106 protein-coding genes and 12 pseudogenes (2 of these 118 cut by a window edge) are annotated in these 114786 nt (G+C 60.7%); 60 read left to right on the top strand and 58 right to left on the bottom strand.

Annotated elements, in window-relative coordinates; genetic code table 11:
• Nucleotides 1-269 carry the 3' end of an LrgB family protein gene (locus tag V1280_RS17260; RefSeq protein WP_334526242.1) on the top strand. The gene continues 451 nt to the left of window position 1, outside the view, so only the last 269 of its 720 coding nucleotides appear in the window; its start codon lies off the left edge, out of view; the stop codon is at nucleotides 267-269.
• Nucleotides 270-891: 622 nt separating this feature from the next.
• Here the strand turns inward: V1280_RS17260 and V1280_RS17255 are convergent.
• From V1280_RS17255 to V1280_RS17235, 5 genes are all read right to left on the bottom strand, one after another.
• Nucleotides 892-1224 (bottom strand): cytochrome c, encoded by a 333-nt coding sequence (locus V1280_RS17255; RefSeq protein WP_334526240.1) that lies wholly within the window; start codon nucleotides 1222-1224, stop codon nucleotides 892-894.
• A gap of 10 nt (nucleotides 1225-1234) precedes the next feature.
• On the bottom strand, nucleotides 1235-2476 hold the full coding sequence (locus V1280_RS17250; RefSeq protein WP_334526237.1) for a molybdopterin-dependent oxidoreductase: 1242 nt from the start codon (nucleotides 2474-2476) through the stop codon (nucleotides 1235-1237).
• Nucleotides 2477-2522: 46 nt separating this feature from the next.
• Nucleotides 2523-2753, bottom strand: coding sequence for a hypothetical protein (locus V1280_RS17245; RefSeq protein WP_334526234.1), 231 nt, complete (start codon nucleotides 2751-2753; stop codon nucleotides 2523-2525).
• Between the two features lie 234 nt (nucleotides 2754-2987).
• On the bottom strand, nucleotides 2988-3878 hold the full coding sequence (locus V1280_RS17240) for a LysR family transcriptional regulator (protein WP_334526231.1): 891 nt from the start codon (nucleotides 3876-3878) through the stop codon (nucleotides 2988-2990).
• A gap of 2 nt (nucleotides 3879-3880) precedes the next feature.
• Complete coding sequence (locus V1280_RS17235) at nucleotides 3881-4849, bottom strand: YeiH family protein (protein ID WP_334538342.1); 969 nt, start codon at nucleotides 4847-4849, stop codon at nucleotides 3881-3883.
• Nucleotides 4850-5223: 374 nt separating this feature from the next.
• Between V1280_RS17235 and V1280_RS17230 the strand changes: the two genes are divergently transcribed.
• From V1280_RS17230 to V1280_RS17200, 8 genes are all read left to right on the top strand, one after another.
• A complete protein-coding gene (locus tag V1280_RS17230) occupies nucleotides 5224-5757 on the top strand; it encodes a DUF305 domain-containing protein (RefSeq protein ID WP_334526228.1) in 534 nt (177 codons plus the stop codon).
• Nucleotides 5758-5766: 9 nt separating this feature from the next.
• A complete protein-coding gene (locus tag V1280_RS17225) occupies nucleotides 5767-7221 on the top strand; it encodes a YncE family protein (RefSeq protein ID WP_334526225.1) in 1455 nt (484 codons plus the stop codon).
• A 39-nt stretch (nucleotides 7222-7260) separates the two neighbouring features.
• Complete coding sequence (locus V1280_RS17220; protein ID WP_334526222.1) at nucleotides 7261-7785, top strand: sigma-70 family RNA polymerase sigma factor; 525 nt, start codon at nucleotides 7261-7263, stop codon at nucleotides 7783-7785.
• Nucleotides 7782-8555: an anti-sigma factor family protein gene (locus tag V1280_RS17215; RefSeq protein ID WP_334526219.1), complete on the top strand. Its 774-nt coding sequence runs from the start codon at nucleotides 7782-7784 to the stop codon at nucleotides 8553-8555. Before V1280_RS17220 ends, V1280_RS17215 begins: the two co-directional genes overlap by 4 nt.
• Nucleotides 8556-8678: 123 nt before the next feature.
• A complete protein-coding gene (locus tag V1280_RS46810; protein ID WP_442895137.1) occupies nucleotides 8679-8972 on the top strand; it encodes a hypothetical protein in 294 nt (97 codons plus the stop codon).
• A 300-nt stretch (nucleotides 8973-9272) separates the two neighbouring features.
• Nucleotides 9273-9491: a hypothetical protein gene (locus V1280_RS17210; RefSeq protein WP_334526217.1), complete on the top strand. Its 219-nt coding sequence runs from the start codon at nucleotides 9273-9275 to the stop codon at nucleotides 9489-9491.
• Between the two features lie 233 nt (nucleotides 9492-9724).
• Entirely contained in the window at nucleotides 9725-10735 is a 1011-nt protein-coding gene (locus tag V1280_RS17205; RefSeq protein WP_334526214.1) for a bile acid:sodium symporter family protein, read from the top strand.
• A 200-nt stretch (nucleotides 10736-10935) separates the two neighbouring features.
• Entirely contained in the window at nucleotides 10936-11517 is a 582-nt protein-coding gene (locus tag V1280_RS17200) for an NADPH-dependent FMN reductase (RefSeq protein WP_334526211.1), read from the top strand.
• Between the two features lie 455 nt (nucleotides 11518-11972).
• On the opposite strand, the gene fdxA is transcribed toward V1280_RS17200, so the two are convergent.
• The 7 genes from fdxA to V1280_RS17165 form a co-directional block, all read right to left on the bottom strand.
• On the bottom strand, nucleotides 11973-12317 hold the full coding sequence (gene fdxA, locus V1280_RS17195) for a ferredoxin (protein ID WP_334526208.1): 345 nt from the start codon (nucleotides 12315-12317) through the stop codon (nucleotides 11973-11975).
• Nucleotides 12318-12332: 15 nt separating this feature from the next.
• Complete coding sequence (locus V1280_RS17190) at nucleotides 12333-13109, bottom strand: enoyl-CoA hydratase-related protein (protein WP_334526205.1); 777 nt, start codon at nucleotides 13107-13109, stop codon at nucleotides 12333-12335.
• Nucleotides 13106-14290, bottom strand: a complete 1185-nt coding sequence (locus V1280_RS17185) for a CaiB/BaiF CoA transferase family protein (protein WP_334526202.1) — start codon at nucleotides 14288-14290, stop codon at nucleotides 13106-13108. The genes V1280_RS17190 and V1280_RS17185 overlap by 4 nt, the downstream gene beginning before the upstream one ends.
• A gap of 22 nt (nucleotides 14291-14312) precedes the next feature.
• Nucleotides 14313-15665, bottom strand: coding sequence for an FAD-dependent oxidoreductase (locus tag V1280_RS17180; protein ID WP_334526199.1), 1353 nt, complete (start codon nucleotides 15663-15665; stop codon nucleotides 14313-14315).
• A 107-nt stretch (nucleotides 15666-15772) separates the two neighbouring features.
• Nucleotides 15773-16621 carry an ABC transporter permease gene (locus V1280_RS17175; protein ID WP_442895136.1) on the bottom strand — a complete coding sequence of 283 codons (849 nt, stop codon included), beginning with the start codon at nucleotides 16619-16621 and terminating at the stop codon, nucleotides 15773-15775.
• A complete protein-coding gene (locus tag V1280_RS17170) occupies nucleotides 16621-17433 on the bottom strand; it encodes an ABC transporter ATP-binding protein (RefSeq protein WP_334526196.1) in 813 nt (270 codons plus the stop codon). Before V1280_RS17170 ends, V1280_RS17175 begins: the two co-directional genes overlap by 1 nt.
• A gap of 5 nt (nucleotides 17434-17438) precedes the next feature.
• Nucleotides 17439-18473 carry an ABC transporter substrate-binding protein gene (locus V1280_RS17165; protein ID WP_334526193.1) on the bottom strand — a complete coding sequence of 345 codons (1035 nt, stop codon included), beginning with the start codon at nucleotides 18471-18473 and terminating at the stop codon, nucleotides 17439-17441.
• A gap of 211 nt (nucleotides 18474-18684) precedes the next feature.
• On the opposite strand from V1280_RS17165, the gene V1280_RS17160 reads away from it, so the two are divergent.
• From V1280_RS17160 to V1280_RS17150, 3 genes are read left to right on the top strand one after another with little or no spacing between them, the layout of a single operon-like run.
• Nucleotides 18685-19608, top strand: a complete 924-nt coding sequence (locus V1280_RS17160; RefSeq protein ID WP_334526190.1) for a LysR family transcriptional regulator — start codon at nucleotides 18685-18687, stop codon at nucleotides 19606-19608.
• A gap of 15 nt (nucleotides 19609-19623) precedes the next feature.
• A complete protein-coding gene (locus tag V1280_RS17155; protein ID WP_334526187.1) occupies nucleotides 19624-20130 on the top strand; it encodes a dCMP deaminase in 507 nt (168 codons plus the stop codon).
• A 36-nt stretch (nucleotides 20131-20166) separates the two neighbouring features.
• Nucleotides 20167-20619 (top strand): VOC family protein, encoded by a 453-nt coding sequence (locus V1280_RS17150; protein ID WP_334526184.1) that lies wholly within the window; start codon nucleotides 20167-20169, stop codon nucleotides 20617-20619.
• Nucleotides 20620-20817: 198 nt separating this feature from the next.
• Here the strand turns inward: V1280_RS17150 and V1280_RS17145 are convergent, their stop codons facing one another.
• The 4 genes from V1280_RS17145 to V1280_RS17130 are packed head-to-tail and all read right to left on the bottom strand — an operon-like array spanning nucleotide 20818 to nucleotide 26875.
• Nucleotides 20818-21891, bottom strand: coding sequence for an NAD(P)-dependent alcohol dehydrogenase (locus V1280_RS17145; protein WP_334526181.1), 1074 nt, complete (start codon nucleotides 21889-21891; stop codon nucleotides 20818-20820).
• Between the two features lie 15 nt (nucleotides 21892-21906).
• Nucleotides 21907-23019: an ABC transporter permease gene (locus tag V1280_RS17140; RefSeq protein WP_334526178.1), complete on the bottom strand. Its 1113-nt coding sequence runs from the start codon at nucleotides 23017-23019 to the stop codon at nucleotides 21907-21909.
• Between the two features lie 2 nt (nucleotides 23020-23021).
• Nucleotides 23022-25808, bottom strand: a complete 2787-nt coding sequence (gene rbbA, locus V1280_RS17135; protein ID WP_334526176.1) for a ribosome-associated ATPase/putative transporter RbbA — start codon at nucleotides 25806-25808, stop codon at nucleotides 23022-23024.
• Entirely contained in the window at nucleotides 25805-26875 is a 1071-nt protein-coding gene (locus V1280_RS17130; protein WP_334526173.1) for an HlyD family secretion protein, read from the bottom strand. Before V1280_RS17130 ends, rbbA begins: the two co-directional genes overlap by 4 nt.
• Nucleotides 26876-26911: 36 nt before the next feature.
• Here V1280_RS17130 and V1280_RS17125 point away from each other — a divergent pair, with 36 nt between their 5' ends.
• On the top strand, nucleotides 26912-27061 hold the full coding sequence (locus V1280_RS17125; RefSeq protein WP_334526170.1) for a hypothetical protein: 150 nt from the start codon (nucleotides 26912-26914) through the stop codon (nucleotides 27059-27061).
• A 595-nt stretch (nucleotides 27062-27656) separates the two neighbouring features.
• On the opposite strand, the gene V1280_RS17120 is transcribed toward V1280_RS17125, so the two are convergent.
• The 5 genes from V1280_RS17120 to V1280_RS17100 form a co-directional block, all read right to left on the bottom strand.
• A complete protein-coding gene (locus tag V1280_RS17120) occupies nucleotides 27657-28664 on the bottom strand; it encodes a recombinase zinc beta ribbon domain-containing protein (RefSeq protein ID WP_334538339.1) in 1008 nt (335 codons plus the stop codon).
• Nucleotides 28586-29362, bottom strand: coding sequence for a recombinase family protein (locus V1280_RS17115; protein ID WP_334526167.1), 777 nt, complete (start codon nucleotides 29360-29362; stop codon nucleotides 28586-28588). The genes V1280_RS17120 and V1280_RS17115 overlap by 79 nt, the downstream gene beginning before the upstream one ends.
• Nucleotides 29363-29390: 28 nt before the next feature.
• On the bottom strand, nucleotides 29391-29816 hold the full coding sequence (locus V1280_RS17110) for a hypothetical protein (RefSeq protein ID WP_334526164.1): 426 nt from the start codon (nucleotides 29814-29816) through the stop codon (nucleotides 29391-29393).
• A 9-nt stretch (nucleotides 29817-29825) separates the two neighbouring features.
• Nucleotides 29826-30080 (bottom strand): type II toxin-antitoxin system prevent-host-death family antitoxin, encoded by a 255-nt coding sequence (locus tag V1280_RS17105; protein ID WP_334526161.1) that lies wholly within the window; start codon nucleotides 30078-30080, stop codon nucleotides 29826-29828.
• Between the two features lie 79 nt (nucleotides 30081-30159).
• Nucleotides 30160-30378 carry a hypothetical protein gene (locus V1280_RS17100; protein WP_334526158.1) on the bottom strand — a complete coding sequence of 73 codons (219 nt, stop codon included), beginning with the start codon at nucleotides 30376-30378 and terminating at the stop codon, nucleotides 30160-30162.
• 170 nt (nucleotides 30379-30548) lie between these two features.
• Here V1280_RS17100 and V1280_RS17095 point away from each other — a divergent pair, with 170 nt between their 5' ends.
• Together V1280_RS17095 and V1280_RS17090 are read left to right on the top strand one after the other, a co-directional pair.
• Complete coding sequence (locus V1280_RS17095) at nucleotides 30549-31364, top strand: hypothetical protein (RefSeq protein ID WP_334526156.1); 816 nt, start codon at nucleotides 30549-30551, stop codon at nucleotides 31362-31364.
• A complete protein-coding gene (locus V1280_RS17090; protein WP_334526153.1) occupies nucleotides 31361-31876 on the top strand; it encodes a hypothetical protein in 516 nt (171 codons plus the stop codon). The genes V1280_RS17095 and V1280_RS17090 overlap by 4 nt, the downstream gene beginning before the upstream one ends.
• A 179-nt stretch (nucleotides 31877-32055) precedes the next feature.
• Here the strand turns inward: V1280_RS17090 and V1280_RS17085 are convergent, their stop codons facing one another.
• Nucleotides 32056-32631, bottom strand: coding sequence for an ester cyclase (locus V1280_RS17085; RefSeq protein ID WP_334526150.1), 576 nt, complete (start codon nucleotides 32629-32631; stop codon nucleotides 32056-32058).
• Between the two features lie 52 nt (nucleotides 32632-32683).
• Here V1280_RS17085 and V1280_RS17080 point away from each other — a divergent pair, with 52 nt between their 5' ends.
• Complete coding sequence (locus V1280_RS17080; RefSeq protein ID WP_334538646.1) at nucleotides 32684-32941, top strand: hypothetical protein; 258 nt, start codon at nucleotides 32684-32686, stop codon at nucleotides 32939-32941.
• 353 nt (nucleotides 32942-33294) lie between these two features.
• Here V1280_RS17080 and V1280_RS17075 read toward each other — a convergent pair.
• The 3 genes and pseudogenes from V1280_RS17075 to V1280_RS46805 form a co-directional block, all read right to left on the bottom strand.
• Nucleotides 33295-34493, bottom strand: a pseudogene (locus V1280_RS17075) (IS91 family transposase).
• A gap of 13 nt (nucleotides 34494-34506) precedes the next feature.
• Nucleotides 34507-34776 carry a tyrosine-type recombinase/integrase gene (locus V1280_RS17070; protein ID WP_442895135.1) on the bottom strand — a complete coding sequence of 90 codons (270 nt, stop codon included), beginning with the start codon at nucleotides 34774-34776 and terminating at the stop codon, nucleotides 34507-34509.
• Nucleotides 34777-35616: 840 nt separating this feature from the next.
• A complete protein-coding gene (locus V1280_RS46805; RefSeq protein WP_442895237.1) occupies nucleotides 35617-35973 on the bottom strand; it encodes an MFS transporter in 357 nt (118 codons plus the stop codon).
• 719 nt (nucleotides 35974-36692) lie between these two features.
• On the opposite strand from V1280_RS46805, the gene V1280_RS17065 reads away from it, so the two are divergent.
• Nucleotides 36693-37574: an AraC family transcriptional regulator gene (locus tag V1280_RS17065; RefSeq protein ID WP_334526147.1), complete on the top strand. Its 882-nt coding sequence runs from the start codon at nucleotides 36693-36695 to the stop codon at nucleotides 37572-37574.
• Nucleotides 37575-38825: 1251 nt separating this feature from the next.
• On the opposite strand, the gene V1280_RS17060 is transcribed toward V1280_RS17065, so the two are convergent.
• A complete protein-coding gene (locus tag V1280_RS17060; RefSeq protein WP_334526144.1) occupies nucleotides 38826-39623 on the bottom strand; it encodes a crotonase/enoyl-CoA hydratase family protein in 798 nt (265 codons plus the stop codon).
• 571 nt (nucleotides 39624-40194) lie between these two features.
• Here V1280_RS17060 and V1280_RS17055 point away from each other — a divergent pair.
• Together V1280_RS17055 and V1280_RS17050 are read left to right on the top strand one after the other, a co-directional pair.
• Entirely contained in the window at nucleotides 40195-40533 is a 339-nt protein-coding gene (locus V1280_RS17055; RefSeq protein ID WP_334526141.1) for a hypothetical protein, read from the top strand.
• 653 nt (nucleotides 40534-41186) lie between these two features.
• Complete coding sequence (locus tag V1280_RS17050; protein WP_334526138.1) at nucleotides 41187-42152, top strand: glycosyltransferase family 9 protein; 966 nt, start codon at nucleotides 41187-41189, stop codon at nucleotides 42150-42152.
• A gap of 38 nt (nucleotides 42153-42190) precedes the next feature.
• Here the strand turns inward: V1280_RS17050 and V1280_RS17045 are convergent.
• Nucleotides 42191-42355, bottom strand: a pseudogene (locus V1280_RS17045) (integrase); the annotation flags it as partial.
• A gap of 59 nt (nucleotides 42356-42414) precedes the next feature.
• Complete coding sequence (locus tag V1280_RS17040; protein ID WP_334526134.1) at nucleotides 42415-43179, bottom strand: response regulator; 765 nt, start codon at nucleotides 43177-43179, stop codon at nucleotides 42415-42417.
• Nucleotides 43180-43392: 213 nt separating this feature from the next.
• Between V1280_RS17040 and V1280_RS17035 the strand changes: the two genes are divergently transcribed.
• The 4 genes from V1280_RS17035 to V1280_RS17020 all read left to right on the top strand — a co-directional run bounded on the left by V1280_RS17035 (nucleotide 43393) and on the right by V1280_RS17020 (nucleotide 46710).
• A complete protein-coding gene (locus V1280_RS17035; protein ID WP_334526131.1) occupies nucleotides 43393-43626 on the top strand; it encodes a hypothetical protein in 234 nt (77 codons plus the stop codon).
• A 348-nt stretch (nucleotides 43627-43974) separates the two neighbouring features.
• Nucleotides 43975-44232 (top strand): BBE domain-containing protein, encoded by a 258-nt coding sequence (locus V1280_RS17030; protein ID WP_334526128.1) that lies wholly within the window; start codon nucleotides 43975-43977, stop codon nucleotides 44230-44232.
• Nucleotides 44233-44548: 316 nt separating this feature from the next.
• Nucleotides 44549-45406 carry a helix-turn-helix domain-containing protein gene (locus V1280_RS17025; RefSeq protein WP_334526126.1) on the top strand — a complete coding sequence of 286 codons (858 nt, stop codon included), beginning with the start codon at nucleotides 44549-44551 and terminating at the stop codon, nucleotides 45404-45406.
• A 308-nt stretch (nucleotides 45407-45714) separates the two neighbouring features.
• Entirely contained in the window at nucleotides 45715-46710 is a 996-nt protein-coding gene (locus tag V1280_RS17020) for an amidohydrolase family protein (RefSeq protein WP_334526123.1), read from the top strand.
• Between the two features lie 42 nt (nucleotides 46711-46752).
• Here V1280_RS17020 and V1280_RS17015 read toward each other — a convergent pair whose 3' ends face one another.
• Nucleotides 46753-47694: an AraC family transcriptional regulator gene (locus V1280_RS17015; RefSeq protein WP_334526120.1), complete on the bottom strand. Its 942-nt coding sequence runs from the start codon at nucleotides 47692-47694 to the stop codon at nucleotides 46753-46755.
• A 382-nt stretch (nucleotides 47695-48076) separates the two neighbouring features.
• On the opposite strand from V1280_RS17015, the gene V1280_RS17010 reads away from it, so the two are divergent.
• The 3 genes and pseudogenes from V1280_RS17010 to V1280_RS17000 all read left to right on the top strand — a co-directional run.
• On the top strand, nucleotides 48077-49540 hold the full coding sequence (locus V1280_RS17010) for an aldehyde dehydrogenase (protein WP_334526117.1): 1464 nt from the start codon (nucleotides 48077-48079) through the stop codon (nucleotides 49538-49540).
• A 115-nt stretch (nucleotides 49541-49655) separates the two neighbouring features.
• Entirely contained in the window at nucleotides 49656-50891 is a 1236-nt protein-coding gene (locus V1280_RS17005) for an FAD-dependent monooxygenase (RefSeq protein WP_334526114.1), read from the top strand.
• 268 nt (nucleotides 50892-51159) lie between these two features.
• Nucleotides 51160-51397: pseudogene (locus tag V1280_RS17000) on the top strand (aldo/keto reductase); the annotation flags it as partial.
• 630 nt (nucleotides 51398-52027) lie between these two features.
• Here the strand turns inward: V1280_RS17000 and V1280_RS16995 are convergent.
• Both V1280_RS16995 and V1280_RS16990 read right to left on the bottom strand, forming a co-directional pair.
• On the bottom strand, nucleotides 52028-52894 hold the full coding sequence (locus tag V1280_RS16995) for a cytochrome P450 (protein WP_334526112.1): 867 nt from the start codon (nucleotides 52892-52894) through the stop codon (nucleotides 52028-52030).
• Between the two features lie 296 nt (nucleotides 52895-53190).
• Nucleotides 53191-53430 carry a ferredoxin gene (locus tag V1280_RS16990; protein WP_334526109.1) on the bottom strand — a complete coding sequence of 80 codons (240 nt, stop codon included), beginning with the start codon at nucleotides 53428-53430 and terminating at the stop codon, nucleotides 53191-53193.
• Between the two features lie 581 nt (nucleotides 53431-54011).
• Here V1280_RS16990 and V1280_RS16985 point away from each other — a divergent pair.
• The 8 genes from V1280_RS16985 (at nucleotide 54012) to V1280_RS16950 (ending at nucleotide 58269) form a co-directional block, all read left to right on the top strand.
• The gene (locus tag V1280_RS16985) at nucleotides 54012-54290 is read left to right on the top strand and encodes a hypothetical protein (protein ID WP_334526107.1); all 279 of its coding nucleotides are present in this window, start codon (nucleotides 54012-54014) and stop codon (nucleotides 54288-54290) included.
• A gap of 181 nt (nucleotides 54291-54471) precedes the next feature.
• On the top strand, nucleotides 54472-54786 hold the full coding sequence (locus V1280_RS16980; protein WP_334526104.1) for an MFS transporter: 315 nt from the start codon (nucleotides 54472-54474) through the stop codon (nucleotides 54784-54786).
• Nucleotides 54783-55055, top strand: a complete 273-nt coding sequence (locus V1280_RS16975; protein WP_334526101.1) for a hypothetical protein — start codon at nucleotides 54783-54785, stop codon at nucleotides 55053-55055. The genes V1280_RS16980 and V1280_RS16975 overlap by 4 nt, the downstream gene beginning before the upstream one ends.
• Nucleotides 55056-55211: 156 nt before the next feature.
• Complete coding sequence (locus V1280_RS16970; RefSeq protein ID WP_334526098.1) at nucleotides 55212-55634, top strand: hypothetical protein; 423 nt, start codon at nucleotides 55212-55214, stop codon at nucleotides 55632-55634.
• A gap of 276 nt (nucleotides 55635-55910) precedes the next feature.
• On the top strand, nucleotides 55911-56249 hold the full coding sequence (locus V1280_RS46800; protein WP_442895134.1) for a hypothetical protein: 339 nt from the start codon (nucleotides 55911-55913) through the stop codon (nucleotides 56247-56249).
• A gap of 240 nt (nucleotides 56250-56489) precedes the next feature.
• Nucleotides 56490-56999 (top strand): hypothetical protein, encoded by a 510-nt coding sequence (locus V1280_RS16960; protein ID WP_334526095.1) that lies wholly within the window; start codon nucleotides 56490-56492, stop codon nucleotides 56997-56999.
• 399 nt (nucleotides 57000-57398) lie between these two features.
• The gene (locus tag V1280_RS16955; RefSeq protein ID WP_334538338.1) at nucleotides 57399-57809 is read left to right on the top strand and encodes a cytochrome-c peroxidase; all 411 of its coding nucleotides are present in this window, start codon (nucleotides 57399-57401) and stop codon (nucleotides 57807-57809) included.
• A gap of 214 nt (nucleotides 57810-58023) precedes the next feature.
• Nucleotides 58024-58269 (top strand): hypothetical protein, encoded by a 246-nt coding sequence (locus V1280_RS16950; RefSeq protein WP_334526092.1) that lies wholly within the window; start codon nucleotides 58024-58026, stop codon nucleotides 58267-58269.
• Nucleotides 58270-58477: 208 nt separating this feature from the next.
• Here the strand turns inward: V1280_RS16950 and V1280_RS16945 are convergent, their stop codons facing one another.
• Complete coding sequence (locus V1280_RS16945) at nucleotides 58478-58780, bottom strand: hypothetical protein (RefSeq protein ID WP_334526089.1); 303 nt, start codon at nucleotides 58778-58780, stop codon at nucleotides 58478-58480.
• A gap of 196 nt (nucleotides 58781-58976) precedes the next feature.
• Between V1280_RS16945 and V1280_RS16940 the strand changes: the two genes are divergently transcribed.
• The 6 genes and pseudogenes from V1280_RS16940 (at nucleotide 58977) to V1280_RS16915 (ending at nucleotide 64485) form a co-directional block, all read left to right on the top strand.
• Nucleotides 58977-60338, top strand: a complete 1362-nt coding sequence (locus V1280_RS16940; RefSeq protein ID WP_334526086.1) for an FAD-dependent oxidoreductase — start codon at nucleotides 58977-58979, stop codon at nucleotides 60336-60338.
• Nucleotides 60339-60796: 458 nt separating this feature from the next.
• Nucleotides 60797-61387 (top strand): GNAT family N-acetyltransferase, encoded by a 591-nt coding sequence (locus tag V1280_RS16935; protein ID WP_442895133.1) that lies wholly within the window; start codon nucleotides 60797-60799, stop codon nucleotides 61385-61387.
• A 120-nt stretch (nucleotides 61388-61507) separates the two neighbouring features.
• On the top strand, nucleotides 61508-61951 hold the full coding sequence (gene tnpA, locus V1280_RS16930; protein WP_334526083.1) for an IS66-like element accessory protein TnpA: 444 nt from the start codon (nucleotides 61508-61510) through the stop codon (nucleotides 61949-61951).
• Nucleotides 61952-62054: 103 nt separating this feature from the next.
• A complete protein-coding gene (tnpB, locus tag V1280_RS16925) occupies nucleotides 62055-62273 on the top strand; it encodes an IS66 family insertion sequence element accessory protein TnpB (protein ID WP_442895236.1) in 219 nt (72 codons plus the stop codon).
• A gap of 51 nt (nucleotides 62274-62324) precedes the next feature.
• Nucleotides 62325-63889, top strand: a pseudogene (gene tnpC / locus V1280_RS16920) (IS66 family transposase).
• Nucleotides 63890-63954: 65 nt separating this feature from the next.
• Nucleotides 63955-64485 carry a plasmid pRiA4b ORF-3 family protein gene (locus tag V1280_RS16915; RefSeq protein WP_334526080.1) on the top strand — a complete coding sequence of 177 codons (531 nt, stop codon included), beginning with the start codon at nucleotides 63955-63957 and terminating at the stop codon, nucleotides 64483-64485.
• Between the two features lie 723 nt (nucleotides 64486-65208).
• On the opposite strand, the gene V1280_RS16910 is transcribed toward V1280_RS16915, so the two are convergent.
• From V1280_RS16910 to V1280_RS46795, 4 genes are all read right to left on the bottom strand, one after another.
• Nucleotides 65209-66396 carry a cytochrome P450 gene (locus tag V1280_RS16910; protein ID WP_334526077.1) on the bottom strand — a complete coding sequence of 396 codons (1188 nt, stop codon included), beginning with the start codon at nucleotides 66394-66396 and terminating at the stop codon, nucleotides 65209-65211.
• Nucleotides 66397-66400: 4 nt separating this feature from the next.
• Nucleotides 66401-66640 (bottom strand): ferredoxin, encoded by a 240-nt coding sequence (locus tag V1280_RS16905; protein WP_334526074.1) that lies wholly within the window; start codon nucleotides 66638-66640, stop codon nucleotides 66401-66403.
• 364 nt (nucleotides 66641-67004) lie between these two features.
• The gene (locus V1280_RS16900; RefSeq protein ID WP_334526071.1) at nucleotides 67005-67286 is read right to left on the bottom strand and encodes an enolase C-terminal domain-like protein; all 282 of its coding nucleotides are present in this window, start codon (nucleotides 67284-67286) and stop codon (nucleotides 67005-67007) included.
• 217 nt (nucleotides 67287-67503) lie between these two features.
• A complete protein-coding gene (locus V1280_RS46795; RefSeq protein ID WP_442895235.1) occupies nucleotides 67504-67821 on the bottom strand; it encodes a hypothetical protein in 318 nt (105 codons plus the stop codon).
• A 582-nt stretch (nucleotides 67822-68403) separates the two neighbouring features.
• On the opposite strand from V1280_RS46795, the gene V1280_RS16895 reads away from it, so the two are divergent.
• On the top strand, nucleotides 68404-68565 hold the full coding sequence (locus V1280_RS16895) for a MarR family transcriptional regulator (RefSeq protein WP_334538336.1): 162 nt from the start codon (nucleotides 68404-68406) through the stop codon (nucleotides 68563-68565).
• Between the two features lie 325 nt (nucleotides 68566-68890).
• On the opposite strand, the gene V1280_RS16890 is transcribed toward V1280_RS16895, so the two are convergent.
• Together V1280_RS16890 and V1280_RS16885 are read right to left on the bottom strand one after the other, a co-directional pair.
• Nucleotides 68891-70213, bottom strand: coding sequence for an MFS transporter (locus tag V1280_RS16890; RefSeq protein WP_334526068.1), 1323 nt, complete (start codon nucleotides 70211-70213; stop codon nucleotides 68891-68893).
• Nucleotides 70214-70335: 122 nt separating this feature from the next.
• The gene (locus V1280_RS16885; protein WP_334526065.1) at nucleotides 70336-71124 is read right to left on the bottom strand and encodes a helix-turn-helix domain-containing protein; all 789 of its coding nucleotides are present in this window, start codon (nucleotides 71122-71124) and stop codon (nucleotides 70336-70338) included.
• 3183 nt (nucleotides 71125-74307) lie between these two features.
• Between V1280_RS16885 and V1280_RS16880 the strand changes: the two genes are divergently transcribed.
• The 9 genes and pseudogenes from V1280_RS16880 to V1280_RS16840 all read left to right on the top strand — a co-directional run.
• Nucleotides 74308-75924, top strand: a complete 1617-nt coding sequence (locus V1280_RS16880; RefSeq protein WP_442895234.1) for a GMC family oxidoreductase — start codon at nucleotides 74308-74310, stop codon at nucleotides 75922-75924.
• A gap of 339 nt (nucleotides 75925-76263) precedes the next feature.
• The gene (locus tag V1280_RS16875; RefSeq protein WP_334526060.1) at nucleotides 76264-77919 is read left to right on the top strand and encodes a GMC family oxidoreductase; all 1656 of its coding nucleotides are present in this window, start codon (nucleotides 76264-76266) and stop codon (nucleotides 77917-77919) included.
• Between the two features lie 672 nt (nucleotides 77920-78591).
• On the top strand, nucleotides 78592-79371 hold the full coding sequence (locus V1280_RS16870; protein ID WP_334526058.1) for a CDP-diacylglycerol diphosphatase: 780 nt from the start codon (nucleotides 78592-78594) through the stop codon (nucleotides 79369-79371).
• Nucleotides 79372-79426: 55 nt separating this feature from the next.
• A pseudogene (trpC, locus tag V1280_RS16865) lies at nucleotides 79427-80130 on the top strand (indole-3-glycerol phosphate synthase TrpC); the annotation flags it as partial.
• A 113-nt stretch (nucleotides 80131-80243) separates the two neighbouring features.
• The gene (locus V1280_RS16860) at nucleotides 80244-81887 is read left to right on the top strand and encodes an alpha-keto acid decarboxylase family protein (RefSeq protein WP_334526056.1); all 1644 of its coding nucleotides are present in this window, start codon (nucleotides 80244-80246) and stop codon (nucleotides 81885-81887) included.
• A 193-nt stretch (nucleotides 81888-82080) separates the two neighbouring features.
• Complete coding sequence (locus V1280_RS16855) at nucleotides 82081-82848, top strand: response regulator (RefSeq protein WP_334526053.1); 768 nt, start codon at nucleotides 82081-82083, stop codon at nucleotides 82846-82848.
• A gap of 179 nt (nucleotides 82849-83027) precedes the next feature.
• A complete protein-coding gene (locus tag V1280_RS16850; protein ID WP_334526051.1) occupies nucleotides 83028-83639 on the top strand; it encodes a DUF1127 domain-containing protein in 612 nt (203 codons plus the stop codon).
• Nucleotides 83636-84577, top strand: coding sequence for a cytochrome-c peroxidase (locus tag V1280_RS16845; RefSeq protein WP_334526049.1), 942 nt, complete (start codon nucleotides 83636-83638; stop codon nucleotides 84575-84577). The genes V1280_RS16850 and V1280_RS16845 overlap by 4 nt, the downstream gene beginning before the upstream one ends.
• Nucleotides 84574-86955 (top strand): annotated as a pseudogene (locus V1280_RS16840) (two-component system VirA-like sensor kinase); the annotation flags it as partial. The gene V1280_RS16845 and the pseudogene V1280_RS16840, both read left to right, overlap by 4 nt.
• Before the next feature lie 126 nt (nucleotides 86956-87081).
• Here V1280_RS16840 and V1280_RS16835 read toward each other — a convergent pair.
• A pseudogene (locus V1280_RS16835) lies at nucleotides 87082-87514 on the bottom strand (phosphohydrolase); the annotation flags it as partial.
• Nucleotides 87515-87636: 122 nt separating this feature from the next.
• Between V1280_RS16835 and V1280_RS16830 the strand changes: the two are divergent.
• From V1280_RS16830 to V1280_RS16820, 3 genes are all read left to right on the top strand, one after another.
• Nucleotides 87637-88167: a hypothetical protein gene (locus V1280_RS16830; protein ID WP_334526047.1), complete on the top strand. Its 531-nt coding sequence runs from the start codon at nucleotides 87637-87639 to the stop codon at nucleotides 88165-88167.
• Nucleotides 88168-88703: 536 nt separating this feature from the next.
• Complete coding sequence (locus V1280_RS16825) at nucleotides 88704-89369, top strand: DsbA family oxidoreductase (protein WP_334526044.1); 666 nt, start codon at nucleotides 88704-88706, stop codon at nucleotides 89367-89369.
• Between the two features lie 84 nt (nucleotides 89370-89453).
• A complete protein-coding gene (locus V1280_RS16820; protein ID WP_334526041.1) occupies nucleotides 89454-90404 on the top strand; it encodes a c-type cytochrome in 951 nt (316 codons plus the stop codon).
• Between the two features lie 66 nt (nucleotides 90405-90470).
• Here the strand turns inward: V1280_RS16820 and V1280_RS16815 are convergent, their stop codons facing one another.
• Nucleotides 90471-91280, bottom strand: coding sequence for a cyclase family protein (locus tag V1280_RS16815; protein ID WP_334526038.1), 810 nt, complete (start codon nucleotides 91278-91280; stop codon nucleotides 90471-90473).
• 290 nt (nucleotides 91281-91570) lie between these two features.
• Between V1280_RS16815 and V1280_RS16810 the strand changes: the two are divergent.
• Nucleotides 91571-92400: pseudogene (locus tag V1280_RS16810) on the top strand (catalase).
• Here the strand turns inward: V1280_RS16810 and V1280_RS16805 are convergent.
• The 5 genes and pseudogenes from V1280_RS16805 to V1280_RS16785 all read right to left on the bottom strand — a co-directional run bounded on the left by V1280_RS16805 (nucleotide 92340) and on the right by V1280_RS16785 (nucleotide 95649).
• Nucleotides 92340-92942 carry a short chain dehydrogenase gene (locus tag V1280_RS16805; RefSeq protein WP_334526036.1) on the bottom strand — a complete coding sequence of 201 codons (603 nt, stop codon included), beginning with the start codon at nucleotides 92940-92942 and terminating at the stop codon, nucleotides 92340-92342. The pseudogene V1280_RS16810 and the gene V1280_RS16805 overlap by 61 nt on opposite strands.
• A gap of 97 nt (nucleotides 92943-93039) precedes the next feature.
• Nucleotides 93040-93288: pseudogene (locus V1280_RS16800) on the bottom strand (helix-turn-helix transcriptional regulator); the annotation flags it as partial.
• On the bottom strand, nucleotides 93279-93896 hold the full coding sequence (locus V1280_RS16795) for a pyridoxal-phosphate dependent enzyme (RefSeq protein WP_334538334.1): 618 nt from the start codon (nucleotides 93894-93896) through the stop codon (nucleotides 93279-93281). The gene V1280_RS16795 and the pseudogene V1280_RS16800, both read right to left, overlap by 10 nt.
• A gap of 289 nt (nucleotides 93897-94185) precedes the next feature.
• On the bottom strand, nucleotides 94186-94494 hold the full coding sequence (locus V1280_RS16790; RefSeq protein ID WP_334526034.1) for a pyridoxal-phosphate dependent enzyme: 309 nt from the start codon (nucleotides 94492-94494) through the stop codon (nucleotides 94186-94188).
• Between the two features lie 174 nt (nucleotides 94495-94668).
• Nucleotides 94669-95649, bottom strand: coding sequence for a LysR family transcriptional regulator (locus tag V1280_RS16785; protein WP_334526031.1), 981 nt, complete (start codon nucleotides 95647-95649; stop codon nucleotides 94669-94671).
• A gap of 89 nt (nucleotides 95650-95738) precedes the next feature.
• Between V1280_RS16785 and V1280_RS16780 the strand changes: the two genes are divergently transcribed.
• On the top strand, nucleotides 95739-96113 hold the full coding sequence (locus V1280_RS16780) for a VOC family protein (RefSeq protein WP_334526029.1): 375 nt from the start codon (nucleotides 95739-95741) through the stop codon (nucleotides 96111-96113).
• 57 nt (nucleotides 96114-96170) lie between these two features.
• Nucleotides 96171-97013 carry an SDR family oxidoreductase gene (locus V1280_RS16775; protein ID WP_334526027.1) on the top strand — a complete coding sequence of 281 codons (843 nt, stop codon included), beginning with the start codon at nucleotides 96171-96173 and terminating at the stop codon, nucleotides 97011-97013.
• A gap of 47 nt (nucleotides 97014-97060) precedes the next feature.
• Here V1280_RS16775 and V1280_RS16770 read toward each other — a convergent pair.
• The 7 genes and pseudogenes from V1280_RS16770 to V1280_RS16735 all read right to left on the bottom strand — a co-directional run.
• Nucleotides 97061-97461, bottom strand: a pseudogene (locus V1280_RS16770) (efflux RND transporter permease subunit); the annotation flags it as partial.
• Nucleotides 97458-98671: pseudogene (locus V1280_RS16765) on the bottom strand (efflux RND transporter periplasmic adaptor subunit). The pseudogenes V1280_RS16770 and V1280_RS16765, both read right to left, overlap by 4 nt.
• 58 nt (nucleotides 98672-98729) lie before the next feature.
• Complete coding sequence (locus tag V1280_RS16760) at nucleotides 98730-99215, bottom strand: DUF992 domain-containing protein (RefSeq protein ID WP_334538333.1); 486 nt, start codon at nucleotides 99213-99215, stop codon at nucleotides 98730-98732.
• A gap of 586 nt (nucleotides 99216-99801) precedes the next feature.
• The gene (locus V1280_RS16750) at nucleotides 99802-100932 is read right to left on the bottom strand and encodes an AI-2E family transporter (protein WP_334526025.1); all 1131 of its coding nucleotides are present in this window, start codon (nucleotides 100930-100932) and stop codon (nucleotides 99802-99804) included.
• Between the two features lie 41 nt (nucleotides 100933-100973).
• Nucleotides 100974-101213, bottom strand: coding sequence for a hypothetical protein (locus tag V1280_RS16745; RefSeq protein ID WP_334526023.1), 240 nt, complete (start codon nucleotides 101211-101213; stop codon nucleotides 100974-100976).
• Between the two features lie 27 nt (nucleotides 101214-101240).
• The gene (locus V1280_RS16740; RefSeq protein WP_334526021.1) at nucleotides 101241-102680 is read right to left on the bottom strand and encodes a basic amino acid/polyamine antiporter; all 1440 of its coding nucleotides are present in this window, start codon (nucleotides 102678-102680) and stop codon (nucleotides 101241-101243) included.
• 201 nt (nucleotides 102681-102881) lie between these two features.
• On the bottom strand, nucleotides 102882-103112 hold the full coding sequence (locus V1280_RS16735; RefSeq protein ID WP_334526019.1) for a DUF6894 family protein: 231 nt from the start codon (nucleotides 103110-103112) through the stop codon (nucleotides 102882-102884).
• 199 nt (nucleotides 103113-103311) lie between these two features.
• On the opposite strand from V1280_RS16735, the pseudogene V1280_RS16730 reads away from it, so the two are divergent.
• A pseudogene (locus V1280_RS16730) lies at nucleotides 103312-104023 on the top strand (Bax inhibitor-1/YccA family protein).
• A gap of 5 nt (nucleotides 104024-104028) precedes the next feature.
• Here the strand turns inward: V1280_RS16730 and V1280_RS16725 are convergent.
• The 6 genes from V1280_RS16725 to V1280_RS16700 all read right to left on the bottom strand — a co-directional run bounded on the left by V1280_RS16725 (nucleotide 104029) and on the right by V1280_RS16700 (nucleotide 108854).
• Nucleotides 104029-104532, bottom strand: a complete 504-nt coding sequence (locus tag V1280_RS16725) for a DUF1269 domain-containing protein (protein ID WP_334526017.1) — start codon at nucleotides 104530-104532, stop codon at nucleotides 104029-104031.
• A 175-nt stretch (nucleotides 104533-104707) separates the two neighbouring features.
• Nucleotides 104708-106651, bottom strand: coding sequence for a complex I subunit 5 family protein (locus V1280_RS16720; protein ID WP_334526015.1), 1944 nt, complete (start codon nucleotides 106649-106651; stop codon nucleotides 104708-104710).
• Between the two features lie 173 nt (nucleotides 106652-106824).
• Nucleotides 106825-107763 (bottom strand): MnhB domain-containing protein, encoded by a 939-nt coding sequence (locus V1280_RS16715; protein WP_334526012.1) that lies wholly within the window; start codon nucleotides 107761-107763, stop codon nucleotides 106825-106827.
• Nucleotides 107760-108053, bottom strand: coding sequence for a cation:proton antiporter (locus tag V1280_RS16710; protein WP_334526009.1), 294 nt, complete (start codon nucleotides 108051-108053; stop codon nucleotides 107760-107762). The genes V1280_RS16715 and V1280_RS16710 overlap by 4 nt, the downstream gene beginning before the upstream one ends.
• A complete protein-coding gene (locus tag V1280_RS16705) occupies nucleotides 108050-108340 on the bottom strand; it encodes an MrpF/PhaF family protein (protein ID WP_334526006.1) in 291 nt (96 codons plus the stop codon). The genes V1280_RS16710 and V1280_RS16705 overlap by 4 nt, the downstream gene beginning before the upstream one ends.
• Nucleotides 108333-108854, bottom strand: coding sequence for a Na+/H+ antiporter subunit E (locus V1280_RS16700; protein ID WP_334526003.1), 522 nt, complete (start codon nucleotides 108852-108854; stop codon nucleotides 108333-108335). Before V1280_RS16700 ends, V1280_RS16705 begins: the two co-directional genes overlap by 8 nt.
• Before the next feature lie 361 nt (nucleotides 108855-109215).
• Between V1280_RS16700 and V1280_RS16695 the strand changes: the two genes are divergently transcribed.
• The 3 genes from V1280_RS16695 to V1280_RS16685 form a co-directional block, all read left to right on the top strand.
• A complete protein-coding gene (locus V1280_RS16695; RefSeq protein WP_334538331.1) occupies nucleotides 109216-110328 on the top strand; it encodes an efflux RND transporter periplasmic adaptor subunit in 1113 nt (370 codons plus the stop codon).
• On the top strand, nucleotides 110325-113435 hold the full coding sequence (locus tag V1280_RS16690) for an efflux RND transporter permease subunit (protein ID WP_334538330.1): 3111 nt from the start codon (nucleotides 110325-110327) through the stop codon (nucleotides 113433-113435). Before V1280_RS16695 ends, V1280_RS16690 begins: the two co-directional genes overlap by 4 nt.
• A 65-nt stretch (nucleotides 113436-113500) precedes the next feature.
• Nucleotides 113501-114786: the 5' portion of a basic amino acid/polyamine antiporter gene (locus V1280_RS16685; RefSeq protein ID WP_334526000.1), read on the top strand. 148 nt of this gene lie beyond the right edge of the window; the window shows 1286 of its 1434 coding nt (coding positions 1-1286); the start codon lies at nucleotides 113501-113503; its stop codon lies off the right edge, out of view.

The raw sequence follows: 114786 nt of genomic DNA, 5'->3' as shown, positions 1-114786 counted from the left end.
TCGGCGGCATTCCGGCCCTGACGGCCGCGCTCGCGATCGTTGGCGGCATCATGGCGGCCGTTGTTGGTCGGACGATGCTGACCAGGTTGAATGTCGACGACTGGCGGGCCCATGGCCTCGCTGCCGGAGTAGCGGGCAGCGGCATCGCGGCTGCACAGGTGGCTGCGCGTAACGAGCTCGGAGCCGCATTCGCCGCGCTTGGCATCGGACTCAACGGTGTCCTGGTTGGAATTGTCGTGCCGCTCATGGTGCATCTCTGGAAGTGGTGAATCGTTTGGTCGCGCCCGCCCCGCGGAGCGGTGCCGGCAGCATGATACGCCGTGCGACTGCCCGGATTGGGATGACGAACGGCACGTCCTACCCCCAGAAAGTGAGCAATTGGAGAAGACTTCGATGCGTTCTCTCTTGACTGTTGGTTTTCTGATGTCGCTGACCGCCTGCGCAAGCGCGGCTCCTATCCATGGTACGCACGCACGGCATCGCGCCGTGGCTCATCATGGGCCGGTCGTGTCGCTGGGTGACTTCGTCATGCCAAGGGGAGCCTATGCAGGCCCTCGGCCGCCGATCTCCTATAACGATACGCCCAGCTATGACGATCCGTCCAAGTTCGGTGGACAATCGCTCGGGATGGACCCGTAGAGCCCTGGCCGTTCGCGGGCCGTGCCGCGCGCGACGCTGAAGATGATTTGGAGCGATTCAATGCGCTGTTTGTTGGTGTTTGGTCTCGTGCTGGCTTCGTGTGCGACTGCGTCTGCGGCAACGCGCGATCCATTGCACCGGTCTGCACGTCTGCACGTGCAGAGACATCGGCCGTTCGCCGTCCCCGGGTGGAGCAATGAAGACACTGAGCTGGCTGGACAACGCCAGTTCGTCCTGGTCACAGGCCTGACGTTAGTTCGTTCCCTTCGTGCTGGCCAGATAGTCGACGATCGCGGGCACATCGCCCTCGTCGATGGGCGCCTTGTAAGCGTTGATCATCTTGTGGACCTCGGAGTCCCACGCGGACCTGGAGAGAGCAGGTTGGTTCAGTATCATATCCGCGGAGTGACAGGCCAGACAGTTGTTGTTGATGGCGTCCGCGCTGGATCCGCCCGGAAATAGCGCATCACCCGGCGGAAGCTCCACTGTCGTCGATGTGATCGCCGGAGCGGGCTTAACCTGGGCGGTGGCGGGCGTGAGAAGGGCAGCGAATGAGGCGCCCAGAGCAATGATGGCGTGTCGCATGAAATTGCTCCTAAATGGCGGTGACATGGGCCGTCTCGACGGCATTGAGCATGAAGCCGCTGTTATTCCAGTTCGGCGTTGCGGGCTGGACGTCGCCGCTCAGGCTCGTGCAGCGGACCATGAGTGAATGATGGCCCTTCGCCAATTGGGGAATGTTCACCTGCCAGCGGCGAAAGCTGTACTTGCCGTGATCCTCGCCCAGTGTTGCGGGTTGCCAGGTCTGACCGTCATCCATCGAAAGCTCGACCTTGGCGACGCCCGTGTCGCCTCCGAAGGCAATCCCGCGGATCGCCGCGCTGGCACCAGCCGGAAGCGACGCACCTTCCGTAACATTGGTGAAGAAGGACCGCGGCACCATCCGGCTGATGGGAATCATCTTCACGCCGGTCTGGCCAGGCGTGATGTTGGCGTGCGGCGTATCCGGGATGGTGTACGCTGTCGCCATCCAGTAATTGTCGTCCGCGCGATCGAGGACCTCGATGTCGCTGAGCATCTTGACCCAATAGGTCGAGTACCAACCCGGCACGATCAGGCGCAGCGGAAAGCCGTTCAGCAGCGGCATCTGTTCGCCGTTCATCGCGAAGGCGATCATGACCTCGCCATCGCGAGCATGATCGATGTCGAGTGACTTGCGGAAATCGGGTGCTTCGGGCACCACGGGCTCGTCCAGTCCGCTGCAGCGGACCTGGATCGCGCCGGACTTGATGCCGGCACGGTCCAGCACATCCTTGAGTCGCACCCCCGCCCATTGCGCATTGCCCATCGCGCCATGCGCCCACTGCGCGCCTGAGACGCGAGGTGAAAAGAAGCCCCGTGAATTGCCCGAGCACTGATTGACGGCGGCGAGCTCCACCCGAGGCATCTTGAGCAGATCGCCGACGGACAAAGACAGCACCTGGTTGACGTGGCCGCGCACGGCGAGCCTGAAGGCGTCCGCATCCACCGACGTCGGGATCACGGCCCAGTGCCAGCGCACATAGAACTGGTCGTTCGGCGTGAACACGCCGCGATCGAACACTTCCATCGGGGTTTCCAGCAGCGGCGGCCGGGTACGCTGCAGGATCATGGGCCCCTTCTGCGGGAAGTCATGCGTCACCGGCCGCTGCCGCGGACCGCTGGCAATCGGCAATTCGACCGATTGATCGGCCCAGGCCGATGAGGTCGCGAGCGCCATGCCCGCGACTCCGATAGTGCCGAGCACGGCCCGACGGGTGAGGGCTTGAAAGCGGGCATTGTTGCGATGTTGCTGCATCGAGAGCTCCTGTCGAGATGACGCATGCGCTTTTGTGCAGGTTCGCTCATCCTAGGATCATGTCCGCGAAGGGATCTACGACCTGCTGCTGCGGTGGCGCCTGATGGGTGGACGGCAGATGCCGGTCGCTAAGGCGGGACCGCTCTTGCGAGTAGATGGTACCCCTGTTGCCCGAAGAATGCATCAGGCTGCCGGCATGCGCGAGCGGCGCGCCGAGCATCGAGGCGGCGGTGGCCAGCACGGCAATCGCGAGGGAAACGCGGTGCGAAGCAATCATTGTGAATCTCCATCTCTATGTTCTGGCAGGCGAAGTGTTCGATGTGCCTGCCGCTTCCTAAAGACGTAGGCCGCCGTGCGGCAGCAATCCAACGAGATGATTGGATCGTTCTGATCGCCGGCCACGATCGAATGCGGAACGCTGCCACGCGCTGCCGACGCCCGCGGCATTGCTGGCGAGGCATCAGTTCAATCGTTGCAATGGTAGAGGTGCCGCCTGCGGGCGCAGGTCGTTCTACGCGGCAGGGCCGGCTGCGATGCTGGACATCAACGCGGCTTCGGCCTTGCTCACATGTCGCTCCTTGTGGCGCAAAGCGTAGAACGAACGCTTCGCCATTTCGCCTTCGAGCTGGAACAGCCGCTTTGCCGCGATCGCGTTTTCGACCACGAGATCCGAGATGGCCGCGGCGCAGCGGCCGGTCTCGATCGCCGTTCGAATTGCCTCGTTCGACGCGAGCTCGAGCTGTACCTTGAGATCGGAAAGGCGTACTCCGCGCTTCTTGAGGGCCCGTTCGAACATCGCACGCGTTCCGGAACCCGGCTCGCGAAGGATCCAAGGCGTCGCGGCGATCCAGTCCTGGGGCAGCTTTCTCTGGTTCGCCAAAGGATGCTGTGAGCCCACGACGGCGACCAGCGCATCGCCGTCGACGCGGCGGGCCGATAGTGCGGCGTCGTCGATATCTCCTTCGATGAAGCCGAGATCCGCCATGCCTTCGCGAACGTCGGTTGCGACATGTTCGGTGTTGGCGATTTTAACGTCGAGTTCGATGCCGGGATAGATCGCCTGGAAAGCCAATAGCCTTGCGGGCAGCCAATAGCTGCCGACCGTCTGGCTGGCGGCGATCACAAGCCTTCCGGCCTTGAGCCCAGCGAAGTCCCGCAGAACTTGTTCCGCCGCGTGGGCGCGCGCCAGCACGCCACGGGCTTCTCCGAGAAACGACCGGCCCATATGCGTGAGCACGATGCCGCGACCGACCCGATCGAACAGCTTGACGCCATAACGGCCTTCGAGCGCGGCGATCGCCGCGCTCGTGGCCGATTGTGTCAGATTCAGTTCGCGGGCCGCTTGCGTCACGTGCTGCTTGTCGGCGACCGCGGCGAATATCCGGAGCTGTTCGAGCGTCATGGTCACCCCATGAATTTGATGAGAGCGAGGCTGAAAGTTGCAATGAACAGGAAGGCAAGTGCGCCCAATATAGCCGGACGCAGGCCCTGCGCGTAGAGTTTCGAGATATCGGTCTCGAGGCCCATGGCAGCGAGTGCGATCGTGAGCAGAAAGGTGGACAGGGTGATCGTGGCGTCCCTCGCCCCCGCCGGAATGGTCACGGCACTGTTGATGGCAGTCACCGCAACGAAGCCGATTGCGAACCAGGGCAGGGGCGCCTTGGCCGGCTTGCCGGGCGCACCTCGGCTCGCAAGCCGGGGCCCGACACTCAGGGCCAGTACCACGGGCGCAAGCAACATCACTCGGGCAAGCTTGGTCACCGTGGCCATTTCGCCGGCGCGCTGGCTGTTCTGGAAAGAAGCAGCGGCCACCTGCGCAATCTCATGGATGGATGCTCCGCTCCAGAGGCCATAGGCCCGGCTGTCCAGATGCAGAAGATGCGGCAGCACAGGATAGACGAACATCGCGATCGATCCGAAGATCGTGACGCAGGCAATCGCGTAAGCGACGTCCTCGTCGGACGCACCAGTTACGCTGTTGGTCGCGACAACGGCCGAAGCGCCGCAGATCGAGGTGCCCGCGGCGATCAGTTCGGTGAGCTTTCGGTCGACGCCCAAGGCGCGGCCGGTTGCGAGGGTAAAAGCGAAGGTGGCAACGAGCGTGCCGACGACGATCAAGAGTCCCCTTGCACCCACGGCTGCAAGCTGGGTCAGCGTGATCTGAAAGCCGAGGAGAACGATCGCGGCCCGAAGCAGACGGCGCATGCTGAAAGCAATTCCCGGGGCGGCGAAGGACGGCGTGCCGACCAGATTGCGCATGGATATCCCGATTGCGATGGCGAGGATCATGGGGCTGAAGGTGGCAATCCCTGGAACGCTGTGAAGCAATTTGGCGACGAGAGCGATAGCTCCTGCCAGCGCCACCCCGGGGATGACGACGCGGGCTGGCTTCACCCGCGATACGATCGCCTCGCGGATGACGGATCTGAGTGGAGAAGTGCGGAAGTCGATGGCAGAGGTCATTGGCGTTACTCCGGGTTACGCCAAAACTGGTCTGCGGCGATAAATTTATCCAACAGATTGATATTTAGATTATGATCGATAAAATCGATTAGTCATCGCTGGTGCGCATTCCCTGGTCAGGACGCTAACGCGTCTGTGATCGGGCCGAAGATCGTACCTTAGTCATTGCTGCCGCTGGCTTTTTGGAAGGCCGTCTGCCTGCGGCCGAAGAACCTTTGCGGCCGTTTGGAATAGAACGCGTGCCGCTCCGTCAAACTCCCATGCGATCAACATGGGAGTTCAGGATGCACCAGAAGTCGCGCAGATTCATTGCGACACTCGCAAGCAGGTGTCGTTTCCGAAGACCAGGGCTCGCCGCGATCCTGTTGGGTGGGCGAGTCCTGATTGCTTGCGCGATCCCGCCGCTCGCGTTCGCGCATGAAGCCCATCCGGCCGATCCTCCGGCGGGGCTGACCGCCGAGGAATCCGCGTTCCTGAAAGAGAACGACGCGGCGATGACCAAGATGATGAACGACATGGCGGCGAAGCCCAGCGGCGATATCGATCGCGACTTCGTTGCCATGATGAACCCGCATCATCAGGGCGCCATCGACATGGCCGTAATCGAGTTGCGCTACGGCAAGAACGAGCAGCTTCGACGGATCGCGCAGGAAATCATCGTCGATCAGATGCAGGAGATCGCCGCGATGAAGCTCGCCATCGGCGAGCCGGCGACCGACACGACGCCCGCGCCGACGCAGCCGCAAGCTCTCCCTGCCGCGCACGATCACCATCATCCGGGCATGCAGATGGACATGTCCTCCGGAATGAAACACTAGGAGCGAAACATGAAAACGTGGAAAACCTTCTTCCTGGCGGCAACGATGCTCGCAACCGGGTCCGCTGCGTGGGCCGGGCAAGCGCCCGGCGCGCTGTCCTCGCCCGATATCCCGATCAGCCATCATGACCGCATTTATGCGGCCGAGCAGTTCTCGAACACGGTCTCGGTGACGGATCCCGTCGACAACAAGCTGCTCGGCGTGATCCGGCTGGGCGACCCGCAGCCGCTCAATTTCAGCCCGCTCTACAAGGGGCAGGTGCTCGTCCACGGCATGGGCTATTCACCCGATCACCATACGCTCGCGGTAGTCTCTATCGGGTCGAATTCGGTGACGTTCATCGACACTGCGACCAACGCCGTCAAGCATGTGACGTATGTCGGCCGTTCGCCACATGAAGCATTCTATACGCCGGATGGCAAGGAGGTGTGGGTCACGGTGCGCGGCGAGAACTACATCTCCGTGATCGATGCCAAGAGCTATGAAGAGAAGACGCGCATCACGACTCCGAGCGGCCCGGGCATGCAGATCTTCTCGCCCGACGGCAAGTATGGCTACATCTGCTCGTCCTTCAATCCCGAAACCGATGTCGTCACGGTTGCCGATCACAAGATCGTCGCCAAAGTGAAGCAGGATAGCCCGTTCTGCCCGAACATCGCCGCGACGCCCGACGGCAAGCAGGTCTGGTTCACGCTCAAGGACGTCGGCAAGACGCAGGTGTTCGACGCACGTCCTCCGTTCAGCCTCATCAAGACGATCGACACCGGTCCGATCACGAACCATGTCAACTTCGCACAAACCGCCAAGGGATCGTTCGCCTATGTCACGATCGGCGGTTTGAACGAAGTCAAGGTGTTCCGCACCGACGACTTCTCGCAGGTCGCGACCATACCGGTCGGCAATTTGCCGCACGGCGTCTGGCCGTCGGGCGACGGATCGCGTGTCTATGTCGGCCTTGAGAACGCCGATGAGCTGGCGGCGATCGATACCGCGACCAACAAGGTGATTGCCAACATTCCGATCGGTCAGGCACCTCAGGCGATCGCCTATGTCCCCAACGCCGCGCCCAATCCCGACGACCGGGAGAACCTGCAGCCGCTCGGTGTCGCCGGCCAGGTTGCCCATCTCGCCCTGGCGCCCGAGCAGCCGACCGGCGATGGCAAGGCGCCGACCAGCGTGTCGCTGTTCGACCAGGGCCTGATCCAGATCCTCCAGGCTTCGGTGACGGGTCTCCAGCCCAAGCAGAAATATGTGCTGGCGCTGTCCGAGCATGAGGATGGCAGCGGCCCGTTGCAGCCGCTCGCAGCGTTCATGACGAACCCGGCAGGATCGGCTATCGTCAACGCCGCTGGCCCGATCCGGCAGATCGTCGATCAGGGGGCAAAGGCCGACAGGCGATACCTCGTGATTGCGTCCGGCGAACCGGCCATGCCCGGCGAGGCGATCCAGATTGAGACCCGTTGACGTTCGCTGAAGCGAGAAGGAACGCAGGCGGAGGGCGAGATGAAGGATATGTTGGTTCAGGTCGAGCCGCTGATCCCCGCCCTCCGCCGCTATGCGCGCGCCCTCGTGCGCAACCGCGCGAACGCGGACGATCTTGTGCAGGACTGCCTGGAGCGCGCTGTCAGCCGCTGGCATCAGAGGCGGGACGGGAGCGTGCGCGCCTGGCTCTTCACGATCCTGCACAACCTCGCGACGGATCAATTCCGTCAGGCGTCGTCGCGCGGCAGGCATGTGCCGATCGAGGAAGCGGGTGAGGGCGAGTTTCGCGGGGCTGCCGCGCAGGAGCATCGGCTCATGTATCAAGACGTACTGGACAAGCTTGCGAAACTGCCGGGGGAGCAGCGGGCCGTACTGCTGCTGGTTGCAGTCGAGGATCTCTCGTATGCGGAGGCTGCGAAGGTATTGAACGTCCCGATTGGCACCGTGATGTCGCGCCTGTCGCGGGCCCGCGAGAGGTTGCAGCAGGAGCTCGACGGCGTCGCCGGTGCGCCAGGGAATGTGGTGACAATGCGGAGGCTGCCATGAACAACCGGCCGATCACGGAAGACGACCTCCATGCCTATGTGGATGATGTGCTCGAGCCGGAGCGTCGAGCGGAAGTCGGCTCCTACCTTGCCGATCATCCGGACGTCGCCAAACGTGTCGCTGGCTTTGCTGATCAGCGCGAGTTGCTGCGCGCGGCGCTAGCGCCAATCGCCGGCGAGCCGTTGCCACCCGAGCTGAACCTCTCGCGCATGTTCGAAGGCCAGAGGCGTCGTTCTCCGCGGGCCTGGTGGGCGATCGCGGCGATGCTGCTGCTGAGCGTGGGCGGGTTTGGCGGCTGGGTCATGCGCGGCTCGTTGGAGGTGCCAACTGGCGGCCTCGCCGCACTCGCGCAGGAGGCAGCCTATTCCTACAATGTCTACGCACCGGATCGGATCCGCCCCGTCGAGATGCGAGCATCCGACACCACGCAGCTCGTCCAATGGATATCGAGTCGGCTCAACCGGCCTGTCAAGGTGCCGGATCTGGCGGGGTCAGGCTACCGTCTGATGGGTGGGCGCCTGGTCGCGACCCAGCACGGACCGGCCGCAATGTTCATGTATGACGACGACCACGGCGGCCGGGTTGTCGTGCTGACGCGGCCGATGAGCAGCGCCGACCAGAACGCACCAATGACAGCACAGGCAAACGGCGGCGCCACCGGGTTTGCCTGGGCGGACGACGGCATTGGCTATAGTCTTGTGGGCCCGGCGCCGACGAACTCGCTGAAGGCGATTGCGAATGAGGTTCGCAGGCAGGCGCGCGCCATCTGAATTGGCGGCCTCACGTGTGGCGGACCGCCTCCCCATGCGCTCACCCTTATTGAACAAGAATTTAGGATGTCGAGCCCTGTAGAACGGGCGTTGCTCCCTATCTTTCACAAGAGAGGACCGATCATGATGACAACCAAATTTGTGACTGCCGCCTTCGTAACTGTAGGGCTCGCGATTGCGCCCTTTGCTGCGGAAGGGAAGAGCTACACGTATTTGAGGCACGATGTGTCGACAATGCAATCTGCTGCCTATGGGACGTCCGGACTGTCGACATCGCCATCCGGGACCTATGGGACATCCGGAACGTCTCTCGGAACTGTCACCGCACCCTCGGTGGGGTCGTACAACTGGCCTTCGGTAGGCGTGACAAACGCAGTGCCCACTTGGCGCAACACCAATCCTTCTGTTGGCAGGTAGCGAGCCGCGGCCACGTCTCGAAGCTCCTTGCGGAGGCATGCGCCCCGTCGACGAGCGCGGATCGGTGTTGAGCGATGGTCTGGCCGAGACGCGACGCCTCGCATGGCGTGTGGTGTCATCGCCGCGAGCTGAGTCCCCACGCCAGTTCGGCCGCCGTGCCAGCGAATGAATTCGTATTTAATCGAAATCTGAGCGCGGACTCATACTTCCACTCTATCGACAACGTTGCGCGCGGTTCCAAACCACGTTGTGCGGTCCGTGATTGATTTGTCGAGTGACCGCAGCCCAGGAGTTCTGGCAATGTGCTCTTTTCATCAATTCAGCGCCTTCGCGGCATCGCGCGGCGAAGGTCTTCACCCGAAATTGCGCGCGCTGCTCGAACGGGCGGCCGCATCGCCGTTTTCGGAGGTCTCGCTGCGTCATGATGGTCTGGTTCAGGCTGGGCCGGATCTGGAGTCGGAAATCGCATCGTCGCGCGCCAAGGTCGTTCTGCTCTCGCGACTGCCGGCCGATCAGTAAGCGCGCCTAAATGAAGTTTCAGTGATGAAGGGTTGAACGCTCCCTACTTCTAGATCATTCGTACAATGTAAGGAGACGACCATGAACGCCACCACATCGGCATCCGCGCTCGCGACCAACCACGACGAATGGATCAGTTGTTCTCACTGGGGCATGTTTCCGCTGCCCCGAAAGGCGCGCTGATTTGGCGACCGCGCCGATTCAAAGCCCGTCTCAGTGAACAGATCACCAGCATGTCCCGCCCCAGGTTCCTGCCTGAGAACTTCACCCTGGCATTGATCGCGACCGTCGTCGCGGCAAGCGAGCTGCCATGCCGCGGTACGGCGGCGCTGGTGGTGGATCACCTCACCGACCTCGCCATTGCCTTGCTGTTCTTCCTGCATGGGGCAAAGCTGTCGCGCGAAGCCGTGATCGCGGCCGCAAGCCACTGCCGGCTGCATGCCGTGGTGCTGCTGACGACATTCGTGCTGTTTCCGCTGTTCGGCCTGGCCTTCAGGCCGATTCTGTCTCCGCTTGCGACGCCGACGCTCTACGCCGGCATCCTGTTCCTCTGCACCCTGCCGTCCACGGTGCAATCCTCGATCGCGTTCACCGCCATCGCCAGGGGTAACGTTCCTGCGGCGATTTGCAGTGCCTCGGCCTCAAGCATCATCGGCATCTTCGTGACGCCGCTCGTGGCAGGTCTCGTGCTCTCAAATCACGGCGGAGCTGCCTCAGGCTGGGACGCTATCGGGCAGATCACGCTGCAGTTGTTCGTGCCGTTTGTCGGCGGACAACTGCTCCAGCCGTTCATCGGCGGATGGATTGGACGTCATGACGGCATTGTCGGCGCGGTCGACCAGGGATCAATCCTGCTCATTGTCTATTCCGCCTTCAGCGCGGCCGTCAGCGAGGGCTTGTGGCATCAGGTTCCGCCAGCTGCGCTCGCGGGGCTGGTCGTTGCCGACGGCATCCTTCTTTGCGCCGCCCTGATCACGACCGGATTTCTCGGCAAATGGCTGGGCTTCAATCGTGCCGATCGGTTGGCCATTATCTTCTGTGGCTCGAAGAAGAGCCTGTCCCAGGGAGTTACCATGGCCAAGGTGATCTTTGCTTCCCACGGGGCGGGTGCCGTGATCCTCCCGCTGATGGTCTTCCATCAGATTCAACTGATGGTCTGCGCGGCGCTGGCCCAGCGATGGGGTCGTCGTGCAGAGCTCTCTGCGCCCGCTTCGGCCGGCGCCAGTTCCGTTGTGATGCGCTGACGAGAGCCGTCCTAGCGGTTTTCACCTGCCCATGAAAGGGATAAGGCGGATCGGCGTCTTTGGGCTCCGGGGCGAATTCGGGCAAATTGAAAAGGAGGCCGCCAACCTGCGCCTTATCTCTTGAGGCGGTGGTCACAATCGAAGATTCCGGCAAGGACGATTGCTGATGTGGCCGATCAGTGCAGCGCGATGGAGATCATATGACGTCTGCGGTCCAGACCCGCCTTGTTGGGCTACCCGGTAGTCTCCGCAAGGGGTCTTTTTCGCGCGCAACCCTCGCCAGTTTGCGCGATAGTCTTCCAGGCAGGACGAGCCTCGAGATCTTGAGTCCGGAGCTGCCACTCTACAATGAGGATGAGGATGGAAATCATGCTCCGGTCGAAGTACGGCAGTTTCGGAATGCCGTGGCGTACAGTGCCGGCTTGATCATCGTCACACCGGAATACAATCACGGTATGCCGGGCGTCCTGAAAAATGCGCTGGACTGGGCGTCCCGCCCATATGGGAAGTCCGTCCTAATCGACAAGCCAGTCCTGGTGATATCGGTGTCCCCAGCCTTCACCGGTGGTGTTCGAGCCCACGCGCAGGTCAACGAGACGCTACTTTCGATCCCCGCCCGCCTCGTTGGCGGAGCGCAGGTCGTTATCGGGAACGTCTCGGAAAAGGTGTCGGAGGGGGTGATGGATCAATCGTTTCTCAGCTTTGCAATGCAGTCCGTAGATCGATTGATCGAGCTTTCACGGAGCGCCTCGGCATTGGCTGCGATCGGGGCGGCCAAGTGAATATCGGGCGGCGATGAGCCGCCAAGGGAATCTGGACGAACAGCAGATTGAAGCAGGAACTAATGCTTTGACGGCCCGTCGCTCGACGGCATTGTTGTCGATAACGGCCGTTGGCGGAGCAGGCTTTTGTCGGAGGCGAAGCCTATTTTCCGGCCGTAGCTCAACCGGTGGGTTTTGGTTCAACAAGGTCGAAAATACGTTATCTTTCAATGCGGATTGACTGACACTCTCTCCCCCACATTCGCTCGCAAGTTGGGCGAGGTAGACGAACAGCGCTAAGCGCATGATTGGATGAGATATCGTAGGCTTGGTTGGTGTGGGGAAGGGCGGTAGCGCTCCCCCGCTACCAACTAGAATGGTGCTTTCGCTCAAACCACGCGAACCGGTATCCACCTCGCTTGAAAAAGGTTCTAACCGGGCGTTCAGGTTTGCAGGTTATCGCTACAAGGCGGCGTTTACTTGCCGTGCGTCACCGTTGAATTCGGGCGCTCCATCACCAGTGGATGATCCAACTGGCTCGCATGCCGCTCATCGGCGCCGCCGGGCGCGCCCCAGCCGGTCACCGTCGGGCCGAAGAACTCGGCGTTGACGCGCGCAAAGTCGCGCTCGGTCTCGGGCAGTTCGTCCTTGGCGTAGATCGCATCGACCGGGCAGATCGAGAGGCACAGTCCGCAGTCGATGCATTCCTCGGGGTGGATGTACAGCATCCGCCCGCCCTCATAGATGCACTCCACCGGACAAACATCCCGGCACGCGCCGTCCTTGACGTCGATGCAGGCCGAGGCGATCACATAGGCCATGGGCCGCTCCTGTGTTTATTTCCCGCGCCATTGTGGCGCGCGCTTCTCCTGGAAGGCGCGCACGCCTTCGTCCTGATCCGATGATTTCAGCGCTTCGACGAGCGCCGGCAGCCGCAGCATTTGCGCTTCCGCGGCCGTCAGCCGCGCGCCCGCACGCACCATCTGCTTGATCGCGCGCACCGAAAGTGGCGCGCAGGCGAGAATATCGGTGACCCAGCGCGTCACGGCCTCATCGAGCTGGTCGGCTTCGACCACTTCGTTGGCGAGGCCGAAGCGCAGTGCGTCTGCGGCGTCGATGCGCCGCCCGGTGAGCAGCATGCCCATGGCGAGCACGTGCGGCATGCGGCGCGGTAGTTGCGCGATGCCGCCGTCGAGCGCGAGCCGTCCGACGCGCGGCTCCGGCAAGCCGAAGGTCGCGTTGGCCGCGGCGACGACGATGTCGCAGCCGAGCACCATCTCCAGGCCGCCGCCGAGTGCATGGCCGTTGACGCGCGCGATGACGGGAACATCGAGCGTCTCGCGCAGCGAAATGCCGCCGAAGCCGCCCGGACGCGGCGCGGCCCAGTACTCGAGGCCGCTGGAGCCGGAGCCACCCTTCATGTCGGCGCCGGTGCAAAACGCGCGCGGGCCTGTGCCGGTGAGAACGACGACGCGAACCTCGCGGTCGTGTTCGATCGCCTCCCAGATACGGATCAGCTCCGCTTCGGTGGCCTGGTCGACCGCGTTGAGGCGCTCCGGCCGGTCGAGCGTGACGCGGGCGACATGGTCCTGGACCGTGAACTGCACGCTCATGTGACGATCCCCGCATCCTTGAGCGCCGCAATGCGCTCGGTCGAATAACCCGCTTCCGCGAGGACCGCCGCGCCGTCGGCGCCCAGTGCCGGCGGGGGACGGCGCACCTGGAATGCGCCTGGCGCCATGCTGATCGGCGTGCCGATCAGCAACTTGCCGGAGTCGTCGCGAGCGACCACCGTTCCGTTCACCTTAGTCTGTTCATGGCCGAGCGCTTCGGCGAGCGTCAGCACCGGCGCGCACAACAGGTCCTGCTCCTCGAGGCGGGCAATCCAATGCGCGGTCGTGTTCGAGGCGAAGCGTTCGCGGAACATTCTCTGCAGGTCGGCCTTGTGTTCGACCTGGCCCTCGAACGTGGCGTAGCGCTGGTCCGCGGACAGATCCGGCAGGCCGAGCGCCTTGCTGATGTCCTGCAGGGGATTGGCCTTGAAGGCGCCGACCAACACGATCGCGCCGTCGGTGGTCTCGAATGCGCCGGTCAGTGGATAGGACCCCCAGCTGAAGTGCCGGCCGCGCTGCAGCCACATCGCGGCTTCCTGCATCTGCATCGCCAGCATCGATTCGAACAGCGAGACCGCCACCTGCTGGCCGCGCCCGGTCTTCTCCCGCTGCAGCAGCGCAAGCAGGATCCCCTGCACCAAATGCATGCCGGAGGAGTAATCGCACAGCGACGTCGCATAAATGGTCAACGGCTCGTCGTCGTTGCATTTGCGCCGCATCACGCCGGACAGCGCCTGCGCCAGGATGTCCTGGCCGCCCTTGTGGGCAAACGGTCCGGTCTGGCCGAAGCCGGATCCGACCGCGCAAATGATTTTCGGGTTGATCCTGGACAGCTCCTCGTAGCCGAAGCCCATGCGCTCCATCACGCCGGCGCGAAAATTGTTCACGACCACGTCGGCATTGCGCACCAGATCGTAGATGATCGCCTTGCCGTCGGGCTTGCGCAGGTCGAGCGCGATCGAGCGCTTGTTGCGGTTGAGACTCTGGAACACCGGGTTGTCGAGACCGTCCGGATCGTCGGGAATCGACGTGCGCGAGAGATCGCCGGCGCCGGGCCGTTCGATCTTGATGACGTCGGCGCCGTAGTCGGCGAGCACCTGCGTCGCGCTCGGGCCCAGCATCACCTGGGTGAAGTCGATGACGCGCACGCCCGACAGCGGCTGCGGGGACGTAGAAGACATGAGAAGGATTCCTTAATTAGGCTTATTCGGCGGCGATGGTGACGAGCGCGTTGGCGGCGGGCCGGTCGCCGGGATCGGCTCCCTGCGCGCGCAACTTGGCCTGTAGTGTTGCGATGTTGACGTGGTCGACCGTGACATTGGCGTCGACCGCGAGCGCAGCCGCAACGCCGGCCGCTTCGCCCATCGCCATGCAGGGCGGTATCTCGCGCGAGGTGCGCTGCGCCGACGAGGTCGCGGAATAGTGCCGGCCGGCGACCAGCAATTGGCCCACGTCGCGCGGCAGCATCGAGCGGTAGGGATAGTAGTAGTCGCGGCCGCGCGCGACGCTGTCGGCGAAATGCCGTCGCTGCGCCACGTCTTCCTTGCTCATGACATAGACGCCCTCGAGCAGACGGGTCTGGCGAACGCCTATCTGCGGCGCCACGTCGACCACGAATGAATTTTCGAAGCCGGGCAGCTTCTCGCGCACGAAGGCGACGAGAGCGGCGATGCGTTCGCGGCCCTGGAAATCGGCGCGGGTGAGGTCCTCGACGCGAGTGCCGTCGAGACCAGTCATATGCGGGCAGTTGCACCACACGATGCCGGGCAGCGGGGTTTTGAGCCACCACTTGTCCCACGAGCCGCCCATGATCTTCTTGGCTTCGCGGTCGATGGCATGGAACGCCGCGGGCTCTTCGTATTCGAAGCGTTCTGCGGCATCGACGTCGACGCCGCCGAGGCGAAACACGGTGGTGACGATGTAGGAGCCCTGGATGAACGGCGCGCCGGCGGAGGCGGCGACGTCGAGATCGCCGCTGGCGTCGATGACGATCTTGCCCATGATCGCCTGGCGTCCACTCTTGGTCTCGCAGACGACGCCGGTGATGGCGCCGTCCTCGACGATCGCGCGGGAGAACCAGCTGTGCAGCCGCAGATCGACCTTGGCCTCGGCGATCATCGCGTTGGCGACGCGCTTGTATCCGTCCGGGTCGAAGGCGGCGGCGTAACAAATCGGCTGCGGCTTGATGTGCGAATGGAAGTCGAACACGCCCCAGCGCGACCATTTGCGCCAGAGGTCCGCGTCGGACCGGCGCTCGGATTCCGGCGGCACCACGCATAGGCCGATGCGTTCCATGCGCTCAATCATTTCGCTGCACAGGCCACGGACGCTGATCTCCTCGCCATTGCACATGTCGTCGAGCACCAGCACCATTCCGCCCGAAGCAAGGCCGCCGAGATAAGGGTAGCGCTCGACCAGCGTGACCGAGAGCCGGTTGCGCGCGCCGGCCACCGCCGCCGCGATTCCCGCGGGGCCGCCGCCGACGACCACGAGATCGGAACGGCGCACGACGGGAACCTGGCCCGAAGGCTCGGTGATGTAATCGGAATTGCTCATGATGAACTCCTCGGTCGAACAGCGTTTGTTGTTATTGACGCGTCACCGTGACGCGCGCCGTTATCCACCCCGGATCAAGCCCGGGGCATGCTTCACACGAAGACGTCTTAGCCGGTCTGCGACACGTTCCACTTCAGGAAGTAGCGTTCGAGCCAGGAAATCAGGCCGAAGAACGCTGCCGAAAACAGCGAACCGATCACGATGGTGGCGTAAAGCAGCGGCGAATTGAAATTGTAGGTGGCCTGGATGATCAACGCGCCGATTCCGGTCGTCGCTCCGATCCATTCGCCGACGATGGCGCCGATGACCGAGGTCGCGGAGGCGATCTTGAGGGCGGAGAACAAATACGGCAGCGAGCTCTTCAGGCGCAGCTTGAGGAAGATTTCGCTCGGCGATGCCGACAGGATGCGCATCAGTTCCATCTGCTGCGGACTGACGGCGCGCAAGCCGCGCGTCATATTGACGAGCGTCGGAAAGAAGCAGATCAGCGCAGCGATGGCGACCTTGGCCTCGAGGCCGTTGCCGAGCAGCAGCACGAGGATCGGCGCATAGGCCATCACCGGTATGGTGTGGAACATCACCGCGATGGGAAAGAAAGCCTCTTCGGCGGTGCGTTGATAAACGAAGATCGTGGCGAGCAGGATCGCCGCGCTGTTGCCGACCACGAAGCCGGCGATCGCCTCGATCATGGTCGGCAGCAGGTTGCTGAGCAGCATCCCGAGTTGATTATAGAGCGTGATCGCCACAGCGGTCGGCGCCGGCGCAATGAAAGGCCGGATCTGAAAGACGACGACAGAAAGCTGCCAAAGCACGAGCAGCAGGATCGCCGCGCCGAACGGCAGCAGGCGGCGGCGCCAGGCAGCCAGTCGCGCGGCCGCTGCGAAATCCGCCTGTGCGGCGGCGTCGGAAGCGAAGGCTTCACCGCTGTCCGGCGACGACAATGCTGGCACGGTCATCAGCAAGACTCCAGAACTGTTCGCAGGTTCGCGGCGAGCGCCACGAATTCCGGCGTATCGCGCATGGCGATATGACGCGGGCTGTGCAGCGGCACCGGCACGATCTCGCGCACGCGGCCCGGCCGCGCGGCCATCAGCATCACCTGCTGGCCGAGAAAGGCGGCTTCATAGATCGAATGGGTGACGAACAGAATGGTCGCGCCGGTGTTTTCCCAGACCCGCAGCAGTTCCTCGTTGAGGCGGTCGCGGGTGATTTCGTCCAGCGCGCCGAACGGCTCGTCCATCAGCAGCAGTTTCGGGTCGTTGATCAATGCGCGGGCGATCGCGACGCGCTGCCGCATCCCGCCGGACAATTCGTGCGGGTAGGCGTTTTCCCATCCCGCCAGTCCAACCATGGCGAGCAGTTCGTGCGCGTCACGGGCGCCGCGCCGTTTGCCGCCACCGCCGACTTCGAGCGGCAGCTGGACATTTTCGAGCGCGGTGCGCCAGGCCAGCAGTGAAGCGTCCTGGAACACGAAGCCGATGTCGCGCCGGGCCCGGGCCGCGAGCGCGGTGGTGCCGAGGACCTCGACCTCGCCGGCGCTCGACGGAATGAGATCGGAGACGACACGCAGCAGCGTCGACTTTCCGCAGCCCGACGGGCCGAGCAGCGTCAGGAATCCGCCGTGCGGGATCGTCAGGCTGACCCGCTCCAGGGCCGTTACCACGCCGCGTTCGGTGGTGAAGCGCACGGTTACGTCGCGAAGCCGGACGGCCGGGCTGTCGTTGATCACGGGCGCGCGCTGCAGCGCGGCTTGCGGCACGGCGCTCATGTGCTTCAACCAATCTTGGGACGGTCTTTTTCGGTCATCTCGAGGATTTTCGTGGTCACGACCTGCTCGAGCTTGGGCTTGCCGGCCGGGAACTGCTTGAGTTCGTCGTGCAGGTCGATCTGGTCCTGCCAGACCTTGGTGTCGAAGCTGCCCCAGGCGAAGGTCTTGGTGCGCTCGGTGAATTCCACGCTCATCATGATCTTCGCCGCATCCAGTTCGTCGGCGCGCACGAGATTGGGATATTCCTGGACCAGCAGGTCGACGGCCTTTTCCGGATTGGCGCTGGCGTAGGCCCAGCCGCGGCCGGTCGCCCGCAGGAAAGCGGCGAGCACCTCGGGCTTGGCCTTCAGGTAATCCGCCGTGGTGTAATAGGGCAGCGCATAGAGCTGTACGCCATGGTCCCACATCGACATGGTGATGACATCGGGACCCAAAACCTTCAACGCGGTGGTGTTGGTGCGCCAGCCGGTAATGGCGTCGACCTGACCGCTGAGCAGCGGCGTCATTTCGGCGCCGATGATCACCTTCTCCACCTTGTCCTCGGGGATCCCGTTTCGCCGCAGCAGCGCGGTCAGCAGGATCTGTCCGGTGGCCTGGACGCCGATCTTGCGACCGATCATGTCCTTCGGCGAGCGGATCGGCTGCCGCGGCAGCGAAAAGAACGCGTAGGGGTGTTGCTGTGCGCCTACCGCGAAGCAGATCACCGGAATGCCCTGGGAGGCCGCGAGCATCAGCGACGGACTCGACGAGACCTGGCCGATTTCGTAGCGGCCGGATGCGACGATCGCGACGCCGTCAATGTTCGGTCCGCCGGGCTGGATGGCGAATTTGATGTTCTCGTCCTGGTAATATCCGAGGCGTTTGGCAACGATCTCGCCGATCTGGTTGCCGCCGGTGATCCAGCCGAGCTGCATGTTGACGGGGTTGAGGTCTGCCGCGCGGCTGCGCGAACTGAAGACCGAGGGGAGCGCCGCACCGGCGGCGATGGCCGCCGCGCCCGTGAGCACGCTACGCCGCGTTCCGGTAAACGTCTTCGCCATGATCTCTGCTCCCTTTGCGGGCCGCCAAACGGCCCAAATACGACCAAAGATGACCCTCGAAGAAGAAAAAGAACGAGGGTCGACACGCAGCGCCGGCTGCGCCACCCAGGCGCCTCATGAGGCTAGTGGAGGCCAGGTCCTGTTGGGAAGTATAGAGTTTCGTGATAGGTGATGCCTTTTCGGCATCACCCCTTTTAAAGGCTGTTTCGCCATGCACGCGGTGGTCTTGCGTTACCTCGATCAGGTTGCCCGCGCCGGGTCGATCCGGCGTGCCGCCGAGCAGCTCAGTGTCGCGTCCTCGGCCGTCAATCGGCAGATTCTCAAGCTCGAGGCCGAAATCGGCGTGCCGATTTTCGAGCGTCGCGGCAATGGCGTGAGGCTGACGCCGGCCGGGGAGCAGTTGCTGCGCCACACCCGCAACACGCTTGCCGAATGGCGCCGCACCCGGCTCGAAATCGCGTCGATTTCCGGTGACATCCGCGGCGAGGTGCGGATCACCGCGATTCCGTCGCTCCTCGTCCATGTCGTGCCGCGGGCGATCGAGGCGATCGCCGCCCTCCACCCCAACATTTCATTCCGCGTCATCGACGCGGATCCCGCCGAGCATGCCGAGGAGATGCGGGCGGCGCGGCCGGATATCGCGCTGATCTTCATCGACAAGCGATATCGTCACTACGATATCGCCGCGCGCCTGCATTCCTCGCTCGGCGCCATCATGCGCGCCGACCATCCGCTCGCCGGCGCCAAACATGTGACGCTCACCGAATGCGCGGCGTTTCCGGTGGTCATGCTGAACGACGCCTGGCAGCTCGACGCCGCCTCGGAAGCCGAGTTCATCCATAGCGGCGCGCAGTTTGCGGCCCGGATCACCTCGAATTCGCTGCTGGTGATGAAGGCGACCATGAAAGCGGGGCTGGGTATCGGGTTTTTCACGCCGACTGGATTTGTCGACGAGATCGCGCGCGGTGACCTCGTTCATGTGCCGCTTGCGGATGCCGGGCTCGCGGCGAGCGAGATCGGTCTGTTCGTGCATCGGGTCCGCGGCGCCGCCCATCACATCAGCGTCGTGGCGGATCAGCTGCGGCGCGAATTCAATGTGCTCGAGGAGACTATCCGCTCGATCCCGCATCGCTAGAATGCGCTACAGTTTTTGAAACGCACCGATCAGGAGATTCCATTGTCACGTGATGCTGACTCGACCCCGCCGCCCGGCGCCGACATGCCGGCCGCGCTTCGCGCCGCCGCCTTGAGCCCGAACCGGGTTCGTCAGGTCGGCGCGGTGCTGGTGACGCGTGACGGCACGCAGATCACGTCTTGCAACACCTTTCCGGCCGGCATCCGCGACCTCGATGAACGTCACGAGGGCGATGGCCGCTTCGTCTGGATGGAGCACGCGGAACGCCACGCGATCTTCGAGGCGGCCCGGTGCGGTGTGGCCACCGCCGCCGCCCGCATCACCACCACATTTTTCCCGTGCATCGATTGCGCCCGCGCCATCGTCGACGCCGGCATCAGGTGTGTCGATACGCCGGCCCCCGCGTTCTCCGACCCGGTCTGGGGCGTCGCGTTCGAGCGATCGCAAATCATTCTGCAAGAGGGTGGCGTCGACATCCGTATCGTCGAAGTCGGCGTCTGGCAGTCTGCTGAAAAACTGTAAAGCAAGCACGCGCCGTACGGTGGGGAGTGAGGCGACATGGTCAATGGTCTGCCAAGCGAAGTTGAAGTCATCACGCTATTCGTCGATGACATTGCGTCTTCGAAAGCGTTCTACGGCAGGGTTTTCTCAGCCGAGACAGTCTGGGAGGATGCCGTCTCGTCTGTCTTGAAATTCGGCGGGCTCCTGATCAATCTTCTCGAAAGGTCTCAGGCGCCTCAGCTCGTCGAGCCGTTGCCGGTTGAGCCGTCTTCCGCAGGGGCGCGCGCACTGTTGACGATCAGAGTCGCTGACGTCGATGAGGCGTGCTCCGCCCGTGATGAGAACCAGCCGAAGCCGTTAGGATTGGTGCACCCGACACGATTCGAACGCGTGGCCTCCACCTTCGGGGGCACGGTCAGCCTATGCTGCCAACCGGGGAATGGCACGCTCAACCAATCGCAAGAATCGGGTGTTGCGAGCCCCCGCAACCAACGATCCTTGCGATACTAGCAAAGGCGCTCCGGAAGGGGCGCTTTCGCGTTTTGGTCCCCAATTCGCCGGGATCGGGTGTTGCGTGTCCCCGCAACCAAACAATCCCTTGATTTTCAAGGGCGGTTCTTGGCCAGTATTTTCACCGCCTACACGCTCTCCGCGTCGCCTCTCTCGGCGATCCCATCACCTCTACTGCGGGAAAAGCGGCGTTCCCAGTCATGGCGTGATCGCGACCTTGAACACGCCATCACGTTGGTTCGCGAAGAGTTCATAGGCAGCTTCGATCTCATCCAGCTTAAACCGGTGCGTCACCATCGCGCTCAGGTCGACGCGTCCCGATTCGATCACTGCCATCAATCGTCGCATGCGCTCCTTCCCACCGGGGCAGAGCGTTGTCACGATCGTATGGTCGCCGAGTCCCGTTGCGAAGGCGTCGACCGGGATCTTCAGATCGGACGAATAGACGCCGAGGCTCGACAAGGTCCCGCCCGGCCGCAACACCCGGAGACACGATTCAAATGTGGACTGGGTGCCGAGCGACTCGATGGCCACATCAACTCCGCGTCCATCGGTGAGGCGCAGGATCTCGGCGACCGGATTGACTTTACTGAAGTCCACGACGTGGTCGGCACCGAGACGGCGCGCCATCTCCAGACGCTCCGGCAGCCGGTCGACGGCGATGATCGTCGACGCGCCGAGCAGCTTCGCGCCTGCGGTGGCGCAAAGACCGATCGGACCCTGTGCGAACACCGCCACCATGTCACCGATCTTGACCCTGCCGCTTTCGGCGCCGCTGAAACCGGTCGACATGATGTCGGGGCACATGAGGACCTGCTCGTCGGTGAGCATGTCCGCAACAGGCGCGAGATTGCCCATCGCGTCAGGCACGCGGACATACTCTGCCTGGCAACCGTCGATCGTGTTGCCGAACCGCCAGCCGCCCGCTGCCTTCCATCCATGTCTGGCGTCAGGACCATCCTGGGAGCAGCGGCCACACTGGCACGCGTTGCTGTAGCCGCTCGGCGTGATTGCGCCAGCGATGACACGCTGACCTTCGTGGAATCCTTTGACCTCCGAACCGAGCTTCTCGATCACTCCAACTGGCTCGTGACCGATTGTCAGACCCTTCGCGACCGGATACTCCCCCTTAAGGATATGAACATCCGTTCCGCAGATGGTTGTTGTCGTAATCCGAACCAGTGCGTCGAGCGGACCGACATCTGGCACGGGCTTTTCTTCGAGCACGATCCGGCCACGCTCGACAAAGGCGGCAGCTTTCATTTTTGACATCTGATTCACCCTTTTTCATCGCAAGAACTCCCTGAATCGTTGCAAAGAGAAGAAGAACAGGATCGCTCCGATCACCAGCAGCGCGGCGAGCTGCGGCCAGACCACATCAAGCCCGGCGCCACGGAACAGCACGGCCTGCGCGAGAATGACGAAGTGGGTGTTGGGCGCCGCGAGCATGATAATCTGGATAATCTCGGGCATGCTCTCCCGTGGCGTCGTGGCTCCCGACAACATTTGAAGCGGCATCAGCACGAGCATCATCAGCAGGCCGAATTGCGGCATGGTTCCGCCGACCGTCGCCAGAAAGATGCCCATGTTGGTCATGGCGAAAAGGTAGAGCGCCGTACCGAACAGGAACAGCGTGATCGAGCCTCCGATCGGGACCGACAGCAATCCCTGGACGACGAACACGAGCGACACGCTGGAGGCCACAAGAACGACCAGACCCATCGACCAGATCTTGCTCGCCATGATCTCGAACGGCGTTACCGGCATGACGAGCAGATGTTCGATGGTGCCATGCTCGCGTTCGCGAATGAGCGCGGCTCCGGTCAGGATGATCGACAGCATCGTGATGGAGGAGATGACGTTGTTGATTGCGCCGAACCAGCCCTTGTTGAGCTCGGGGTTGAAGCGTGCCCGGAGCGCCAGTTCGATGGGGAGAGGGGCGGCCGAGCGATAGCGGGCCAGAAACTCGCTGACCTCGTCGGTCACGATAGACTGGATATATCCGCTGCCGGTGAAAGCCTGCGACATGCGGGTCGCATCGACGTTGAGCTGGATGGTCGGTGATCTCTGGGCCAGCATGTCGCGCTGGAAGTTGGGCGGGATGTTGAGCGCGAAAGTATCGAGGCCCGCGTCCATCCGGTCGTCCATCTCGGCCTGCGAGATCAGCCGCGGTATGATGAAATAGGGTGGGTTGAACGCCGTGATGATGCGCGTCGCGACCGGCGACTTGTCCTCATCGATGATTGCGAGCGCCGCCTGGTTCAAGGTCTCCGGTTGTGCCTTCGATGCCGTATAGATCGACACCGTGAAGGCATAGATGATCAGTATCAGCATCATGGGATCGCGCAAAAGCCCCCGCAATTCCTTGATGCCGAGCTGAACGATGTTGCCGGAGCGCATAGCTAGCTCGCCTGTTTCTTGAGAAGCGCCGTTGCAAGACCGAGCAATATCGGGATAGTCACCAGCAGCGCTATGAACGGGCCGGACAGATCCGCGAGATCGAGCCCTTTCGAAAAAGTGCCGCGCGTGATCGTGACGAAATATGCGGTTGGGTAGATCCGTCCGATCATCCCGCCGGCTCCCTGAAGCGACGAGACCGGATCGATCAGGCCGGAATACTGGGTGGCCGGGATCATGGTGAGCAGCGCGGTCGCGAAGATCGCGGCGATCTGGCTGTTCATAAACGCCGATATCAGGAGTCCCATCGCAGTCGTGATGATGACGTAGAGAAATGCTCCGGCCGTGAACGCCGCGAAGCTGCCGGTGAAGGGAACCCGGAAGACGAACACTGCAAACGCCGTCAACAAGAAGAAGTTCAGCATACCCAAGGCCACATAGGGAAGCTGCTTGCCGATCAGGAACTCCAACCGCGTCACCGGTGTCACATAGAAATTGATGATCGATCCCAGCTCCTTCTCGCGCACGACGCTCAGCGTGGCCAATATCGCCGGTATGATCAAAAGGAGGATCGGGATCACGGCGGGAGCCATGGCCACGATGCTCTTGATGTCCGGGTTGTAGCGGTAACGGATCGCAAGCTGGAAATCCCCGGCGGTCGCGGCACTGCCGTAGCGCTGCTGGGCCCTCTGTGTCAGCCATTGTGCGTGCATCGCCTGCACATAACCCTTCACGGTCTCCGCCCGCGAGGGCATGGCGCCGTCGATCCACGCGCCAATCTGAACGTTACGGCCGTGTGCCGCATCGCGCCCGAACCCCGGCGGAATCTCGATCGCAAGGCTCAACTCACCACTGCGCATGCGGCGATCGAGATTGTCGTAGTCGGTAATAGGGGGCATTTCGGTGAAATAGCGCGATCCGGAGATTTGCAGGATATAATCGCGGCTGATCGTCGTCTCGTCGCGGTCCATGACTGCGAACGCAAGATCTTCGACGTCCATGTTGATGCCATAGCCCATGACGAACATCAGAATGACGCTCCCGAGAATGGCGAGCGTGGCACGGATCGGGTCGCGTCGCAGTTCGAGCGCCTCTCGCTCGGTATAGGCGAACACGCGCCGCAGATCGAAGAAGCGCTTGATCCGGCGGTGAGCGGCGCCGGGTTGGTCGGCCCGCGCAGCTTCGATTGTCGCCGCCGGTGCGGCGTTCGGCGGCTTATTATCTGTCGTGCCGATCGCGTCCTGCAAATAGGCGACGAAAGCTTCTTCGAGGCTGCCGCCGCCGCGCTGATTGGCAAGTCTTTCCGGCCTGTCGCTGACGAGCACCTTGCCGGCATGCATGAGCGAGATACGATCGCAGCGTTCCGCTTCGTTCATGAAATGGGTCGAGACGAAAATCGTGACGTTGTCTTGACGGGAGAGGTCGGACAAGCTCTGCCAAAAGCCGTCGCGTGCCACTGGATCGACGCCGGACGTCGGCTCGTCCAGAATCAGGATGTCGGGTCCATGGATCATTGCCACGGCGAGCGACAGGCGCTGGCGGACGCCGAGTGGCAGCGCATCGGGCAACATATCCATGACGCCGGCGAGACCGAACCGCTGCGCCATCTCCTGGACGCGATTGGCGATGGTTTCGGGGGCCATCCGAAACAGGCGCGCGTGCAGCTCGAGGTTCTGCCGGATTGTCAACTCGGAATAGAGTGAGAAGGCCTGCGACATGTAGCCGACGCGGCGCCGCACATCCATGTCGGTGGGATCGACCTCGTTTCCAAACAGCGTAGCTTTGCCTTCGCTGGCCGGCAACAATCCGGTCAGCACCTTCATGGTCGTGGTCTTGCCGCAGCCGTTCGAGCCGAGAAAGCCGAAGATCTCGCCGCGGGCAATGCGAAAGCTGACGTTTTCAACAGCGGTAAAATCGCCGAATCGCACGGTGAGGTTCTCGGCCTCAATCGCGATGTCGTCGCCGCCTTCGCTTCGACGGGGAGGGATTACCACGTCCCTGTGGTCCCGGCGCTGCTCGTCCGGGAGCAACGCGATGAAAGCGGCATCGAGATTGGCCGCGCCTGTCTGCCGCAGCAGGTCCGCGGGCGACCCCGTGGCGAGTACCCGCCCTTCATCCATCGCAACCAGCCAGTCAAAGCGCGCCGCCTCCTCCATGTAGGCGGTAGCGACGATAACGCTCATGCCGGGACGGCCTTTTCGGATTTCGTCGATCAGCTCCCAGAACTGGCGGCGCGAGAGCGGATCGACACCGGTGGTCGGCTCGTCGAGGATCAGGAGGTCGGGTTCGTGGATCAGCGCGCAGCAAAGGCCGAGCTTCTGCTTCATGCCACCCGAGAGCTTGCCAGCGGGCCGATCTGCGAAGGGGGCGAGGCCGGTGTCGGTCAAAAGCTGCCTGATCCTGTGTTCGCGCTCGCCTTTGTCGTGTCCAAAAAGGCGGCCGAAGAAATCGGCATTCTCGAAGACCGACAGCGTCGGATAGAGGTTCTTGCCGAGACCTTGCGGCATGTAGGCGATCTGCGGGCACGTCAGCCGGCGATGTGCAGCATCGACCATATCGCCGCCGAGCACGTGGACCCGCCCCTCCTGAATGGCGCGAGCGCCGGCGACGAGCGAGAGCAAGCTCGACTTGCCGACGCCGTCCGGTCCGATCAGACCGACCATGCGTGAGCTGGGTATGTCGAGTGTGATGGCATCGAGCGCGCGCGTCTTGCCGTAGGACAGCCCGACCGCTTCCAGGCGTATCACGGTCGCCAGAGCGCGAGATTGGTCCCCGGTTGATGGATCGCTCATTGAGCCAGCTTTTCGCTAAGCTGCGCCGGCCATTCGGCGTTCGGGTCGAGCCGGACGAAGGCCCTGCCGGGCAGGCCGGTTTTCACTTGTTCGATGTGTTTCCGCAGTAGTTCCGGTGAGATATGCGCCTTGATACGGAACATGAGCTTCTGCCGCTCCTCCTCCGTTTCCACGGTCTTGGGCGTGAACTGCGCAACGTTCGCGACGAAGGTCGCCGTGGCGGGAATCACGAATTGGGGCGCGGCATCCAACACGATGCGGACATCCGCACCGATCGCGACGCGCCCGGCCTGCGCCGTCGGCAGGAAGAAGGTCATGTAGACGTCGCCGAGATCGACGAGATTGAGCACGCGTCCGCCTGCGGCGAGTACTTCCCCCGGCTGCGCCACGCGGAATTGCACGCGCCCATCGCGCGGTGTTATCAGGGTGCTGTCGTTGATGTCGGCCTTGATGCTCTCGATGGCGGCCCTTGCCGCGTCGATCGATGCCTCGGCGTCGACCACTTGCGCCTGGGCGGAACTGATAGCGGCCTCCGCCGCCGCGCGCTGCGCCTCCGCCGCCGCCACCGCGGCCTTCGCGCCCTCGGCGGCGGCCCGATCGTCGTCGAGAACCTGCTGGGGCACGGCGTTGGTCCTAATCAGCTGCTCGGATCGCTGCAGTTTTCGGTCCGCTGTATTCAATTCCGCATTGCGCTGCGCGATTACTGCGGTGGCGGATTTCCTCTCGGCCTCGCGCTGGGCGACGAGGCTCTTGGCGGTATCGACGCTGATGATCGCGCGGCGCAACTGCGCTTCGGCTTGTCGGAGCTGGGCACGCAGCTGCGTCGTGTCCATGCGCGCCAGCACCTGCCCTGCCGTGACGAAATCGCCCTCTCTGACCAGAATGTCTTGAATGCGTCCGGGGGTCTTGGTGGCAATATCGATTTCGACCGCCTCGATGCGGCCGTTACCGCTGGCAATTCCCGGAGGGAGATTGTCTCGCCCGAGCGTCTCCCAAGCGAAGTAACCTGCTGCGGCCAAGACCGCGACAATCAGGATAGCTAACAAGTATTTTCGGTTGCTTGTCATGGTTTCACGCCGGCCATCGAGGGAGTCGGGAGCAGCATGAACATGCCCGGGCTCGCGATGGTCCAGGCGATCATCGCGCCGAGCGCCCCGGTGGTCCGCCCGAACGAGGCCGGCAACACGAAAATGCCTGAGCCAATCGTCGGTCGTATGACCCGCACAGTGAGCGCGGATCGAGAGAGCTTTTGATCGGATGTAGGTGCCATGCCGTCTGATGGCCTTCCCATCGGCGATGGCGCAGTCATAAAGGAGGAGATCACGCCAGCCGGCCGATAAGCGCGACTTTATCCGGACCTTTTCCGGCTCGCCTATCCGGGATTCTCTGTAGGAACTGGCGGCGGAAACTCTGAATGCGGAGGCCCTCTGCCGAGTGTGCTCGGGTCTTCAGGACACTGGCGTCCCGATTGCGATTGGAAGACGATGTTGGCTCCGCGTGCTGTGTCACCAACACCGGCGCAGGAACGAAAAAACTCGCCGGCTTTCGCGTTCGCGAGTTCAGACACAATGAGATCGGCGGGCCGGAGGGCAGAGTTCCGGCCCATGCACTCGAATAGGATTCCGTCCAGAGAGGCCATATCGGTCGACAAAGTGAGGAAAATCACTCTACTTCACGTCAATGGTTGCTCAGAGCGAGCCCGGCGGAACGCGACCAGTCAAGGCGTACATAACCTCCTTGCACGGGGAGCCGGTCAACCGAATCCAAATGACGAACGCTGTGCCTGTTCCTTCTGGGCGCGTCTGCTGAAGATCTTGCAGAGACCAGGCTTCAGGATGAAGGGTGGGTCTAAACAGTCACCGTCGACGAACGTCGGTATCGGTGGTTGCGTGTCCCCGCAACCACCGATACCGACACTCCCGTAGCGAAAGCTGCGGGAGTTTCGCGTTTCCGAGTCTTTCCAACGGCTTGTGCTTCGATCCATCCGAGGATCGTGCCCAATTCGCCGTGTAAGGTGGCGTCGATTTCGCCGCGGTTCGGACCAGGGCGCAGCGTAATCTTCTCAACCAGCGACCGGATTGCTTCCGCCGCCTCATTGCGATCCTCGGGGGTGTTGAGCGCTTCCGTCAGCCGCTCGAACTTCTTCCGATAGATGCCGGACACGTTCGGATGGATGTCCGGAATATCCGCTGGTTCCTGGGCTAGAAGTTCCTTGAGAACGTCCTCGCGGGCCTCCAATTCGCGCATACGTTCGGTCATGCCGCGGGTGTGTCCGCCTTCTTCAATCGCACTCAGCATTTGCTTCAAGGTGCGGTGGATCTTCGCCAACTCCGAGCGGTGGCCTTCGCCGCTGGCGCGGCGCTCGCGGTTGAGTCGGTTCGTTTCCTCGGCGTAAGCGCGCATCGCCTCGGCGGCCATCTCCGGCGCCATCATCCGATCCTTGAGCCCGGCAAGCACACGCTGCTCAAGGTCACTCCGTGTGATCGTGCGCGTGTTCGCGCAGGAGCCATTGGTAACACGGGCCGAACAGGCATAACGGTCCTGGCCGCGCAGCGAGCAGGGACCACCACAAACGCCGCAATGGATCAACCCGGAAAACAGCGCCTTCGGCCGGCGCAAGCCGTTTAGCCGGTTCGATTGCGCCTCCCGTATAGCCTCGGTGACATTGACATACTTGTCGGCAATTTCGCTTTGTCGCATTTTTGCCGCCTGCCAGAGTTCATCGTCGATGATCCTGAGTTCCGGAACCTCGGCGACAATCCACTCTGATTCCGCGTTCATGCGCGACACCCGCCGTCCAGTGCTCGGGTCTTTGACGTAGCGCTGCCGGTTCCAGACGAGCCGGCCGACATACAGCTCTTGTTGATGAGGCCGGTGCCGCGCTTTACGTGACCACGGATTGTCGAGTCATTCCATAAACTTGCATCGGGACCGACGACGCCGTCAGCATTTAGCGCTCTCGCGATCGCGCGCGGGCTGATGCCAGACGCAAAATCCCTAAAAATGCGACGCGCAACACTTGCCTGCGCCTCATCGATCTCGCGATGGCCGCGGATCAGTTCGCCACGCTCATCCAGCTTTTTGACGACGCGGTAGCCGTAGCAGAGGCCACCGCCGGACTTGCCGTCCTCGACGCGACCACGCAGGCCGCGATGGGTCTTCGCAGCAAGGTCCTTCAGGAATAGGGCGTTCATGGTGCCCTTGAGTCCAACGTGCAGCTCGCTGATTTCGCCCTCGGCAAGCGTAATGATCGGCACGCCTGCAAAGCGGAGATGCTTGAACAGGGTAGCGACATCGGCCTGATCGCGACTGATGCGATCTAGCGCTTCCGCCAACACGACGTCGAATTGCTGGCGTTGAGCATCCTGCAAGAGCGTTTGGATGCCCGGTCGCAAAATCATGCTGGCGCCGGAAACTCCAGCATCCTTGTAAGTGCTGACGATCGCCCACTTCTCGCGCTCGGCCTTCTCTCGGCAGATGCGCAATTGGTCTTCGATCGACGCATCGCGCTGATTGTCGGAGGAATAGCGGGCATACAAGGCAACGCGGGTCATCGGAGAGTTCCCTTACATCCCTAAGCAATCAGCGGCGCACCGCATCGCTCTTGTTCTGTCGTGCCAGCTCGAGGAATCTAGTTTTGATCTGCGCGAACAGGCCGGGCGGAATAAAGCCATAACCGAACACGCCCGGCTTTCCCGGAACCGGTGAAAGACCGGCGTTCGGCCATTCGTCGATGTTGTGCTCGGATACGATGACCCAGCTCCGCGCATCGTCGAGACCAATTGCCTGTTTGACCTTCGCTGGAATCTCAATCCCGATCGTATCGCCATCGGGCGGCGTATGGGTGATCGGCAATAGGACCACAAAACGTGGGCTGGTCTGGCTGTCGCTCGCGGCGACGAGACAGGCCGGACGATCCTTTCCCTGATCACGTCCCGCTGCCACTTCATGGGTCCAAAGATAGTCATAGCGGACGACGAAGCCCGGCTTAGGCTCAGGAAAGGCCACTTGGCCGGCTCACTTGAGCAGTTCGTTGAGCGCTGCATGTTCAGGGTCCATCTCGGCCCGTTCAACAGCGTCGATCACCACTTGGGTCGCATCGACCGTTCGGTAGGTGCGCTTGGCAGCCCCCGTTAGCCAGTCATAATGCTCGGCTGACATCAGCACGAATTCTCGCCGGCCATGGCGGGTAATCTCGACAGGCTCTCGCTGAGCTTGGTGCTGAAACTCGCCGAATTTGCGTTGGAATTCCAAGGCGCTCGTCTGAACCATGATAGGGCTATTCCATAGGGCGGTTGAGTAAGTGCGTATTATACGTATAATGCGGACTCCCGTCAACTCCTATCGATTGTCATGGCGATTTTCCACGCTTCATAATTTCAGCAGCTCCTTTCGCTTTTTTACCATTGCGGTGTCGCCGCTCGAACTCCTCGCGGGCTATTTGGCGGCCAATTAGGCGGGCTAGGCGCAGGGTTGCCTCATCGATGCGGGCGCTGACAGTCGAACCTGGCGCTTCGGGTGCGGAGGGAGCGAACAGCTCGGTCGGAGCCTTTTCGTTCTTTGCCGCCATATTCCCATGCCTCTAGCCAACTCGGACTTTCGACATGGAAACGGACGTGGGTGATGAAGGGAACGGGGATCTAGTCCGCGTGCGGAGTTTGGATGGCTATGGCGTGGAAATCGGACGGGTGGTGCAAGACGCCCTGATCGTGATGATCACTTGGCGACCGTCCCAGTTACGTGTTTTCGGAAAATGCGATCTGGGTTGATCAACAAGGCCTGCTGCGAAATGTCTATCGCGCAGCATACACACCTGCGACCCGTCAGCAGATTACGGATACTGCGCTGATCCGAGCGTATGCCAAGCCGCTACTTGTGGCGCTGGTGCTCCACATCCTCTGTTCCAAACTGAGAAGGCTCATCCAACTCGCGGGGGCGTTTGGCGCGGTGGATCGTCAACGACTGCAGGATGGGGTGGTCGCGGTTCGCAACGTACTCGGAGCCGCAGCCGAGCCCGACCGATTGACGTTCGTCAAATCTCTTGTGGAGCAGAGCAGTAGAGCGATCATGATGTTTCGCGACGGCTACGCGCCCGACGCAGCACGGCCTTATAATCCAATTACGCCGACCCCGATTCAACAAATGGTCGGAGACGTGAATATCCCGGCTTCCGGTCTACGAGAGGCGGCGGTGGCGACCGGTATTCTTGGGGCGGGTATCAATGACGGCGCATGGACGCTTCATCCGGTCGACGCCAGCGATCCAACCGCCGGCGTCGTCCGGGTAAATTCTGCGGCTGGTTCGGCAAAGGTGTTCTTTGCTTCGAACAGCCACGCAGCGCTCCGTCTTCAACACCATGGACATCTCGTCGACGGCGACGATGTCGTCTTAATCCACAGCCTGGAAACCGCTCCGCCAGCAGCCCGGTCGCCACGTGGCGCTCCCGGTCGGACCGGTCGTTCTAGCCGGAGGGAAGTTAGCATTGCTGGGCTGATGAATGAGACGGCCACCGGCGCAGAGCTGATCCAGCGTTTTCGCGAGGAGTTGGCGCTATGACAGCATCGACCCCCGTCGAGCGTGTTGCCGAAATCCTCGCCAGCGCCGGATATCGCCGTGTCGCAACTCCGCTCAATATCGCGGGACTCAAGTTCGACCTTCCGACGGCCTTCGTGGGTATTAGTCCGTCGCCCGATCTCATTCTTGTTGCCGATACAGCCTTTGAGGACGAACATCGTATCTTGAAAAAGATTGAGAGTATCGCTCGGGCGATGGATAGAATAACAGCATCCGGAAGTCGCGCAGAGTTCATCTGCGGGATTGATCATCTGACCCCGCGGTCGAACCAAATATTTAGATATACATATTCGTTAGGCGACGCAGGTGCGAATACGACCGATCTAAACTCTGTTCTGGAAGGACGCGAGGAGTTCAACTCGATCGGTTTCCCGGATGGAAGTTGGGAAGTTCGCCTTCGTGACACTGACCCGCTTAGCAACTCTTATGGGGCGCTTTTGCGCGCAACGGCTGCTCCCACCGGTGATAATCATACGAACTGCACTTCGAATTGAGGCCGGCCGCTCGAATTTCCGCCGACGTTCAGCGCCTCCCATCGACGAGGTGATGGAATAGGCTGGCTACTCCGGTAATGGCACTTTTGCGAAGTGGTGGCAGACGCCAACGACGTCCGATCATTGGGTCAGACCGGAAGTGAAGGGCTAACTGTCGGAGCGGAATCGGCCCGTCATGATTAGACGCCTTTTGGATCAAGGCGGAGGGTCTGGTCAGGCTCTTCGCTCTCTGCCCATTCACGGAACATAAGTGCATTGCTCGGCTGTTTTGGGTCGAGCACCTTTTGGGCGACCTCCGCACCGGCGATCGGGAGGCCCTCAACTGGGAGCAAGCCCACTTGGACAAGGACCGAAGCCTGATCCCAATAGATGTGCTCGTGGGCTAGCCTCCCGTCCCGAAAATGGGCGATCACTACGAGTGGGACCTCGATCTTCCTGTGGGTCGGAGCGACTCCCGGGAGGAAAAAATCCATTCGACAAGAATGTGTGAAACGCGCGACCATCTCGTCGACGAGCGTCTCCTCCCCCACCGTGCGGCTGACCGGCACGACCTCAAAATCGTTGGGCTGGCGATAGATAAAATGGTGCGCGTAGAAGCGCCGCAACTCAGCTGCCCCTACGCCGCCCGTCATCGTGGGAACGTGATTCACATACGGGTCGCCCGTCATCGTCGCCATCGTCGCATCGATGTCCTTCGCGAACAGCTCAGCGCCCAGGTGTTGCTCCCAGAGTGCGATAATCTTGTCTTTGTCCATTTCCAACTCAATACCTTGCAATCACCACGCAGTTGTCCGAGGAAACGCCCTCTTGTTCGAGGGCGTGTGCGTCACGCACCGGCAACCGGTCGACGCGTGCAAATTCAACCTGCAAGATTACAAAGCGATTTCAGCGGAGAGCGCTCTTGTTACAACGGTAATTGTCAATCATCGCCGCGCCAGCCCAAGCGACTCGTCACTGGAGCGTCCCACCAAGTTCGACCTCAAGATCAATCTCCGCATCGCGCGAACACCGGGCATCGAGCGGCCCCCAATCCTGATTGCCTGCACCGACAAAGCGATAAAATGAAGCCTGGCCACTTCCGCCTTTGTGCAGGGTTTCGGACGCCGGCCCCATCACGGTGGGGCCGCGCGCACGGGGCCGGCGTCCCTCCAAGGGAGGAAACCGCAGTTGAGGGAACGAAGGCCGTGCCGCAGGTGCTATGGCGATTTGAGAGCCGCGGGAGAGATTTGTGATCGGGATCGAGCCGGCCCGGCAAGTTGGCCGACGGTGAAGCGGCTGGTGAATCGGCGGCGGATCGCGTCGGACATGATGAACGGTCGGACGATTTGAGACGAGGGCTGGATATCTGAGCGTGCTCTGCCGTGGCCGGTCGGAGGCCGGCGAGCGCGATGACGAGATTTTGCGGGATTGTGACGGGCTCATGAGGTGTCGATCCTGATGACGTTTCGTTGGACCTGTCGGCCGATGTCGTGGCGTTGCACCGCGCTCGAAGACCTCGGTGACGACCATGCGACCGCCGCAGCATGGACAACTCGGTTTGTTGAGATCGACGGTGGTTGCGGCAGGCTGGCCTTCAGATTTTGCACGGCGAGCAGCTCACGAGCGCGTGCGATGTTGTCGGCGCAAGCGCTTTTGGCAAACAGGCCGTAGTGGCGGATGCGGTGGAAGCGGGATGGCAGCACGTGGATGAGGAAGCGGCGGATGAACTCGCCGGTGGCCGGGGTCATGATCTTCTGTCGTTCGCGTCCCCCAGCACGATAGTCCTTTCCATCGGAAAATCGCGCCTTTGTCGCCGAGTGCGACCAATCGGCTGTTGGCGATGGCGACGCGATGGGTATAGCGCGAGAGGTAGGCGAGCACGGCTTCAGGTCCGCCGAACGGCCGCTTGGCGTAGACCACCCACTCGGCGTTGCGGAGTGGTGCCAGATACGCCGCGAAGGCTCTGATGTCGGCCAGTGGAGCGTGATCGCCGAAGAAGTGCAGGCGGCCGGCCTTGTGGGTCGCGATGAGCTTCTCCAGGAACAGCCGGCGGTACAGGCGTGAGAGCACGCGCCGGCAGAAAGAATCTCGGCCGGCAAGATACCCAGTGCTTGCCCTCGGGCGAGATGCCGCCACCCGGGACGATCATGTGCACATGCGGGTGATGGGTCATGGCCGAGCCCCAGGTATGCAGCACCGAGGTGATGCCGATGCGGGCACCGAGATGCTTCGGATCGGCGGCGATCGTCAGCATGGTCTCGGCCGAAACCTTGAACAGCAGGTCGTAGATCACAGCCTTGTTCTGGTAGGCGATGTCGGCGATCTGCGCAGGCAGCGTGAACACCACGTGATAGTACGGCACCGGCAACAGGTCGGCCTCACGGTCGGCGAGCCATTCCTTCGCGGCGGCGCCCTGGCACTTCGGGCAGTGCCGGTTGCGGCAGGAGTTGTAGGCAATCGTCGTATAGGCGCAGTCCGCGCAGCGCGTGACATGGCGGCCGAGAGCTGCCGTGCGGAAGTTCTCGATTGCCGACATCACCTTCAGCTGCTCGAGGCTGACATGGCCGGCATTGGCTCTGCGCCACGCCGGTCCACGGTCGCGGAAGATCTCCGCGACCTCCAAAGCCGGGCGCGACACAAGCGCCTCAGCGTCAGCCGGGCGGCCGGATCTCCTTCTTGAGCGCGATGTGCTCTAGCGGGCTCATGACCTCACTGATCGTCTTGGTGGCGACGCGGGTATAGAGCGCCGTGGTGTCGAGCTTGGCGTGACCGAGCAGCACCTGGATGACGCGGACATCGATGTTTTGCTCGAGCAGGTGGGTGGCAAAGCTGTGCCGAAAGGTGTGCAGCGAGACGCTCTTTTTGATCTCTGCCATCTGGGCAGCGGCGTGGCAGGCGCGATTGAGCTGGCGCGTGGTCATCGGCTGCGCCGGATCGAGGCCTGCTCGACACCACGGCGCTCGGGGAGCCCTGGAAAAGCGGGCTATACGTAAAAACCTGAAACATTTGGGAGGCGCACTTGTAAGAGTGAATTCTCCAAAGAAGATCGGCGGTCTTTATCCTACCGTTTCAAATCCCGATGCCGAACGATACAGCAATGGGGCAATGCCGATACTGGCGGGACACTAGTCGGAGGCGCGACTAGGCAGGAGGTCGGAGCTGGCAGCGGTCGGCCTTCAGCTTTCGTGTGCCCGACCACAGGCTCGATGGCGGAACGACGTCGCCTCGCGTTTGGTCGCGCCGAAGACGCTACGCTTCAGATCCGAGATAAAGACACAGCGGGCGTGCTGGCCGCGGTATCGACGCAGGGACGCTGACTTCGCATCCCGTCGGTTTATGAGTGTCCGTTGACAATGGCGCGCAGGGTGTATCTTTGATATGGATTGCCCGGCAGTGCCTTCGCGTGCAGCCTTCGAACCCATCGGTGCATTGCGAACGAACGCTCGCCTACGCCGCTTTGCGACGATGTTCTGATTGAGCCCATACTGGGCGGCTAACGCTTTGAGCGGGGTTTTCGATCGCTGTATCGCAATTCGGACGGCGTACGCGGTCCCGACGCTGTCGTGGAGTATCTGTTCCATAACGCCTTCCGGAATGAAGGATCAGTTTGGCTGATTCCCGCACATCTGGGACTAGACGCCTAGGGCGGTCTCGAAATCTGCCTGAAGGTCGTCATTCCCCCGCCCTCTTTCACCTTGCGGCGTATGTTGCGAACGATCCAGCGTAGTCAATCCTGCCGACAAGCTGGACCAGATCGTGCTTCAGATTGATGATCTGGTCGAACAGCGCCCGGAACAGATCCAACACCTGACGCCTCGCGCCTCTTCGGCCGCATCGTACCCCTCCGATGTAGTAAGGAACCATGCGGATGTGATCGCTGAGCCGGTCAGCATCCACCTGCGTCCGAAGTGATCGCCGAGCGGCCCTAGGACAAACGCTCCCGGCATCGCCCCGAGCAGTCCGGCAGAGAAGACCGGTCCGAAGGACTGGATCGGAATATCCAGCGAAGACGCGACGTCTGTGGCGACGAAGCCGATGGCCTGCCTGTCGAAGCCGTCCATAAGGACTATCAGCAAACACAAGACAACGATGCGGGGCCGATAGGCGCCGAGCGGCATTTGGTCGATGACCGACGCGATATTGGTCCGCCTTAGCTCGGCGACGCCTCGCACCACCTGTCGTTCCAATGGCCGCCTTGATTAGGCGTATGTACCAGTACGTGGAGCAAACACACGCATATTCAAGGGATGAATGACAATGGCATCGAGCTGGAGCTTGAGAAACATGTTACGTTCGTAACGGGTTTCCCGGTGCTGAAATCGCATCGTAACAAATCCCGTGCATCTCTTCTTCTCATGGAAAGGAGAAAAGTGGGAGATGGTATAAATCCGTCTGGCGCGACGCCTGCCCGCCAATCCCATAGCGGCCCGGATCGACGATCATCGAGAGCATCACCGACAGCGTCGTTGCCGTCAGTAGACCAGCTCGTTCGAGACTTCCAAGGACTGATCCGCCGAGCGGTCGGACAAGGCTGCGAGGTCAAATTAGCCGCCGATGATGGATTGTGGCGATGCCTATCGACTGCGCACAGCTGGAGACTGCACTCGTCAACCTGGCCCTGAACGGGCGCGATGCCATGCCAGACGGCGGTACGCCAATTCCGTGGCCGACAAGATAATCGTCTCCCCAAGGAGCACTTGCGCGGTGATCGGTTGGATCATTGCTCTGATCTCTCTAGAGGAAGCGAGTATGTTCGAAAGGGAAAGTTCGTGTGCGCGCGGTCGACGACTCTAATGGACCTTGCCCGTCGACACGCGATTCGGCGTGGGAGAAGGTAATGCCGGGGTCTTTCAAGGTTTTCCATCCGCGTTCGCTCGTAGACATTGTGGACGCAATCTGGGAGTGGGACGTTGCCGATGGCGCCGCTGCAAGGGCGCTTACAATTAAGCATCCGCCGGGCACTGCCTTGTTTTTGATCGCACAATATAGAGAGCCCCTGCGGTCAGACTGGCGGTTTGGTTCCAGGAGCCATAGCCGCAGCGAGTACCAACTCTTCGCGACCCAAGGTCAGACTGGTGTTGTCAGCACGCACCCCAGGGGTCCGCTCGGCGTCATCATTGTTTGCCTGAAACCGGAGGTGGCCGTCCGCATCATCGGCGCACCCCTGCAAGAGTTTGCGGACACCAAGATCGAGCTGAGTAGTGTATTTAATGTTGGCGAAGTGATTTTGCTGGAAGAGATGCTGGCGGCGTCGAGGGACAGTGCTGAGAGGGTGGCGCACGTCGAAAGCTTTCTAATGGGGCACATGCGCCACATCCGGCCGGAGTCCGCAGCATGCCGTGCCGCATTGCTCTTGCGGCGCCATCCCGCCTTACCCGTGTGGCGGCTCGCCTCGAAACTTGACATCAGCCAGCGGCACCTACAGCGTCACTTTCAGGGCACGTTTGGGACAAGCCCGAAGCAGTTTGCTCGCATCGCCCGCATCGAAAAGGTTCTGGCGGCGAGGCGAGAGGGACGGGCTTGGGCGGATACTGCTTACGCTTGCGGCTTCACTGACCAGGCACATATGATCAATGAGTTCAATCGCATAATCGGCCAGCCGCCGGAAGACTTCTTTCGTACGGCCCCGGCCGAGGAACGTCACACAGTAAACGCCAACTTCCTTGTAACTTATGCAATCTCTCGTCCTGCAAACTCCCTTTCACCAACTGGCGCATGAAGCAAAAAGGCCATTGCTTCGAGGTGCGTGGGGTGAGTTGGCGGGGAGCGGTCGCGGAGATATTGAGGTGCAACAACCGAGAATGCCTTCGTCGAACCAATGTGGTGCTATCGATGCTGAACCGACGATTTGACCGCCCCGAATCCGTCCGGCTGGAGTGCCTAACCCGGTCGAGAATTCGTTCGAACCCGTCCAGAATCTAGCGTCGGACAATTCAGCCTCATTGGTTCGGGCCTTCCTGAAGGCGCTCCCCTGAAGAGCAAGACCGCGCGATTTTGTTTTGCAACATTGGGCGGCTCGTGCACTCCTGCTTCATGCCGGCCGTCAACAGTTGGATGAGCCGTCGCATCGTGAAGGAGGCAGGGATCGAAAATGGACCGCGCGAGCGTGTTGGTGTGGTCAAGCAGAATGTTCGGTTCACTCTACCAGGTCCGGCTGACGGGCAAGCGGTTCAAGGCCTGGAACAAGTATGTCTACCATACAGCTAAGTACACCGTAGCAAGTACACTGCGAGCGGTTTGCTCTGGCTCATACTCTGCCTTGATCTAAGACGGCTTTGCCGGTCGCAGCGCGCATCCAGATTGCTGGTACGATGCCCGTCCGTTTTCGTATGCAGAATGGGCCTGGGGTCGCTGAAACACTCGATCAGGCTCTTAAATGCTTTGTTGGTCGAGATGGGACGCCGACAATGTGTTGTACGATCGAGCTACGACCATGTCATTCGGAGCCCTGGAATATTCCGGAAAGATGTGGACCGACTCCAGTCGCGCGGCGAAAATGTTCCGGTTGATCGGGCAGGGGTTTCGGCTGGGCCGGACTAATCGCGCTCGCCAATCTGAGGCGAGCCGGGGGCTTAGGATCTTCCTCGACGAATGCGCCGACCCCGGGTCGTGCGAAGCATACATCGTGTTTGGTCCCGGTTCGATTGTTTGGCCAGGACCGCTACATCCGTTCCGATCCATATCAGCCGGATCAGCAGATCTTCTGGCGCGGCGACGCGTGCCCGGAGAATTTCGCTGAATTGATCGATATTTTGACCGGCCGTGTTTCGAATCGAGAGGACTGGTCGCGGGCCGTTGTTGATTATCTCCGCCGAGAACGATCACCGTGCGACGAGGAAATTGGAGCATGATCCGCAAAAATGGGAATCGATTTTCGAAAAGATCATGCTCCAACAAAGACAGGAGATCATCATCCGGTTCAATCCAATCGGATCATGGTCCGGTGGGCGGGTAGTTGCCAGTAATGCGATCAATCGTGTGACACTTTTTGCGCACGCTTTTCCAGAAACGCTCGCAGCCTCAATTTAGCTTCGTCATCCGCCACAGTGATGGCAGCCATGAGGCTTTCCAGCAGGAAGCCGACATCTGGATCTGCACGCGCTATGCGGGGTAGAGCCTGGAGCACAGCATAATTCGATAGGGGCGCATTTGTGCTGATCTGCGTCGCCAGTGCAAAGCCCTTGGCCAGCCCCTCGCCGGGCTCCACGAGATATTGCGACAGACCAAGCGCCACGCCTTCTTCCGCCCCATAGGTGCGCCCGGTCAACATCATGTCCATCATACGTGGCACGCCGATCAGCCGTGGCACCCGCACCGCCGCGCCACCGCCCACGAAGATGCCGCGGGTTCCTTCTGGTAGCGCGTAGAAGGTGTCGCGTTCGGCCACGCGAATATGCGCCGCCGCCGCCAGTTCTAAACCAAGGCCGATCACTGCGCCGCGCAACACCGCGATGACCGGCACGGTGCATTGCTCAATTCTTTCAAGGATGCGGTGAATGGAGCGGGAGCCAAACAACGCGGAGGATGCGTCACTCTCGGCCATCATGGAAAGATCGACCCCGGCGGAAAAATGATCGCCCTCGCCATGGATTACGACAGCGCGGATGCCCTGCGGCAACTCGCCAAAGAAGCGGTCGATGCCTTCCGCCATCATACGGTCTATCGCATTGCGTTTTTTAGTGCGCGACAATCGCAGAACTGCCGTCTCTCCGTGCAATTCAACGAACAGGGAGCTGGGCAGACTGAACTGTGTGGTGTGGTAGGGCATTTCGCAATCCAATCCAGATAAGCACCCCGTCATATTCGAAGTTCGTCGGTGATATTGAAGAAGCCGCGTTACGGATTGATATCGTTTCCTGCAAGACTCGTTACCGGCGTAGCGGCCGAACAAACAATCCGGGTCAGTGCTCTAACGGTGCTCGGCTTGACCAAGGAACTGTTCAAGTATCACAAGCGATCGCTGAGGCCGTTCTAAATAACGAAGCATTTGTGCCGGTCGAGGGTGGAGCTCACTCCGAACGCTCGAGCTGGTTGAGATAGTCGACTAGCGCGAACTTATTGTTTCCGTCTTCGTTGCTCCCTCCAGGCAATTCGCCATGCGGTGGTCTCATGTTGCTCGATTAAAATGACCGCGAGCACGATCAACAGGAAATCAGCAGCCGACGGCATCCGCTCAGCGCGTCGGTCATGGCTCCATGTTACGCTTGTTGGCATTTTGCGCCGCTACAACATCCGACGGTAACCTGAGGTTTTCATTCTCATGACCTCGGACCCGCGCCGAGAAATGAGATAGAAATAACGACGTACTGATCTCAGGAGATCCGATTATGCGAAGCTTGATGACGACAGCAGCATTGCTGGCCCTGCTCGGTAATCCGGCAGCGATGGCGCAAACTATCGGAGGCGGGACATCGTCGGTTGAACCCGCAAGTCCGGCCGTATCTTCATCGCTGACGCTGGATGCGCGATTGATCGGCGGCACGCGAGCCGGCCAGGAGGTTTTCATCGACCGCCTTGCGACGGGCTGGCCGCTGCCGCTACGGCCGGCCGAGCCGCCGACCGCGCCCCTTCCGGTATTGAAACCTTCTGGCCAATTGAAGGGATCAGTTATCAACTCGGATCGAAGCGCGCGGTGGGATATTTCGAACCGCGCAACGGCAAGTGCAACGTCACTTTAATGATCGCCGAAGCGGTCGATCCAGATCAAGCGTAGCCCTCTTCGACCGCGCGTCTCTCGCTTCCAATGTAGCCGGGCGACACTCATGGCGCTATGCCGATCAGGTGTCATTCCGATTAGGTTCATTCTGATTAGGTCCGACCATGGTCTGGTGTTCTTCTCGGTTCTGTCAAAGGCAGTTTGAGACGGGATCAACTTTAGCGCTTGATAGTCTTTCATCCGCCCTAAACGCGGCGGAATCTTGATTGAAGCGATAGAACCGACGCCTGGTCAAGAAGCTTCGCAACGAATCCCTCGATAGATATAATGTTACGATTTGGCGGGCTGCCAATAGTATCGGTCGGTTTGCCTGCTGTGATGAGTTGATAGCAGACCTTATTGCGGAACTTCAGCACCGCGAAATGGGCCTGGGCGACCGAATAGTTTCGTCATTGCGATGGTCGCCGATCAGCATGGAGGCCTTCGGCTGCGCGGCAGGTCGCTGATCGTCGGTGACGTTCCCAGTGGCACATTGATAGATAGTGTCGTCAGCCTTGGATTCTACGCGCATTGCGGGCGGGCGCCAAGTGTAACATCGGTAATGTGATCGCCGCTTTTTTGCAATCACGCCGAGATCCGCGCGGTCTACATGACATCGACAGTCATGGAGTGTACATGGACGCGCAGTGCTTCGATCAGGGCCAGTTGGGCTCGATCCATTCTCGGCCAGCCGCCAGCGCACGCAATCGGGCCGCCATCGGCATCCTGAACGGATTCGGCAGGAGCCTCGGCGACAGTGTGATCGGTTTGCAGGCGCTGACGCTGGCAATCGCGGGGGGCACCGTCGAGCGCGATCCAACGTTGCTCCGCCTGCCTGGCTTGCCGCCGATCACACGCGAGCTTTACGATGCGGCGTGCGACTTTGCCGTGGTTGAGACGTTGCCGTGGACGGATGAAAAGCCAGGACCGCCGCCGGACACCGCCGCCCGCTTTTCGAAGGTCATCGATCTGCGCGACTTCGCATTCGATCCCGCGTTTCGCGGAGTGGCCATGGTCGACTTTTTTCTTCGGCGTCTCGGGCTCGATCCGAAACTGGTGCCGCCGCCGCAAAAGCGCAACAACTGGCTGGGGCCGCGGGTCCGGACCCGCCCGCCGGCATTTGAAGCGGGTTACGTGCTGGTGTGTCCGACCGCCTCGATGTCAATGCGCTCGATGCCGATGGCGATCCACGATGCGGCGCTGAAATGGTTGCGCGCAAACACCAACCGCAAGGTCCTGACCCAGGCCATGCTGCCGCGCGAAACAACTCTCGCCGGCCTCTGTGGGCTGGTCGCCAACGCAAGCCTGATCATCAGCACAGATACCGCGATGGTGCATCTCGCTGACGCCTACTCGAGACCTTGTCTGGCGTTCTTTAATACCCACCGACCGGAGTGGCGCGCGCGCGATTACCCGTTATGCCGGCGCATTCACCTTCCGGCCAAGCTCCCCACGGCACTGGAGTTTTCGCGCGGCGATGGCGATGATGCAGCAGCCCGTGCGGCATGGTTCCCGCATGGCGACGACATCGCATGGCTCGACAATTTGCTTGATGAAACCGTGCGACATTTCGTAAGCAGTGCTTTCAGGTCGGGGCTTTGAGGTCTTGCTTTCGGTTTGTCCATCGGAGTGGTTAATGGCGCGTGGTTCATCAGCACTTTTGCATCGAACTCGGGGACGCCAGCCGCGGCCGCAATGGTTCGGAAGCTCTGGCGAAGATCGTTGCCCCACTTCGATAGCATCGCTCGATCCTCCTTTTGCTCAGCGAGATGCCCTGATGCGCTATCGGCGGGGAACACCCATTCCATGCGAAAGCGCCTGATCAAGTCGCGGCAGCTGAGCAGTGGACCAAAGCTGTTGGTTGTCAGTATCGCTCGACAGTTGCCGTGAATACATAGCCGATACCGCGTTCGGTTGCGATCATTTTTGGTGTGCTTGGATTCAACTCGAGTTTGCGGCGCAAGCGAAAGACCTGGACATCGACGCTACGATCAAAGATGTCCTCGTGCATGCGCGTCGCTTGCAGCAGGTACTCCCGCGTTAAAGGTCGCTGGGACGCATCGAGAAATGCGATCAGCAAGGCAAATTCACTCTTGCTGAGCGATATGGAGGCGCCGGCTGGGTCGATGAGCAGCCGTCTACGCCGTTCAAGACTCCACCCCTCAAACTTATAACCGCCACGATCAGGGTCGCGCTCCCGTGCAAGTCGTCCCATTTCTTGCCGTCGGAGAACGGCTTTGACTCGCGCCAGCAGTTCTCGCAGTCCGAACGGCTTCAGTATGTAGTCGTCGGCACCAAGCTCAAGCCCGATCACGCGGTCCACCTCCTCCAGACGGTGGCCCGTCATGACGATGATGGGAACGTCCGAGCGCGAGCGGATCTCTCTCAGTGTGTCCAAACCATCTTCCTGGTCCAGCTGTAGATCCAGAAGAATCAGGCAGGGCTCGGCGGCAGCAAGATGGCGATCCAGGCTCGCGCGGCCGGATACGGCGATGGTGGATTGGCTATGCTCCTCGAAATATCTTGTGAGGACGCCGCGCATCGCTGGATCGTCGTCAACGATGAGAACGTAGCCCATCTTCGTTGATTCACGGAGTGCGTTTTTCGCAATCTTGTTTGCGGCATACATGGCTGTGAAGTGTCCTGTCACTACTCAGTGAAACTCCCGGATGAGTCGTCATTTGCGGCAGGCAAATTGCCAACGATAGTCATTAGTAGGCTAACGATAACTACACTGGCGCGTTGACGTCATGTAAAAAAGAGACATTGTTAGAACATTCGCGATGGTTAGCAGCAGTCGATAAAGTTGCCGGTAAGGTGCGTGCTCAGGCGTGACCTGTGATTGATCGCGGTGCGCTTGCCCGTCGATGAGATCCTTCAGATCGTGCTGGCAGGCGCAAGTCGGCGGCGCGTCCAAGCAATTCGAGTTGGCGATGCGTTCTATCACGCCTTGCTGAATTTCGCGGCGCTGGTGTGCAATGTAGGCTCAGCCGACAGCCGTCATAAGGATAGGAATGCCAAGCCGGTCATTGCGTTGTCGATGGTCCACGGGCTTGCGCGTCGCGTTGTCCGTTGAATGATTATCTGGTCGAGATGAAACGTGAAGAGATCGGCTGGCCATATGACATCGCGTCTTCAGGCTCTTCAGTGCTCCACCGTATATCAGAGCAAAGCGTTCGAACGCTGGTCCAAAAAGGAATAAGACCCGCTTGCTGTGATCTACGAACACTCCCGTCGACCTCGGCCTACCGGAATTCCTGGACCGCTCCGGAGGTGGCAACGTCGGTGTCGTAACCGCGGTGCATTACCGACTGCACAATTCTCTCCAGCGTCCGCTTCGGCATGTTGATGTTCCCGTTCGCGGAGGCGAGGGCGGTGCAGAATGGATGCGTCGAGATCGCGGCGTCTGCCCCGGAGGCGCTGAATGTCCAGCCTGCTTGCGTCGTCAGTGCCGATGGCGCGCTTTCATTATGATCGTGCCGACGTGGAGCGGTGCGCCGGCGCAAGGCGAAGCGCAGATTGCGCCATTCCTGAAACTCGGAAGCATGCTCGCGGAAAGTTTGGCGGCAATGCGGAGCATTTGATCAAAGCCAAACGGCGTTACGATCCCGACAACGTGTTCCGCTCGGCCAGTTCGCTGCCGGTTCCGGCGACAGATTTAATCAAGGCGGCGCCTTCGTAGATGCAACAGCAGACGATGCTTCGGCCCAACGGTGGTTGTCGCACTCGATCAAGAAGCTCTGCAGGCGCATCAAAATACGAGATGCGAAAGGCATTCCGTGTATTGGACAAATCGGACGTACCGCTGAGGTACGAAGTGTCCTTCTGATCCTCGCTCTAAAAGAAGTAATTCAACTATTTTTGATGGGCCTAGCGGTGGTTCGGGGAGCCTCAACACCCCACTTGAGCACCCCACTTGAATTCGGCGCCTGATGACGAAGGCGCCGGCGCGATAGGCATCGCGCTGATCTCGAACGTCAAGTCAGGAAGATAAGTGAGTGTCTGCTCCTCTCAATGTCAGTTTACCATCGTCTCTGAAAGACATCGTCGAGATTATTGGAGATTGGGACGTTCCGGACGGCGACGCAGCAAAGCCGATTACGATCAGGCACCCGCCGGGCAATGGCTTGTTCCTGATAGTCCAATATAGAACGCCCATACGCGCGAGCTGGCAATTTGGTCGAGAGACCGAGGTGTGCAGCGAATATCAATTCGCCGCCACCCAGGTTCAATCTGGTGCCATCAGCATCAATCCGACAGGGCCGCTTGGCGTTATGGCCATTTATCTTAAGCCGGAAGCCGCAATATCAGTCCTTGGCTCTCTGAAGGAGTTCATGAATATCAAGGTCGATCTGCGGGATATTTTCCGATCCAGCGAACTCGAACGGCTACATGAATTGCTCGTGCAATCACGGCAAAGCTCTCAGAGAGTAGCTCATATCGAAGCCTTCCTGGTCCAGAACGCGCGTCGTGCCCCGAGAACATCTGTCGCGCAGCATGCTGCCAGGTCGCTGAGGTCCCGCCCAGGTCTTCACCTGTCCCGATTGGCTGTGGAGATGGGTATAAGTACACGCCATCTGTCTCGCGCCTTTCAGGAATCATTCGGAGTCGGCCCCAAGCGCTTTGCCAAAGTGGCCCGGATCGAGAAGGTCATGGCAGGTCGTCGAGAAGGCCTGACGTGGGCGGATATCTCCTATGCGTGTGGTTTTTGCGACCAGTCGCACATGATCCGGGACTTCAAGGAGATTGTCGGAAAATCACCTACCGAATTCTTCCAGCCAACGGGAAACGGCGGAGCGCCATTGCTGGTTGGCGGTTCGAATCTGACCTTCACGATCACAAAGACCGACGAATAGTCTCCTCGCGAAGCTGTTGGGTAAACTCACGGAGTAAGGGTGTGATCAGTCAGCGCAACGTGCTACATCGGCATGCAGTAGCGATTGAGATGCTCTACCGCGAAGCCCTCGGATCACGTGATCTGCATAGAACCTGCTCGAGCCTCTCAGCGGCCTGGGGCGCCGACGCCCAGTATGTTCCGTAGGAATTATCGGCGGGGCATTAAATAGCACTATGCTGGCAAAGTGAGACGTTAGTGAAAGCGTGATCCTGCGATGGGCGTCTAGATTGATTTGAACGACACCAACTTTGCCACTGGAGAGCGTTCATGCGCATCGTTGCCTTGGAGGAGCATTTCACCGTCCCGGCCCTCGCTGGCCGCATCGACCTCGACGCCATCACCCGCCGCGGCTTCCCCCCACCCGGAACCTCCTGGAGCCTGACGATCAGGCAGCCGCAACTCCAGGACCTTGGGCCGGCGCGCATGGCGGACATGGATGCTGCTGGCATCTCCGTTCAGGTCCTGTCGCTCTCCGGCCCAGGGGCAGATCTGGTTCCCGGTCGGAAGGGGGTCTCCCTCGCGCGCGAGTTCAACGACACCCTGAAGGGCGCGATAGATGAAAATCCGCAACGCATGGCCGGCTTCGCACATCTGCCCATGCTGTCGCCGGAAGCCGCTGCGGATGAGCTGGAGCGATGCGTCACCCAGCTTGGCTTCAATGGCGCGCTGATCAACGGCCTCATAGACGGACGATTCCTGGACGATCTGCGCTTCGAGCCCATATTGGCGCGCGCCGAGCATCTTGACGTGCCAATCTATCTGCATCCCTGGATCCCGCCGGCATCAGTGCAAGAGGCGTACTACGCCGGGCTACCGGAGCCGCTTGGCTTCATGCTGTCGGTTGCCGGCTGGGGCTGGCATATGGAGACGGCCATCCATGTCCTGCGGCTAGTTCTCAGCGGCACGCTTGAACGTCACCCCAGGCTAAAGCTCATCGTCGGCCACATGGGCGAATCTCTGCCGTTCATGTTGGCGCGATCAGAGGCGATACTGGGTGGGGAACTCAGGAAAATCAGCCAGCGCTCATTGGCAGAGACGATACTGCAACAGGTCTGGATCACGACCAGCGGGTTCTTCACGGTACCGCCGCTGATGGCCGCGCTGACCACATTCGGTGCTGACCGGATCCTGTTCTCGGTGGACTACCCGTTTTCCGCCAATGCCGCGGGCCGGAGATTCCTCGATGACCTGCCGGTCTCACCCGAAGACAAAGCGAAAATTGCGCATGGCAACGCGGATCGGTTGCTGAAGTTGCCCGTGTAACTACGGCAGATGCGGCAGAGCCAGCCACTCCTGCCTCTGCATTCATCTAGCCGAGGTGCGGTCCAGCGCGATAACTCCCTGCCGATGATTACTGCGAAACAGGCTGGGCGTAGTGCCAAACCTCTCCTGGAAGAGCCGTGTCAGATGCGAATGGCTGGAAAAGCCGCACGCAAGGGCGACCTCCGTGATCGACGCGGCGTTCGAACGCAACTGTCGACGGGCGTGGTCCAGACGAACATCCTGCAGGTAACGGTGCGGTGTCTTGCCCGTGGCGGCTCGGAACATGCGCAGGAAGTGGGCGCGGCTGAACCCGCTGGCAGCGGCCAGTTCGCCGAGACTGAGATCCCGATCGAATTCGGCATTCATCAAGTTCAGCACCAGGCGGAGGCGTGCCCCAGGCAACGGATTAGCAAGCGGGACCGGCCAGGGCGCCGTCAACGCAACGCGCATAAAGCGGCTAATTATGGCATAGGCCAATGAGTTACGGTAAAGACGTCCGTTCGGGCTGTCCCCATCAGCTTCCAGGACAGCGAGTTCTAGCAAACTGGCCAGGGCGGCGTCATAAATCCCCAGATGCTCACGGACTCCGCTACCGACGTTCTCCTCGAACTCCTGTGCCACGCGCTCAGCGACGACAGGATCGATGACACAAGCAATCACATCATAGGGAGATTTCGCTTTGACCGCCGGCAGTCTGCCGGCCGCGCCGAGCGAAAGGGAACCCGGCGGCTTCACCACTCGAGTGAACCTGCCGGTCTTATATTCGCGATCTGCTATGGTTGGCCTTCCCTGCCAAAGGATTATGTAATGATGGTCGAGGGTTTCCTCAGTCCGCTCGATTGGCGGCGCAATGCGGCGCTCGACAACTATTCCATCCCACGTGAGACTGGAACTCGACTTACCGCGGACGGTCGAGCCGCGTAGTAGCGCTTCGATTAGGGTGCTTGGCATCTCTTTCACCATCAACCGTTTTTGGGCGCCCATTGATCTTCATCGGCGACCGAAACGCGGCTCAGCTTCCCCAATGATGTGGACATCGTTGCGAAGATGACAATAGGTGCACGCTGAGCATCACACGCTCATAGCGCCGCTACGACTCAGCGTCGTGGTCTGGCATCGGCGCGATGATCGCGCAACTATTTTCCTGCACCAGATGGAATGTCGTACGCACCATGCGAGATCTGGAGTGCGTTGCAGGCGATGAACGCCCTTAGCAGGAGTTATCGGCAGGGGCATTAAATAGCATTATGCTGACAGAGTGAGACATCGGTGAAAGCGTGATCTCGCAGTGATCCCTAGTCTAGTCGGAAAGGCACCAATGGCACCTAGCCGAATGGCTGCCTCGAGCCAGCAAGGGCATTGCAACATGTTAGACGTATCAGACGAGATTTCTCCAGTCGTTCGGGCCGGTTTTTTCATCGGCGGCCAATGGCGTGAAGCCGACTCTCTCCACCGCATTCCCGTCGTCAATCCGGCAAGCGAAGAAACCGTTTGCGAAGTGCCGCTCGCCAGCGCGGAAGAGGTCGACCGGGCAGTCACCGCCGCCCGCGTCGCCTTTGATGTCGGACCCTGGCCGCGCCTTAGTGCGGCGCAAAGGTCCAGATACATGCATGCTTTGGCCGACGCACTGACCGCGCGGCTGCCCCTTCTGGCGCAGCTGTGGACAGCGCAGGTAGGGGCGCCCATCAAGATCACCCGGCAACTCGTCCATGCCGGCACCAATCGGCTGCGCTTCTATGCTGACCTCGCGTCGACCTACGAATTCGAAGGCAGGCGCCCCACCCCCAACGGCAGCGCCCGTGTCCGCAAGGAGCCGAAGGGTGTCGCGGCCCTTGTCATTCCCTGGAACGCAGCCTTTCCTATCCTTTCATACAAGCTGGGAGCGGCCCTGGCAGCAGGCTGCACCTGTATCGTGAAGGCGTCACCCGAGAGTCCGTTGGACGCTCTCGTCGTCGCGGAATGCGCAAAGGCGGCTGGCCTTCCGGACGGTGTCGTGAACGTCATCACCGCGGATCGTGACGAAAGTGCACGCCTGGTCAGCTCACGCGATGTGGACAAGATCAGCTTCACCGGCAGCGTGGCGGTCGGTCGCCAGATCCTGGCGGCCGCGGCAGCCAACATGACCCGTACGACGATCGAGCTCGGCGGCAAATCTGCGGCAATCCTGCTGGATGATGCAGACCTGGCACAGGCCCTGTCGGTAGTCGCCCCCTTTACCATGCCTTTTGCCGGCCAGATGTGCTTTGCGCAGACGCGCATCCTTGCCCCTCGTGCCCGCCTTGCAGAAGTCGCCGACCGTTACGCATCCATCGTCAGAACATGGAAGCTCGGCGATCCCTGGGACGAGACGACAGAGATGGGGCCCGTGTTGAACCGCCGGCAAATGGACAGTGTGTTGGGATACATCGATAGCGGATTGGCCGAGGGCGCGCGACTGGTCACCGGCGGCAAGCGCGCGGCTGGTTTCGAGCGAGGATTCTTCATAGAGCCGACTGTCTTCACCGACGTGTTGCCGGAGATGGCTATCGCGCGGGAAGAGATATTTGGACCGGTGGTGATCGTTCAGCCCTACGACGACATTGAGGACGCGGTCCGGCTGGCGAACGATACTGATTTCGGGCTGAGCGGCACCATCTTTAGTTCAGATTCCGAGCGGGCCTACCGCGTGGCCTGCCGTATCAGGAGCGGCCAGATCGGCGTCAACCAGTTGGAACTCGTACCCTCGATACCGTTCGGCGGTTTCAAGCAGTCTGGTATCGGAAGGGAAGGCGGTCTCGAAGGCCTGGAAGAATATCTCGAGACGAAGGCGATCTTCATGCCGGCGGCCTAGGCCGGCTCAGGCCAGTCCGACTGCAGTAGAGCTACATCACGGCGCCCCAATCAAACCGTGCTGCCGTAGCGCTATGCGCCGTCACGCACGCCAAGTCGAACAACGGAAAGTCCCTATGAGCACCTTCACCAGAAATGAACGGCCGATCGTGATCGCTGGAGGTGGCATTGGCGGCCTCGCCTGCGCCTTGGCTCTGGCGCGTCGGAACTTCCAGGTGGTGGTGTGCGAACAGGCCCAGCAGTTTGGCCAGGTGGGCGCTGGCCTGCAGGTCGCCCCCAATGCACTGGCAGTCCTGGAAGCTCTTGGCGCTGGTGACTGCGTCAAGCGGCAGGCCTTGCTGATCGAACGCATGCTGCTGGCGGACGGCATCACTGGCGAGACCATCTGTGATATTCCTTGTGGTGACCGATTCGAAAGTCGTTTTGGCTACCCCTACGCTGTGGCCCATAGGGCGGACGTCCACGGCGCGCTGCTGGATCGCTGTCGTGCCGAGCCATCGGTCAAGCTGCACACTGACAGCCGGGTTGAAGGTTACCGGATCGAAGAGGGGGGCGTTGTGGTGACCCTCAAAGCAGGTGATGAGATACCCGCCAAGGCGCTCGTTGCGGCAGACGGCATCCGTTCCCGTATTCGACAGTGCCTGATCAAAGACGGTGAGCCCAAATCGGCAGGCGCCGTCATCTACCGTGCCCTGATCCCGGGGAAGAATTTTCCCGAGGCGCTGCAGCGACCCTATCCCACCCTATGGGCCGGTCCCGGCGCGCATCTCATGTGCTATCCGGTAAGCAATTGGACGCAATTCAACGTCGGCGCGACAGTCAAAGTTGCCGCTGACGATATAGAGGAGGGAGAAGCAGGCATAGGGGAGGTGGTGCGAACCTATACGGACTGGTGTGCCCCTGTGTCGGAAATCCTACGCCTTTCCTCATTTTATCAACGCCATATCATTCGGTATCGTGATCCCATCGACAATTGGAGCGACGGGCCGGTCACGCTGCTCGGTGATGCGGCACATCCTATGGCGCAATATATCGCACAGGGTGCCGCGATGGCGCTTGAGGATGCCATCTGTCTTGCCGATCAAGTCGACCGACACAACGGCGAGGTCACTGCTGCTTTCAAGGCGTACCAAGCCATCCGCATAGTGCGCTCGGCACGCATGCAACTCTCCTCGCTCATGCTCGATAGGCTCTATCACGCAGGGGGAATCGAGCGAAGCGTGCGCAACTCGATTTTCGAGGGCCGCACAGCAGAGGAGAATCTCGACCGTCTGGCCTGGATCTTCACGCCGCCAGCCTATGTGAAGGACTGGCGAAACCGTCCGCCTAACGCCGCATTATTCTCGCCCTGAGCGGAATTCCCGCTGCAGTACGACCGAGCGCCGCAAGAGTGATCAAAGCTGATGTAGAGATACGGCTTCCTCTCCGACCTACTACGTCGGAGCGGTGCGTCGAAGGTGTGCTGCCAGGGCATGTAGCACGATGCGAACTCGATCGGTGCGCGTTGGCAAGGAGGAAAGCTTGGATGTTAAAACCATAGCCAAAAACGAGGACGAGGGAATTGAAACTCTTAGACTTGGAAACAGCAACCTGGAAGTCACTGCCATCGGGCTCGGCTGCATGGGACTGAGCTTTGGCTATGGTCCGGCGGCCGACAAACAGGCGGGAATCGCGCTGATCAGATCGGCCTTCCAGCGCGGCGTTACATTTTTCGACACCGCCGAATGTGCGGCCCGTTCACGAACGAGGAGCTCGTGGACAAGGCTCTTGCCCCGTCCGCGAGCAGGTCGTGATCGTAACCAAGTTCGTTTTCGATATCGATCCGAATACAGGCCAGCAGCGGGGTTTGGATAGCCGGCTACGGGGCAAAAAAAAGTGGAGCGCCGCCGTTTCGTGCCAATTTGCACAAGATCGTGCGAAGCGTCTCGCCGGATCGCAGGAACTCCCTTTCAGGCGCGACCGTCACTGGCGCGTGAGGTCCGGAGGCTCGTCCTGACCATAAAGCACGTCTGTCGTTAAGCGATCCAGCAACTCTTGGTCCAGATCTGACAACGGTCCCATTGAACATGGGCCAGCTGGCTTCTTTGGTCGCTCCGATTCCAATCGTCTGTGGTCCCAAGATGGCGGAAAATCCGTGCCTGTTGGATACCGAGATCCGCTGATCATGAATGGTACCGACACCGTCACCGTCGTTGAGGGCTATGACGCGATGCGCATCTTCCGTGCGTCGATCCTTCCAGCCCAATGAAACCCAGCGTGCTACAAATCGAGCGACCAGTGGCGCGCGCGGTCAATGATCGTCACAAGGAGATGAGCTGCAAATACGTTTTCGACCGTGCTTGCATGCCGCATCCGTTTGCTCCAGCGCCAGATCTCTTAGAGGCGTCATCGTCCATCTCGACGACCGGCTCGAGAGGCAGGAAATGAAATCTCCAGACGGCGGCTGATCGCGCCGTCGCCGTCTCACGAAACTGGTCTTTTCGATTCATCAGTGCCGGATAGCGATCGGAATCCGCCGTGGCCCTCGAACAGTCCCCGCCGACCATTCCACGACCGCGCCATCGCTTAGCACGAAGTCGGGAAATCTGCCGAGCCACTCTTCGATAGCAACACGGATTTCCACGCGGGCCAAATTCGAGCCGATGCAGCGATGGATGCCGAGACCAAACGTTGCATGCCGGTTCTCGGCCCGGTCGATAATAACCCGATCCACATCCGGAAACATCGCCGGATCGCGATTGGCTGCGCCGTAAGCCAGCATGACCATCTCCCGTTTTTCAGCGCGCAACCGCCGATTTCGGTCTCCTTCACGATTTGACGGGCCACCGCAACCGACGCATACGCGCGCAGGAAGTCTTCGACGGCGCTCGTTGCGATCCTCCTCGTGGGTGGCGAGGTGCCACAGATTGGCGCCAATCATGCTCCAAGTCGTATCGATACCAGCGAAGAACAACAGTCGTGTTGTGCCTATGATGTGCTCCTCACTGAGCGGCTTACCGTTGAGCTTGGCCTCAAGCAGATGACTAATGAGATCGTGACCCGGCGCGGCCCTGCGCTTTGCAATTTCCTCCGCAAAGAACGCGTCCACCTGGGCGAGGACACGGTGTGTGATTGCGGGGTCCGCGGCACCTTGCTCCAGGAAATCGCGGGCCCATTTCCGAAATCTAGGGCCATCGTGCTCAGGGGTGCCGAGCAGATAGGCCGTTACACGCGTCGGTATCTCTTGCGCATAGTCCATGGCGGCGTCACATTGTGTCCTGTCGGAAAGCCGGCCCAGAAGTTCACGGCAAATGGCGCGCGTTCTCGGCTCCAGTTTTGCGACGGACTGAGGCGTGAATGGTGCGATCAGGATCATTCGGTCATCTCGATGCGCCGGCGGATCGGACGTGACCGGCGGGCTGGGCGGCAATAGTGGTTTTCCTTCGAATTGAAAACGTGGCGAGAGGAAAAATGCTCAGTGTCATAGGCGACCGCGCGAATGTCCTCATAGCTCAACGGAAGATAAACACCATCGAACCGATCGGTGTGAGCGACCGGGCACGTCTTCCGCAACTCGCGCCAGATCGAATGGGGATCTTGAGCCCAGTGCGGATCAAGATGGTCGAAATCATTCGCTCAGTCGGTAACAGGTGTTCGTCCCACTCATATTAGTCATATCTCCTCGATATCGATCGCAGATTCGGGGCAATTGGCCTTCGCAGCATAGGCCTGGTCCTGCATGTCTGCCGACACGATGCCGCTGCCGATCGCGCGACCCTCGCCAAATTCGTCAACTTCAAACAGTGTCGACGCGAGCGAAACGCAACGCGCATGGCCTTGGCAGCGTTGCCGGTTTACGCGGAGTCTTGCTATGGCACTAGGATCGGAAGAGGGGCGGCGGAATGTACTCATCGTTCAACCTCCTTATGGCGAACATCGATCGCATCGACAGGGACAGGGACAGGCTGAATCCACCGCGTTACAGCGTGGTTTCGATTTTCAGGTGAAAGTATTGCGTGTGCGTAATATTACCGTGCTCGCGCTGAGCACCTGATTGCCCGTTTCCCTGAAGGGCAGTCGGCGTCAACTTTCGAGTCAAGAGCCCGGGACCGTCTGGCTAATCTCGCGATTCAAGATGCTTCACCATCATCAGGGCTTTCCTTCCATCACCCAGATAAGGAGAGACCCAGTCGTATTCGCTCGCGGCCGTCGCGGCCGCTTCATTCAGGGCCAAGATGGTCGCATGAGTGTCCTCGCCGCGAAGACAGCTCATAGTGGATGCGATCGGGGGCGTCGTCGCTAGCCAGCGATCGGGCTCGATATCAGCAAAATGGCCGGGCGAGGGACAGCCGAGACTTAGGGGTCCATGTTACGTTCGTAGGCCTTTCGTGCAGCCACAACATCCATTCGTAGTTTCGGTTCCGCATGGTGAGCTCCTCGGACCACACATCGGTCGCGTCGCAAATGGCGCGCCGATCTCAGGAGAGGCAATCATGCGAAACTTCATCAAAGCGGTAGTGGTGCTGGCTCTGCTCGGCGATCGCGCAGGCTTTGCGCAGACCGCGGGAACAGCGAGACCGCCGACCGGCTCAGCGTTGACGATCGCACCGTTAAAGTTAACGCAGGGCGCGCGATTGGCCGGCGGGAGGTCGGTCGGCCACCGTCAACCGCAGGCGCGCGACGTGCCTTCGGAGATGCCCAGTGATCTCGAACGCCTCAGTGCCGAGGACATCGTAGTCGATCGCAGGCTAATCATCTGCCGCGGCTGCTGAAGCGATCGCGGCCTGCACCATGAGCGGCTGCACGGTTAGGAGGCACGTTGCAGCCGTAACAGTTTCTCGCCACTTCGAAATCGAGACGCAACCTGGATTCGTCAATCTTGCTCGCCCAGAGCTGCGACGGGCGCCGCTTAATCATGGGGCATCCTGCTCGTGCGTTTTCTGCCTTCCTTCCATGGCGTTCGCCCTGCTGCTCGGCTTTCTCGTTGCGCCGCCGTCGTTCGGCATCGACATGAGCCTGCCGGCGCTCACGGCCATGGGAGCCGCGCTCGGCGTCGCTCCCGAGCGCGCCAGCCTGATGATGAGCCTCTTCATGTTCGGTGTCGCTGTCGCGCCGCTTTTTTGCAGGCCGGTCTCCGATCGATATGGCCACAAGCCGGTCGTAGTGTTCGCTTGCACCCTGTGCGGCGTCGCCGGCGTCGGTTGCGCGATCAATGCCGATCCTCTTGATGTGGCGTGTCGTGCAGGGGCGCCAGCGGCGCTAGCATGACGATCGCGTTCGCCACTATCCGTGATCAGTTCGAAGGGCAGGCCGCCCGCACCAGGCTCTCCTACGTGGCGATCGTCACTATGGTCGTTCCCATGATTGCGCCAAGCGCGGGAGCCCCATTGCTTTCCCTTGGCGGATGGCGCTCCGTCCTTGCCGGCGTCGGCCTGCTCCTGCTTCTGATCATTTTGATCGGCTTTGCCGAGACCGCGAGGCCGGACCCGGCCAACCACCCGGCGCCATCAGTCATTGCAACGATCTTCACGTGCTGACGCATCCGTTGTGTCTTGGATACATCATGGTCATCGCCGCAGCGTTCGGAGCGCTGTTTGCCTATGTCACCGGATCCTCGTTGTTCTTGATCAAACGTTGTAGGACTCCGGTCCGAGCAGTACGGCTTGGTGTGCGCGGCGACTTCGCTGGGGATCATGGCGGGCGCGTTCCTCAACGGCCGGCTCAGCGCAAGGGGCGTTGCGCCGAAATATCCGCTGTCGATCGGCTTGGTATTGGCGGTTGTTACCGCTACTGCGCTGCATCATAATGATGCTGGCCGACTGGATGCCGCTTGCTGGGTCATCTCGGTCCTCGGCAACTTCGCCTTCGGGCTGATCGTGCCGAACGCGACGGAGGGGGCCATGCAGCCGCTGCCGCAGATTGCGGGCGCTGCCGCTGCCGCCACAGGCTTTATCCAGATGAGCACAGCTTCCGTTGTCAGCGGCCTTGTCGCGATGTTCCATGACGAGCATTCGGCGCTGTCGATGACGGCGCCCATGGCGATATGCTCGCTCGTTGCCCTGGCCGCTTACTCGCTGCTGGCTCGTCCCGTCGAGCGCGCAGTCGCGCAGACTTGAGCATGGCCGCCTCTTCAAAGCCATCCCACGTTGCAGCCGTGACCATTTCTCGTGGCCTTCGAAGTCGAGGCGTAACCGCGATGCACCAGCCTGTTCCTGCCGGAACTGCTCCCTCGGACCCCATCGTACGGGGCGGCTCTTCTCACCAACCATAGTGACAGGTCACATGAAAATCCTCATCGCTTCGACTCCCGCCACCGGCCATCTCAATCCACTGCTTGCGATCGGACGTTTCTTGATCGCCGAAGGCCACGAGATCGCCTTCTATCGGGCAGCGTGCTGCACAGCCGCATCGAAGATATCGGCACAAAATTCCATCCGCTCCCCGCAGGCGCGGACTTCGATCTGCGCGTGATCGGCACGGGGGTTCCCGAATTGAAGGACATCCCGCCGGGACCGGAATGGCTGCGCGTCGCGATGGGGCGTGTGTTCGTCGACGCGGTTCCTGCCCAGCACGAGGATTTGCTGCAGGTGATGCGAAATTTCGCAACCGACGTCATCATCGGCGACGGGGATATTTTCGATCGAAGCATCGATGTCCAGGTGCTGCTGCTGAGGCGCAAGCTCGAGGTCGACCCGAGCGCGGCGTCGGCTATACCTTCGCGTTGCCGCTAGAGCCATTCTAACGTGATAAAAATGCGGCGCCGAGGGGTTACAACTGTAATCCGATTGTTCGCGCAAGTAATACTCGCGTAACTGGCGATCATCAGAGTCTCCTTGCCAGTTTACGGAGAATCTCATGTTGCGGAAACGCCGATCCGTTCCATTGATCGCATGTCGGCGCGCCCGTTCGCTGTCCTCAGGATCTCTTGCAACTCTTCCTTCGTCTGTGTGAGCAGCCAATCGGAGCAGCTGATGTTGAATCCCGCCAAATTAGTGAGCATTACGGGCAAACGCCCGAGCGTCCAGGGATATGAGCCAGGCGTTCAATCGCGCAGCCGGCGCGATCTAGCGCAGACTCCGGACCGCTCCGCGGCCGACGCGAGTTTGGTTCCGGAAGCGATGGCAGCAATGACCGTGGCGAGCGCGACCTGGCCACGGCTGGTTTGGTTCTTGATCGAAGGGTTTGCCTTGTATGGCGCTTCAATGCATGGGATTGCGACGTTGCCCGTCACGGTGAGTGACGAGGAAGCCAGTGCTCCACAGCCGCGGGACTCCTCCTGGCGCGAGCGGCGTAAGTCGATTTCGCTTGTTTCGTCCTCCGCCAGTACCGAAATGACGGCGCGCGAATATGGGCCGGTCGACCAAGTCGGGGTGGTGTCGCGGGCATATTCCTCGACCGGCGGTTATGCAACGCTTGCAGCCAACCGGTCCTCCCGCCGTGGCTGGCTGATCAGAATCTGGCGAGCGATCGCAAGGCGGTGAACGAAGTGGCGGAGCGAGCAGGAAATCAAGAAGATTGTCGCTGCCTTGGAGGAATTCGATGACCGAACCTTGCGGGACATACGCATTCGCGGCCGAGGCAAGATCGAGCAGGCGGTGAGGCGCGGACGATATTGGCTGGGCTAGCCACCAAACCGCGCACATGGCCCCCATGCAGTGCAAGGGGCTGCGTTCGCCCGAGCTTCACAATCTGCAAAACAATCCTCATATTCCAGCTGCGGAAGGACGGAGCATGACGTGTGGAATATGATGACGTTGACTAGAAATTGCCCAGCATGCTGCGCGACGATACTTTGCCTCATCTGACCTCGCGGAAAAGTGGAACTGCCCGGCCTGCCTATCCCTGGCGCTGGATCACGTTGATTTGCGTCTTGATTCTTGGTGGCTCTTTGCTTTCCTCGGCGAGATCGCAGCCGTTGCGCGCCGCAACCCGAAGCGAACAGCACCGTCTCCGACGAGCCGATCATTCCGGTTCCGGAATCTCCCGCGATAGATACCGCGAAGGTCAGGCTTGGCGAGCGTCTTTTTGGCGATCGGCGCCTGTCACGGGACAATTCGCACAGTTGCCTTTCCTGCCACGACCTCAGTGCAAATGGTGCAACCAAGGTGAGCCACGACGTCGGCCTTGACGGTTCTGACCTTCCGCTCCACACGCTGACCGTATTCAACGCCGCACTCAGCTTCCGCCTGGGTGCGAAGGGAATATCCGCACCGTGCCGATCGTTCTCGCGATACCCTCGGCGCGAGATCTGGACGCGTCATTGCTGGCAGTTTCGGGAATCTCAGAAGTGATCCACCATCCGCTGGCGTCTGCTGAATTGGCCCGCGCCTTGTCGCGCTGCCTAGCGACCGAAGTTGCTCCCATTCGGCAGGCGCGAAACGGCCGCTGATGTTGAATCACGATCAGTCCACGCGTTACCGTCGTAATTATTATCCGAGCGACTGAAATTCAGCTGCAGTCCACATGTGATCATCTGCTCATCTCGAGTTTATGGAGCGGAGCAGCATGACCAATCTGTTCGGTCGGCGCGCGGTGCTCATTGGCGCGGGCATCGGCGGTCCGTCGCTCGCGGGTGCCTTGGCGGACTATTTCGAGCAGGTCGACATCTTTGAACGTGACCGCCTCGCGGCGTCCGCCGAATCGCGGCCTGGCACCGCCCAGGATCGGCACCCGCGTGGGCTGCTAGAGCATTTTCCGACCTGTCGGAATCGGAAGGGATTCCCTTGCGAGGCAAATCGTGATTCACCCTGAGGGCTGGTGATGGAGGCCAGCCCCCATGGCTAAACCCCTCTCGCTGGATCTTCGCCTTCGCATTATTCGGGCTGTGGAAGATGAGGGCATGAGCTGTCGAGGCGCTGCCGGCCGGTTCGGCGCAGCTCCGTCGACGGCGATCGAACTGGTCAGCGAGTGGCGAAGCACCGGCGCCTGTGAGGCGGGAGCGCAGGGCGGAGACCGGCGTTCAGCTAGGATCGAGGGTCATGCTGCAGAGATTCTCTCCCTGGTCGAGGCTACGCCCGACATGACGCTGGCCGAGATCGCCGATCATCTCTTCAAGGCCCACGGCGAGCGTTTCGTGCCGAGCGTGCTCTGGCAGTTCTTCGATCGCCGCAACATCACGTTCAAAAAAACATCGCACGCCAGCGATCAAGATCGGCCAGACGTGGCCGAAGGAGGCTCCCTGGTCGTGAACTGCGCAAGTAGCCGTGAGGGAGCCGACAAGGTCGTCACGGATATCGTGGCCGCAAAGCGGCAAGACACCCACGATCCCGGTGCCATCGCAAGAGGACGTCGAGAGGGTCACAAATCAATAACGACTGAGGAATGCGTGAGATCATGTAGCTCGTCGCTCATCTCTCACGCGACTAGTTGCCGACGTAACGACTCCAGCAACCTTCCGAAATCGCGCTGTAACCCGCAGCTGATGCTCTCCGCATCACGAATCTTGTGGAGCGCACAACATGAACAATCTCTTCGGCCGACGTGCGGTGGTGATTGGCAGCGGCATCGGGGGCTTGTCTGCCGCGGCGGTATTGGCGAGCTATTTCGAACAGGTCGAGATACTCGAGCGCGACCAAATCACGGCCTTCGTCGAATCGCGGCCAGGCACTCCCCAGGATCGGCACCCGCATGGCCTCCTTGCCGGCGGCCTCAAGTCGCTCGACGAGATTCTTCCAGGCTTCGAACAGGAACTCGCCGCAGCTGGGGCCGTCCCAGTCAAGATAGCGGAGGAATTCCGACTTGAGTGCGCTGACATTGGCGCGTTGCCGAGCCGTGATTTTGGCCTGTCGATTCTCTGCGCGTCCCGGCCGCTCATTGAGTCTGTGCTGCGGCGTCGGGTGATGGCGATCGGCAACGTCTCGCTGCGGTCGCAGTGCCGGGTGGTCGAGATTTTAGCGGACACCAGCGTTGTGCGCGGTGTGCGATTCGACACGGGCTTCACACGGTCGGATACGCTGGAGAGCGATCTTGTTGTCGACGCTTCCGGCAGGGGCGCCCTGACATTGTCGCTGCTGGACGCACTTGGCTGGGAACGGCCAGAGTTCACCGAGGTCACCCTCGAGATCGGCTATTCGACCACGATCGTGCGCTTTGCACCGCATGACTTGCCCCAATGGAAGCTTGTGTTGACGGAGCCGGATCCCCCTAACTCGGCGCTAAAGGCCGTCTTCGTGCCCTTGGAAGGCGACCGCTGGTATATCACCATCGCCGACCGCCGGGCTGTACCGCGGCTGGAGACCTGGGACGATTTCCTCAGCACGTTCTCCCAACTGGAGATGCCGACCTTATCTCAGGTATTTCGTCATGCTCGGCCGATCGAATCGGTCAGGCACTTCGGCTTTTCGGCAAACCGGTGGCAACATTTTGAACGGCTGCATCACTTGCCCCACGGTGTACTGCCGATCGCGGATGCGCTTTGCCGTTTCAATCCGACCCACGGTCAAGGCATGTCATCGGCAGCCATGCAGTCACGATTGCTGCGGGCTGCCTTTGAAAGCGCGGCGTCAGAGGCCAGCCCAATTGCGGCGGCGCAGGCGGCCTTTATGAGCGACGTGAAATCCGTTATTCAACAGCCATGGAATATGTCCACCAGCGTCGATCTCGCTTTTCCGGAGGCGCACGGCGAACGGCCTGAGAACTTCGAAGATAGCCTTCGGTTTCAAGCCCGGCTTTTGCGCGCCGCAGTCGCGGATCCAATCGTTCATCGTGCTCTTATCGAAGTCGGTCAGCTCTTGCAGCCTCACACACTTCTCCACGAACCGCACATCAGGGAGAGGATTGAGGCTGGCTCCGCCACAACGATAGCACTAAGCGGGAGTTGAATTAACGAGGCGTCGCCCACTATCTGGGCGACAAATAACAACGGCCGCCGACCAAGCGATGGGAAAGTTGCCGAATGCGGGCTTCAGGAAGTGATCGACCGCGAGCCCGCAACCTCTCGTTGGTGCAGCTCCATGCTGGAACGTCCGCTGAATTCCGTACTCGAAGGAAAAATCGATGCGTCCGGCGCTATCATCTCGTCTCTCGGCACGCCGCCGTATAAAACCAATAGAACACCGCCGAGCTCGACCGCTGCTGAGCAAGTTCAGCTAATCAGATAGTTGACGCGCCTATCGCTTCCCTAGGGCCAATCTTGGTCAGTCAATGTCCGCCGCACGGACACTTCTATTCAAACGTCTTGTGATCTTGATGGGTCTCGCTCTTTAGTAAGCAACCGCAGCGGAGCATGAGCTGGTGTTGGACGTGCGTTGCCGCTCATCGCCAGAGAAGGAGACGCGTGATGAACTCGATGAAAGCAGTTCCGACTTCGATCGTAGGCACGCTCGCGCCGGCTGATATTTATCGAGCCACCGCCGTTCTTGTGCTTGCCTTCACGCATGACCCGATAGTGCGTTGGCAATACCCCGAGCCAGCACAATATCTAAGGCTTTTCCCGGACTTCGTACGCGCGTTTGGTGGTAGTGCTCTACGACAAGAGACCGCGCGCTACGTTGGAGAGCACGCGGGGGTGGCGCTGTGGTTGCCGCCGGGTGCGGACCTAGACCACGCAGCCATTGAAGCAACCTTACCGGTCGCTCGAAAAGCGGAGATTGCAGCTGTCTTAGAAGAATTGGCGTCTTACCATCCGAGCGAGCCTCATTGGTATCTACCGCTCATCGGCGTTGATCCGGTTTATCATCGCAAGGGGTACGGCGCGATGCTCCTCGACGACACGCTTCACCGGTGCGATCGGGATCACGTTGCCGCCTATCTAGAGTCTACCAATCCAGCCAATATACCGCTTTATCAGCGGCATGGGTTCACGTTGCTAGGCACCGTCCAAGTGGGATCATCGCCGCCGCTCTTTCCGATGCTGCGTCCAGCGCGCTAAGTCACTAGACATGGCGCTGCGGCCCCTCAAGCGTAGGCGGGGCTCCGAGGCCCATCAGATTGTTTGTGCGTAGATCTGTGAGCACCGCTAGAAGAGTCATCTTCTGCAAGGGTGCTCACAATGGACGACCATTCGGACGACATGAGACGACCGCTGTCTCCGCGTATCGAAGTGTATGCTGGAGTAGGCCGAAAACAGTGGCCGGATGATTTGAAGGCCCAGATTGTCGCGGAAAGCCTTGAGCCAGGCGCAGTTGTAACAGATATCGCACGCCGCCATGGCTGCCGGCCCCAGCAGGTACATGACTGGCGGCGGCGGGCGCGATTAGGTCAACTGGTGCTGCCGGCTTCGACGGATACATTATCGTTCGTGCCTTTGGTGTCATCGTTCGTGCCTTTGGTGTCGGAATCGTCGCTACCGGCGGCTGCGGAGCCTTCTGGATCGCCGGAAGCCGCCATTGTTACGGTTGAGTTCCTGGGTGCACGAGTGGAGGTGCGCGGAACGCCTGGGCTTGCCGTGCTGAGTGACGTATTTTTGGCGTTGCGCCGGACACGTTCATGCTAACGGCTCCCGCTGACCTCATGATTTACGTTGCGACCCGACCTGTAGACTTCCGGAAGGGCGCGGATGGCTTGGCGCTTTTGGCGAAGGGAGACGCTGGGCCACGATCCGTGCGAAGCGCGCTGATCGGGTGAAGATCGTGGTCTGGGATGGCAGTGGCCTTGTGCTGTATTGGAAGCGGCTTGAGGGCAGCGCCTTCAAGTGGCCGCCGGTTGTTGACGGCGTGATGCGAATGAACGCGGCGCAGTTGTCGGCGCTTCTGGCCGGCATGGATTGGACACGCATGCATGCGCCTCGAATCCCGCAGCCGAAAGCGCTTGCGTAGGAGATAAAATCTTCGCTGCATCGAGGCGCGAAGCATGGCAGACTCGGGCCAATGAGTGATTTGCCTGATCAACTGCCGAGCGACCCAGCCGAGTTGCGTGCCTTTGCCGCGGCTCTGCTGGAGCGCTGGCCAGACTCGAGCGGTTGCTCAAGCTTGCAAAAGATGCGCAGTTCGGTCGATCGTCGGAAAAGCTTGACGCTGATCAGCTCCAGCTTGTTCTGGAGGATATCGATGGGGCCGTTGCGGCTCTCGAAGCAGCCGAGGACCGCGCCAATCCCAAAACACGCGAGAAGAGAGCTGCCGAGCGCAGGGCCAATCGTGGCAAGCTGCCGGAGCATTTGCCACGCATCGTCGAAACGCTGATGCCGACTGCAACCTGTCGCCCGTCCTGCAAAGGCGATCTCGTTGAGATTGGCAGCGATGAGAGCCAAAGGCTCGACGTCGTTCCGGTGCAGTACCGGGTGATCGTAACCCGCCGGCCCAAGCTGGCCTGCCGCGCCTGTCATGGCGTGGTCCTCCAGCACGCCGCGCCCGAGCGATTGATCAGGGGTGGACTGCCCACCGAGCGGCTCGTCGCGCATGTAATCGACGCCAAGTATCATTGGCATTTGCCGCTTTATCGTCAGGCGCAGATGCTGGCGACGCACGGTATCGCCATCGACCGTTCCACGCTCGCCTTCTGGGTCGGCTATGCCGCCCAGGAATTGAAGCCCTTGTGGCATCGTCTGCGCGAGCTGCTGCTCGTGTCCCCAAAGCTCTGTGTCGACGAGACCCCGGCTCCGGTGCTGGATCCGGGGCGCGGCAGGACCAAAACCGGCTACTTCTGGGCGCTCTCGCGCGATGACAGGCCGTGGGCCGGACCTGAGCCACCTGGCGTGGTTTACGCCTATGCACCGGGCCGCGGCGCCGTTCATGGCCTGAGGCTGCTCGAAGGCTACCGCGGCATCATCCATTGCGATGGCTACGCGGCTTACAAGACCATGACCCGAGAGACGCGTGCGGACGCCCTGTCCGGTACGCTCGCGTTCTGCTGGTCTCATCTACGGCGTCAGTTTGTGAAGATCGAGCGCGAGGCTTCGCCGGCGCCGGCTCCGGTTGCCCGTGAGGCCCTCGAGCGCATCGCCTAGCTCTACGCGGTCGAGAAAGCCCTTCGCGGCCGATCTGATGCCGAGCGCCGCGCGGGCCGACAAGCGCATGCCCGGCCTCTGGCTGCAGCCTTGAAGCAGTGGTTTGAGGCAACGCTTGATCACCTTGCGCAGAAGAGCGACACGGCGAAGGTTGTGCGCTATGCGCTGCGTCATTGGGACGGCTTGACGCTCTACCTTGATGACGGGCGCATCGAGATGGACACGAATGCTGTCGAGCGTGCGATGCGGCCGATCAAGCTCAACGTCAAGAACTCCCTTTTTGCCGGCTGCGACGAGGGCGCCGAGAGTTGGGCAGTACTGGCGTCGTTGATCGAGACCTGTAAGCTCAACAGCATCAGCGCCGAGCACTGGCTCTCCGACGTCCTCGCCAAGCTCGTCAATGGCTGGCCTATGGCCCGACTGGACGAACTGCTTCCCTGGGCGTCGACATACACGATGCATGCACACCATCCGAGGCTGGCGGCATGAGCCTCAACACGACCGCCGTCCGGATCAAGGTGACCCTTAAGGACGTGCGGAGTTGATGCGCTGCCTTGTCGTGCCGCTCGCGCTGCGCCTTTGATCGGCTGCATCTGACGCTTCAGACGGCGTTTGGTTGGACGAATAGCCATCTCTTCGAGTTCTTGGCTGGCGAAGGGCGTTGGGGTATCCCTGATCCCGATGGCGATTTTGGCCCCCAGCCCATCGATGCCCGCAAGGCGCGGCTCTGCGATATCGTTCGCGAGACCGGCGCGAAGACGATCCATTATCTCTATGACTTCGGCGACAGCTGGGACCATGTGATCAAGCTTGAAAAATGGTTCGACAACACGTCGACGGACGGTCTGCCATTCTTGCTCGATGCCGCTGGCCGCTGCCCTCCAGAGGAGGTTGGAGGTGCGCCCGGATATGCCGACTACCTCGATGCCATCGGCGACCCTACTCATCCAGAACATGAAAATATGCGCCTCTGGGGGCCCGATCACTTTGATCCCAACGTCATCGACAGCAAGGCGCTCGAGGCCGCCGTCAACGCTTTGTCCGAAATTTGGAAGCCGCGGCGTCGCGTCCCGCGCTCAAAATAGGCGTCAAGCACCAATCAAAAAGGGCCGCAGAGCTACGCTTACCCTCAAGCTATGAGCTCCGGCCTTCCTCTTCTCACTGCCGGACCGACGGAAGGGAAGGCTGGTGTCATGCGCCGGTGGCGTGGTCCGGCACCTCGCCAGCGACAGCTGGCTGGGCTGCCCAAGCTCTCCGCCAAGCCGTTCGACCCGCATCGGACAAGCTAAACGACCGGCTCGGGGCTCGCTAACGGCGAATGAGTCGAGGGCAATTGATACACGAGCGGAGTTCGGTCGGCTCCAGGCGTTCGTCGTATCAGGCATAGTTCGCTGCGGGCGCAGAGATATCAGCGAGATTGACGCAAGAAATCATCCGGCTGATCTATGGACTCATAAAAGCGGGATCAATGGGGCAGTCAATGCTCGCGAGGCCGAGAGATGCGAGCCCGTCTCGATGAGCATCCATTTCCAGAATGGCCACGAGAGCCGTCAGCACGATCGCAACGTAGATCAAGGGGGGTGACGCCGTCGCGATTGAGTCGTGGCTGTGTAGAGGTATGAAATCGCGAAATGATCGCCACAAGGAAACGAGTTGTAGATACGTCTTAGACCGCGTTTGCATGCTGTATCCGATGCCTATGGCGCCAGATCTTTCGAAGCTTCACCGTTTCGAGAGGGCAGTGAATGAGATCTGTGGGCGACGGCGGATCGAGTCGTCGCAATCCCGCGATCTGTCGTTTCGATTTATCAACGCCCAATAGTGATCGGAATCTGCCGCGGTCCTCGAACGGTGCCCGCCGACCATTTCACCTCCGCTGCATCGCTTAGCACGAAGTCGGGAAATCTGCCGAGCCACTCTTCGAGAGCAACGCGGATTTCCATGCGCGCCAAATTCGAGCCGATGCAGCGATGGATCCCGAGACCAAATGTTGCATGCCGATTTTCGGCCCGGTCAATGATGACCCGATCTGCATTCGGAAACATCGCCGGATCACGATTGGCCGCGCCGTAAGCCAGCATCACCATCTCCCCTTCTTTCAAGGGACACCCCCCGATTTCGGTCTCCTTCACGACTTCACGGGCCACTGCGACTGGGGCGTAGGCGCGCAGGAACTCCTCTATAGCAGTCGGAATGAGATTGGGCTCGGCAACCAGGCGCTTGCGGTCGTCCTCATGGGTGGCGAGGTGCCACAGACTGGCGCCGATCATGCTCCAGGTCGTATCGATTCCGGCAAAAAACAACAGACGTGTTGTGCCTCTGATGTGCTCCTCGTTGAGCGGCTGCCCATGGACCTTAGCGTCAAGCAGGTAGCTAATGAGATCGTCGCCTGGTGCGGCTTTACGCGTGCTAATTTCCTTCGCAAAGAACGCGTCCACTTCTGCGAGCACACGGTGGGTAACCGCGGGGTCCGCAGCCCCCAGTTCCAGAAAATCACGGGCCCATTTCCGGAATCTTGGACCTTCGTGCTCGGAGGTACCGAGCAGATAGGCCGTTACACGCGACGGTATCTCCTGCGCATAGTCCACGGCTGCGTCGCATTCCTTTCTGTCGGAAAGCCGCTCCAGAAGTTCACGGCAAATAGCCCGCGTTTTCGGCTCAAGCTTTGCGACGGACTGGGGCGTGAATGGTGCGATCAAGATTTTCCGGTCGTCTCGATGCGCCGGCGGATCGGACGTGACAGGCGGACTGGGCGGCAACACTGGTTTGCCTTCACGGATTGAAACGCGGCGAGAGGAAAAATGCTCAGTGTCGTAGGCAACCGCTCGGACGTCCTCATAGCGCGACGGAAAATAAACCCCGTCGAACCGATCGGTGTGAGCGACCGGACATGTCTGGCGCAGCTCGCGCCAGATCGAATGGGGATCTTGTGCCCAGCGCGGGTCAAGATGGTCGAAATCCCTTGCCCAGTCGGTAACAGGGGCGCGCTCGTTCATATGGTCACCTTTCGTCGATCTCGATGGCGGATTCGGGACAATTGGCCTTGGCGGTATGGGCCTTGTCGTGTAGGTCTGCCGAAACGATGCCGCTGCCGATCACGCGACCTTCGCCGAATTCATCTGCGGCAAACAGCTCCGGCGCGACTGAAGTACATCGCGCGTGGCCTTGGCAACGCTGCCGGTTCACATGGACTTTCAAGATGGCGCTGTGAACGGAGGAGGGGCCGCGAAACGTACTCATCTTTAATCTCCTTTCGACGACGTCGATCGCATCGATTGGAGGAGATTGCTTCTATCGCGTTACGGCGTGATTTCGGCTTGGAGATGAACGCGTTGCATTCGTAATATCATCTTTTGCAGCGACTGCAGACCTGGTCTGTTTCTTCATCGAACGGTAGACAGCGCCAACCTTCGAGCTCACAAAACTTTGCGTTTGGCTGTCCGTCTGGTAGCGTTTTGCGATTTAAGGTCTGGCGGTCAACTTGGAACCGGGAGTCGACTGACGCCGCCGGTGGGGGAGCTTACGTTGCGGGACCGCACGTCATCCCCTTTTCTTCCCGGGTAAATGAAGAGTAGCTCACCACGGCGTCGAGATTGTAATCGACCTATTTCAACAAACCGATCGCGCGGTCTGACAAAGACAACCCGTGGCCGATAGAGGTTGGCATCGCGATTATGCCTTCTTTGACTGGAGGCCAGCCCTTAAGCAATTGTTCGAGCAAAGGGAATTCTTCGAGCCAACGGAGAGATTGCGATACAGCGCCGACATGTACAAAAAGGCCTGGCGGGAAGTGGGGACTAGCCGTGGCGCCCAGCGCGTCCGCGACGATGCCGATGTTGACAATCGGCGTCAGACCACCGATCGATCGCCGGATCGGGTTGGACAACCGTGAGCAACCCATCTCGCATCATGGAGATCAAGTGCGAATAGTCTTGCGCATGCTCACCGCCCGCGCTCGTCATCCCGTCCACCTTTAACATGGAGTAGGCCGTCCCAGGGGGACCATGGAAGAGGTTCTTCGACAAACTGTATACCATGGTCTTTCGCGACCTGGACTAGGCGATGAACCCTCGGTAGATCGCATTTCTCATTTGCATTGGTCATCAATACTCTTCATCGCCAACCGCTTTGCGCACCGCGGTCAGCACTTGAGCGTCCTTAGGCACGCCCGCGACCCGCGGCTTTACGGCCCGCATGCCCCGCGATATGTGACCTGCCGCTGCCTCAGCGGCTCGCTCCGGTGTTTGCTGGGTATCGAAGCCGCCGCTTCCGTGAACGGAGATAGGTCGGTTTTCGCTACCCATCGCCACCCCAAGAGGAACGCCTTGACGTCGTGCATGAATATCCCAAAAAGCGACATCGATCGCGGCGAGGCCGGTCAGGTTGGGACCAGGACCAGTACGGTTGAAGCTGCGGATGATGTTCTGCCACGTAGCTCGTGGTGGGGCGGGGCTTTCTCGCGAATAAAGCGCTCCAATTGACGCTCGGCGGCTACGAAAGCTAATTCGCCGCCCCCGCCGAGAACGTAGGAGAAGCCAAGCACGCTGGCGCCATCGGAATGCTCCAGCTCAACGAGGATGACATCGATGGCGGCGACGCCCGATCCGCCTACCGCTCGGTCCAGCCTGAATTCGAGCAGCTTGGCGGCAGCGCGATCTATCCGATTCATGGTTAAGCCATGGATCGTTTGCGATCAGAGATTACGTGCACCTTCATCGTCCCCAGATTGCTTGCGTGGCAAGTTATTGTGTCACCATCGACGACCGGGCCGACGCCTTCTGGCGTGCCGGAGTCAGTAACAACGCGCTGGGCCCGCAATGACGCGAAAGATCGCCCCCCAACCTCTGAAGCTGGATGTCGAGCAGCTATTGCATCGCAAGCCGGGCTGTCCCATTCGGCGTCTTCAGCAGACGGCAGTCTCGATCTTTCTGGAAGAGACATCGGAATTCGACGTCACACCGGTTCAATACGCAGCGATCGCCGCGGTCTGAGTCTTTCCAGGCATCGACCAACTCCGTCTTGCGAGCGCCATCGGTTTCGATCGCACCACGATCAGCGGCGTCGTCGATCGGCTGGAAGCGAAGGGGCTGATGGTCCGCAAGATCTCTGGCACCGACCGCAGGGCCAAGCCTTGTTTCCAACTGCCGCGGGTAGACAACTGCTAAAGGAGATCCAGGAAGCCACTGATCGGGTACAGCATCGGATACTCGCCCCGCTGAGTAGATCCGAACAGAAGACGTTCATGGAACTGCTAGAACCGCTTGGTCCTTTCCCATAATGATTCGAGCCGCGTTCCCATCGATAATGCCCTGATTCCCATCAGAAAGCCTCGGTCCGGCAAAGAGGTGCCCGACAGCAGTTGAGATAGCGGCAGGCAATCCATCCTCGATAGCCGCACCATTCGTGCTACGTGTTTGCTGAGTGATACCGAGGTTCCGACCAGGTTCGTGATTGAACAACGAGACAAGGCCCGCTAGTCACAAGACGGGTCTAACCCAATGGGCTCGTGCCTGAGTTAATTCTAGGAATAGCCAGAACAGCGCCTATGCTCATAAATCCCGAGCAGGCTACAACAGTAAACATTAGGCTGGTGTTCTCGGACCTTTGCAGAGCCCATCCCGCAACGACTGGACCAATAATGCCTCCAATCCGGCCAATTCCAAGGGCCCAGCCGACAGCTGTGCTTCGGACTTCGGTTTCAAACGATTGAGCGACGAGGTTGTTGAGAACGAGCAGTGGTCCGAGAACGCACATTCCGGAGATGCCGACGAACAGAATGTTCGTTAAATGTGTATTGATCAGGGCAAGGCCTATGACACTGAGCGTTCCGAGCGCCCACCACGCGGCCAACGCCGCTCGCTGGCTGCCACTGAGGTCGGCAAAGAGGCTGCAAGTCAGGCCACCAAGCAATGACGCGATCTGCAGCAACGCGCCGAACAGGAACCCGCTGGCAACGGCTTCCCCCCGCTGAATCATGATGGTGGGTATCCAGCCAATTAGGGCGTATGCATTGAATAGAACCAAGCTTTCGACCGTCCAAATTAGAATCGTTATGCGGCGGTTTGCAGCGTTCAGGAGCAACGCGACCGATCCTTTCCGCTTTGTTTCTTCATTCAGCACCAATGCCCCGCGCGGATCGAAACTGCCCGGCGCAAGGTTCTGCATCACTTCCGCAGCTTCAAGATTGCGACCTGCGCCCACCAAGTACAGGGGGCTCTCCGGGAGCCAGGCGATGCATAGGAATGCCAGCAGGACGGCTGAGCCACCAAGCAGAAAAAGAATCGGCCAGCCGAAGCCGCTGACGAGAGTAAAGCCTGCGAGGCCTGCCAAAGTGCCGCCTATCGTGTAACCGCCGGTGGCAAGAACGGTTGTTACGTTGATGACCCGAGTCGGCATCAACTCGTTCATGTACGCCGTCGAGAGTGGCAGGATCACTCCTAGGCCAACTCCCGTCAGGATCCGCAAAATGACGAACGCTGGAAACGAATGCGCCCAAAGGCCCGTAAACGTACTGAACGCCCCCGCGACGAACAAGGCAGCGACAAGCGTCGGCTTGCGGCCAAAGCGGTCAGCTATTGGACCGTGCCCCAGTGCGCCAATCATGAATCCGATCAAGCCAGAAGACACCAGAAAGCCGGCCTGGCTCCGGCTGAGGTGCCATTCATCTCTGGTAAAGTGAATGATGTAAGATGGAATGAAGTTGTCGTATCCATCGAAAATTGTCGCGCAGGCGACGATAATGATGATGCGGAGGTGGTGCGCGTTCACCGCAGCTGCGCCGACCTGACGACGGACATCAGTTATAGAAACCATACTTTCCCTCTCTTGTTCTCAAACAGTAGAGAGGGAGCTTCGCGAGCTTACAATAGCGACCTATGGCGTTGTCCGAAGAGCGGACATCTATGCATGATATTCAGCTGACGAGCAGCGGCGATCTAGCGGCGACGCCTTGGCGTTCGCCAAGAAATTGCCTGTTGGTTCTCGGAAAGTTGCTCGGCAATCATTTTCGCGGCATTGGTAAGAGGTCCCAGATAACGGCGTTTTGCTTCCGATGCGCGCAAGGCCGAACTGATGTATGTGATGGCGATAGAGCACGCAGCGTAGCCCTTGATCAACACCGGCATCGCGATACTGCCCGTCTTCGGCATAAAGGTACTGTCGCGCGTTGCGAAGCCGTCCTCTGCGATCAGGTTCAGCATTCTTATCGCAGTCGCGCTGTTCCGTGCGAGTGCACGATCCGCATGGTCCGATTTGGCGAGGCGTTCTATGACGCCCTCCTGGATTTCACGACGTTGATGCGCAAGGTAGGCTCGACCGACGGCGGTGATGAGAACGGGAATGCCGAGACCGATCATGGCGTTATCAATGGTCCAGGGGCTAACGCGCCGCGTCGTATGCCGCATGATCATCCGATCGTAGTGAAACGTGAAGAGGTCGGTCGGCCATATCACTTCCTGCTGCAATTGATCGAGCACCGGAGACGCGATGTCGCTTATCCACGCGTCATCGCTAAATCCGTCGCTCAACTGCCTGACCAACGGCGTGAGGAGATACCCGTCAATATCAGAGTCGAATCGAAGGTAGCCGTCGTCGGACAGCGCGCGGACGATGCGATAAAGCGCGGGCCTGGAAATGCCTGTGGCGCGATTAAGCTCCACAATGCTGGCACCATTGCTTAGATTCAGGGCGCGAAGGACCTCCAGAGTTCTCGACGCGCCACGCATCCCACTGTTCATGTTAGCGCAGGCCAGTTTACACAATCAGATGCAGAAATATTGGTCCATGCTGCCGGTACAATACCCGACACCAGCAATTGAGGCGCGACGCCAGGGCTGCCTGATGCTGCGGCCTTGCTTGGATTGCTTTCCCGGGTGCTCAACCACTAATTTTGTCCCCTGAGATACGTTCATCGGCTCCGTCTCCTAAGACGCAAGCTGGTCCGAGGTCAGAGCAACAGAGTACGAACCATGCGTTCCAGCAATTCGATCGAGACAGCCAATAGAAATGCCAAAACGGCTCAAACGGCGCGAACCACCGTCAACTCATGCTTCCAGGCATGAAGCACCGAGCTTTTGGATGACCATCCTGGTAGTAAGGCCAAACCATTGTACGGCCAGCGCGATTCGGTCGATCCACGACAGCATCCTTCGGAACATCAACCCACTCGCCATCAATGCGCACGCGATAACGACCATCCCTACTTTCCCAATCGGCATCGTCTATTCGCATAGCCTCACTCCCATCACAGCATGGCCCTTTGCCGCTATGCAAGCTCTCATACCAACTGTCCAACTGAGGGTGCTCAGGATCATGAGCATGAGAGCGATTGATTGCAAAGATCGCCACAGCAACAGAAAGAACAAGGAACGTTGTTTTGTCTAAGCCACTTTTCATCTCACATCTGGTCCGTGCTCTGATCGTATAGCTGTTCAAGCGGTTACTGGCTTGAGATCGCCTGCTCGCGCACGCTTGCCGGTCACCAACTTGACCTTCGGTACGAAATACCCCGATTTACCCCGATCGGAGTCTGTCACCATCATTCAGTCTCTGTCCGGTTGAATAGTTATGCTCGGGACATAAGTACGGCGACCTCTTCGTCAATAAAATGACGATGATAATATAATCACGTTGTTGCGAGCCGGTTGCTCTTAGCAAAGGCCGCGGCAGCGAGTCTTAGCTTTGCACAAGAGCATTCACGCTGAGCCGAACCTCGTGCAGCACCGCTGCAGTCTCGGCCGTCTGTGGAGGGCGGCAAGATTTATCGATAGAAGTCCGGCACGCGAAACAGAGCGTCTGATCGACTGGCCTGGGGCTTTGACGGTCGACGAAAGCAGCCTGTTGCGGTCTTGAAGCGCGCCTTCTTGCACACACATTCGTCGCAGGGCCGAATTAGCGACTTGTTGCCGCCACGGCTGATGCCCCCGTCCACGATACATCGCGGGACCGGACATGCGAGGCGAGGTCCGATTTCTCCAATTCCACGGCCTCTTTCGACCTGTATTGCGAATGCAGCTTATGTAGCGGCGATAGCCAAGTTGGTCGGTCCCTCTGGTTTCGTGGTTGGGGTCGGGCCGTCGGGGTGGCCATCAATTTCGCCGAGAGACGCGCAACGGTGGCTGGTCAATGTTATTGGGCGCGCTTCATCTCCGCCAACCTTAGTGCATTCGTTCCCGCTGAACCGTTCGATGCGGTCGTTCTCCGATCCATGTGCCGGCATGCGCGCGAACACGCCGCGACGTTCTGGCGACTGTCCGCTCACGTTCGTCGTCGCGGCGTAATAGCGCTTGTGTCTGGGGAACTGGCATCCAACGGTCCGGCATCGTACGCTAAGAAAAGGCGGAAGGTCTCATCTTGATAGACACCATAATCCGAGACAGAGACCGCCGTTCCCCAAGCGGCTTTTGCGCACGTTTACCCGGGGCGAAATGCCTCACACGAAACCTCGGAAGTTCTCTGAAAGGCGCACCAAGTCGCATCGGGTATTCGGCGGGATTCGCCTTTCTTCGCTGAGGACCTTGATCAAGGCAACCCGAGCATCTCAAAACGACCCAGAAAACGAGTCCGCCAAGTGCTCCGAACAAGCAAAAGTACAGCACGGGCTTGATGCAGCTTCCCGATATTGCGGCGCGGGTGACAGCAAGGGCAACGATCGGCTCGCTGACGGCCAACATAAACACGGAGTGCTCTTGCCGATAACTTAGGATGCTGGCGGGTGCGCCACCAAGTACAGCACCCAGAACAACGCACGATACGATGGTGACCCACCTCAAAGGCTGAAGAATCAGGAAAAGCGGCAACCCCAGGAGAACTGTGTGACTGAGGGCTATCATCAATGTGAATGTAAACACCATGGGTGCAACACTGGGAATGTGCCAATACAGGGTCAGGGTCAGCGCTGGAGCAATGCTTGCAAATACGGAGGCAGCTGCGACGCCTAAAATTATTTGCAACCGTGACTCATTGGCTACTGATTGCGATGTCGATTGGGCTTGTATTGCGCATATCCAGGTCGCGCCTTCATCTATCGCCCACGTCAATCGGTTACGGCCGCGCATATCCATCGGCGCAGGATCCGCGACACGCACAGTACCGGTTCACACTGCGATCTTCGGCAACCCGTTCTAGGCGCCGTACGTCGAAGCGATGGCTAGTGTAATTGTGCGTCGTTGGTGTTCTGGTGAATTGCAGGTTTCGGACTCGTCTGCTTGGCGCACGTGGCCGTGATGTTGTGCTCCATAGGCGAAGCGGCATCTCTCGGTGCTGTTTGCTCGTCATTCGCCGCAGTCGGCATGTCGGGATTGATGCGATTTTCCTGGTCAAATGAGGGTATCGCGGCACGCGATATGATAGGCAAGCGCGCTTCGCCGTCATACGATGCCTTCAGTCGGCAGCGGATTCCCGTCAAGCGTAGCCGGGGGAGAACGATGGTTCGGGATCATTCTCAAGCGCAGCATGCTCTAGGATGGCGTTCGGAGACATCCGCGCGCGGTGACCTCGTGCGCTGCAGTGGGACTGATACGCTGGTGAAGCAATCCGCTCCGAGCGCGGCAGTTTCCGAGCCGCCTTGCAATGGAAGTGAGACATTCTCCAAGCTTCGCCCGTGTACAAGGGGAGTTTGTTCTTCCAGGCGGTCAGTTCGACGCGAGTGCTCCTCTCACCCGATGGCCGAAACATACAATCGCTGAAGCCATGCTGGTGGTTCGCTTGCCGGCGTAGCTCGGGTCAGGGCACGCTTTAGAGGTTCTGATCGGGAAGCTGAGGGGAAACGAATTCTGTTGGTACCGCGTCGTTTCTCGGAGCTGAAGGACGGAAGCAAGATCAACGAACGTGCCGGATGTTCAGAGGGAGTGCGCCGTCCGCTAGTACGGTTCCCGCAACATCTGCGCGTTGCAAATGTGAGTTGGATGATGAGCGAGACAATACCGATCAATACCACGGAATTCGAAGCCCGCGTTAATGCCAAACAACGCCGGCAGGCAGCTGATCTGCGATCCTCGTACGATTTTATCGTCTGCGGATCTGGCTCATCTGGCTCCGTTATCGCGCGACGGCTCGCGGAAACGGGGCATGCGTCGGTCCTTTTGCTGGAGGCGGGAGCGGACGATGACGTCCCAAGCGTTCGGGAGGCAGGGCGATGGCCGGAAAATCTCGGATCGGAACGGGATTGGGGATTTCAGGCGACTGCGAACCCGCAACTCAATGGCCGTCGGCTCCCACTCGCGATGGGTAAGGTACTCGGCGGCGGTTCGAGCATCAATGCGATGGCGTGGTCGCGCGGGCATCGGAACGATTGGAATTACTTTTCAACCCAGGCGAACGATCCGGCTTGGAATTACGATTCCATTCTCGCTGTCTACCGCCGCATCGAGGATTGGCAGGGCGCGCCTGACCCATTGCGGCGTGGACGGGATGGTCTTGTCTATGTTGAACCGGCGTGCGAGCCGAGCCCGTTGGCTCCGGCCATGGTCGAGGCCGCGCGATCGGTCGGCATTCCCACTTTCGATGACCAGAACGGGGCGATGATGGAGGGGGAGGGTGGGGCGGCGATTGCCAATCTTCGGGTTCGCAACGGCCTTCGCCAGTCCATCTTTCGTGCCTATGCCTACCCTTGGATGGATCGTGGCAATTTGACGGTCCTTACGGGGGCGCTAGTGACGCGCGTGCAAATGGAGGGAAAGCGGGCAATCGGGATCGAGTTCCTTCGCAACGGCCACCTTCACCGCATTGCGGCACGCTGCGAGATTGTGCTGTCCCTCGGCGCGATCAACACGCCCAAGCTGTTGATGCAATCGGGTATTGGCGACTCCGCCGAATTGGCTCGCTTCGGCATCGAACTGGTCCAGCACCTTCCGGGTGTCGGACGCAATTTCCAAGATCATATCCTGGCTCCCTGCCTCTGGGAGCACAAAGCTCCCCTGTCGCCTCGTAACAATGGAGGGGAGGCGACCTTCTTCTGGAAGAGTGATGCATCACTCGACACGCCGGACCTGCAGCCGTTCCTGATCGAGTTTCCCATTGTCACGCCCGAGACAGCTCATTATGCGCCACCGCCGGCGTCATGGGGGATGTTGCCAGGCGTCGTACGCCCGCGTAGCCGCGGTCGCCTGCGCATGACAGGCTCCAGCCCCTCCGATCCAGTGGAGATCGACGCCGCCACGTTCGCCGACCCGGCTGATTTCAAGGCCATGGTCCGCGCCATCCAGATCTGCCGTGAGATGGCTAATTCCGCCGTCATGAGCCCATTCGTCAAGCGCGAGATCATGCCGGGCCCTCTGACAGGACCTTCGTTGGAGAACTTTGTCCGCGATGCGACAATGAGTTACTGGCACGAAAGCGGCACAGCGAAAATGGGCCGGGATGAGATGTCCGTGGTCGACAGTCGGCTCCGGGTCTACGGCATGGACCGACTGCGCGTGGCCGATGCTTCGATTATGCCGCGCGTCACCACCGGTAATACCATGGCGCCCTGTGTCGTCATTGGTGAGAAGGCCACCGAGTTCCTGATTGCCGAACATGGACTGTAGCAGCGCCGAACCTGTACCTCTGCAAGTGGTACCCCGAGGAGCGTCGGATCGTAGCACCGGGTCATGCTCAGATGGTCATCAGCCCGTCGGGCCGAAGTGTTGCGCCTGTAACCACTTTCGCACCCAGAAGAAAGGAATGCGTAACGGGAGGCGGCGACACTTCCCTTGGGCCGTCTGCCCTTCAGGGTAACGGATCATGCCGTATCGGATGTAAGGTTCGGGGTGATCCAAGCGCCAAACATGCAGACGCACGAGCAATAGTAAGAGCAGAGCTTTCCCCTGAACACATTCTCGGGAATGCCCCTAAAACATCCAGAGTGTAAGACGATGGTTTCGCAAATGACGAGCAAGATCTCCGGTGATCTCAGAGGCGATTTTGCGAACCAGCGGATCAATCGCCGCAAGGCGTTGGCGGCCGCGGCGGTCGGCTGCGGCATGGCGCTGTCGAATGTAGCTCGGTCCGCCGTGGCCGCGTCCGGCGTCCGCATACTCGCATCACCTGAACAGCTTCATTCAGCCTATGACTACGTCATTGTCGGTGCAGGCTCATCCGGTTGCGTTCTGGCGCATCGGCTCGGTCTGGCTGGACGACGGGTGCTCGTTGTCGAAGCCGGCGGCCAAGCAAAGCCGGCAGCCATCGCAGATCCGACAGAATGGCCCAAGCTCCAGGGCAGTCAGTTTGACTGGCGCTATTTGACGGTCCCGCAACCGGGGCTGGGAGGCCGCATTATTCGCTGTCCACGCGGCAAGGTCGTGGGCGGCTCAAGTGCGATCAATGCCCTCGGCTATCACCGCGGCCACCCCGCCGCTTATGATCGCTGGCCCGAGGGGTGGCGCGCTATGGACCTCCTGCCGTACTTCAAGCGCGCCGAGACGTTTTCTGGTGGCGCCAGCGCATGGCGGGGTGGCAATGGTCCTCTGCACGTCCTATCGCTCGCGGACGTCACGGATCGAAACCCCGTGGCATCCGCCTTCGTCAAGGCATCGCAAGACCTTGGGTTCTCGATGACGCCCGATATCGGAGGGGAGGTCACAACGGGCGTTGGCTGGCAACAACTCAATATCAAGAGACGAGTTCGCGACGACGCCGCGACGGCCTATCTCGGGAGTCTCGAGAACGTGACCGTCGATCTGCTGGTGGACGCGGAAGTGCTCGGTCTTGTGATCGAAGGCGGAAGGTGCATCGGCCTGCGGCTTGCCGAACACCTCGTGCGGGCCGGCAGTGAAGTCTTGCTTTGTGCCGGTGCAATCGATTCGCCGCGCCTTCTGATGCTGTCGGGAATTGGCCCGGCCGACCAACTACGATCTCTCGGTATTCCAGTTGTCCTGGATCTGCCGGATGTCGGCCGCCATCTTGAAGACCATCTGCTGGTCGCGGGCGTGGCATATGCGGCACGGCGCGAGGTGCCGCGCTCGCACTACAACCATGCCGACGCTCTCCTCTACGTGCCGCACACTGACCCAGATGACAGCCCGAATCACCTTTTGATGTGCCTTTCCCTGCCGTTCGTTCTGCCGAGCGTCGGCCCGTTGCCTTCACCGGCTTACGTCCTTGTGTCTGGCCTGATGCGACCGCGGAGCCGCGGCAGCGTGAAACTTGCCTCCGGCAATCCACGGGTCCCGGCTCTAATTGATCCGAACTACATTTCCGAGCCGGCCGATCTGGACCTTCTTGTTGAAGGCGTTTCTCTCGCCCGCGAAATCGGGGCCGGTGCTGCTTTTGCCGACTGGCGCGCGCAAGAGGTCTATCCGGGGCCCGAGGGAACAAACACCGCCGACATGCGCAAGTTCATTCTTCGCGCGGCAGATTCGTTCCACCACCCTGTCGGCACTTGCCGCATCGGGGCCGTCGTCGATGAGGCCTTGCGCGTTAAAGGTGTGACGGGTCTGCGTGTCATTGACGCCTCGGTGTTCCCTGGAATTCCGCAGGCGTTGATCAATGCTGCCACAATTGCAGTTGCCGAGAAGGCGAGCGATTTAGTGCTCTCCGGGTAAGGCGCCGTCAGACGTTTTGGCTCCGACATGCGGTAAGGCCGTTGAGCGAAGATATTGTGTTCGATGGTTCTGAACTACGGTTTGGTCCCTGCACAATTTGCCGACGCCAGTGTTTCTCTATTCAGCCAAGGACGGGTCGTTCACCTCCGGAGAACCTCATGCAGAGCATCGCGCAGCGCGGTCAATGGTCGCGTAAGCTATCTCAACGTAGCACCGAAGGCGTCATTGACTCCGCGAGCACCCAATCACGGTCGATTTGATGCCGAGAATTTCGATGGCTTTCAGTCGCATTTCGATGGCTTTCAGTCGCGAGGTGCACCCGCTTTGCGGCACGCGGGGGAGGAGATGGCACCTAATGCCGCGCTCGGATTGTTGGCCACGGCAAGGTAGCCGATCAGAAGCGCGACGCGTCACAATCGCCCCGCGGAAGGCTTTCCTTTGGCGGCTATCTGGAATGCCTTCGGCTCTGAACATACGGCGGGGCGAATCAACCCTGATTGATAAAACCGCCTGTTCTCCTGGTCAACGATGTCAGGTGTTCGGAAGTCTCTCTCTCTCTCTCTCTCTCTCTCTCTCCGGCGTGCGGCGCGTGCTCCGTACCTGAAAGTGAGCGGCTCGATAGTTCGTGGGGACTACCCTTGTCATCTCTCCATAAATGCGCAGGACAACAACTTGCATAAAACGAAAAAAATCCTTTCGTACACTGGAGCTGCAGCGATTGTTTCTTTAGCAGCGATCTGCGCATGGTTTTACGTAGCGCGAAATCGCAATGCGCTGTGGGAGATTGTCAGCGAGCAATGTGTGCCGAAGGCGCAGCGGGGTGCTGCAAACAATCCGTGTGCAAAAGTCGATTTGAACGGGGAGTATGTGATCTTTAAGGATCGAATTGGAGTGGGGCAGTATCTACTTATTCCGACCAAACGTATTAAAGGCATAGAAACCCCCGAACTGGTGGAAGGTGGTGAGCATAATTATTGGCGAGATGCTTGGAATGAGCGCGCCTACGTCGACCATGCACTACGATTGCAACTAGTATCCGAGAACATCGGACTCGCCGTCAACTCGGCTAGCGGGCGAAGCCAGGATCAGTTGCATATTCATATTGACTGTATGCGGCCTGATGTGGTGGCTGCCCTGCGCGTCAACAGGGATGCGATCTCGGGACGCTGGACCGAGTTTCCTTCGCTGTTGTCTCGGCATCAGTATCGTACGCTCTTGATATCGGTTGGGACATTGCGTGATATCGATCCGTTCCGGCTCCTGTACAGTTATCTTCGTGGCAAAGGCGAGGCTATGGCAGATCAATCGCTGCTGCTGACTGGTACGACACTCGCCGATGGGAAGCCGGGATTTATCCTGTTGAATACTCATGTAGGCCCAGGCGGCGATGCATCTGCCGAAGAGTTGCTCGATCATTCGTGCAGTCTGAGTAAATCGCATAACCCGGAATAGTTGTGCATCCCGCGTTCGCAAGATCGTTCTGCAGCCGCCGCTTCAGATGCAGTCCCTGGCCAGAGCAGCGCCGCCCCCGCGCGGTTTCGTTTCGGTTATCCGTAGCAGGCTGGCGACTGGCGAGTACGTGCTGATCGCGGAGATCAAGAAAGCGTCTCCCTCAAAGGGGCTGATCCGAGCAGATTTTGATCCGCCTTCGCTTGCGAAGGGAAAAGGCGGGGCGACGGCCTGTCCGTGCTGACCGACAAACCGTCGTTCCAGGGCGAGCTGGCTTTCTTGGCGGCGGCTCGCGCGGCGACCAATCTCCCGGTCCTGCGGAAGGATTTTATATTCGGTCCTTATCAAGTGATGGAGGCGAGGGCACATGGATCGGACTGCATTCTGGTGATCATGGCGGCGCTCGACGATCCTGCTGCCAGAGATATCGAAGCGGCGGCGCTCGATCTTGGCATGGACGTGTTGCTTGTGATTCATGATCGTGAAGAGCTGGCACGCGCCCTATGCCTCCGCTCGCCGATGATCGGTATCAACCACAGGAATCTGCGGACCTTTGAAACGAGCTTGGCGATCAGCGAAGTGCTGGCGCCGTTGATTCCGAAGGACCGCCTGATTGTTGGTGAAAGCGGTATATCCACGTCGGCCGATCTAGCCCGGCTCGGGCGACTCTGTATCTCGACGTTCCTAATTGGAGAAAGTTTGATGCGTCAGGATGACGTGACTGCAGCGACGCGGGTGCTACTCGGACGCGACGCCCGCTGAGTGGCCCCCGATAGGAGCATTCGTTACGGTCGTAGCCAGATCCTTCGGCATTGTGACATATCCGCAATCGGCAGGGGGGACTCTCAGCTTGCTCACAGCGAGGGAAGCGTCCGTTGCCAACCGTCATAGATCACGTATTGTTCCGTCTCCGCGATATTGGCCTGACCGATGTGTTCGGTGTTCCCGGGGACGTTTCCTTTCCAGTCAATGATAGCGTCAGTGCTCACCCGGGTTTGCGCTGGATCGGCTGTTGCAACGAGCTGGATGCGGGCTACGCCGCGGATGGTTATGCGCGTTTGAAAGGTATGGGCGCGGTTGCGACGACGTTCGGAGTCGGCGAACTCAGTGCAATGAACGCAATCGCAGGCGCTGCAGCCGAGCGGCTTCCGCTATTTCACCTCGTGGGAACGCCGCCAATGTCAGCACAATCGGCGCGCGCTATCGTGCATCATTCGCTCGGCGACGGTGCCTATGACTGGTTTCGGCGCATGAGTGAGCCGGTCGTGTGCGCCAGCGCAGTCATGACGCCGCACAATGTCGTGTGGGAAACCGAGCGCCTGATCTTCGAAGCGTTCTACAATTTGCAGCCGGTCTACATGGCTTTTCCATCCGATCTCGCGCTGCAGTCGGCGCAGGGGCCCTTGCAAGTCATCGGAAGCCCGGTGAGCGATCTGGTTACGCTCGGACGTTGCGTCGAGGCGATCTTAGATGTGCTGGAAAGCGCCAAGACGGCATGTATCCTACCGGGCTTTTTGGTAGCGCGGGCCCGGCTGGAATCGCTCATGCAGGCGATCATCGATTCTTCGGGCCTTCCATTCGCGACCATGCTTGCCGACAAGGCGGTTCTAAATGAACGTCAGCCGGCTTATCTCGGCATGTATGTGGGCCGGTTAGTGAACGAGGACGTGCGCCTGTTTGTCGAGAGCTGCAATGCCGTTCTGGCGGTTGGCGCCTTGTTCAGCGACCTCAACACGGGTGCGTTCACCGCGCGGATCGACCCCGTGCGCCTGATTTCGATCAATCTTCATGACACGACGGTCTGCGGCCGAAAATTTCCAGGCCTTGAGATGGCGGATGTGCTGGCCGCGCTCAATCAAAGAATGAGACGGCGTGAGTGGCAGGGTTGGCCTCGTTTGGCAGAGGCTCCCAGCCCGCGAGCCGGCAGCGGTTCGGATCCGATCATAGCCGCGGCGCTTTACCCGCGCTGGGCCGAATTTCTACGTCCCGGCGACATCGTCGTTGCCGAAGTCGGTACCACGTCCATGGGGCTCGGCATGTCGCATCTTCCCACAGGTGCCGACTTTATCACCCAGGCGCTCTGGGGCTCGATTGGTTGGGCGACGCCCGCTGCGCTCGGGGCCGCCGTCGCGGCACCCAATCGACGGGTAGTGCTTTTCAGCGGCGAGGGGGCTCACCAATGCAGCGTTCAGGAAATCGGCCAGTTCCCGCGTCTCGGCCTTAAGCCGGTCGTCTTCGTGTTGAACAATGGCGGGTATTTAATTGAACGGCTGCTCTGCAATGAGCCCTCGCTCGCCTACAACGATGTCTCGGCCTGGCACTACGCTGACCTGCCGAACGTTCTTGGCTGCGATGGCTGGATGACAGCCCGGGTCACCACCTGCGGCGAACTCGACGAGGTGCTTCAGCTGGCTTCGAATACCGAATCGGCGGTCTACGTAGAGGTGGTTACGCCGCCATACGAGTCGCCGCCGCTGTCGCTTCGCTTGCAGGAGTTCAGCAAATCCAGATTATCCTGACGCGTACCGGTGAGCTTGGTTACAATTGTAACTGATGTAGCTGAGGCAGAAATTAGGGGACTTCTAGGGAGCGCTCTCAAGAACGTGTGCGGCAATTCTGGCATGCCAACTCTATATCTGCGAGGGGCGCCGGGGTGAACAAAATTGGCGCGAGTGACTGTCAGTCCCGATAGCGCTCGCCAGACAAGCTGATATGGACGCGTTCAGACCGTTTGAAACATTGCCCGCAAGCGACGGCAGTCGCCTGACGCCCACGTGTCTCGTCGTCGAAGACGATCCGACCATGCGGCACCTGGTGACAAACTATCTTGAGGATCACGACATCCGCACCGTCTCGGCCTCGCGGCGCGAGGAAGTGCCGGGTATTCTTGCTCGCGATGAGCCGGATCTTGTCGTGCTTGACCTTCGGCTTGGACAGGAAGAAGGTCTCGATCTGCTTCGCGAGATCAGGGCGCGGTCGGATGTGCCCGTCATCATCACGACAGGCCATCGGCGCAACGAAATCGATCGCGTTGTCGGCCTGGAGCTGGGCGCGGATGATTATCTCACGAAGCCGTTCGGCTTGAGGGAGCTGCTTGCACGTATCAAGGCTGTTCTCAGGCGCCGGGAGGTTGGCCGGGCATCGAATCGGCGTGACGCGGAAAAAGGTCGCTGGCGTTTCGGCCCTTGGCAGGTCGATCGGCGCCTGCGTCGCCTAACCAACTCGACCGGCCAGCCCATCACACTCACGAAGGGCGAATACGCGCTCCTGATTGCATTTCTAGATGCTCCGGGACGGCCGCTCTCCCGGGAGTATCTGTTACAGGCGACGCGCGTCCACGAAGATGTTTTCGATCGCAGCATCGATGTCCAGGTACTTCGCTTGCGACGCAAGTTGGAAACCGATGCGCGCGCGCCCTCCATCATCCGCACCGAGCGCGGTGTTGGCTACGTCTTCACGCTTCCTGTCGAGCAGCTCTGACGATCGCGCGAAGGACATTTCGGCCCGTTGGTTGTATCCGCGCCGACCGGAAGCAACCGGCTCCACTTTGAATGCACAATAAGCCGATATTGCAGGCGTAGCTCTATCTCCCTCCGCCGAAATTCTCCTGAAACATGGCGGCTGCAGAGTCTCTCCATCGGATAACGTAGGAGATGACGATGCTGGCTCTCAAGCAAACATCATACGATGATGCGCGACATGGGGCGCCGGACTGGTCTGAACGAGGTGCCCGCGCGAAGCACTCGCCGGCGCGGAGGACCTTTACTGGGGACGCATTCAGTTGCGTGCTTGCTGTCTGCTCTGCGCTGACGGCGGAGTTTCTTGCCGGCTGCGCCGCTTACGCCCATGCGATGTATCCTCAGCCCCTCGTCCAGGAGGAACCTGACGCGGCAGGTGAGCCCGCGACGACCTTCGCTCGCTCCACCGGCCGCAAGTTGACGGGGGCGAACCGAAACATACGCGTCGTCGCATACCCCACAACTCTGCGGATCGAGGATCCGCAAGCCGGCCCGCCGTGGCGGCCGAGCCCGGCGACGTTCCCCTACGGTGACGTCGCGAGCAAGCGCACCGACCAATTTCATCCGATCCGGACCTGGTACACCTCGATCAGTGCCGCAGCGGTGTCGTTTCGGGATTGGGTGCGCAAACGCCGGGCCATGCGCCATGCCCTGCTCGAGCTGGAGGGGCTCGATGATCACGCCTTGCGCGACATCGGGCTCACGCGTTTCGACATCGGAAGCGCCGTCCGAGGCGACCTCGATTTGCTATGAAGAAGATCCTAGCCGCCGTCTGTGGGGTGGCTCTGATCGCCAGCACCGTGGCCGCGCAGGTGTCATTGCAACAAGAACCTTCGGCACACCGGAGTGCCGAGGGTTGCGAGCCGATCACGCCGATTCCGCAGGCGCCTCTCGCCGATTCCAAGAAATTGCCGCTCGGTGAACGCCTTTTCGGCGATACGCGACTATCCGCCGATGGGACGTTCGCCTGCGCGTCCTGTCACGACGTTGGTACCAATGGAGCTGACGGCACGAAGGGGCGGAGCAATGCATCAGAGATGCTGGACACACTCACCGTATTCAACGCGCCACTCAGCTTTCGCCTGACATGGGAAGGACGCATTCGCACTCTTGCTGAGCAGGCGGAAGCATCGATCGCCAATCCCAACAACATGCACAGCAGTGTCTCGGAGGTGATCCTGCGATTGAAGGACGACCCAGCCACGAATAGAATGTTCCGCGCTGCCTATGGACACGACGTCGATAGCGACAGCGTTCTCGATGCCATCGTGACGTTCGAACGCTCCCTGCTCACACCTGGCAGCCGCTTCGATCGCTGGCTCGGCGGCGATACGTCGGCGCTCACGCCGGCGGAGCTTGATGGTTACCGAACCTTCAAGGCCTTCGGCTGCAGCTCGTGCCATCAGGGCGTCAACGTTGGCGCTAATCTGCTCGCCCAACAGGGCATTTTTCGTCCCCTGGTCATGCGCGGGCCCACTTCGGTTCGGGTCCCCAGTCTCCGCAACGTCGCGGAGACTGCACCATATTTTCATGACGGGAGCGCCGCCACGCTTGAAGCGGCAGTACGCCGAATGGCGGCCTCGCAGCTCAACCGAACCTTGACCGACGATCAGGTCGCCTCACTCGTCGCGTTCCTGAAGACCTTGACCGGAAATTACCGAGGAAAGCCAGTTTCCGGAGGTTCACCATGAGAGCCGCTCGATCGGTGGTAATCGTTATCGGCCTGTCCGCGCTTCTCACTTGGCTTTCGCTGCGTGCGGTCAACCCGGAGGCCGAAGTGTTTGACCGTGCGCTCGACGAGCTCGAGCATTTCAGTCAGATCGAAGATGCGCTGTATCGCGATTTCCTCTCGGCGCGCACAGGCCTGCTGCGGAACTACGATCCGTTGGGGGACGAGATCAACGCTTTGCGCGATTCGTTGGAACGTTTGCGGGGAACCGTGGCGATCAACACCGAGATCAATGAACAGATCGATCGGCTGGCGGCGTCGGTCGATCGGCAGGAGCAACTGCTCGAAATGTTCAAGAGTCAGAATGCGATCCTGCAGAACTCCCTGTCCTTTTTTGCCCGGTTCGCAGCCCATTCGGACGTCCGGGACCTCGATCTCGCCATCAGTTCGGCAGCTGCGGCGATTCTTCACTTGACCCTGGACACGACATCAATCGCGGTCGGCGAGGCCCAGAGGCGCCTGGATAATCTCGAATGGGAGGCGCTCAGCGATGGCCAGACCGACATGGTTGAGCCGTTCCTCGCGCACGGCCGTCTGCTGCACAATCTCTTGCCGTCGGTCGACAGCATGCTGAAGGCGATGATGATGCTGCCGCGGAAGAAGGACCAGGATGCTCTGCGTGCGACGATACTGGACAGGCAGAGTTCGTCCAGAAACACAGGCCGTTCGTTTCGAAGTTTGCTCTATGCCACGTCGCTCGCGCTGGTGGCTTTCCTGGTTCACCTCGGCGTCCGGTTGGGGTCGCGCGCCAACTTGCTGCATCGCCGCGCTGCGCTCGAACACATGATTGCGGACATCTCGATGAATTTCATCAATGCGACTCCGCAGGGTGTCGACGCCGAGATCCACCGAGCTATTGCCTCGTTCGGTACTCTCGCCGGCTCCGATCGCGTCTATCTCGTCGTGTCGGGCGCGTCAATGCGCTCCTATGTGTGGCACCAGCCCGGTAAGGACTTCCCGCCGGGCTGGCCTGATACGGCTCCCGACCTGGCAGCCAGGATCGGCGCCGACCGAAATGGCATCGTCCACGTGCCCAAAGTCAGTCGGATGCCAGTGGGAGAGAACCAGCGTTTCCTGAAGGAACTCGGACTCGGGGGATGGGCATGCGCGGTGAACACCGACCGTCAGGGGCGCGTAGTCGCCCTCGGATTCGATGCGATAGATCGCAAGTGTCGCGTCGCTCACGCTGGCGAGTTGGTCCTGATACGAATGGCGCTGGACACATTCATTCACGCAATCGAGCGGCAAACAGTCGATGCCGAACGAAGCCGCCTGCAGAAGCGACTACAACATGCGAGCCGAATGGAGAGGATCGGCACGTTCAGCAGTGGCATCGCGCACAACTTCAACAACATCCTAGGAGGAATTCTGGGATATACAGAAATCATGGAAGAGCATGTCGCGATGAACGCTGCTCTCGTCCGTCATCTCTCCGGGATACGCCGGAGCGCAGAACGGGCGCGAGATTTGATCAGTCAAATCCTGGCGTTTGGACGGCGTCGCGATGTTCGCCGAAACCCTCTGAGCATCAACGCCCTGGTCAGTGAAACGGCCTCGCTGCTGCGCGTCTCGCTACCTACCCGGATCGAACTCGTGATCAAGCCATGTCCGGTTGGGTTGACCGCACTCGGCGAAGCCGCCCAACTCCAGCAGGTGATCATGAACCTGTGCAACAATGCGGCGAATGCGATCGCCGGTTTAGGGCGGATAGAGGTAGCCATTGAGTCGCATGAGATATCGAAGCCGTTGTCCCTCAGCCACGACAAGATCGAAAAGGGTCAATATGTGAGCCTTTCGGTTGTCGACAGCGGAGTCGGAATGGAAGCGCCGATGCTGGAGCGGATATTCGAGCCGTTCTTCACCACGCGGTCTGATGGAAATGGCCTTGGACTCGCGACGGTGCGCGATATTGTTCACGACCATGGTGGAGGCATGAATGTGAGCAGCTCGCCAGGTCAGGGATCCCGCTTCGACGTGTGGTTACCAAGAGAGGCAGCGATTTTGCCAACCGGACGGCAACTCACGGCAAACGGAACTGGAAACGGCGAGGTCGTGATGATCGTCGCCGGCAATAGCGGTCAGTTGCTCGGGGATGAGGAGATGCTTGCAGCGCTCGGATATGAAGCGGTCGGCTTCATGACTGCCGATTCCGCGCAGGCTGCATGCATTGCGGCCCCGGATCGTTTTGATTTCGCGATCGTCGGACAGGTCGGTTCGCTCGCGCAGTCGCTTGAGCTTGCAACGGAACTGCATCGACTGATGCCCTCCGTTCCGATCGTCCTTGCGACCAGGGTTGCGTTCGAGATTGGTGCAGACACACTTCTTGTGGCCGGGATTTCTGACGTCATAAGTTGGCCCATCGTTGCGGAGGAAGTCGCGAGCGCGTTGTCGCAGAGTGCGCCAACCGGCGCGTCGAGAGGCTCGACGCGGTCGCAATTCACAAATTATTCGCTAACTCTCCCAGCGTCACTGCTGGATCACGGCACAAAAATCGATGCGATGGAAGTGGGGATCCTTGAACATCCGCCTTGACCTTGCCGAAAGTCGTTTGGGGCTTGTGCTTGATGCCGTCATAGAAGGTCTGAATGATGTCTTCCTTGAAGTGTGGTGTGCGTGGATGCGCAGAGACGACGGCGCGGCGCTCAATATCGGAGAATTTCTCAAAGTCGATTCCGAGAACGTCCATCTCCACGCCCGCACAAGGGCGACCGACCGGATGTATATGCTGGGGTATCCCGGGAGTCGTATGTAAGGCGATTGCCGTCCAAACGAGATCGATGCCGGCTTGCGGGATGTTGCGCGACTGCACGAAATCGCGTGCGGCGTTCGCCCCATCGACCTCAAAACGCACATCTTGGCTGCAATGTTGCGGGGTGAGCCCCGTATCGTGGAACATGGCGTTGCGGCTATATGAGTCGCTTTCACTGTGCCGCATGTATTTGATGGCAACCGACGATGAGGTCGGCGAGACGATCGGGCGAGCGCTGGAGCTGGCCGTCGCTTGGGCAACGGGAATCGGAATTGCACCTGCTGGCGGGCCTCAATCTCTTCCTCACTCGCCGGGCGGATTATACGGGAGCGCTGGCCGCTGCGGAGCGGTTTGCGGAACTGGCGCATGCCTCGCAGAACTCCGTCGAGATCGTCGCATCGGAGTGGATGCTGGGAGCGACGCACAACCTCATCGGGCATCAGCAACTCGCCCTGGAGCTGATCGCAAGAGGTCTCGCCCGCGCGGAAGCGCTGGGCATCGGCAATACCTACTACTTTGGCTTCGACAATAAGGGCAGAGGCACGATCGGGCGCATATGGACGTCATGGCTTTGCGGGCTGCCAGAGACGGCCATGCTTCGGGCAGCGGAGGTGCTCGCCGCATCGACGGCGCAGCGACGCTCTCGATCTCGACCGTCGCTGTACACGGTGGCCGCATCGAAGCCGATGGCTTTGTATCGGCGCAAGGATTGGGCCGGCGATCGGAGATGTTCGATCGAATGGCGCTGTGCCGCGGCCACTCGCCTCGCTTCTCGCCCGCATGTACCCGTTGTCAGTGCATGAGCTGCCCTACAAGACGGCCATCATGGATGTCTCTGTTCTGTGGTCCGAACGTAACTGTGGCGATGCCGCGCAGGATTGGCTTCGCGGGATGCTGGCGCGGGCAACCGAATCTTTGCGTCAGGTCCCGACCGAAACGGAGGTCTCACCGTTCTCTTCGCCGATTGCGCCGCTGCCGCGCGTCGCAGTCCGCGCATGAGAAGCGTTGGCCTGCACGCTGCTCATCCTGTCAATGAGGAGTCTCACTTCCGGAAGCGGGAACGAGCTTTTGCGCAGGGCGAAGACCGTTCGAATGGAGACGTTACAACGAGCACCGCTCTGGAACGCCGCATATTCGGCCGTCGTCGCAGACCAGTCCCATCTGGGCCTGAGCGCCGGGCAAGAGATCAACAGAGCGCCCAAATATCTGCTGCCGGATCTCTTCGCGCTGTATCTAATAACGAACTTTCATTGGTGCATGTCCGGGCGGCACTTCCGCGATCCGTGCTCGCTTGGAAACCGCGTCGCGCAACGATTGAACGCCGTCAGGGCCCATTCATATGAACGAGAGCCGAGGCATCACTCAACCGGGCCGGAGCCGGGTGATAGGCCAGTGTGACGCGCTCGCGATCGTACACTGGTTCGATTTCATCTGCCCGTTCTGTTACATCACCCAGGATTGGGATGCCTTGATCTTCGCTCGCGGCATCGATGTCGTGAGTCTAGCCCTCCGCGCTCATCCCGAAATTCCACCCGCGCGCGTTCACGTCGGGCCCCGCCACGGTCCGACGTACCGCAACATTGAGGCTCGGGCCCGCGCAGCCGACCTTGCGCTGAACTGGCCGTCTCGCCTCCCCAGCAGCGGCAGTGCGCTCGACGCGGCGGAATGGGTTCGCCGGAATCGCCCGACAATCTCGCGAGACTTCAACACGGCCTTATTTGAAGCGCATTTCGTCCTGAACGAGGATGTAGGAGACAAGGCCACGATCCTGCGCAAAGCCAAGCAACTCGGCCTCGATACGGCGGCGCTCGACGCCTGCCTTGAGGACGGATCGGCGGCTGGTTGGCTTCGAGAATCCGAGGCGATGGCGTACGAGTACGGGGTGCGCCTGCATGGTTCTATCGCGGCAGGATTCTGGCGGGCACTCAGTCCATCGATGAGTTTTCGCGCTTCCTGCAGGCCGTCAAGGCGCAGTAACCCTATGCGTTCCCGGTTACAGCCGTAACCGAGTACGCGCAGCCTGTAATTCGCCTGTGATCGCCACGACTCAGGATCAATTATCAATCCATTCCTAGAGTCGCTGTGCGGCATGCAGAATCTTATTGGTCTTGCCTTCTTAATCCTTTCCTCCTTGTTTCTGATCTGGTTGCTGATGATCGTCGCAAAATTGCGAGATCGCGCTCTCAGATGGAGCGTCGCCGGCATAGTCGCGCTGCTTCTCGTCTTGACGTCATTGCTGAGCGGCGCAGTGGCTGCCGGACTGATCAAGCAGTACGGGCGCGCGAACCTTCCGGCGCCGGACGTCGAGATCGACGCCAGCCAAGCTGCGCGCGGCAAGGCCATATCGAGCTCATTTTGTGCCGACTGCCATTCAAGCACAGGCACCATGACCGGCGGAAAGGATTTCGCCGCAGAAATTCCCGTACCGATCGGCTCGTTCGTTCCTTCCAACCTCACCCCGGCGGGTTCGCTGTCGCATTGGAGTGACGGCGAGATCTTTCGGGCGGTCCGCAATGCAGTCGGCGCGAAAGGAAACTGGCTGATGATCATGTCCTATACGAGTGCAAACATGCTAAGCGATAGCGACATCAAGGCCGTCATCGCCTATCTGCGCTCGCTTCCCGCGGCAGGTGACCGAACGCCGGAGCCACCGGATCGTCTTAATCTGCTGGGGCTGGCCATGCTGGGCGCCGATCTCCTGCCCACCGGCAACCCGGTCTCGACCTGGACAATCACGTCGCCGCCGTCAGGCGCGACGGCGGACTATGGCGCGTATCTAGTGTCATACCTCGACTGCCGCGGCTGTCATGGCCGCGACTTGACCGGCGGTGTGCCGGGGCAGATGACGCCGCTCGGCCCCGATCTCACCGTCATGAAGGGCTGGTCCCTGCACGATTTCATCTCAACCATGCGGACCGGTATCGATCCCAACGGATATGCCTTAAGCCGGCAAATGCCATGGCGCTCGATCGGCCATCTCACCAATGACGAACTCACCGCGCTCTACGCCTACGTGACGAGTGTGATTCCCGGCAAGTGAGGCATCGCACGTTCTGACGGCGTTGGGCGAAGAAGCGCTATCATGGCCGGGCCTGCTGGAGATTGTTCATGGAACGATTGCGAAGGCGCGGGCGGGGAAGCCCAAGCCGTCTTTGACCTTCGGCCAGGTGACAACGATTAGCGCGCCCTTTGCCGGCACCTGATCGAGATTCGCCATGACCTCGATCTGATAGTGACCGCTCTTCAGGATATACGTCTCCGAGTCCATCTTGTCGGTCGTGTCCGTATCCATGGCCTCGTGGCCCGTGGCGGTGACATGCCGCTGCTCGTACAAGAACTTGATGGTCTCGAGCTTCCAGCCGGGAAACGGGGTGCGCTTGAAGCGTTCCGGATTGCTGTCCCAGTCCTTGTACATGTCGGTCCGGAGCGCGACGAAAGCGCCCGCGGGCAGGTGGCCGTTCTTGCGCTCCCATGCACGAAGATCATCCAACGAGAAGGCGTGGTTGGGATCCTTGGCGAAATACGGTGTATCGTCGAGCACGATGAGCGGCAGGATCATCTGCTTGAGCGGGATCTTGTCCATTGTGGTCCCATGCTCGTCAAAATGCGCGGGCGGGTCGACATGCGTGCCGTATTGTCCGACCATCTCGTAATAGGTGCTCCGAAACCCGTCGTCCGCGATGGTGTATGGCCGCTTGGTCGCGGGATCGATGGCCGGCGTCATCTTTGCTTGTCCGAACCCGGCCCAGACTGGAGTGTCCGTTCCAAAGCTGTGGGTGAGATCGACGAAACGCGCATTCGCGATCGTCTTGTAGATATCGTTGAGCGATGTTGCCGTCGCAGCCGTGTTGCTAATCCAGAGGACGCACGCGCCGGCGATCAGGCGAAGGATGATGGTACGGGAATTCGGCTGCATGGTTGGTTCCAGGATTGAAGGAGCTTCGGATAGATCAGCGTCCTGCTGCGGGTCTGCAAGGAGCATGACCGCAATCGGACACCGCACTCTGTTCATCCGGCGGCTGAAGTCATTTCACTTCCACTTGTCGTCGGAGCTAAGCACGATAGCGGCAAGCGCATTGGCGCATGAGGCTGCCCGGAAGAACGCATGGCATCGCATGTGGCGCCAATCGATCCGTATCACCGTAACAGCGAGGCGGTAAATGACCAACCGCGCGCCCTTTGACCCACGCCACGGGGGCACCCGTCGTGGACAATACCAGCATCCTGACGCCTGGCCCACGTGGGCCTGCACTGTTGCAGGACATCTGGCTGATCGAAAAGTTGGCGCATTTCGACCGGGAGGTGATTCCGGAGCGGCACATGCATGCCAAGGGATGGGGCGCCCACGGCACCTTCACCGTGACCCACGACATCACTTGTTACACCAAGGCCAAAATATTCTCTGAGATCGGCAAGACAACGCCGATGTTCGCTCGCCTCTCGACTGTGGCCGGCGAGCGCGGTGCCGCCGATGCCGAGAGGGACATTCGCGGCTTTGCTCTCAAGTTCTATACGGAGGAGGGCAACTGAGACGTGGTCGGCAACAACACACCCGTGTTCTTCTTCCGCGACCCGTTGCGCTTCTCCGATCTCAACCATACCATCAAGCGCGATCCGCGCACCGGCCTGCGGTCGGCGGACAACAATTGGGATTTCTGGTCGCTGCTCCCGGAGGCGTTGCACCAGGTCACGATTGTGATGTCGGACCGAGGTCTCCCAAAGAGCTTTCGCCACATGCACGGCTTCGGGAGCCACAATTTTTCGATGATCAACGCCGCAAATGAGCGGAGCTGGGCAAGTTTCATTTCCGTACCCAGCAGGGCATTGGGAATCTCACCGATACGGAAGCGATTGATCTGGTCGGCCGGGACCGCGAGAGCCACGGCCGCGATCTCTTCGAGGCAATCGAACGCGGAGGGTCACGTCATAGCGCGTCATCGTCAGTTGTGGCCCATCACTTCGAAACGCTCGCTGGTCAGCAATTCGTCTTATGCAGGATTCGCCCGGTGATCGGGGTGGAAATCGCGCGCAGATAGGCAAGCGCAACCTCCGCGGCGGGAACGGGCGTGAAGCCGGTGAAATAGGCGTGGTATGCTACGGACTCTGTAAGAACCGTGGGGCTGATGCAGTTGATCCGCACGCCACGCGGCAACTCGACGGCCGCCGCTTTGGCAAAGCCCTCTACCAGATGATTTACCGTGGTTCCAATAGTGCCGCCATGCAGGAATTCATCGGTCACGATGCCAGAAATTAGAGTAGACGATCCCCTATCAGCGATGAATGGGAGCGCAGCTCGCACCAGATTGATTTGGCCCATGCCTTTGGCCGCGATCGAGTTCGCCCACTGCTCATCAGATGTTTGCTCGAAGGGTCCCGGAAACACGCCGGCAGCGGCGTTCGCCTCGATGTCGAATGAGCCGACGCTGCTAAAGAGGGCCTTCAGGCTTGCGGGATCGGAAATGTCCGCCTGATAGTCGCCCGATTTGCGGCCAACTGACATGGCCTCATGTCCGTTTTCCTCCAACAGCTTTCTCACCGCGGACCCGATGGTTGCGCTGCCGACGACGATGGCTTTCATGAGGGCTCCGTTGCACTATGTGCGAGAGTGTTTCGAGCAGTTGCGAACCGCAATCTGAGAGCTTGCATCACGCAAGGCCAATTTTGAAGGATCGAGGTCAGGCCGCGGCCAACCTCAGAGAGGCAACGTCACGCCGGGGAGCAGTCCCGAACATGCGGGAATATTCTTGGCTGAACTGCGAGGGGCTCTCGTAACCAACCTCGAACGCGGCCGCCCCGACGTTGATCGGGTTCGAAAGCATCAGCCGACGTGCCTCCAACAAACAGAGCTGTTTCTGATACTGCAACGGCGTCATGGACGTCAGCACCTTGAACTGACGATGGAACGCAGATGGACTCAGTGATGCCCATCAAAGGCGCGTCTGTAGGCAAAGATGCCAGGGCTGCCGCCAGTCATTACCAAGAGCACGGAATCACCCGATTGGTAGGCGCCGGCGCGGACCGCAGCGTGCAGGCTTGCAAAGGCGTCAAACGGCTCCCACTTGTTCCACGCCCGCGCACAGTCATAGTTCTTCCTTTTTTCTGGTGGAACGTCGTGACGCCGTGCCGGCGGCTCACCGCCGCCACTCGCCGCGTCGAGGGTCTTTCGGTATGCAAAGAGCCCCGGCCTCCCACCCGTCATGAGGAAAAGAATGTTTGCATCGGCGCGGAATTCGCGAAGCCGCGCTGCTCGAAGCAAGCCCGCCAAGGCCTTCCCGGAGTAAACCGGATCAAGAAGCAGCCCCTCGCTCGAGGCCATCAACCGGACCGCCCCGATCATCGCTGCAGTCGGTATGCCATATCCTGCACCGCGCTCATCACCTCGCACATCGATGTCCGCTTCCTGAAGCAGCCGGCCGCCGTCGAGCAGCTCCAGGGCCGCGCGGGCAGTATCAAGCGTCGCTGTTCGGCTCTGGTCTTCGTCCGCTAGAACCGAATACGACCGGACAAGACCTGGCGAATGGCCCACTCCCATTGGCGAGAACTTGGTCGAAGCTGATATCCAGTGAGCGCGATTGCTCCAATATCTTGAAAGCGCAAACTGCATAGCCCAACGACCCAAGTGGGGATGATCCCCCGGAGGCTGCGAGAAACGCTTTACGGCCTTGCTCGCGCAGCTCGGCCGCACGGGTGTTTGCATATTCGACTGCTGAACCCGCCGAGCCCAAGTCGTGAATGCGGGCACCGAACAATCGGTCGAGGAGGATATTTCCGCTCTCCTGATAGTCGACGTGGTGCCGCGGAACGGCCTGTGTGAGGACAAGCTAGGAAGAAAGACCAAACCGAGCGGCTGATGCCGCTGTCAATCGGGCGAAGTTCGATTGCCGACCTCCTGGCGCAATGATGGTATCGCATCCGCAGCGCAACGCCTCACCGATCAGGAACTCCAGCTTCCGAAGCTTGTTGCCGCCTCCTCCCAGGCCCGCCACATCATCGCGCTTCGCAAAAAGGCGCACGCCGCCCAGTTGATCCCCCAACGCAGCTTCGAGCCGAAACAGCCGCTCGATCGGCGTCGGGCGAGAGATCAACTCCACACGTGGGAATTTTGCGAGTACGTCCTGCAGAACCATCATATCATCCTCGTGTAGCCAATGAGGCAGCGCTGCCGAAGCGGCGTCAGTGTGCCCTCTCGTGCGCGATGGCGGTCGCTTCTGCATGTCTCGAACCATGGACGACAAGGCAGCATCCGATGCGTCCCTCCGTGTGGCATGTGCGGCCGCACGGACGCAACTCGGTCTCGAGCCGAACTAAGGTCCCGGCATCGTTTTGACGGGACGCGTGGCTGTCTGCCCACGTAGCCCGTCTCTACGATCTCCGTCAGGCGCCCTTGCACGCTCGCGAATAAGCTCAACAAGCGCCTGCAAGCCGGCCTGCGTGTGACGAGGTTTTGGATAGTAGAGGTGCAGACCGGAAAATGGAGGCGTCCAATCCTCCAGCACTCGGATCAGCCGGCCAGACACGATGTGGTCACGCACGAAATAGTAGCTGGTGTAGGCGAAGCCGGCGTCCGCCAATGCCGCATCGATCGCCAGGTTGTAGTTGTTGACGGTGAGGCGTCCCCGAACGTCGACGCGCTCCTCTCGACCGTGCTTGCTGAACTCCCAGCGATAGAGAACACCGCTCGGGTGCCTGGTCCTGACGCAATCGTGCTTGAGAAGATCGGCCGGCGCCCCTGGCATCGCATGGTCGGACAGATACGTCGGTGAGGCGACAACCGCCATCGAGTGCTCGTTTTCAAGGGGCACCGAAATCATGTCCTGTGGCACGGCCTCCGAGAACCTGATGCCGGCGTCGAAGCCGCCCGCAACGATGTCGACCAAGCTTCCCTCCGCCATCAGGTCAACCCGCATGTCCGGATACCGATGGAGGAACTCCAGGACGACAGGCGCCAGAAACATCCTGGCTGCGCCCTCTGCCGCGTTGATCCGAAGCGTTCCCGCCGGCGTCTCGCCAAATGCGTTTGCCGTATCCATAGCGACGGCTATCTCGGCGAGCGCGGGCTCGGCCTTTGCGATGAACTGCCGCCCAGCTTCCGTCAACGCGACCGTGCGCGTCGTGCGATGGAAAAGCTTCACGCGCATACGCTCCTCGAGAGCGGCGACCGCACGGCTGAGGGCAGTAGGCGACAAATCCAGCGCCTCGGCCGCAGCGCGAAAGCTTCCATGACGGGCTACGGCAATGACCGCCCGAAGCTGCAAAAAATCTTGCTGCATGATAATCCCGATCATTGCAATGATGCGTGCCGCATAATGGTGATTATCACAATTATCGCAATCGTATAGAGCGTTGTCCAGACCGTCGTGCCAATGGAGAAAGCATGCTCGATCATGTTGTAATCGCCGTTTCAAATTACACCGACGCTCTCGCGTTCTATCGCCCGACGCTCGCCGCGCTCGGAATTGAGATCGCGGCCGAATGGGAGACGAGCTTCGCGGTCGGCTATCCCGACCAGGAGCCGCAGCTTGGCTTTCGCGCGAAGGGCAATCCAGTGACTCCCCAGCACATCGCGCTGCGGGCGAACAGCGAGGACGAGGTCCATCGCTTCTACCAAGCGGCCTTGCGCGCCGGAGGCACCGACAAAAGAGCCCTGGGCCCGAGACCGCATTATGACGACAACTATCTCGCCGCGTTCGTCATCGACCGCGACGGACACAACATCGAAGCCGTCTTTCGGAGGCGGCACCGTAACTGAGAATCCATGAGTGGAAGCTCAGCGGACGTTTTCGTTAATTTTGAGGAGCTCGTAGCTGTGACAAAGACTGTATTGATCACCGGATGTTCATCGGGATTTGGCCAAGCGACCGCGAGGCGGTTCGTTGCGAGTGGCTGGAACGTCGTCGCAACCATGCGAAACGTCACCAGCGCGGGCGATCTTAACGGCCAATCCAACATCTTCGTGACGCGCCTCGACGTTCAGGATCCTGCAAGCGTGGCCAAGGCGATCGAACAGGCCATCGATCGGTTCGGCCATATCGACACGCTGATCAACAATGCCGGCTTCGGCCTCCACGGCGTCTTCGAGACAATTCTGCCAGAGAAGGTCCAGGAGCAGTTCGACGTCAACGTCTTCGGCATGATGACCGTCACACGCGCTCTCCTCCCTCACTTTCGCGCCCGCCGCGCCGGTACGATCGTGAACGTCAGCTCCGGCGCAGGTGTTTTCACCTTGCCGCTGATCTCGCTGTACTGCGCGAGCAAATTTGCGCTCGAAGGGTTCTCCGAAGCCCTGACCTACGAGCTTGCTCCGCTCGGCATCGCAGTAAAGCTCGTCGAGCCTGGAGGTTCGCTTAGCACGAACTTTGGCTCGCGCAGCCGCGCCGAAGGAGCGTCATTCACGGTTCCCAGCGACTATCATCCCATTGTCGAGGATGCAGGAAGGCGATTCCAGGGGTTGATGGAAGTCGCGACCGCGACTGCCGACGATGTGGCTGACGTCATCTACAAGGCGGCCACCGATGGAAGCGACCAGCTCCGCTACATCGCCACCAAGGACATCGAACCGTGGGTGCGCGCCAGGCGCGAAACCTCCGAGGCCGAGTACATCAAAACGATGCGTGACGCCTTCATGGCCAAGCCAATTGGTGGGACATGACAAAAGGATGCGGCCTGGCCGCGGATGCATGAATTGAGCGCGTCTCACGTCTTCTTTTGCACCGTCACACCCTGCTGCTGCACCTCTGTAGGCAATTGCGACAGCGCGCTCTGCACCCGGTTGTTGACATTGACAGTGTTGATATCGGGGTCGATGCCGAGCGCAAACGACACCGTCAGGGTGTAGCTGCCGTCGTTGCCGTTGGTCGATTTCATGCAGAGCGCACGGTCGACGCCGATCACTTGCGCTTCGAGGGGCTGAGCGACGCTGGTCTCCACGACCTCGGCGGACGCGCCGGGAAAAGTGCCGGCGACCGTGACCTGCGGCGGTACGATGTCCGGAAACTGCGCCACCGGAATCCGCGTCAGCGCGAGCGCACCTGCGATGGTGATGATGAAGCAACGACCATCGCAAGTCGCGGACGATCGATGAAGACGGCGGACATCATGGTTTTTCGTCCTCCGGGCGTGGACCGGTCGAGCCGCCATGGTCTGGCTGCGAGGACGCGTCTCCGGCGCCGGCCTTCATGCTCGACTGGATCAGCGCACTGGCCGGACCCGGCGAAACCGCTTGACCTGGACGAACTCTCTGCAGGCCTTCGACGATGACCTTGTCGCCGGCGGCGAGGCCGCTGATGACTGAGGCGATGGTGGGCGTCGACTGCCCAAGTTGGATACGGCGTTGTTCGGCCTTGTCGTCGGTGCCGACGGTGAGGACGTAGTCACCCTGCTGGTCGGACAACACCGCCAAACGCGGGACCGCCAATACTTCGATGGGCTGGATACCTTCCAGCACGACCGTGACAAAATCACCGTCGGTCAGTTCGTGGACGGTCACGCCCGCGGCGGACGGCGCGCGCAGGATCGGGTTGACGATCTCGCCGCGCACGGTGATCGTGTCGGTATTCTGGGCGATCGTGTTGTCGACAAAATTCAGCTTGCCGGACTTGCCATACATGCGGCCATTAGGCAGCCGCAGCCGGATCACCACGGCAACCCACCTTGGGGCCATAGCGTTCGCGCAGTTCGAGAGCCTGGCGCAGCGGCACCGGGAAAGTGACATACATCGGGTCTTGGCTGACGATCGTGGTCAGTACGCCCGAGCTTGGACCGACGACATTGCCCTCAGTCACGGCCGTACGTCCGACCTTCCCGTCGATCGGCGCGCTGATCATGGTGTAGTCGAGATTGATCTGGGACGCATCGACTTGTGCTTGTGCTGCCTGTACCTGGGCTTCAAGGCTGCGTTGGTTGGCGATCGCTGCGTCGTAGGTCGATTGCTGACCGGCTGGCCCACTGAGCAGCGTACGGGCGCGCTCGGTTGTCAGCTTGGCGTTATCGAGCATCGCCTGGAGCTGGGCCACTTGCGCCTGCTTCGACGCGAGATCGGCCTCGGGACGGACCGCGCTCGAGCCGGTAGAGCGGGTCGCCTTTCTTGAGCTCGGCACCGTCGACGAACAGCCTCTCTTCAAGAAACGCGGTGACGCGAGCCACGACATTGACGCGATTGACCGCCTCGATTCGCCCGAGAAATTCGCTGCTCTCGGTGATCGGTCGCTTGATCGCTTCGACGATGCCGACAGCAGGCGGGCCGCCGGCGGCTGGCTGTGTCCAGCCTGTACCGACCGCGATGAGTGTCAGCACGCTCGCCGCCAGCATGTTGATCGAGATATTCGGTTCATTGTTCGCTCCTTGCTCTCGGGTCTGGAACCTGCCGCTATCGCCGTCCGCGCGGGCCGAGGGTCAGGTTCGTAACGCCCGCCGCCAGGTTCAATCCGATAGATCGCTCGATCGACAAGGGCTGGAGCATAACCGTCCGGCGAGAGCCACCGATGAGAACATTTGCTCCGAAACCGGGGCCGAACGCGAGGTTGCCGCTCGCACCCACGTAGCTTCCCCGTAGGGTGCCGGAGCTGATGCGCGAGTTCCTGGCGAAGACGGCCCACGATAGCGTTCCAGCGCTGGTCACGCCGATGTCGAGGCCGACCCGCCTGATCCGTCCCTCGTAGATGTATTGCCGAGTGGGGCGCGTCGTGACGAATACGCAACGAAGCTCTTGCGCTGAGCCGAGCACCAGCCCAACGCGAGGGGTGCTGTTACATACGAGCCGGCCAACCCTGAATGACTCGGCGCGGGCGGGCAGGGCGTCGGCGCACATCAGAGCGGATCCGCAGAGGATCGCGAGAAGCAGGTTAGTGGGCATTCGGGCCTCCGTTTGGCTTCCGGTGTTGGCGGACGAGTTCCTTGGGCTGCGGTCTTGGCGAAGCCAGAACGTGATACCGAGACCGATCAGCAGGACGGCGCCCAACAGGAAAAAGATGATGGATTGCTGCAACCAAGATATCGCCGGCACCGTGATGCCCATCGCAAGGCCGAGAAAGCCGATTTGAGGCGACAGAAGACCGACGCCCGCGAGGAAGGTGCCGAGCGCAAGCAATGTGAGAAGGACGAGGCTGGTTGCCGGCGTCGGCAACAATTGCTGAACGCCTGACACCAGCATGATGTTCATCGCGACAAGGACGGCCACCCAGTGTAGCGCCTGAGTCCAGATCAGCCGCCAACGGGTCTCTCTGCCCTCGACCTCCAGCCATTTGTTGATGACACAGACCACGCCGATCGCGAGCGCAAGAAATTCCCAATAGCCGACGAGAGGCTGGTGTGAAACATTGGTGTAGGCGACGCCGGCAATGGCGAGCACCGGCGCTACAATGTAAGGAAGCTGCTGCCACAAAAAGCGGGTCATCCCCGAACGTGTTGAGAATGGCTCCACTTGGCCGTTCCGTTCGGCTTCAGATTCGCTCATGGGCCACCTTACGATCGATAACGGTTCGCCTGAGGTCATCACCGAGGTAGTCCTCGACGTAAAACCTGATGATTGCGACCCGGCTGACCGCGACCAGCGGCATAGCGAGCGCGATGCCTATGACGCCGAACAACGCACCCAGCAGCACGATCGCGACCAATGTCCATGCGGGTGGGATTTCGACCGCCTGACGCTGGATCAGCGGGCCGATCACATAGCCCTCGATCGATTGAATGATGGTGTAGACGACGACGGCCCAGATCAGCAGCGATCCACCCAGCGGCATCGCCACGAGCGCGATCGGGATCGCGGCAAGGATCGGTCCGAGATACGGCACGAAGTTCGACAGGCCCGCCTGCAAACCAAGCACGAACGGACCAGGCAGCCCGATCAAATAGAGCGCGAGCCAGACGCACAGCGTCATCAGGACAATGCGGATCAGTTGCCCCACGAACCACAGCCGAAGCACGCTCCCCATCTCGTCCATCACCACGCGTGCCCGGGCGCGATAGGATGGTTTTGCGAGCATGACGAGGCTGTCGCGGTGGCTGGTGGGATCAAATGCGAAGAGAATGCCGAGGAATATGATCACCAGCATGCCGGCCAGAAAGCTGGACGCTCCACCAAGGACGCGCTGAGCGTTGCTGAAGAAGCGGCGTTGGTCGGAGATCAGCCATTGCGTAAAATCCCGGCCCCATTCCGGACCGAGCAGATCGATGCCGTAGCTCAGAAAATGCTGCTGCAGGATGTCAAACTGGGTATCCATGACTTTCAGCAAGAGGCGCGTTTGCTCGGGAAGCTTGCCAGCTCCCCAGACGAGGCCGAGTCCGACCACGGCAGCGAGCAGCAGAAGCACGAATGACAGCCGCCAGATGCGATTGAGGCGAACGACAGGCGCCATCGCCCTCGCAGCGGCATCTAGAAAAGCTGCAAACAGCACGCCCGCGAAGATGATCAGGAGGCTCGATACCGTTTGCCACACCAGAAAGAGGGCAACGCATATGGCGAGCAAGGCAAGGCCCGTTGCAAGAAAGGCGCGGTGCCCGTGGGCCTGGGCTGGAGCCGCGCTAATCGCGTTCTCGCGAAGTTGCTCTTGTCCTGTGCTCACTTCGCTCATCAGGTAACTCGGCGATTGCAAGAGGACCGTTGTGTCCGGGCCTAGGTACGAACACGCCGGCTGCCATAGTGAGGATGCGAGCCGCCGCGATGGCGCCAGTAACGATGCTTGGTCGGGTTCGTATTGATATTTGGTGTAGCGGCATTGGTCGCGGGTGTTGCAGAGGCTGGTTTTGGCGCGGATCTGGCCGGGTCGGTCGACTGCGCCTGGGAGAAGCTCGGCTGCGCGGCCGCGATCGACCCGATCAGGATCAGAGCGCCGTAGACGGTCCGGACATTCATGTTCGCCTCCACTCGACCCACAACACCTCAGATCGAGATCGCACCGACGGCCAGCGCATACACACCAGCGCAAGCAGAGAGCGCAATCGCTGTAAAGATGATCGCCTCGAACGGCTTGAAGACGGTTTCCTTGCGCTCGCGCTTGGCCAGATAGAACAGAACCGTTCCCGGCGCGTAGAGTATCGCTGACAGCAGGAGAAACGTCGGGCCGCCGGCGTAGATCATGCCAATGGCGTAGAGCGTTGCGATGGCCGAGCGGATCCCGTCGACGGTGCGGGCGCGTTCTCCGGCATGATAGGAGTCGCCGCGATACGCCAGCTTGAGACCGTACGCGGCCACCAGGAAATACGGGATCAGCGTCATCGCGCTTGTCATCTTCAAGGCGAGGGTGAACGCATAGTCGGCGAACGAGGTGACGAGAAGAAACGCCTGGATCACGCAGTTGGTGAGCCAGAGGGCAGCGGCGGGGACCTGGCGGGCGTTAACTCTCGCGAGAAAGGAAGGCATCGTGCGATTGACGGCCGCGGAGTGCAGAACCTCGGCCGCCAGCAGCGACCATGACAGGTAGTTTCCAAGAATGGAAATCAGCAGTGCCACGCTGATGAAGATGCCGCCCCAACGCCCCACCATCGCTTCCATGACACCGGCCATCGATGGTGTTGAGAGGCCCGAGAGCTCCTGTCGCGTAAGGACGCCGTAGGACAACAGGGTCACCAGAACGAGAAGGCAGAGAACCGACAGGAAGCCGGCAACAGTCGCAAATCCGATGTCGGAGCGGTCGCGGGCGTAGCGCGAGTACACGCTCGCGCCCTCGATTCCGACGAAGACGAATACGGTGAGCAGCATGGTGCTTCGGACCTGCCCGGATACCGCTGCCGCGCTCGGCTGCTCCGTTCCCCAGAAATTCTGGGAGATCAGGTCGGGATCGAGGACCATGAATGCCACGCCGATGAAAAGGAGGATCGGGATGATCTTGGCGTAGGTTGCAATCGTATTGAGGGTGGCAGCTCCCTTGATGCCCCGCAGCACCAGGAAATGAACGCACCACAGCAGGAGGGATGCCGATGCAATGGCTGCCGGCGTCGTACCGTCGCCGAAGACGGCAAAGAAATGTCCGATTGTCGCCTTAATCAAAATGAGACAGGCCACGTCTGCGAGGCAACATCCGATCCAATAGCCGGCCGCCGAAGCAAAACCGATATAGTCTCCGAACCCTGCCTTGGCGTAGGCGTAGATGCCCGTATCCAGGTCCGGCCTGCGGCGAGACAGTGTCTGGAAAACGAGGGCAAGCATGAGCATGCCGGTGCCGGCAATGAGCCAGGCGATCAGCGTTCCGAGCACGCCAGTGACGCGTCCGAAGGACGCCGGCAGCGCGAAGATGCCGGAACCAACCATCGATCCGACCACGAGCGCGACGAGCGCGCTGCGCGAAAGCTTCTGATCGACCTCGTTCGACGAAGGAGCCATGAGGAGAATGGCTTTCCGGCCAGAGATGAAGTGGGCGCGACTTCGAACTGAAGCAGGATCGGCCACCCTTGGCCGGGACCTTAGAGGCGACCTCCTGGGCGGAACATCAGGGATTCCATGTAGAGCCCAATGCCGGAAATCGGCCCGCCGGGCACTGCGGCAGCGGCTGAGCGGGACGCCAGCGGGGATGGCTGCCGTGCTCTAATGCCGACTGGCCGATCCAGGCGCGGCGGCTCTGGCGATCAGCACGAAGCTCGTGCGGCAGAACTCGCCTGCTTTTGCGAGTTCTGCCGCGATATGCCTGGCGTGCACGATCGCGGCTTCCTGATCCACGTGCTCATATCCGGTCTCGTCCAGACAAAGACCGTATTTGTCCACGATATGGAAGAAGTAGCGCATGCGCACGGAGTAGGCGGCTGTGCCGCGAGCCACCAGTGACAAACGTGTAAGAATCTAGGCAAAAAGGATGAGGAACTCCTTGGGCGCGCATTGCCTTTTTGGCGAGGCTGCCGCCAGCGTGTCCCCAATATAGGTATTGTATCTCCCGGCACTCGGGTGATCATCTGATGTTCCGGCCGCAGGCCGGCCGGCATCTTGGATCCTTCCTGCCCAGACGCGAGGAGATCAAGTTATGTCGAACTATGATCCGAACGCGACTTTCTCGAACACAGTTGGCACTTCGCCCGCAATCGACGCCGGATTGCGCGCCTACATGCTGCGCATCTACAACTATATGGCTGCAGGCGTCGGCCTGACCGCCGTCGTGGCGTGGCTGACTTATGAGGTTACCGGTCCCGCGTTGCTTCAGCGCCCGCTGATGTGGGTTTTCGTACTGGCGCCGCTCGGGCTGGTGTTTTTCATCGGGGCGCGCATCAATACGCTGTCGGCGGGAACGGCGCGGCTGTTGTTCTTCGTCTATGCTACGCTGGTCGGCGTCTCGCTCTCGACCCTTCTGCACATCTACACCAGCGCCTCGATCACGCGCGTATTTTTCATCGCGGCTGCAATGTTCGGGGCACTCAGCGTCTTCGGCTAACACCACCAGGCGCGATCTGTCCGGGCTCGGGAGCTTCCTGTTCATGGGCCTGATCGGCGTTATCGTCGCAAGCCTGGTCAACCTCTTCTTGAGGTCGACGGGACTCGATTGGTTGATCTCGATCGTCGGCGTCGGTGTCTTCGCGGGCCTCACTGCCTACGACACGCAGCGGATCAAGGCGATGCATGACAACAGGGACGACGAGACCACGACAGGCCGCAAGTCCGTGATCGCGGCGCTGTCGCTCTATCTGAACTTCATCAATCTATTCATGATGCTCTTGCGCCTGTTGGGCGGGCGCCGGTAGGCGGCTCAAGCCGCCGGACGCTCCGCCGCGCTGGCGAGCGCGTCGCGCAGGATCTTCTCCTTGGTCTCGTCCAGGGACGTCTTCAGCACGACTCCGCCGGCGTCCTTGATCTCGTTGAGGACCTTGTCGGGGGTCATGTTCTTGATCAGAACGAAGAGGGCCGCGTTGCCCGGGTGGAGCGATGCCGAGAGCTCCTTCACGAACGCGTCGTTGATGCCGAAATCGGACAAGGCGCCTCCCAGCGCTCCGGACGCGGCGCCGAGCGCCACACCGATGATCGGATTGAGGAAGAGGACGCCGATCAGGAGCCCCCAGAAGCTGCCGGAGATCGCGCCCGTCGCCGTCGTGTTGACGAGTTGATTGAGCTTCACACTGCCGGTTTCGGTCTTCACGGCGATGACGGCATCGCCGATGGAGATCAGATACTCTTTTTGCAACTTGAGCAGCCGCTGGCGGACGTCCTCGGCCTTCGCCTCGTTCGGGTACACGATTGCGACAAGATCAGACATGGAGACCTCCGTTTCCATTGGGACAGCTCCGTCCAGGAGCGGCTGATCCCGACTGCACGGTGCGAAATCGAGACTAGAGGGTGAGAGGCCAGCCCGGCATCCGAGAAAACCCTTGGGCGCGGGAAGGATGTTCCGGACCTGCCAGAACGCCAATCCTTCAGTGCCCCGCGGGGGTTCAATTGGCGAAGAACATCAAGGCGGCGAGCAGCAATGCGACCAGAAGGAGGGACATGCTGGCCGTCGACCATTGACGAAGAACGTCGTCGCCTCTTTCGACGAGGCTGCCGGGTCCGCTACAGGTGCGCCGCAAGGGGTCGATCAGGTTCATCATCATTTTCCAGCCTGCCGAAAACGCCATGGGATGTGGCCAGGGACTGAGCAGGATCGCGAGCACGGCACCTCCGAGCACGGTTACGAGCAATTTGGCGAGCGCTCCGATACCGAACAGTTTCGATTCCAGAGCATACGGGATCGGCAAATACGGCTCCCATGGCAGCAGGCCAAGCAATAGCGAGCAGAGCGCCAAGGCAAGCGCCGCCAAACCGCTGCCGCGTGGCGGCCTCGCGGCGAGGGCGACCGGCTGATCCGGAGGCGAAAGCGCGTGGGCAAGTACCAGTACGACATAGGCGGTCGTGAACATCCCGCCGACCTGGAGCACGCCACCCCACCACCACTGTCCCGTCCTCGCCGTCTCCTGGAGCAACAATTCCTTCGCAAGCGACGCACCGCCCGGCTGGATTCCCATCAGTGCGAAGCCGGCTAAGGCGAAGGTCATGACGCTCAAGGGCAGAGCGCGTGCGGCGCCGCGGATCCCGGTGATGCGATCATGGCCCAGTCCGGCGTAGATCGAGCCGACGGCCAAGAACATCGCGGCCTTCGCGGTGGCGTGGGAGATCACCTGAATCAATCCACCCGCCAGGGCCTGTCCGGTCTCGAGTCGGCCCGAGGCACCCAGGGCGAGAGGAAACATCAGGAAGAGGTAACCGATCTGGGCCAATGTCGAATATGCGACGAGCAGCTTGAGGCGCTCCTGCCGCAGGGCGACGATGCTCCCGACCACGATCGCGCCGGCCCCCAGCGTTGCCAGACACTGTGCAGCGGCAATGCCCGGTAGCGCGGGCAGCACGTCGAACCACAGCCGCAGGAGGATGAAGAACGATCCCTTCACGACTAGGCCGGACAGGATCGCGCTCGCTGCGGTCGGGGCGCCGGCGTGAGCGGGCGGTAGCCAGAGGTGCAGCGGAAACAGCGCGGTCTTGGCGAGGAGGCCCGACGTCATCAGCGCCGCCGCAATGAGCGCGCCGGGCTCCGCGGAGACGCGACGAGACAGCAGCACGATATCGAGCGTGCCGCAGAGGCCGTAGAGCAACGCCGTGCCCATCAGGTAGAGGACGGACCCGACCAATGCGAAAAGTAGGTAACGCAGGGCCGCCTGAAGTGTCTCTGCGCGCCCCTCCAGAGAGACCAGCGGCACCGCTGCGAACGTCAGCAGTTCCAAGGCAACGTAGAGGGTGAAGAGGTCGCCTCCGACGAAGATGGTATTCAGCGCCGCCCAAATCGCCAGCAAAAGAATCCAGAATGCGAATGGCGCCCGCCGGTTTCCTGCTGCAGGACGAGAATCGGTCGCGGCATAAACACCGACCGCACAGATTACGATCGCCGTAGCCGCCAGCATCACCGCAGTCAATCCGTCCCCGCGCAACGCCACCCCCAGTGGTGGCGGCCAGGCACCGAGCAGATAGACGAGGTGGCCGTCGTTTCGCGGCAAGGCCAGGAGTACGCCCGCGGCAATGCCTAACCCGCCCGCCATGATAGTGAAGGCGACCTGCCGGACGTAGCGCTCGCCCAAAACAAACGCCAGAAGCACGCCCCCGACTGGTATGACGATCGATAGCACCAGCAGCTGGTCAGCCGCGGTCGTCACCAGCGGGGCGGCGGAAGCAAACATCAACCACCGAACGGATCGGAGCGCGGGCCCGCCGGCGCACCGCTGCCTAGCGTCGTCGAGCCGGCGGCGTGGAACAACCGGAGCAGCAAGGCGATCCCCAAGGCTGTAGCCGAGAAGGCGACCACCACCCCCGTGATCACCAGGGCCTGTGGCACCGCGATCGTTGCCCAAGCCGGCCGCAGCGCCCCTTCGTCCGACGACGCCGAACAGGAGAAATACGCCGCTCCCGAGCAGATTGAATGCGAGTATCTTGCGAAGAGGTTGCGGGTTCGTGATCAGGCCGTAGAGCCCAAGTCCGACCGCAGCAGCGGCGCACAATCCGAACACGTTTACGGCGCTCATGGCTATGCACTCCTTTCGGGGGCACCAGCAAGGAGCAGAGCGAGGGTCGCCGCAATCGTCAGGATCATCGCGACCTCGACACCGAGAATCAGCGGTTTGGCGAACGCCACCGGATAGGCGAGGAAGGCCGATCCAAAACAAAGCCCACCGATGCCGACAGCGAGAAACAGGACGGGCCCGGCCACCAGAATGAGCCGCATCCATCGGCTGCTCACGGGTGGCGTGTCTGCCAATCCGGCCATGATGACCAGCAGCCACATTGACGCGAGGACCGCTCCGCCCTGAAATGCTCCGCCGGGGTGATCGGCGCCTGTCCACAGCATATAAATGGCGACTACAATGCCCGCAGGAGGCAACAAGCGCGCGAGAAAGGCGAGGACGCCGTTTGGATCAGCCTGGTGGCGCGGTCCCGGCCGACCGCCCCAAGCCCGATCCGGTGCGAGCGACCAGACACCGACGATGGCCAGCAGGAGAACGACCTTCTCGAGTATGGTGTCCATGCCACGGAATGCCATCAGCACGTTGGTGACGGCGTTGCCCAACCCGGTCGCTCCGGCATTCAAGACGGCGGCGGGCGCGAGCGTGCGTGCCGGATCAGGCAGGTGCAGGATCGCGAGGCCCAGCGCCGCTGAGATCGATGCGGACAATGTGGCCGCGCTCAGACGAACAATACGGCTGGGACGTTCGGCCGCCATCTCCTCGGCATCCCGCAACCGGGCGGCCGCACCCAGCAACACCACGCCGCCGAGCCCTCCGCCTATCGCGGCCTCCGTCAACGCGACATCGACCGCGTCGAGACGAACCCAGATCAGCGCAACCAAGAGCCCGTAGGCGACAAAGCCGACGGTGGCCGAATAGGTTTCCGGAACGGCGATGGTCCAGACGGCGAGACCAAGCACCACGGCGGCGAGCCCGATCTCGAAGACCGCAGCGATACTCATCTGGCCGATCCGTTCTGGCGCACCGTGCGCGCGATCAATTGGGAGACAGTTGCACCCGCGAGCAGTGCAAACATCCAGATGCTGATCAACTTCAGCCCGTCGCGCAGGCTTCCTGCTTGCGGGAGTAATCCAAGCACAACGAAGCCCAAGCCGAGATTGTCGGCCTTGGTCAGGGCGTGCAGGCGGGTCAGGGTATCGGGGAAACGAAGAAGGCCTACGGTGCCGGCCAGGAAGAAGAATCCGCCCGCCGACACGCAAGCAATCGTCATGATGTCACCTGCGACGCTCATTGGTCCCCCGCTGAACTGGCCTCATCGATCTCGAGGCGTGGAAGCCCCTTTTTGACGAACGCAATGGACGCGAAGGTGGCGAGCAGCGCCAGGATCAATGCCACGTCGACGGCCGCCGGCACACCTGTCACGGTGCCAAGCAGCAGCAGCACGGCAATGCCCGCGGTGCCGATCAATTGCGTCGCCATCATGCGGTCGGCGTCGCCGGGACCGCGCAAGATCGAGACCAGGCCGAGCGCCAGTAGCGCCAGGATCAAGCCAACTGCTGCGGTCAGGAACTCAGTCATTGTAGAGGGCTCGAACCAGCGCCGCTTCCTCGGCGGTGAGATCGGCAACGACCGGCTGTGTGACGTCGAGGCAATGATAGATGATCAGGCCGTTCTCCTCGCCGGCCGGCACTGTGCCGGGTAACAGGCTGGTCAGCGTCGTGAACACGTTCTGGCGCAAGCCGCGTGGAAGCCGGGTCGGATACGAGACGAATCCTGGATGCAATGGCAATCGGGGATTCAATGCGCGTCCCGCGACGTCTATTCCGGCGACGATGGAGTGAGACAGGAAAAGCAGCGCCAGACGGGCAATGGCTGGGAGCGACCGCCGCGTTCTGTTCGGCACGAGCAGGCACAGGCTTGTCCAGGTCGCTGCGGCGATCGCGGCCACCGCGGCGGGAATATCCGCGGGATCGGCACCGGCGAGCACCAGCCAGAGGCAGAGGAATAGTGCCGCCCGATACATGGCGATCGGCCACGACGGTCCCATTTTGACGGCCGCGACCCCATCTCGTTTGCCTGAGGCCCCTGTCATACCGGTTTCCTCGGTCGCTCCTGATTTGCGTCTCGGGGCTCTGCATTGTCTCGAAAATGGGGCCTTGCGGGCGGCGACACCACCGTGCGGCACCATTGCAACCCGCTGATGCTTCGCCTGACGATTGCAACATGTACCGTTGGCGAAAGCGGCGATATTGGGTGATTGCCTGATCGGGGGGCAGGGATTTCCTGAGGCATGAACCCTTGCGAACCGCGGTTGCATCCAGATGCATCGGGTAGATTTACCGATGTCCGCGACCGGCGCCTCCGGCAAAAATGGCGGCGAGGATTGTCGCAAGGCCGCGACCTGCGGAAGGCCGATCTGCCAGGCAACGTTCACAGCGGGAACGGAGGAGCTCATGTTCACGCGCGGCAGCCATTCCGCGTTCAAACGCACCATAGCTATGGCCATCCTGGCGGCGCTCTCTTCGATGCTGGCGGGCTGCGGGAGAGAGGCAACGAATGAGAAGGATACGCCTTCGCCACGCATCGTACGGACGACGACCGTGGAAAAGCGCAAGCTCACGTCGCCCCTGACGTTCTCCGGACGGATCGAAGCCGAAGATGAAGTGAATGTGGCATTCCGGATTTCCGGGCGGCTGTTGAATAACGACACCAGGATCGGCGACCGGGTCAAAGCCGGCCAGGTGCTGGCGCGATTGGAATCCCAGAACGAACTAAATGCATTGCGGCAGGCGCAGGCGTCTCTCGCGGCGGCCCAGGGACAGTTGACGCAGGCTCGCAATCACTTCGACCGTCAAGAGACGCTCCTAGCGCAGGGCTGGACTACGCGCGTCAATTACGATGCCGCAACCCAGGCGCAGCAAACGGCGCGATCGCAGGTCGATGCCGCCGAAGCGGCACTGAGTGCCGCGCATGACCTCGTCGGTTTCACCGAACTGAGAGCCGATGCGCCCGGCGTGATAACCGCTACCGGTCCGGGAGCTGGCGAAGTGGTGCAGGCCGGACAGATGATCGCGAGGATCGCACGGCAAGATGGTCGCGATGCGGTTTTCGACGTTCCCTCTCAACTGGTCAGATCGGCTTCGGCCGACCCGGAGGTCGAGGTCAGCTTGGCGGATGATCCGACCATCATGGCCAAGGGGCGCATTCGCGAGGTTGCCGCCCAGGCCAGCGCCGTCACCAGGACCTTCGAGGTCAGGGTTGGCCTGACCGATCCACCGCCGGCGATGCGCCTTGGCGCGACGGTCGTCGGGCGGGTGAGCACGAGCGCGGGGCCGATGATCGATATCCCGGCGTCCGCCCTGACCAGGATAAACCAGCGGCCGGCCGTGTGGATCGTCGATCCGACCGCCAGCACAGTCTCGGTGCGCAATGTGGACGTGCTGCGGTTCGACGAGGCCCAGGCGGTGATTTCGCAGGGACTCGACACTGGCGAAGTCGTCGTCACCGCGGGGGTCCAGGCGCTTCATCCGGGCCAGAAAGTCCGGGTTCTCGGATCAGAGCAATGAGCGGGATCAATCTTTCCGATTGGGCGCTGAGACACCGATCCCTGGTCGTCTATATGATGATCATTGCGGTGGTTGCAGGTGGGCTGTTCTATTTCCGCCTGGGTCGGAACGAAGATCCGGCCTTCATCATCAAGACCATGGTCGTTCAGGCCGCCTGGCCGGGCGCTTCCGTGGAGGAAACGATGAAACAGGTGACGGAGCGCCTCGAACGTCGCCTGCAGGAAACGCCGCATCTCGACTTCCTGCGAAGTTTTACGAGGGCAGGCGTTTCGACAGTCTTCGTGAATCTGAAAGGTAGCGCCAGCGCACGAGAGGTCACCGACACGTGGTACCACGTGCGCAAGTCGATCGGCGACATGCGCCATACGCTGCCCGCCGGTGTGATCGGGCCGGGGTTCAACGACGAATTCGGGGATACGTTCGGGATCATCTACGGCTTCACCAGCGATGGCTTCAGCCAGCGAGAGCTGCGCGACCGGGTCGAAGATATCCGCTCAAGGCTCCTGCTCGTGCCCGACGTGTCGAAGATCGAGCTCCTTGGCGAACAGGACGAGGTGATCTTCGTCGAGTTTTCCACGAAGGAGCTTGCGGCCCTCGGAGTCGATCGGTCCGCCCTCATTGGAGCGCTCCAGTCGCAAAATATCGTACGTCCGGCAGGAACGATACAGACGAGCGTCGACAGCATCTCGATACGGGTATCCGGCGGGTTCCAGTCCGAGCAGGACATCGCCGACATCAACTTTTCCGCGGGCGGGCGCATGCTTCGCCTGAGCGACATCGCGCGCGTACGTCGCGGCTACACCGACCCGCCCCACCCGACGTTTCGGGTCAACGGAAAGCCGGCCATAGGACTCGCAATCGCCATGCGGGACGGCGGGGATATTCTTGCGCTGGGTGCGAACATCACGAAGACGATGGCGCAGATTACCGCCGACCTCCCGATCGGGATCGAGCCAAGCCTGGTCGCGGACCAGCCCGTCGTGGTCAACCACGCCATTCGGGAGTTCATGGTCTCGCTGCTTCAAGCGATCGCCATCATCATGGTGGTCAGCTTCATCAGCCTCGGCGTGCGGCCCGGTCTGATCATCGCGCTAGCCATACCGCTCACGCTGGCGATCGTCTTGCCGATCATGGGTCTGCTCAGCATCGACATGCAGCGGATATCGCTCGGCGCGCTGATCATCGCACTCGCGTTGCTGGTCGACGATGCGATGACGACGACCGACGCGACCCTCACCAAGCTGGCGGAGGGCGCCAGCAAGGTCGAGGCGGCAACTTTCGCATACCGGACCCATGCGATGGCGATGCTCGCGGGCACGCTGGTGACGATCGCAGGATTCATCCCGGTGGGCTTTGCGGCAAGCTCGGCGGGCGAGTACACATTTTCGCTGTTCGCGGTGGTCACCATCGCGCTGCTGGTGTCGTGGTTCGTTGCGGTCATTTTCACGCCGCTGCTTGGCGCCGCGATCCTGGTCCCGCCCAAACCGGGCAAGTCGGCCGAGCCGGGCAGGATTTTCCGGAGCTACCGGAGCTTCCTGACATCAGCGATGCGCGCGAAATGGCTGACCATCGCGATTTCGGTGGCGCTCTTTGTCGCCTCGGTCATTGCGATGCCGCTGATCCCCCGGCAATTTTTTCCGTCGTCGGATCGGCCGGAACTGCTGGTCGATGTCAGCCTGCCTCAGAACGCTTCGATCTACGCGAGCGAAACCGCTGCGAAGCGCCTGGATACGGCACTCGCGACCGATCCCGATGTGGCGCGGTGGAGTACCTATGTCGGACGGGGGGCGATCCGTTTCTATCTGCCTCTCAACGTCCAGCTTCCGAACGATTTCTTCACGCAGATCGTGGTGATCGCGAAGGATGTCGCCGCACGCGAACGCCTGCATGCCAAGCTTGAAAAGCTGCTGGCCGAAGAATTTCCGAAGGCCATCGCGTCCGTCTCTCCACTCGGGCTCGGGCCGCCGGCCGGTTGGCCGATCCAGTATAGAGTGAGCGGGCCTGACGTTCAGCGGGTGCGCGAGATCGCGCTGCACGTCGGCCAGATCGTCGCATCCAGTCCGGACACCAAGCAGGTCAATTTTGATTGGATGGAGCCCGACCGACAAGTGCGGATCCGCGTCGATCAGAACGAGGCGCGCCAACTCGGCCTGAGCTCCCAGGCGATCGCGACCGTCCTGAACGCTGTCATCACCGGCACGCCGGTCACGCAGGTCCGCGACGATATCTACCTGGTCAACGTGGTGGCCCGTGCGACCGAGGAGCAGAGGGTCTCGTTGGATAGTCTGCGCAACCTGCAGGTGGCGCTACCGGGCGGACAGACCGTTCCTCTCAGCCAGTTTGCATCGTTCGAATATGACCAGGAGTTCCCGCTCATCTGGAGGCGTGACCGCGTTCCGACCTTGACGGTCCAGGCCGCCATCGCCGGAGACAAATTACCCGAAAGCGTTGTCGCCTCGCTGTCGGCGGCGATCGAGAAATTCCAGAAGACGCTCCCGGCCTCCTACGGTGTGGTCGTGGGCGGGACGGTGGAGGAAAGTCAGAAGTCTCAGGCATCGGTGCTGGCGGTCGTACCGGTGATGCTATTGGTCATGCTCACCGTCCTCATGGTGCAGCTCCAAAGCTTTGCTCGGCTGTTCATGGTCATGAGCGTGGCGCCGCTGGGGCTGATCGGGGTTGTCGCAGCCTTGATGCTGTCCGGCAAGCCACTGGGCTTCGTCGCCATTCTCGGTGTGCTCGCGTTGCTCGGTATGATCAGCAAGAACGCCGTCATTCTGATCGGCCAGATCGACGCGGAGCGTGGCTTGGGCAAGTCGCCTTGGGACGCGGCGGTCGACGCCAGCAGCTCCCGGTTCCGGCCGATCATGTTGACGGCCGTATCGACGGTGCTGGGGATGATTCCGATCGCGCCGACGGTGTTCTGGGGGCCGATGGCGTTTGCGATCATGGGCGGCTTGCTCGTGGCGACGGTTCTTACGCTCGTCTTCTTGCCGACATTGTACGTCGCGTGGTTTGGTGCGACCGCGCTGGCCGACCCCGCGCCGCGCAAGCCGCCGGAGGGGGTAAGCCAAAGCCGGATAGGGAAATCCTCGTCATCGGCTAGGTAGTCAACCCTATGTTTTTCCTCCCCGTGATGGCTGCATTTGTGATAGCAGATAATCCGGGCGCCTCTATGAGCACAGACACGGACGTCCAAAGGCTTCCGCTGCGGACCCTGACCGCCATGGTCGTCGGTGGCATGGTGGGCGCCGGTGTGTTCTCTATACCGCGCAATTTCGCGCAGGCGACGGGCATCTACGGCGCCCTCATCGCTTGGGCCATCGCTGGCGCCGGCATGCTCATGCTCTGCTTCGTGTTCCAGACGCTGGCCAACCGCAAGCCCGATCTCGATGCCGGCGTCTATGCTTATGCGCGGGCGGGATTCGGACCCTATGTCGGCTTCTTCTCGGCGTTCGGCTATTGGGCCAGCGCCTGCGTCGGCAACGTCTCGTACTGGATCCTGATCAAATCGACACTCGGCGGGTTCTTCCCCGCTTTGGGGCAGGGCAATACTTTAACCGCGGTGCTCATCTCCTCGGTCGGGATATGGGCATTCCATTTTCTGGTGTTGCGCGGCGTGAACGAAGCGGCGGGAATCAACGCCATCGTCACGGTCGCCAAGATCATCCCGCTGCTCTTGTTCGTGGTGTTATCGATCTTCTTCCTCAAGCCCGCTGTGTTCGCGGACAACCTCTGGGGCGGATCGGCCGGGGACTACGGCAACCTGTTCGAGCAGGTCAAGGCGACGATGCTGGTCACGGTCTTCGTGTTCCTGGGCATCGAGGGTGCAAGCAATTATTCGCGCTTCGCCGAGAAGCGCAAGGACGTAGGTGTAGCCACCGTCACGGGATTTCTAGGCGTGCTGGCGCTGTTCGCGTCGGTGTCGATTCTGGCCTACGGCGTTCTGCCCCGCGCCGAGATCGCGCAGCTTCGCCAGCCCTCGGTCGGTGGCGTGCTCGAGGCTGCGGTCGGCCATTGGGGAGCGGTGTTTATCGGTGCGGGTGTGATCGTCTCGGTGCTTGGCGCCTATCTGGCTTGGACGATGATGGCCGCCGAGGTGCTTTCGGTTGCGGCCAAGAAGCTGGACATGCCGGCGTTCCTGGCGCGAGAGAACGCCAATCAAGTGCCGTCATCGGCGCTTCTGATGACCACGCTGCTGATTCAAGCGGTGCTCGTCGCCACGCTGTTCTCGGACGACGCCTTCACCTTCGCGCTGTCGCTCTGCAGTCACCTCTCGTTGATTCCGTACTTTCTGTCCGCGGCCTTTGCGTTGATGCTGGTTTTTCGCAGGGAGACTTACGAAAAGGACCCACGCGACCTCCGCAAGGACACGATCATCGCGGTCCTGGCGACGATCTACACGATATTCCTGTTGTTCGCCGGCGGGACGAAGTTCCTGCTGCTCGGCTTCATCATCTA

Source organism: Bradyrhizobium sp. AZCC 2230 (assembly GCF_036924495.1).
Classification (GTDB): domain Bacteria; phylum Pseudomonadota; class Alphaproteobacteria; order Rhizobiales; family Xanthobacteraceae; genus Bradyrhizobium; species Bradyrhizobium rifense.
This window is presented reverse-complemented; position numbering and strand designations above follow the sequence as displayed.

Bases quoted from the DNA above. Each gene is read 5' to 3' on its own strand.
- V1280_RS16940 (WP_334526086.1), top strand. From the start codon at position 58,977: ATGAACAATCTCTTCGGCCGACGTGCGGTGGTGATTGGCAGCGGCATC.
- V1280_RS16790 (WP_334526034.1), bottom strand. From the start codon at position 94,494: ATGATGGTTCTGCAGGACGTACTCGCAAAATTCCCACGTGTGGAGTTG.
- V1280_RS17230 (WP_334526228.1), top strand. From the start codon at position 5,224: ATGCACCAGAAGTCGCGCAGATTCATTGCGACACTCGCAAGCAGGTGT.
- V1280_RS17100 (WP_334526158.1), bottom strand. From the start codon at position 30,378: ATGGCGGCAAAGAACGAAAAGGCTCCGACCGAGCTGTTCGCTCCCTCC.
- V1280_RS16960 (WP_334526095.1), top strand. From the start codon at position 56,490: ATGTTGAATCCCGCCAAATTAGTGAGCATTACGGGCAAACGCCCGAGC.
- V1280_RS16845 (WP_334526049.1), top strand. From the start codon at position 83,636: ATGAAGAAGATCCTAGCCGCCGTCTGTGGGGTGGCTCTGATCGCCAGC.
- V1280_RS17065 (WP_334526147.1), top strand. From the start codon at position 36,693: ATGCCGGGGTCTTTCAAGGTTTTCCATCCGCGTTCGCTCGTAGACATT.
- V1280_RS17145 (WP_334526181.1), bottom strand. From the start codon at position 21,891: ATGTCAAAAATGAAAGCTGCCGCCTTTGTCGAGCGTGGCCGGATCGTG.
- tnpA (WP_334526083.1), top strand. From the start codon at position 61,508: ATGGACGACCATTCGGACGACATGAGACGACCGCTGTCTCCGCGTATC.
- V1280_RS16880 (WP_442895234.1), top strand. From the start codon at position 74,308: ATGAGCGAGACAATACCGATCAATACCACGGAATTCGAAGCCCGCGTT.
- V1280_RS16850 (WP_334526051.1), top strand. From the start codon at position 83,028: ATGCTGGCTCTCAAGCAAACATCATACGATGATGCGCGACATGGGGCG.
- V1280_RS17050 (WP_334526138.1), top strand. From the start codon at position 41,187: ATGGACGCGCAGTGCTTCGATCAGGGCCAGTTGGGCTCGATCCATTCT.
- V1280_RS17160 (WP_334526190.1), top strand. From the start codon at position 18,685: ATGCACGCGGTGGTCTTGCGTTACCTCGATCAGGTTGCCCGCGCCGGG.
- V1280_RS17030 (WP_334526128.1), top strand. From the start codon at position 43,975: ATGTCCAGCCTGCTTGCGTCGTCAGTGCCGATGGCGCGCTTTCATTAT.
- V1280_RS46810 (WP_442895137.1), top strand. From the start codon at position 8,679: ATGATGACAACCAAATTTGTGACTGCCGCCTTCGTAACTGTAGGGCTC.
- V1280_RS16910 (WP_334526077.1), bottom strand. From the start codon at position 66,396: ATGAACGAGCGCGCCCCTGTTACCGACTGGGCAAGGGATTTCGACCAT.
- V1280_RS16905 (WP_334526074.1), bottom strand. From the start codon at position 66,640: ATGAGTACGTTTCGCGGCCCCTCCTCCGTTCACAGCGCCATCTTGAAA.
- V1280_RS16885 (WP_334526065.1), bottom strand. From the start codon at position 71,124: ATGCGTGGCGCGTCGAGAACTCTGGAGGTCCTTCGCGCCCTGAATCTA.
- V1280_RS16795 (WP_334538334.1), bottom strand. From the start codon at position 93,896: ATGGGAGTGGGCCATTCGCCAGGTCTTGTCCGGTCGTATTCGGTTCTA.
- V1280_RS16780 (WP_334526029.1), top strand. From the start codon at position 95,739: ATGCTCGATCATGTTGTAATCGCCGTTTCAAATTACACCGACGCTCTC.
- V1280_RS16980 (WP_334526104.1), top strand. From the start codon at position 54,472: ATGGCGTTCGCCCTGCTGCTCGGCTTTCTCGTTGCGCCGCCGTCGTTC.
- V1280_RS17245 (WP_334526234.1), bottom strand. From the start codon at position 2,753: ATGATTGCTTCGCACCGCGTTTCCCTCGCGATTGCCGTGCTGGCCACC.
- V1280_RS17015 (WP_334526120.1), bottom strand. From the start codon at position 47,694: ATGGGCGCCCAAAAACGGTTGATGGTGAAAGAGATGCCAAGCACCCTA.
- V1280_RS17140 (WP_334526178.1), bottom strand. From the start codon at position 23,019: ATGCGCTCCGGCAACATCGTTCAGCTCGGCATCAAGGAATTGCGGGGG.
- V1280_RS16750 (WP_334526025.1), bottom strand. From the start codon at position 100,932: ATGAGCGAAGTGAGCACAGGACAAGAGCAACTTCGCGAGAACGCGATT.
- V1280_RS17165 (WP_334526193.1), bottom strand. From the start codon at position 18,473: ATGGCGAAGACGTTTACCGGAACGCGGCGTAGCGTGCTCACGGGCGCG.
- V1280_RS17180 (WP_334526199.1), bottom strand. From the start codon at position 15,665: ATGAGCAATTCCGATTACATCACCGAGCCTTCGGGCCAGGTTCCCGTC.
- V1280_RS16710 (WP_334526009.1), bottom strand. From the start codon at position 108,053: ATGAGCGTCGCAGGTGACATCATGACGATTGCTTGCGTGTCGGCGGGC.
- V1280_RS17040 (WP_334526134.1), bottom strand. From the start codon at position 43,179: ATGTATGCCGCAAACAAGATTGCGAAAAACGCACTCCGTGAATCAACG.
- V1280_RS17220 (WP_334526222.1), top strand. From the start codon at position 7,261: ATGAAGGATATGTTGGTTCAGGTCGAGCCGCTGATCCCCGCCCTCCGC.
- V1280_RS17240 (WP_334526231.1), bottom strand. From the start codon at position 3,878: ATGACGCTCGAACAGCTCCGGATATTCGCCGCGGTCGCCGACAAGCAG.
- V1280_RS16975 (WP_334526101.1), top strand. From the start codon at position 54,783: ATGACGATCGCGTTCGCCACTATCCGTGATCAGTTCGAAGGGCAGGCC.
- V1280_RS17175 (WP_442895136.1), bottom strand. From the start codon at position 16,621: ATGACCGTGCCAGCATTGTCGTCGCCGGACAGCGGTGAAGCCTTCGCT.
- V1280_RS17170 (WP_334526196.1), bottom strand. From the start codon at position 17,433: ATGAGCGCCGTGCCGCAAGCCGCGCTGCAGCGCGCGCCCGTGATCAAC.
- V1280_RS16985 (WP_334526107.1), top strand. From the start codon at position 54,012: ATGCGAAACTTCATCAAAGCGGTAGTGGTGCTGGCTCTGCTCGGCGAT.
- rbbA (WP_334526176.1), bottom strand. From the start codon at position 25,808: ATGAGCGATCCATCAACCGGGGACCAATCTCGCGCTCTGGCGACCGTG.
- V1280_RS17060 (WP_334526144.1), bottom strand. From the start codon at position 39,623: ATGCCCTACCACACCACACAGTTCAGTCTGCCCAGCTCCCTGTTCGTT.
- V1280_RS16855 (WP_334526053.1), top strand. From the start codon at position 82,081: ATGGACGCGTTCAGACCGTTTGAAACATTGCCCGCAAGCGACGGCAGT.
- V1280_RS16725 (WP_334526017.1), bottom strand. From the start codon at position 104,532: ATGTCTGATCTTGTCGCAATCGTGTACCCGAACGAGGCGAAGGCCGAG.
- V1280_RS16875 (WP_334526060.1), top strand. From the start codon at position 76,264: ATGACGAGCAAGATCTCCGGTGATCTCAGAGGCGATTTTGCGAACCAG.
- V1280_RS16995 (WP_334526112.1), bottom strand. From the start codon at position 52,894: ATGATCCTGATCGCACCATTCACGCCTCAGTCCGTCGCAAAACTGGAG.
- V1280_RS16935 (WP_442895133.1), top strand. From the start codon at position 60,797: ATGAACTCGATGAAAGCAGTTCCGACTTCGATCGTAGGCACGCTCGCG.
- V1280_RS16695 (WP_334538331.1), top strand. From the start codon at position 109,216: ATGTTCACGCGCGGCAGCCATTCCGCGTTCAAACGCACCATAGCTATG.
- V1280_RS16970 (WP_334526098.1), top strand. From the start codon at position 55,212: ATGGCGGGCGCGTTCCTCAACGGCCGGCTCAGCGCAAGGGGCGTTGCG.
- V1280_RS16820 (WP_334526041.1), top strand. From the start codon at position 89,454: ATGCAGAATCTTATTGGTCTTGCCTTCTTAATCCTTTCCTCCTTGTTT.
- V1280_RS17200 (WP_334526211.1), top strand. From the start codon at position 10,936: ATGACGTCTGCGGTCCAGACCCGCCTTGTTGGGCTACCCGGTAGTCTC.
- V1280_RS17010 (WP_334526117.1), top strand. From the start codon at position 48,077: ATGTTAGACGTATCAGACGAGATTTCTCCAGTCGTTCGGGCCGGTTTT.
- V1280_RS17090 (WP_334526153.1), top strand. From the start codon at position 31,361: ATGACAGCATCGACCCCCGTCGAGCGTGTTGCCGAAATCCTCGCCAGC.
- V1280_RS16805 (WP_334526036.1), bottom strand. From the start codon at position 92,942: ATGAAAGCCATCGTCGTCGGCAGCGCAACCATCGGGTCCGCGGTGAGA.
- V1280_RS16745 (WP_334526023.1), bottom strand. From the start codon at position 101,213: ATGAATGTCCGGACCGTCTACGGCGCTCTGATCCTGATCGGGTCGATC.
- V1280_RS17125 (WP_334526170.1), top strand. From the start codon at position 26,912: ATGAACATGCCCGGGCTCGCGATGGTCCAGGCGATCATCGCGCCGAGC.
- V1280_RS17190 (WP_334526205.1), bottom strand. From the start codon at position 13,109: ATGAGCGTGCAGTTCACGGTCCAGGACCATGTCGCCCGCGTCACGCTC.
- V1280_RS17070 (WP_442895135.1), bottom strand. From the start codon at position 34,776: ATGACCACGCGCCAGCTCAATCGCGCCTGCCACGCCGCTGCCCAGATG.
- V1280_RS16990 (WP_334526109.1), bottom strand. From the start codon at position 53,430: ATGAGTACATTCCGCCGCCCCTCTTCCGATCCTAGTGCCATAGCAAGA.
- V1280_RS17005 (WP_334526114.1), top strand. From the start codon at position 49,656: ATGAGCACCTTCACCAGAAATGAACGGCCGATCGTGATCGCTGGAGGT.
- V1280_RS17150 (WP_334526184.1), top strand. From the start codon at position 20,167: ATGGTCAATGGTCTGCCAAGCGAAGTTGAAGTCATCACGCTATTCGTC.
- V1280_RS17185 (WP_334526202.1), bottom strand. From the start codon at position 14,290: ATGTCTTCTACGTCCCCGCAGCCGCTGTCGGGCGTGCGCGTCATCGAC.
- V1280_RS17215 (WP_334526219.1), top strand. From the start codon at position 7,782: ATGAACAACCGGCCGATCACGGAAGACGACCTCCATGCCTATGTGGAT.
- V1280_RS17210 (WP_334526217.1), top strand. From the start codon at position 9,273: ATGTGCTCTTTTCATCAATTCAGCGCCTTCGCGGCATCGCGCGGCGAA.
- V1280_RS17055 (WP_334526141.1), top strand. From the start codon at position 40,195: ATGACGACAGCAGCATTGCTGGCCCTGCTCGGTAATCCGGCAGCGATG.
- fdxA (WP_334526208.1), bottom strand. From the start codon at position 12,317: ATGGCCTATGTGATCGCCTCGGCCTGCATCGACGTCAAGGACGGCGCG.
- V1280_RS17205 (WP_334526214.1), top strand. From the start codon at position 9,725: ATGTCCCGCCCCAGGTTCCTGCCTGAGAACTTCACCCTGGCATTGATC.
- V1280_RS17255 (WP_334526240.1), bottom strand. From the start codon at position 1,224: ATGCGACACGCCATCATTGCTCTGGGCGCCTCATTCGCTGCCCTTCTC.
- V1280_RS17085 (WP_334526150.1), bottom strand. From the start codon at position 32,631: ATGGACAAAGACAAGATTATCGCACTCTGGGAGCAACACCTGGGCGCT.
- V1280_RS16825 (WP_334526044.1), top strand. From the start codon at position 88,704: ATGAACGAGAGCCGAGGCATCACTCAACCGGGCCGGAGCCGGGTGATA.
- V1280_RS16690 (WP_334538330.1), top strand. From the start codon at position 110,325: ATGAGCGGGATCAATCTTTCCGATTGGGCGCTGAGACACCGATCCCTG.
- V1280_RS16890 (WP_334526068.1), bottom strand. From the start codon at position 70,213: ATGGTTTCTATAACTGATGTCCGTCGTCAGGTCGGCGCAGCTGCGGTG.
- V1280_RS16740 (WP_334526021.1), bottom strand. From the start codon at position 102,680: ATGGCTCCTTCGTCGAACGAGGTCGATCAGAAGCTTTCGCGCAGCGCG.
- V1280_RS16785 (WP_334526031.1), bottom strand. From the start codon at position 95,649: ATGATCGGGATTATCATGCAGCAAGATTTTTTGCAGCTTCGGGCGGTC.
- V1280_RS17250 (WP_334526237.1), bottom strand. From the start codon at position 2,476: ATGCAGCAACATCGCAACAATGCCCGCTTTCAAGCCCTCACCCGTCGG.
- V1280_RS17225 (WP_334526225.1), top strand. From the start codon at position 5,767: ATGAAAACGTGGAAAACCTTCTTCCTGGCGGCAACGATGCTCGCAACC.
- V1280_RS16815 (WP_334526038.1), bottom strand. From the start codon at position 91,280: ATGCAGCCGAATTCCCGTACCATCATCCTTCGCCTGATCGCCGGCGCG.
- V1280_RS16760 (WP_334538333.1), bottom strand. From the start codon at position 99,215: ATGCCCACTAACCTGCTTCTCGCGATCCTCTGCGGATCCGCTCTGATG.
- V1280_RS17115 (WP_334526167.1), bottom strand. From the start codon at position 29,362: ATGACCCGCGTTGCCTTGTATGCCCGCTATTCCTCCGACAATCAGCGC.
- V1280_RS16700 (WP_334526003.1), bottom strand. From the start codon at position 108,854: ATGACAGGGGCCTCAGGCAAACGAGATGGGGTCGCGGCCGTCAAAATG.
- V1280_RS16715 (WP_334526012.1), bottom strand. From the start codon at position 107,763: ATGAGTATCGCTGCGGTCTTCGAGATCGGGCTCGCCGCCGTGGTGCTT.
- V1280_RS17105 (WP_334526161.1), bottom strand. From the start codon at position 30,080: ATGGTTCAGACGAGCGCCTTGGAATTCCAACGCAAATTCGGCGAGTTT.
- V1280_RS17130 (WP_334526173.1), bottom strand. From the start codon at position 26,875: ATGACAAGCAACCGAAAATACTTGTTAGCTATCCTGATTGTCGCGGTC.
- V1280_RS17020 (WP_334526123.1), top strand. From the start codon at position 45,715: ATGCGCATCGTTGCCTTGGAGGAGCATTTCACCGTCCCGGCCCTCGCT.
- V1280_RS16705 (WP_334526006.1), bottom strand. From the start codon at position 108,340: ATGACTGAGTTCCTGACCGCAGCAGTTGGCTTGATCCTGGCGCTACTG.
- V1280_RS46805 (WP_442895237.1), bottom strand. From the start codon at position 35,973: ATGCCGCTCGGCGCCTATCGGCCCCGCATCGTTGTCTTGTGTTTGCTG.
- V1280_RS16950 (WP_334526092.1), top strand. From the start codon at position 58,024: ATGACCAATCTGTTCGGTCGGCGCGCGGTGCTCATTGGCGCGGGCATC.